Origin of the sequence: Cytobacillus spartinae, assembly GCF_042865285.1 — a bacterium.
Taxonomy (GTDB): domain Bacteria; phylum Bacillota; class Bacilli; order Bacillales; family Cytobacillaceae; genus Robertmurraya_A; species Robertmurraya_A spartinae.
The window spans coordinates 1-115,343 of the sequence record NZ_JBIACK010000013.1 but is presented as its reverse complement, the minus strand read 5'-3'; the positions used below and the strand labels follow the sequence as shown (position 1 = coordinate 115,343).

At 36.6% G+C, this 115,343-nt stretch carries 100 protein-coding genes, 17 tRNA genes, 2 rRNA genes and 1 pseudogene (1 of these 120 running past the window's edge); 26 read left to right on the top strand and 94 right to left on the bottom strand.

Annotation, left to right across the window (positions count from 1 at the left end; all coding sequences use genetic code 11):
• Nucleotides 1–844, top strand: the end of a protein-coding gene (locus tag ACFYKX_RS21385; protein WP_389363411.1) for a dihydroorotate dehydrogenase. Its footprint begins 1,013 nt before the window's first position; 844 of the gene's 1,857 nt are visible here — the last part of the coding sequence; its start codon lies beyond the left edge, outside the window; the stop codon is at nucleotides 842–844.
• A 19-nt stretch (nucleotides 845–863) separates the two neighbouring features.
• On the opposite strand, the gene ACFYKX_RS21380 is transcribed toward ACFYKX_RS21385, so the two are convergent.
• Nucleotides 864–2,525: a M20/M25/M40 family metallo-hydrolase gene (locus ACFYKX_RS21380; protein ID WP_389363410.1), complete on the bottom strand. Its 1,662-nt coding sequence runs from the start codon at nucleotides 2,523–2,525 to the stop codon at nucleotides 864–866.
• A 239-nt stretch (nucleotides 2,526–2,764) separates the two neighbouring features.
• Between ACFYKX_RS21380 and ACFYKX_RS21375 the strand changes: the two genes are divergently transcribed.
• Nucleotides 2,765–4,066: an NCS2 family permease gene (locus ACFYKX_RS21375; protein WP_389363408.1), complete on the top strand. Its 1,302-nt coding sequence runs from the start codon at nucleotides 2,765–2,767 to the stop codon at nucleotides 4,064–4,066.
• 366 nt (nucleotides 4,067–4,432) lie between these two features.
• Here ACFYKX_RS21375 and ACFYKX_RS21370 read toward each other — a convergent pair whose 3' ends face one another.
• A complete protein-coding gene (locus ACFYKX_RS21370; RefSeq protein ID WP_389363407.1) occupies nucleotides 4,433–5,332 on the bottom strand; it encodes a LysR family transcriptional regulator in 900 nt (299 codons plus the stop codon).
• 118 nt (nucleotides 5,333–5,450) lie between these two features.
• On the opposite strand from ACFYKX_RS21370, the gene ACFYKX_RS21365 reads away from it, so the two are divergent.
• The 3 genes from ACFYKX_RS21365 (at nucleotide 5,451) to ACFYKX_RS21355 (ending at nucleotide 8,349) form a co-directional block, all read left to right on the top strand.
• Nucleotides 5,451–6,665: an MFS transporter gene (locus ACFYKX_RS21365; protein ID WP_389363405.1), complete on the top strand. Its 1,215-nt coding sequence runs from the start codon at nucleotides 5,451–5,453 to the stop codon at nucleotides 6,663–6,665.
• A 60-nt stretch (nucleotides 6,666–6,725) separates the two neighbouring features.
• Entirely contained in the window at nucleotides 6,726–7,301 is a 576-nt protein-coding gene (locus ACFYKX_RS21360) for a YitT family protein (protein WP_389363404.1), read from the top strand.
• 454 nt (nucleotides 7,302–7,755) lie between these two features.
• On the top strand, nucleotides 7,756–8,349 hold the full coding sequence (locus ACFYKX_RS21355) for a hypothetical protein (protein ID WP_389363402.1): 594 nt from the start codon (nucleotides 7,756–7,758) through the stop codon (nucleotides 8,347–8,349).
• A gap of 195 nt (nucleotides 8,350–8,544) precedes the next feature.
• Here ACFYKX_RS21355 and ACFYKX_RS21350 read toward each other — a convergent pair whose 3' ends face one another.
• From ACFYKX_RS21350 to proC, 17 genes are all read right to left on the bottom strand, one after another.
• On the bottom strand, nucleotides 8,545–9,420 hold the full coding sequence (locus ACFYKX_RS21350; protein ID WP_389363400.1) for a hypothetical protein: 876 nt from the start codon (nucleotides 9,418–9,420) through the stop codon (nucleotides 8,545–8,547).
• Nucleotides 9,421–9,542: 122 nt separating this feature from the next.
• The gene (locus ACFYKX_RS21345; protein WP_389363398.1) at nucleotides 9,543–11,078 is read right to left on the bottom strand and encodes a sensor histidine kinase; all 1,536 of its coding nucleotides are present in this window, start codon (nucleotides 11,076–11,078) and stop codon (nucleotides 9,543–9,545) included.
• Nucleotides 11,079–11,096: 18 nt separating this feature from the next.
• Entirely contained in the window at nucleotides 11,097–11,750 is a 654-nt protein-coding gene (locus ACFYKX_RS21340) for a response regulator transcription factor (protein ID WP_389363473.1), read from the bottom strand.
• A gap of 247 nt (nucleotides 11,751–11,997) precedes the next feature.
• On the bottom strand, nucleotides 11,998–12,900 hold the full coding sequence (locus ACFYKX_RS21335) for an aldo/keto reductase (protein ID WP_389363396.1): 903 nt from the start codon (nucleotides 12,898–12,900) through the stop codon (nucleotides 11,998–12,000).
• 143 nt (nucleotides 12,901–13,043) lie between these two features.
• Nucleotides 13,044–13,211, bottom strand: coding sequence for a hypothetical protein (locus ACFYKX_RS21330; protein ID WP_389363394.1), 168 nt, complete (start codon nucleotides 13,209–13,211; stop codon nucleotides 13,044–13,046).
• Entirely contained in the window at nucleotides 13,208–14,350 is a 1,143-nt protein-coding gene (locus ACFYKX_RS21325; protein ID WP_389363392.1) for a protoglobin domain-containing protein, read from the bottom strand. The genes ACFYKX_RS21330 and ACFYKX_RS21325 overlap by 4 nt, the downstream gene beginning before the upstream one ends.
• 195 nt (nucleotides 14,351–14,545) lie before the next feature.
• Complete coding sequence (locus ACFYKX_RS21320; protein ID WP_389363391.1) at nucleotides 14,546–15,088, bottom strand: protoglobin domain-containing protein; 543 nt, start codon at nucleotides 15,086–15,088, stop codon at nucleotides 14,546–14,548.
• Between the two features lie 196 nt (nucleotides 15,089–15,284).
• Nucleotides 15,285–15,602 carry a nuclear transport factor 2 family protein gene (locus ACFYKX_RS21315; protein WP_389363390.1) on the bottom strand — a complete coding sequence of 106 codons (318 nt, stop codon included), beginning with the start codon at nucleotides 15,600–15,602 and terminating at the stop codon, nucleotides 15,285–15,287.
• 25 nt (nucleotides 15,603–15,627) lie between these two features.
• On the bottom strand, nucleotides 15,628–18,501 hold the full coding sequence (locus ACFYKX_RS21310; RefSeq protein WP_389363388.1) for an ATP-binding protein: 2,874 nt from the start codon (nucleotides 18,499–18,501) through the stop codon (nucleotides 15,628–15,630).
• The gene (locus ACFYKX_RS21305) at nucleotides 18,491–18,853 is read right to left on the bottom strand and encodes a response regulator transcription factor (protein ID WP_389363386.1); all 363 of its coding nucleotides are present in this window, start codon (nucleotides 18,851–18,853) and stop codon (nucleotides 18,491–18,493) included. The genes ACFYKX_RS21310 and ACFYKX_RS21305 overlap by 11 nt, the downstream gene beginning before the upstream one ends.
• Nucleotides 18,853–22,116 carry a hypothetical protein gene (locus ACFYKX_RS21300; protein ID WP_389363384.1) on the bottom strand — a complete coding sequence of 1,088 codons (3,264 nt, stop codon included), beginning with the start codon at nucleotides 22,114–22,116 and terminating at the stop codon, nucleotides 18,853–18,855. The genes ACFYKX_RS21305 and ACFYKX_RS21300 overlap by 1 nt, the downstream gene beginning before the upstream one ends.
• Complete coding sequence (locus ACFYKX_RS21295) at nucleotides 22,113–23,525, bottom strand: glycosyltransferase family 2 protein (RefSeq protein WP_389363382.1); 1,413 nt, start codon at nucleotides 23,523–23,525, stop codon at nucleotides 22,113–22,115. The genes ACFYKX_RS21300 and ACFYKX_RS21295 overlap by 4 nt, the downstream gene beginning before the upstream one ends.
• Entirely contained in the window at nucleotides 23,525–24,562 is a 1,038-nt protein-coding gene (locus ACFYKX_RS21290; protein ID WP_389363381.1) for a HEAT repeat domain-containing protein, read from the bottom strand. The genes ACFYKX_RS21295 and ACFYKX_RS21290 overlap by 1 nt, the downstream gene beginning before the upstream one ends.
• 5 nt (nucleotides 24,563–24,567) lie before the next feature.
• Nucleotides 24,568–26,181 (bottom strand): diguanylate cyclase, encoded by a 1,614-nt coding sequence (locus ACFYKX_RS21285; RefSeq protein ID WP_389363471.1) that lies wholly within the window; start codon nucleotides 26,179–26,181, stop codon nucleotides 24,568–24,570.
• A gap of 396 nt (nucleotides 26,182–26,577) precedes the next feature.
• On the bottom strand, nucleotides 26,578–27,519 hold the full coding sequence (locus tag ACFYKX_RS21280; protein WP_389363379.1) for an alpha/beta hydrolase family protein: 942 nt from the start codon (nucleotides 27,517–27,519) through the stop codon (nucleotides 26,578–26,580).
• A gap of 2 nt (nucleotides 27,520–27,521) precedes the next feature.
• Nucleotides 27,522–28,067: a helix-turn-helix domain-containing protein gene (locus ACFYKX_RS21275; protein ID WP_389363377.1), complete on the bottom strand. Its 546-nt coding sequence runs from the start codon at nucleotides 28,065–28,067 to the stop codon at nucleotides 27,522–27,524.
• A gap of 166 nt (nucleotides 28,068–28,233) precedes the next feature.
• Nucleotides 28,234–29,043, bottom strand: a complete 810-nt coding sequence (gene proC, locus ACFYKX_RS21270; protein WP_389363375.1) for a pyrroline-5-carboxylate reductase — start codon at nucleotides 29,041–29,043, stop codon at nucleotides 28,234–28,236.
• A 191-nt stretch (nucleotides 29,044–29,234) separates the two neighbouring features.
• Between proC and ACFYKX_RS21265 the strand changes: the two genes are divergently transcribed.
• The 5 genes from ACFYKX_RS21265 (at nucleotide 29,235) to bioB (ending at nucleotide 33,520) form a co-directional block, all read left to right on the top strand.
• A complete protein-coding gene (locus tag ACFYKX_RS21265; RefSeq protein WP_389363469.1) occupies nucleotides 29,235–29,837 on the top strand; it encodes a DNA-3-methyladenine glycosylase in 603 nt (200 codons plus the stop codon).
• A gap of 153 nt (nucleotides 29,838–29,990) precedes the next feature.
• Entirely contained in the window at nucleotides 29,991–30,626 is a 636-nt protein-coding gene (locus tag ACFYKX_RS21260; protein WP_389363373.1) for a spore coat protein, read from the top strand.
• Between the two features lie 390 nt (nucleotides 30,627–31,016).
• The gene (locus ACFYKX_RS21255; RefSeq protein WP_389363371.1) at nucleotides 31,017–31,742 is read left to right on the top strand and encodes a DUF421 domain-containing protein; all 726 of its coding nucleotides are present in this window, start codon (nucleotides 31,017–31,019) and stop codon (nucleotides 31,740–31,742) included.
• Nucleotides 31,743–31,909: 167 nt separating this feature from the next.
• Nucleotides 31,910–32,506 (top strand): biotin transporter BioY, encoded by a 597-nt coding sequence (locus ACFYKX_RS21250; protein ID WP_389363369.1) that lies wholly within the window; start codon nucleotides 31,910–31,912, stop codon nucleotides 32,504–32,506.
• Between the two features lie 21 nt (nucleotides 32,507–32,527).
• Entirely contained in the window at nucleotides 32,528–33,520 is a 993-nt protein-coding gene (bioB, locus tag ACFYKX_RS21245) for a biotin synthase BioB (RefSeq protein ID WP_389363367.1), read from the top strand.
• Between the two features lie 40 nt (nucleotides 33,521–33,560).
• Here bioB and ACFYKX_RS21240 read toward each other — a convergent pair whose 3' ends face one another.
• Entirely contained in the window at nucleotides 33,561–34,550 is a 990-nt protein-coding gene (locus tag ACFYKX_RS21240; protein ID WP_389363365.1) for a Gfo/Idh/MocA family protein, read from the bottom strand.
• A 356-nt stretch (nucleotides 34,551–34,906) separates the two neighbouring features.
• On the opposite strand from ACFYKX_RS21240, the gene ACFYKX_RS21235 reads away from it, so the two are divergent.
• On the top strand, nucleotides 34,907–35,734 hold the full coding sequence (locus ACFYKX_RS21235; protein ID WP_389363363.1) for an aldo/keto reductase: 828 nt from the start codon (nucleotides 34,907–34,909) through the stop codon (nucleotides 35,732–35,734).
• A 49-nt stretch (nucleotides 35,735–35,783) separates the two neighbouring features.
• Here the strand turns inward: ACFYKX_RS21235 and ACFYKX_RS21230 are convergent, their stop codons facing one another.
• The 5 genes from ACFYKX_RS21230 to ACFYKX_RS21210 form a co-directional block, all read right to left on the bottom strand.
• Entirely contained in the window at nucleotides 35,784–36,704 is a 921-nt protein-coding gene (locus ACFYKX_RS21230) for a Gfo/Idh/MocA family protein (RefSeq protein WP_389363361.1), read from the bottom strand.
• 10 nt (nucleotides 36,705–36,714) lie between these two features.
• Entirely contained in the window at nucleotides 36,715–37,338 is a 624-nt protein-coding gene (locus ACFYKX_RS21225; protein WP_389363360.1) for an NUDIX hydrolase, read from the bottom strand.
• Nucleotides 37,339–37,466: 128 nt separating this feature from the next.
• Nucleotides 37,467–38,678, bottom strand: a complete 1,212-nt coding sequence (locus ACFYKX_RS21220) for an iron-containing alcohol dehydrogenase (protein ID WP_389363358.1) — start codon at nucleotides 38,676–38,678, stop codon at nucleotides 37,467–37,469.
• A gap of 1,140 nt (nucleotides 38,679–39,818) precedes the next feature.
• Nucleotides 39,819–41,345: an aldehyde dehydrogenase family protein gene (locus ACFYKX_RS21215; RefSeq protein WP_389363356.1), complete on the bottom strand. Its 1,527-nt coding sequence runs from the start codon at nucleotides 41,343–41,345 to the stop codon at nucleotides 39,819–39,821.
• A gap of 30 nt (nucleotides 41,346–41,375) precedes the next feature.
• Nucleotides 41,376–42,266, bottom strand: coding sequence for a R2-like ligand-binding oxidase (locus ACFYKX_RS21210; RefSeq protein ID WP_389363354.1), 891 nt, complete (start codon nucleotides 42,264–42,266; stop codon nucleotides 41,376–41,378).
• A 168-nt stretch (nucleotides 42,267–42,434) separates the two neighbouring features.
• Here ACFYKX_RS21210 and ACFYKX_RS21205 point away from each other — a divergent pair, with 168 nt between their 5' ends.
• Both ACFYKX_RS21205 and ACFYKX_RS21200 read left to right on the top strand, forming a co-directional pair.
• A complete protein-coding gene (locus ACFYKX_RS21205; RefSeq protein ID WP_389363352.1) occupies nucleotides 42,435–43,121 on the top strand; it encodes a response regulator transcription factor in 687 nt (228 codons plus the stop codon).
• A 289-nt stretch (nucleotides 43,122–43,410) separates the two neighbouring features.
• Complete coding sequence (locus ACFYKX_RS21200; RefSeq protein ID WP_389363350.1) at nucleotides 43,411–45,267, top strand: LTA synthase family protein; 1,857 nt, start codon at nucleotides 43,411–43,413, stop codon at nucleotides 45,265–45,267.
• Nucleotides 45,268–45,337: 70 nt separating this feature from the next.
• Here the strand turns inward: ACFYKX_RS21200 and speD are convergent, their stop codons facing one another.
• The gene (speD, locus tag ACFYKX_RS21195; RefSeq protein WP_389363348.1) at nucleotides 45,338–46,147 is read right to left on the bottom strand and encodes an adenosylmethionine decarboxylase; all 810 of its coding nucleotides are present in this window, start codon (nucleotides 46,145–46,147) and stop codon (nucleotides 45,338–45,340) included.
• 368 nt (nucleotides 46,148–46,515) lie between these two features.
• Nucleotides 46,516–47,022, bottom strand: a complete 507-nt coding sequence (locus ACFYKX_RS21190; RefSeq protein ID WP_389363346.1) for a GrpB family protein — start codon at nucleotides 47,020–47,022, stop codon at nucleotides 46,516–46,518.
• Nucleotides 47,023–47,290: 268 nt separating this feature from the next.
• On the opposite strand from ACFYKX_RS21190, the gene ACFYKX_RS21185 reads away from it, so the two are divergent.
• Together ACFYKX_RS21185 and ACFYKX_RS21180 are read left to right on the top strand one after the other, a co-directional pair.
• A complete protein-coding gene (locus tag ACFYKX_RS21185; protein WP_389363344.1) occupies nucleotides 47,291–47,857 on the top strand; it encodes a sigma-70 family RNA polymerase sigma factor in 567 nt (188 codons plus the stop codon).
• Nucleotides 47,850–49,001 carry a hypothetical protein gene (locus tag ACFYKX_RS21180; RefSeq protein WP_389363342.1) on the top strand — a complete coding sequence of 384 codons (1,152 nt, stop codon included), beginning with the start codon at nucleotides 47,850–47,852 and terminating at the stop codon, nucleotides 48,999–49,001. Before ACFYKX_RS21185 ends, ACFYKX_RS21180 begins: the two co-directional genes overlap by 8 nt.
• A gap of 40 nt (nucleotides 49,002–49,041) precedes the next feature.
• Here the strand turns inward: ACFYKX_RS21180 and ACFYKX_RS21175 are convergent, their stop codons facing one another.
• The 10 genes from ACFYKX_RS21175 to ACFYKX_RS21130 all read right to left on the bottom strand — a co-directional run bounded on the left by ACFYKX_RS21175 (nucleotide 49,042) and on the right by ACFYKX_RS21130 (nucleotide 58,225).
• Nucleotides 49,042–49,389, bottom strand: a complete 348-nt coding sequence (locus ACFYKX_RS21175; RefSeq protein WP_389363341.1) for a DUF4260 domain-containing protein — start codon at nucleotides 49,387–49,389, stop codon at nucleotides 49,042–49,044.
• Between the two features lie 12 nt (nucleotides 49,390–49,401).
• Nucleotides 49,402–50,355, bottom strand: coding sequence for a phosphotransferase enzyme family protein (locus tag ACFYKX_RS21170; protein WP_389363467.1), 954 nt, complete (start codon nucleotides 50,353–50,355; stop codon nucleotides 49,402–49,404).
• A 27-nt stretch (nucleotides 50,356–50,382) separates the two neighbouring features.
• A complete protein-coding gene (locus tag ACFYKX_RS21165; RefSeq protein WP_389363339.1) occupies nucleotides 50,383–50,865 on the bottom strand; it encodes a GNAT family N-acetyltransferase in 483 nt (160 codons plus the stop codon).
• Nucleotides 50,866–51,133: 268 nt separating this feature from the next.
• Nucleotides 51,134–52,009: a hypothetical protein gene (locus tag ACFYKX_RS21160; protein WP_389363337.1), complete on the bottom strand. Its 876-nt coding sequence runs from the start codon at nucleotides 52,007–52,009 to the stop codon at nucleotides 51,134–51,136.
• Between the two features lie 68 nt (nucleotides 52,010–52,077).
• Nucleotides 52,078–54,495: a heavy metal translocating P-type ATPase gene (locus ACFYKX_RS21155; protein ID WP_449257606.1), complete on the bottom strand. Its 2,418-nt coding sequence runs from the start codon at nucleotides 54,493–54,495 to the stop codon at nucleotides 52,078–52,080.
• 89 nt (nucleotides 54,496–54,584) lie between these two features.
• Nucleotides 54,585–54,791, bottom strand: a complete 207-nt coding sequence (copZ, locus tag ACFYKX_RS21150; RefSeq protein ID WP_389363335.1) for a copper chaperone CopZ — start codon at nucleotides 54,789–54,791, stop codon at nucleotides 54,585–54,587.
• A gap of 65 nt (nucleotides 54,792–54,856) precedes the next feature.
• Nucleotides 54,857–55,201 (bottom strand): metal-sensing transcriptional repressor, encoded by a 345-nt coding sequence (locus ACFYKX_RS21145; protein WP_389363333.1) that lies wholly within the window; start codon nucleotides 55,199–55,201, stop codon nucleotides 54,857–54,859.
• Nucleotides 55,202–55,417: 216 nt separating this feature from the next.
• Entirely contained in the window at nucleotides 55,418–56,089 is a 672-nt protein-coding gene (locus tag ACFYKX_RS21140) for an oxidoreductase (protein ID WP_389363331.1), read from the bottom strand.
• Nucleotides 56,090–56,179: 90 nt separating this feature from the next.
• Nucleotides 56,180–56,785 (bottom strand): NAD(P)H:quinone oxidoreductase, encoded by a 606-nt coding sequence (wrbA, locus tag ACFYKX_RS21135; RefSeq protein WP_389363330.1) that lies wholly within the window; start codon nucleotides 56,783–56,785, stop codon nucleotides 56,180–56,182.
• Between the two features lie 120 nt (nucleotides 56,786–56,905).
• Complete coding sequence (locus ACFYKX_RS21130) at nucleotides 56,906–58,225, bottom strand: MFS transporter (RefSeq protein ID WP_389363328.1); 1,320 nt, start codon at nucleotides 58,223–58,225, stop codon at nucleotides 56,906–56,908.
• Between the two features lie 246 nt (nucleotides 58,226–58,471).
• Here ACFYKX_RS21130 and ACFYKX_RS21125 point away from each other — a divergent pair, with 246 nt between their 5' ends.
• On the top strand, nucleotides 58,472–59,098 hold the full coding sequence (locus tag ACFYKX_RS21125; protein WP_389363326.1) for a nitroreductase family protein: 627 nt from the start codon (nucleotides 58,472–58,474) through the stop codon (nucleotides 59,096–59,098).
• A gap of 120 nt (nucleotides 59,099–59,218) precedes the next feature.
• Here ACFYKX_RS21125 and ACFYKX_RS21120 read toward each other — a convergent pair whose 3' ends face one another.
• From ACFYKX_RS21120 to ACFYKX_RS21110, 3 genes are all read right to left on the bottom strand, one after another.
• Nucleotides 59,219–59,635 carry a hypothetical protein gene (locus tag ACFYKX_RS21120; RefSeq protein WP_389363324.1) on the bottom strand — a complete coding sequence of 139 codons (417 nt, stop codon included), beginning with the start codon at nucleotides 59,633–59,635 and terminating at the stop codon, nucleotides 59,219–59,221.
• Nucleotides 59,636–59,690: 55 nt separating this feature from the next.
• On the bottom strand, nucleotides 59,691–60,398 hold the full coding sequence (locus tag ACFYKX_RS21115; RefSeq protein ID WP_389363323.1) for a DNA alkylation repair protein: 708 nt from the start codon (nucleotides 60,396–60,398) through the stop codon (nucleotides 59,691–59,693).
• Between the two features lie 191 nt (nucleotides 60,399–60,589).
• Entirely contained in the window at nucleotides 60,590–61,273 is a 684-nt protein-coding gene (locus ACFYKX_RS21110) for a DUF421 domain-containing protein (RefSeq protein WP_389363321.1), read from the bottom strand.
• A 207-nt stretch (nucleotides 61,274–61,480) separates the two neighbouring features.
• Here ACFYKX_RS21110 and ACFYKX_RS21105 point away from each other — a divergent pair, with 207 nt between their 5' ends.
• On the top strand, nucleotides 61,481–63,649 hold the full coding sequence (locus ACFYKX_RS21105) for an MMPL family transporter (RefSeq protein WP_389363319.1): 2,169 nt from the start codon (nucleotides 61,481–61,483) through the stop codon (nucleotides 63,647–63,649).
• 753 nt (nucleotides 63,650–64,402) lie between these two features.
• Here ACFYKX_RS21105 and ACFYKX_RS21100 read toward each other — a convergent pair.
• From ACFYKX_RS21100 to ACFYKX_RS21070, 7 genes are all read right to left on the bottom strand, one after another.
• Nucleotides 64,403–64,588, bottom strand: a complete 186-nt coding sequence (locus ACFYKX_RS21100; protein WP_389363317.1) for a hypothetical protein — start codon at nucleotides 64,586–64,588, stop codon at nucleotides 64,403–64,405.
• Nucleotides 64,589–64,897: 309 nt separating this feature from the next.
• Nucleotides 64,898–65,617 carry a YebC/PmpR family DNA-binding transcriptional regulator gene (locus ACFYKX_RS21095; protein ID WP_389363316.1) on the bottom strand — a complete coding sequence of 240 codons (720 nt, stop codon included), beginning with the start codon at nucleotides 65,615–65,617 and terminating at the stop codon, nucleotides 64,898–64,900.
• Between the two features lie 378 nt (nucleotides 65,618–65,995).
• Nucleotides 65,996–67,654 (bottom strand): glycoside hydrolase family 13 protein, encoded by a 1,659-nt coding sequence (locus ACFYKX_RS21090; RefSeq protein WP_389363314.1) that lies wholly within the window; start codon nucleotides 67,652–67,654, stop codon nucleotides 65,996–65,998.
• Nucleotides 67,655–67,926: 272 nt separating this feature from the next.
• Nucleotides 67,927–68,745: a carbohydrate ABC transporter permease gene (locus ACFYKX_RS21085; RefSeq protein ID WP_389363312.1), complete on the bottom strand. Its 819-nt coding sequence runs from the start codon at nucleotides 68,743–68,745 to the stop codon at nucleotides 67,927–67,929.
• Complete coding sequence (locus tag ACFYKX_RS21080) at nucleotides 68,745–69,605, bottom strand: carbohydrate ABC transporter permease (protein WP_389363310.1); 861 nt, start codon at nucleotides 69,603–69,605, stop codon at nucleotides 68,745–68,747. Before ACFYKX_RS21080 ends, ACFYKX_RS21085 begins: the two co-directional genes overlap by 1 nt.
• 168 nt (nucleotides 69,606–69,773) lie before the next feature.
• Nucleotides 69,774–71,096, bottom strand: coding sequence for an ABC transporter substrate-binding protein (locus ACFYKX_RS21075; RefSeq protein ID WP_389363308.1), 1,323 nt, complete (start codon nucleotides 71,094–71,096; stop codon nucleotides 69,774–69,776).
• A gap of 395 nt (nucleotides 71,097–71,491) precedes the next feature.
• Nucleotides 71,492–74,578 carry an efflux RND transporter permease subunit gene (locus ACFYKX_RS21070; RefSeq protein WP_389363306.1) on the bottom strand — a complete coding sequence of 1,029 codons (3,087 nt, stop codon included), beginning with the start codon at nucleotides 74,576–74,578 and terminating at the stop codon, nucleotides 71,492–71,494.
• A 107-nt stretch (nucleotides 74,579–74,685) separates the two neighbouring features.
• Here ACFYKX_RS21070 and ACFYKX_RS21065 point away from each other — a divergent pair, with 107 nt between their 5' ends.
• Nucleotides 74,686–75,516, top strand: a complete 831-nt coding sequence (locus ACFYKX_RS21065) for a TetR/AcrR family transcriptional regulator (RefSeq protein ID WP_389363305.1) — start codon at nucleotides 74,686–74,688, stop codon at nucleotides 75,514–75,516.
• A gap of 145 nt (nucleotides 75,517–75,661) precedes the next feature.
• Complete coding sequence (gene brnQ / locus ACFYKX_RS21060; RefSeq protein WP_389363303.1) at nucleotides 75,662–76,984, top strand: branched-chain amino acid transport system II carrier protein; 1,323 nt, start codon at nucleotides 75,662–75,664, stop codon at nucleotides 76,982–76,984.
• 96 nt (nucleotides 76,985–77,080) lie between these two features.
• Here brnQ and ACFYKX_RS21055 read toward each other — a convergent pair.
• Nucleotides 77,081–78,524, bottom strand: a pseudogene (locus ACFYKX_RS21055) (DHA2 family efflux MFS transporter permease subunit).
• Nucleotides 78,525–78,726: 202 nt separating this feature from the next.
• On the opposite strand from ACFYKX_RS21055, the gene ACFYKX_RS21050 reads away from it, so the two are divergent.
• Entirely contained in the window at nucleotides 78,727–79,203 is a 477-nt protein-coding gene (locus ACFYKX_RS21050) for a glutathione peroxidase (protein WP_389363301.1), read from the top strand.
• A 14-nt stretch (nucleotides 79,204–79,217) separates the two neighbouring features.
• The gene (locus ACFYKX_RS21045) at nucleotides 79,218–79,664 is read left to right on the top strand and encodes a MarR family winged helix-turn-helix transcriptional regulator (protein WP_389363300.1); all 447 of its coding nucleotides are present in this window, start codon (nucleotides 79,218–79,220) and stop codon (nucleotides 79,662–79,664) included.
• 51 nt (nucleotides 79,665–79,715) lie between these two features.
• On the opposite strand, the gene ACFYKX_RS21040 is transcribed toward ACFYKX_RS21045, so the two are convergent.
• The 6 genes from ACFYKX_RS21040 to proV form a co-directional block, all read right to left on the bottom strand.
• The gene (locus ACFYKX_RS21040) at nucleotides 79,716–81,944 is read right to left on the bottom strand and encodes an ABC transporter permease subunit (protein WP_389363298.1); all 2,229 of its coding nucleotides are present in this window, start codon (nucleotides 81,942–81,944) and stop codon (nucleotides 79,716–79,718) included.
• A 233-nt stretch (nucleotides 81,945–82,177) separates the two neighbouring features.
• The gene (locus ACFYKX_RS21035) at nucleotides 82,178–84,145 is read right to left on the bottom strand and encodes an ABC transporter permease subunit (protein WP_389363296.1); all 1,968 of its coding nucleotides are present in this window, start codon (nucleotides 84,143–84,145) and stop codon (nucleotides 82,178–82,180) included.
• A gap of 208 nt (nucleotides 84,146–84,353) precedes the next feature.
• Complete coding sequence (locus ACFYKX_RS21030; protein ID WP_389363295.1) at nucleotides 84,354–84,563, bottom strand: hypothetical protein; 210 nt, start codon at nucleotides 84,561–84,563, stop codon at nucleotides 84,354–84,356.
• A gap of 232 nt (nucleotides 84,564–84,795) precedes the next feature.
• Nucleotides 84,796–85,683: a glycine betaine ABC transporter substrate-binding protein gene (locus ACFYKX_RS21025; protein WP_389363293.1), complete on the bottom strand. Its 888-nt coding sequence runs from the start codon at nucleotides 85,681–85,683 to the stop codon at nucleotides 84,796–84,798.
• A complete protein-coding gene (locus ACFYKX_RS21020) occupies nucleotides 85,683–86,531 on the bottom strand; it encodes an ABC transporter permease (RefSeq protein WP_389363291.1) in 849 nt (282 codons plus the stop codon). Before ACFYKX_RS21020 ends, ACFYKX_RS21025 begins: the two co-directional genes overlap by 1 nt.
• Before the next feature lies 1 nt (nucleotide 86,532).
• The gene (gene proV, locus ACFYKX_RS21015) at nucleotides 86,533–87,777 is read right to left on the bottom strand and encodes a glycine betaine/L-proline ABC transporter ATP-binding protein ProV (RefSeq protein ID WP_389363288.1); all 1,245 of its coding nucleotides are present in this window, start codon (nucleotides 87,775–87,777) and stop codon (nucleotides 86,533–86,535) included.
• Nucleotides 87,778–88,034: 257 nt separating this feature from the next.
• Between proV and ACFYKX_RS21010 the strand changes: the two genes are divergently transcribed.
• The gene (locus ACFYKX_RS21010) at nucleotides 88,035–88,577 is read left to right on the top strand and encodes a GbsR/MarR family transcriptional regulator (RefSeq protein ID WP_389363286.1); all 543 of its coding nucleotides are present in this window, start codon (nucleotides 88,035–88,037) and stop codon (nucleotides 88,575–88,577) included.
• Nucleotides 88,578–88,815: 238 nt separating this feature from the next.
• Here ACFYKX_RS21010 and ACFYKX_RS21005 read toward each other — a convergent pair whose 3' ends face one another.
• From ACFYKX_RS21005 to ACFYKX_RS20975, 7 genes are all read right to left on the bottom strand, one after another.
• The gene (locus ACFYKX_RS21005; RefSeq protein ID WP_389363284.1) at nucleotides 88,816–89,364 is read right to left on the bottom strand and encodes a GNAT family N-acetyltransferase; all 549 of its coding nucleotides are present in this window, start codon (nucleotides 89,362–89,364) and stop codon (nucleotides 88,816–88,818) included.
• Between the two features lie 275 nt (nucleotides 89,365–89,639).
• Nucleotides 89,640–90,272, bottom strand: coding sequence for a DUF1349 domain-containing protein (locus ACFYKX_RS21000; protein WP_389363282.1), 633 nt, complete (start codon nucleotides 90,270–90,272; stop codon nucleotides 89,640–89,642).
• Between the two features lie 174 nt (nucleotides 90,273–90,446).
• Nucleotides 90,447–91,010, bottom strand: a complete 564-nt coding sequence (locus ACFYKX_RS20995; RefSeq protein ID WP_389363280.1) for a sugar O-acetyltransferase — start codon at nucleotides 91,008–91,010, stop codon at nucleotides 90,447–90,449.
• Between the two features lie 66 nt (nucleotides 91,011–91,076).
• Entirely contained in the window at nucleotides 91,077–91,901 is an 825-nt protein-coding gene (locus ACFYKX_RS20990) for an SAM-dependent methyltransferase (RefSeq protein ID WP_389363278.1), read from the bottom strand.
• A 265-nt stretch (nucleotides 91,902–92,166) separates the two neighbouring features.
• On the bottom strand, nucleotides 92,167–92,796 hold the full coding sequence (locus ACFYKX_RS20985; RefSeq protein WP_389363276.1) for a nitrite reductase: 630 nt from the start codon (nucleotides 92,794–92,796) through the stop codon (nucleotides 92,167–92,169).
• A 158-nt stretch (nucleotides 92,797–92,954) separates the two neighbouring features.
• Entirely contained in the window at nucleotides 92,955–93,245 is a 291-nt protein-coding gene (locus ACFYKX_RS20980) for a glutaredoxin family protein (RefSeq protein ID WP_389363274.1), read from the bottom strand.
• Nucleotides 93,246–93,255: 10 nt separating this feature from the next.
• A complete protein-coding gene (locus ACFYKX_RS20975) occupies nucleotides 93,256–94,578 on the bottom strand; it encodes an MFS transporter (protein WP_389363272.1) in 1,323 nt (440 codons plus the stop codon).
• A 284-nt stretch (nucleotides 94,579–94,862) separates the two neighbouring features.
• Here ACFYKX_RS20975 and ACFYKX_RS20970 point away from each other — a divergent pair, with 284 nt between their 5' ends.
• Nucleotides 94,863–96,164 carry an APC family permease gene (locus ACFYKX_RS20970; RefSeq protein ID WP_389363270.1) on the top strand — a complete coding sequence of 434 codons (1,302 nt, stop codon included), beginning with the start codon at nucleotides 94,863–94,865 and terminating at the stop codon, nucleotides 96,162–96,164.
• A gap of 114 nt (nucleotides 96,165–96,278) precedes the next feature.
• On the opposite strand, the gene ACFYKX_RS20965 is transcribed toward ACFYKX_RS20970, so the two are convergent.
• The 5 genes from ACFYKX_RS20965 to ACFYKX_RS20945 all read right to left on the bottom strand — a co-directional run bounded on the left by ACFYKX_RS20965 (nucleotide 96,279) and on the right by ACFYKX_RS20945 (nucleotide 101,213).
• A complete protein-coding gene (locus ACFYKX_RS20965; RefSeq protein WP_389363464.1) occupies nucleotides 96,279–96,494 on the bottom strand; it encodes an SHOCT domain-containing protein in 216 nt (71 codons plus the stop codon).
• Nucleotides 96,495–96,563: 69 nt separating this feature from the next.
• Entirely contained in the window at nucleotides 96,564–97,229 is a 666-nt protein-coding gene (locus tag ACFYKX_RS20960) for a response regulator transcription factor (protein ID WP_389363268.1), read from the bottom strand.
• A gap of 11 nt (nucleotides 97,230–97,240) precedes the next feature.
• Nucleotides 97,241–98,470 (bottom strand): sensor histidine kinase, encoded by a 1,230-nt coding sequence (locus tag ACFYKX_RS20955; protein WP_389363266.1) that lies wholly within the window; start codon nucleotides 98,468–98,470, stop codon nucleotides 97,241–97,243.
• A 419-nt stretch (nucleotides 98,471–98,889) separates the two neighbouring features.
• Nucleotides 98,890–99,912: a F510_1955 family glycosylhydrolase gene (locus ACFYKX_RS20950; protein ID WP_389363265.1), complete on the bottom strand. Its 1,023-nt coding sequence runs from the start codon at nucleotides 99,910–99,912 to the stop codon at nucleotides 98,890–98,892.
• Between the two features lie 77 nt (nucleotides 99,913–99,989).
• Nucleotides 99,990–101,213 (bottom strand): cell wall-binding repeat-containing protein, encoded by a 1,224-nt coding sequence (locus ACFYKX_RS20945; RefSeq protein WP_389363263.1) that lies wholly within the window; start codon nucleotides 101,211–101,213, stop codon nucleotides 99,990–99,992.
• A gap of 313 nt (nucleotides 101,214–101,526) precedes the next feature.
• Between ACFYKX_RS20945 and ACFYKX_RS20940 the strand changes: the two genes are divergently transcribed.
• Nucleotides 101,527–102,138, top strand: coding sequence for a peroxiredoxin (locus ACFYKX_RS20940; RefSeq protein ID WP_389363261.1), 612 nt, complete (start codon nucleotides 101,527–101,529; stop codon nucleotides 102,136–102,138).
• Nucleotides 102,139–102,435: 297 nt separating this feature from the next.
• Here ACFYKX_RS20940 and yhbH read toward each other — a convergent pair whose 3' ends face one another.
• The 3 genes from yhbH to ACFYKX_RS20925 all read right to left on the bottom strand — a co-directional run bounded on the left by yhbH (nucleotide 102,436) and on the right by ACFYKX_RS20925 (nucleotide 105,195).
• Nucleotides 102,436–103,605, bottom strand: a complete 1,170-nt coding sequence (yhbH, locus tag ACFYKX_RS20935; RefSeq protein WP_389363259.1) for a sporulation protein YhbH — start codon at nucleotides 103,603–103,605, stop codon at nucleotides 102,436–102,438.
• A gap of 178 nt (nucleotides 103,606–103,783) precedes the next feature.
• Complete coding sequence (locus tag ACFYKX_RS20930; protein ID WP_389363257.1) at nucleotides 103,784–104,905, bottom strand: polysaccharide deacetylase; 1,122 nt, start codon at nucleotides 104,903–104,905, stop codon at nucleotides 103,784–103,786.
• A 125-nt stretch (nucleotides 104,906–105,030) separates the two neighbouring features.
• Nucleotides 105,031–105,195, bottom strand: a complete 165-nt coding sequence (locus ACFYKX_RS20925) for a hypothetical protein (protein WP_389363255.1) — start codon at nucleotides 105,193–105,195, stop codon at nucleotides 105,031–105,033.
• Between the two features lie 94 nt (nucleotides 105,196–105,289).
• On the opposite strand from ACFYKX_RS20925, the gene ACFYKX_RS20920 reads away from it, so the two are divergent.
• Nucleotides 105,290–105,736 (top strand): GNAT family N-acetyltransferase, encoded by a 447-nt coding sequence (locus tag ACFYKX_RS20920; protein WP_389363253.1) that lies wholly within the window; start codon nucleotides 105,290–105,292, stop codon nucleotides 105,734–105,736.
• Between the two features lie 510 nt (nucleotides 105,737–106,246).
• Here ACFYKX_RS20920 and ACFYKX_RS20915 read toward each other — a convergent pair.
• From ACFYKX_RS20915 to queG, 6 genes are all read right to left on the bottom strand, one after another.
• Nucleotides 106,247–106,372: a hypothetical protein gene (locus tag ACFYKX_RS20915; RefSeq protein ID WP_389363251.1), complete on the bottom strand. Its 126-nt coding sequence runs from the start codon at nucleotides 106,370–106,372 to the stop codon at nucleotides 106,247–106,249.
• A 45-nt stretch (nucleotides 106,373–106,417) separates the two neighbouring features.
• A complete protein-coding gene (locus ACFYKX_RS20910) occupies nucleotides 106,418–108,313 on the bottom strand; it encodes a PrkA family serine protein kinase (RefSeq protein ID WP_389363249.1) in 1,896 nt (631 codons plus the stop codon).
• A 392-nt stretch (nucleotides 108,314–108,705) separates the two neighbouring features.
• Nucleotides 108,706–109,455 carry an oxygen-insensitive NADPH nitroreductase gene (nfsA, locus tag ACFYKX_RS20905; RefSeq protein ID WP_389363248.1) on the bottom strand — a complete coding sequence of 250 codons (750 nt, stop codon included), beginning with the start codon at nucleotides 109,453–109,455 and terminating at the stop codon, nucleotides 108,706–108,708.
• Between the two features lie 113 nt (nucleotides 109,456–109,568).
• The gene (gene trmL, locus ACFYKX_RS20900) at nucleotides 109,569–110,042 is read right to left on the bottom strand and encodes a tRNA (uridine(34)/cytosine(34)/5-carboxymethylaminomethyluridine(34)-2'-O)-methyltransferase TrmL (RefSeq protein WP_389363246.1); all 474 of its coding nucleotides are present in this window, start codon (nucleotides 110,040–110,042) and stop codon (nucleotides 109,569–109,571) included.
• A 66-nt stretch (nucleotides 110,043–110,108) separates the two neighbouring features.
• A complete protein-coding gene (locus ACFYKX_RS20895; RefSeq protein ID WP_389363244.1) occupies nucleotides 110,109–110,990 on the bottom strand; it encodes an amidase domain-containing protein in 882 nt (293 codons plus the stop codon).
• Between the two features lie 70 nt (nucleotides 110,991–111,060).
• Nucleotides 111,061–112,206: a tRNA epoxyqueuosine(34) reductase QueG gene (gene queG / locus ACFYKX_RS20890; RefSeq protein ID WP_389363242.1), complete on the bottom strand. Its 1,146-nt coding sequence runs from the start codon at nucleotides 112,204–112,206 to the stop codon at nucleotides 111,061–111,063.
• 107 nt (nucleotides 112,207–112,313) lie between these two features.
• Between queG and ACFYKX_RS20885 the strand changes: the two genes are divergently transcribed.
• Nucleotides 112,314–112,985, top strand: a complete 672-nt coding sequence (locus ACFYKX_RS20885) for a B3/B4 domain-containing protein (RefSeq protein WP_389363240.1) — start codon at nucleotides 112,314–112,316, stop codon at nucleotides 112,983–112,985.
• A 157-nt stretch (nucleotides 112,986–113,142) separates the two neighbouring features.
• On the opposite strand, the gene ACFYKX_RS20880 is transcribed toward ACFYKX_RS20885, so the two are convergent.
• From ACFYKX_RS20880 to ACFYKX_RS20790, 19 genes are all read right to left on the bottom strand, one after another.
• A tRNA-Gly gene (locus ACFYKX_RS20880) sits at nucleotides 113,143–113,216 on the bottom strand.
• A gap of 10 nt (nucleotides 113,217–113,226) precedes the next feature.
• Nucleotides 113,227–113,310, bottom strand: a tRNA-Leu gene (locus ACFYKX_RS20875).
• A gap of 16 nt (nucleotides 113,311–113,326) precedes the next feature.
• Nucleotides 113,327–113,415, bottom strand: a tRNA-Leu gene (locus ACFYKX_RS20870).
• A gap of 30 nt (nucleotides 113,416–113,445) precedes the next feature.
• Nucleotides 113,446–113,519, bottom strand: a tRNA-Cys gene (locus ACFYKX_RS20865).
• Between the two features lie 11 nt (nucleotides 113,520–113,530).
• A tRNA-Gly gene (locus tag ACFYKX_RS20860) sits at nucleotides 113,531–113,605 on the bottom strand.
• 7 nt (nucleotides 113,606–113,612) lie between these two features.
• Nucleotides 113,613–113,687, bottom strand: a tRNA-Gln gene (locus ACFYKX_RS20855).
• 35 nt (nucleotides 113,688–113,722) lie between these two features.
• A tRNA-His gene (locus ACFYKX_RS20850) sits at nucleotides 113,723–113,798 on the bottom strand.
• A 9-nt stretch (nucleotides 113,799–113,807) separates the two neighbouring features.
• Nucleotides 113,808–113,881: transfer RNA gene (locus tag ACFYKX_RS20845), tRNA-Trp, on the bottom strand.
• Between the two features lie 47 nt (nucleotides 113,882–113,928).
• Nucleotides 113,929–114,012: transfer RNA gene (locus tag ACFYKX_RS20840), tRNA-Tyr, on the bottom strand.
• A 52-nt stretch (nucleotides 114,013–114,064) separates the two neighbouring features.
• Nucleotides 114,065–114,137, bottom strand: a tRNA-Thr gene (locus ACFYKX_RS20835).
• Between the two features lie 44 nt (nucleotides 114,138–114,181).
• Nucleotides 114,182–114,257 (bottom strand) — tRNA-Phe (locus ACFYKX_RS20830).
• A gap of 8 nt (nucleotides 114,258–114,265) precedes the next feature.
• Nucleotides 114,266–114,341, bottom strand: a tRNA-Asp gene (locus tag ACFYKX_RS20825).
• 15 nt (nucleotides 114,342–114,356) lie between these two features.
• A tRNA-Met gene (locus tag ACFYKX_RS20820) sits at nucleotides 114,357–114,430 on the bottom strand.
• Between the two features lie 12 nt (nucleotides 114,431–114,442).
• A tRNA-Val gene (locus ACFYKX_RS20815) sits at nucleotides 114,443–114,518 on the bottom strand.
• Between the two features lie 42 nt (nucleotides 114,519–114,560).
• Nucleotides 114,561–114,635 (bottom strand) — tRNA-Glu (locus tag ACFYKX_RS20810).
• Nucleotides 114,636–114,658: 23 nt separating this feature from the next.
• Nucleotides 114,659–114,750, bottom strand: a tRNA-Ser gene (locus ACFYKX_RS20805).
• A 3-nt stretch (nucleotides 114,751–114,753) separates the two neighbouring features.
• Nucleotides 114,754–114,828, bottom strand: a tRNA-Asn gene (locus ACFYKX_RS20800).
• A gap of 12 nt (nucleotides 114,829–114,840) precedes the next feature.
• Nucleotides 114,841–114,957, bottom strand: a 5S ribosomal RNA gene (rrf, locus tag ACFYKX_RS20795).
• A 259-nt stretch (nucleotides 114,958–115,216) separates the two neighbouring features.
• A 23S ribosomal RNA gene (locus ACFYKX_RS20790) occupies nucleotides 115,217–115,343 on the bottom strand; the annotation flags it as partial.

Sequence of the window (115,343 nt, the reverse complement as noted above, 5' to 3'; positions counted from 1 at the left end):
AGCACTCCTCTTTAGCATGACAAGGGTTATATTGCCCTATGATGAAGCCTTTTTAAACCTGAGTCGGGATCAATTAATGATGATTAATAATCGAATCATCCTTTTTATGGCCCATGATCGTATGACCTTAGCAGGAACGATGATATCCGGTGGAATAATCTATATGCAGCTTGCCAAACACGGAGTAAGAAACGGGGTACATTGGGCAAGAAAAGCGATTAATATAGCTGGAATTACTGGCTTTATCGGCATTCTACTCTTTATCGGATATGGATATTTTGATTGGCTCCACGGCTTATTTTGGGTGATCCTCCTCCCTTTCTTTGTCATTGGTTATAAAAAAACAACTGGGGCATCACATACTCCTTTATCTATGAATCTTAAAAATTCCCATTCTTGGAAAAGAAGTTTATGGGGACAGCTTTGCTTTGTTACACTTGGCTTTTCATTTGTCATTGGTGGGGTTGTCATTTCAGCTATTGGAATATCCTCTGTTTTTGTAAACACTGATTTGACCTATATTTGTATGACACCAGAGCTCATGGATTCCATCAACAGCAGACTGATTCCTCTAATCGCACATGATCGGGCTGGATTCGGCAGTGCATTAATTAGTGTAGGGCTATTAGTATTAATGATGGCTCTATGGGGATTTCATGAAGGGGCAAGATGGATATGGAAAACATTTTTAATAGGTGGAATACCTGCTTTTAGTGCTGGGATCCTTACTCATTTTATTATAGGGTACACAACTTTTATTCATCTTTTACCTGCCTATTTTGCGTTAGCACTGTATCTATTAGGATTGTATTTATCGAAAGATTTCTTAACCCAAAAAAGCTAAGGGGCTTCCTTAGCTTTTCTTAATCCTCTAGCAAACTTTTCGTTACTCGTCTTATTAACAATGGTAGGACTTTAAAGCTGTAGGGCTTATAGACTCTCTCTGTCCATTTATGTCCGCCTTTTCCGTACACTCCAAAATTCAAAGCGGGTATATTCAATCTCTTCATTTCTTCTAATGGTACTGGAAATAACGTGTCCATTGCAGGAAAATTGTCTTTAAGAGACCGTATTTCTCCCTCTGAACCGTTAAATGATAGAAAACTCCCGTCCGATAAGTACGGAAAATACTTTCTTAGTTTAAAAACTTCCTTCGTTTCAGCCTCAGTAAAGGCTAATTCTCTTCGAATCTTGTTATAGATAACTGCTCCACTTTCATGATTCTCAGATAGAAAATTTGCAGGTAAAAAAGGTGGTGCATAAAACATAATGACTCTAGGCTTTTTTTCTGGATCCGCAAAATGAAGTGCCTCAACGAGTTGGAAGGCAATCAAACGATCATCGCTTTCATCACGATCTACCTTTTTTAATGCATCATTAATTACTTCACTAGCTTCTATTCCTAATTCTCTTAAGTACTTTATATGCTCTTCTAGAGTGGTTACTTCAATTGTCCAATCTAAATCTCTTTCTGGGAGACGATTGGCTTTACGGAACCTCTTGTATTGTTCCTGTTGTCTATGCCCAAATTCTTTACACACGTCTTCCGCAATTTCCTTTAGATGAAGTAATACTTCCTTTGGTGATTTTTCATAAACGAAATAATTAAAGTATAATTTAGCACTGACCGCCGTTTGCACGTCATAGCTCTTTTTATCATCTCGTAAAAATAAACAACTTGGTGGAAGGACTAATTCATCTGATATAGGCTCTACTAAATCAAAATTTTGTCCAATTCTTAAATTTAATTCAGATGAAATTAACGTGGGATCTATAGCTGACAAACTATCCCCCACATGAGCTTCTCTACCGAAGATATAGAAACATGGAAGGAGCTTACCCGCAGTCCCCGTATAAATATACTTTTGGTCATCTCCGTCAAATAAGGGAGAGATAAAATCATTGTTGATGGCTGCAACGTACTGTAGACTATGTTCGTCACGTAACCTAACTAACTCTCTTAAAGATCCCCTTATACCAGTGTGTTGACTTTCTTCATCTGGATTCAACATCACTAAAAGATTACCCGGTAATTCTTGAGGATTTTCCATAAAATAAAGAAGATTAACCAAATGAACCGCGATCCCACTTTGCATATCCAAAGCTCCTCGGCCAAAAAACCACTCTCCTGATAAAGCATCGTTTTGCACTTCTTGATCTGCTTCATAGTTCGAGAAGTATTTTTGTAGCTTATCATGATCATGGGCAATATCCTGTAGGGGACCAAAATCTTCTGTTCCAACTGTATCGTAGTGGGCATTATATACAATCGTTTTTCTTGTAGAATGGTCCTTTTTGATCAATGCAAATACATTTTTTCTCCCCAAGGGATCGTCATGAATCGTTTGTGACCAAACCAAATCTGGATGATTTTTAAAGTAAGGAAATGTCTTTAACAGTTCTATTAACCAATCGGCTTTTTTGTTTTCGCCCTCTGTACCGTTGTAGCTTTGTAAAGCAACCAACTTGTTTGTTAAAAATTCTACTTGTTCTTCAACACTCTTTCCACGAAGGTCTGGATACATACAGCCACTCCTAACTTCTTTTTATAGCCAATCATTCTACTATAGAATAAGTGCTCACCTTCAAATCTGTGATTAGAACTACTACTAAAATCTGTTAAATAAATGCAGAACATTTATCTCATACTAACAATACTTCCTAGCCTCCCAATACTAATGGAAAAAAACACTTGAAATCAACTATGAAAACGAATAATATAGAGTTTGTGTTTTAAATTGTTCGTGTTTTGAGGAGGAGAATTGTGTTTAATTTAAAAGAGAATCAGACAAGTGTTAAAACAGAATTGCTCGCTGGAATTACCACCTTTCTAACAATGGTATATATCGTTGTTGTTAACCCCATCATCCTTTCAGATGCGGGAGTTCCTTTTGACCAAGTATTTACTGCCACGATTATTGCTGCAGTAGCAGGAACCCTTTGGATGGCACTATTTGCAAATTATCCAATCGCCATTGCACCAGGAATGGGCTTGAACGCTTATTTTGCCTATTCTGTTGTTGGTACACACGGGGATATTAATTATCAAACTGCTTTCGCAGCTATTTTTATTGCCGGTATTATTTTTACAATTTTATCTTTAACACCATTCCGTAGTATGCTTATTGAAGCCATTCCTGAAAATCTTAAACATGGAATTACGGCCGGTATTGGCCTTTTTATTGCTTTTATTGGTTTACGCCTAACAGGTATTATTACGGACCATCCGACTAACTTAGTGGGATTAGGAAATCTTCATGATCCATCCGTTATTTTAGCTTTAGTAGGACTTGCCATTACCTTAATACTTATGAGTTTAAGAGTCAATGGAGCTCTATTTTTCGGGATGATCGCCACTGGATTGATCGCTTTCTTTACTGGTCACCTTTCGTTTGATCAAGGATTTGTTAGTCTCCCTACTCTTCCAGAAGGATTGATTGTCCTAAATCCGCTAGAAGCATTGGGAGAGGTATTTGAGCACGCGTTATATGCAGTCGTATTCTCCTTCCTTCTAGTAACCATTTTTGATACAACTGGAACGATGATTGGAGTTGCCCATCAAGCAGGTTTAATGAAGGGTAATAAAATGCCACGTGCGCGACAAGCTTTGCTTTCAGATTCAATTGCTACAACAATTGGTGCTATGTTCGGAACGAGTCCAACATCAGCTTATATTGAATCATCAGCAGGTGTGGCAGCTGGTGGAAGAACAGGATTAACATCTCTAACAGTTGCTGGACTATTTATTGTTGCTGCATTTTTCGGGCCACTTGTTGGCGCTGTTTCTGGATTAGCAGCGATTACTGCTCCTGCACTAATTATTGTAGGAAGCTTAATGATGGGGAGTATTTCTCATATTAAATGGGATGAGATAGACGAAGCTTTCCCTGCATTTCTAATTATCTTAAGCATGCCGCTTACATCTAGCATTGCAACGGGAATTGCTTTAGGTTTTATCTCTTATCCTCTAATGAAAGTAGTAAAAGGAAAATGGCGTGAAGTTCACCCATTAGTTTATATATTTGCAGTATTATTCTTCTACCAACTAGCGTTTTTACCGCATTAATGTACGTTGGAAGTCACTACAAGTAAATGTTCTTCGGTGCTTTTTGACTTATGTTGCTTGACTTCGATGGGCTGGGCGATGGAGCCGGACGGGAAATGCGGCACGGAAGAGTGTTAATACACACTTTTTCGAAAAACCCCTTCTTTTCAGTATTAATCGGGCAGGTTAGGACAAGTTTTTTAAAAAAACTTACATTTTGGGTACTAAAGGAGTATCTTAGTACCCACTTTACTAGAATTGTGATGAATTCGGTAACTAAGAACAAAGGTTAGTACCATTTTTTCAAGAAATGCTTTGATACTCGTAACAAGATCTCGACCAAGAAAAGCTATCCTCTAACCAAACAAGAGGATAGCTTTTTTGTTTCTACTTCACACCAATCTCAATTGACGAAAATACAATGTCAGCAAAGTGTTTACTGTTCGATTGTAACGGCTCGTTTGCCCTTTTGCATAGATAGATGGTTCGATCCATTTCGGACAAATCTTCCACAAAAATTCTTCCATAATCCTGTTCTTGGAGAATGGCTTCTACTGCCAATTCGGGAGCAAGCATTACTCCTATTCCTTGTTTAACAGCTACTACCCCCTCTAGCATCCCTTCTATTTCCATCGCCATCGGAGGAGCAGACATTCCCCTTTCTTCACAAAGACTTATTAATCGAACTCTTGTTGAACTTCCTTTTTCCCGATAGACAAAAGACTCTCTCATAAGCTCGTTTAACTTAACGATATTACCTGCAAGTGGATGATTACAAGGACATATAAAGATTAATCTGTCTTGAATGAGCTCCATTTTTTCGATGCCTTCTTCTCCCCATTCACCAGCGATAATTCCAACATCAACCGTTCCATTTAGAATTTCCTTTAGTGCACTCTTAGAATTTCGTCGAATCATTTCTGTTTTTACATTCGGGTATAGCTTTTTAAATTTCCCAAGCCAATTTAAGGCAACCGTTACACTAGGATAATGGGTTGCCACAATTCTGAGAGTCCCTACATTTCCCATTTTTAAATCGTTAAGATGTTCTTCCATCTCTTGTTCAGTCTTAAATAATCGTTTGCTATAAGAGAATAGTTCCTTTCCCTCCAATGTAAGTTCAAGCGTTCTACCTTTTTGAAAAAACAATTTAACATCTATTTCATTTTCTAAATTACGAATTTGAGCGGTAATCGCCGGCTGCGTTAATGATAGCTTCTCTGCTGCCTTTGTCACTCCGCCTGCCTCAACCACTGTATAAAACACCCTTAAAGCATTAAGGTTCATACTGGTCTCCTCTATATATAAATATTTCTTATAAATATAACAAAAACATTAATTATTTTTATCAACTAATCTCCCTTATGATAAATCATATTGGAATCTATTTCTAGGAGATGGAAGGATGAAAGAAAAAAAGTTAGTCATCTTGATGGGAGTTGTTACTGCCTTATGTTTAATCGGAGATTCTCTTCTCTATATTTATTTACCAGTCTATTGGGAGAATGTTGGACTAAATAGCCTTACGGAAGTAGGAATCTTATTATCTATTAATCGTTTTATTAGAATTCCACTTAATCCATTAGTAAGCTTTTTCATTCATCGGCATAGTTTGAAAAAATGCTTGGTGATTGCTATCCTACTGGCCGGACTCGTTACTCTCGGTTATGGGCTAGCGAGTAGTTTTATTATTTGGCTTTTCTTAAGAATGGTTTGGGGAATTAGCTGGACCCTTTTAAGAATGGGTGGAATGAAGTATATTATTCAGATTTCACCTGATCATCAAACGGGACAATTAATCGGGTTGTACAACGGGATTTTTAGGCTTGGTAGCTTAGGAGGCATGTTAATTGGCGGATTTGTTGCTCCGTATTTGGGTCTATTCCCAGTATCTATTGCATTATTTTTGATAATCCTGTTTGCCTTACCCATGATTTTTAATATGTTCAGTCAAGTAAATAACTCTTCCTATACAAAAGTGCACAATCATTCTCCCCAACTTCTCCATACAACTCTAGTTCCTGTATGGTGGATACTAGCAGGTGGTTTACTAGTTTCCCTTTTGTTCCAAGGAATCATTACTTCTTCACTTACTTTTATCATTGATGTTTTCTGGTCGGAACCATCCATTTTACTTTTCACCTTTGCTGCTGCTCAATGGGGAAGTATTTTACAAGGGGTACGATGGAGTTTGGAACCTTTTGTTGCTAAAGCTGCCGGCAAATGGGGAGATCGTTACAATAAAATCTCCATTATTATTTATTTATTTCTGATAACTGGAGTATTATTACTCATTTATGTTTGGAATATCCCGTTTCCAATATGGTGTTTTTTCTTTCTATCCTTGGTGTTAACGGGAGCCGCTTTAAATACATTGTTAGATGCCCTTCTAGCAGCAGAAGTACGTAGGAGAAATCATCAATCTTATATTAGTTTTTATACGCTTACACAGGACTTAGGGGCTGCCATAGGGCCATTGTTATTTTATCTGCTAATGAAAAACCATTTCCCGTTCCATTTCTTTATTTTGGGCTGTAGTGTTTTATGTTTGATCTTCACATTAGCAAAGCTCACTTTTTATAAAGGGGCGTATATAAAAGCTAATAATCATTTTCAATAAAAAATCACTTCTAATCTATCTCCTTTTTCATAACGTATAGAAAGGACAAGTGTTAGGGTGATGGTTATTTTCCAAAAAATCTTTGCAATTATTGTTGGTAGTTTTATTTTAGGGATTGGCATAAACGGATTTATTGTACCCCACCATTTACTTGATGGAGGCATTATCGGGATTGGGTTAATTATTCATTACTACTATAGTTTTCCAACAGGGCTTAGCATGATTGTGTTAAGTATCCCACTGTATATCATTGCATGGTACTTTAATAGAAAGTATTTTTTCTATAGTATTCACGGCTTAATTGTATCTTCCTTACTAATCGATATCTTATCTTTTATGAGAAGCCAATTTGAATTAGGTATCCTCCCAAGTGCCATCATCGGGGGCATGTTGGTTGGAACAGGGATTGGACTTATGCTTCGGTATGAAACAAGTACTGGTGGAACTGATTTAGTAGCACAAATGCTCTCAAAGGTATTCTCGCTAAATGTAGGTATCCTTATCTTTCTCATCGATGGACTCGTAATTCTTAGTGGTTTAAAAATCGTCGGGCTGGAAAAGTTCATGTACTCCTTTATTACAATCATCTTTGTTGGACTAATGACATCTCTTACTGTAAGAAAAGCAGATGCCTAATAAACAAACAAAAGCAGATATCCAAATTAGTAAGTAGTTCAGATTATGTGGAGAAGCATTAGAAATAACATAGGTAAACGAGTATGAAATCGCAAAGGTTTTATACTCGTTTTTTTGTTGATATATAAGGGCTTAGGTTTCACTTGTTAGTGAATTGACATTCAAATTAGCATAGAGTTTAACAGGATGACAATAGTTATTGTCACTCGATTATTTCATATGCATTTTCCGTTGATATTTCTAGTGTTAACATAATAGCCTTCAGAAAGGAGAAAGGTAATTTATGTTAAAATATATAAAGGATTGATGAATAGTCTTTATTCAATTAAAGGAAGTTTTATAGACGAAAGTGGAATCTTTTAAAGTATGCAAGAGGGGGCATATATGAATGCTGAGCATTATTAAAAAGTTCATTCTCGATAAAACCCAACTTTTAAAAATAGAAGAGTTGAAATTGCCTGAGGAAGCGATTAATGAGTTTGATGAAATGTATCAAAAATACATAAAAGCAGGGGATGGCAATTATATTCCTTTTTATAGTAAATACCCCTTATTTTTATTTTTGAACTATGTTATTGAGAATAAAAATGTATTAGTGCACGGCTCTAATAATTCCTTAATAAATGATTTTGAACCAAGAAATAGTTCGCTCTTCAATGGTAAACCTATCAAAGCTGTTTTTGCCTCAACTGACGGAGTATGGTCGTTATTTTTTTCCGTAAAAAATAGGAAAGGATATGTAGGTTCCATAAGAAACCTTTGTTTAACTGTACCAACTAACAAAGGAATTAAACGTTATTATTATTTTTCTATAAATAATGATGATGTAGGAAGTCCTTGGACAGACGGTACCATTTATTTCTTTTCAAAGCATCTTTTTAGACAAGGTGGTATTAGGGATGAGTGGGTATCTGAAGATAAAGTAAGACCACTGGCAAAGTTATCAGTTACTCCAAATGATTTTCCTTTTTTGGATAAGGTAATCGTCCATAGAGAAACCGAATCGATGGGAAAAACAATTTTAAAAGCACTATTTATTAAGAAGTAACCATTCTATTAAAGGGGGCTATGATGGAATATGCCTCAAAAAAAGATAAGCTCGGAGCCACAAACTCTGAGCTTTTACCTGCTGAAAACTGTGTGAGTTAATATGCGAATTACATTGTAATTTAGTATGTTTGTTATTTAAAACTTTCACCACAATAACTGAACTACTTACCAAATTAGATATCTGCTTTTGTTTTTATACAAAGCTCTTTTTATTAAACCTTAATTCTATTTCATATACCTCTGTAGATTCTGTGATCTTATAGGAGGCGTCGATTTTATCCAATCGTCTTTTCCATTTTTCCGTGTCTTTGAATGTAAAAGGATACTGTAACTTGCCTTCTCCCTTAAAATTCACCTGAATAAGAACATCTGTATCTTGAAACGATATTGTAATATGGCTGGTCTCAGAATGTTGGTAAATATGATGAAATAGATCTTGTCCTATCCGAAATAACTGGATTTCTGCTTCTGTGGAATAACGGTGCAACTTTCCTGTAACTTCGTAAGGGATGGTCATTAATTCTTTCTTACTTAAATAAGCCAAATAGGATTTAACGGTTGTCACAATTCCTAAATCCTCAAGGATTAGAGGGTAAATTTCAAATGCTGAGTCCTTCACTTTTTTGATTGTATCATCTACAATATGCTCTAAACTAGTTAGCTGGTAACTTACTTCTTCATGAAACTCCAACTTATTAAGCTTATATAAACTTAAGTATAAACTAAACAGCGCTTGTCCAATTGAATGGAATATATCTTCAGAAATTTGTTTCTTAAACCGCTCTTTTGATTGCCATTGGTTCGAACTCTCTCTTACACCATTTGTTATAAATACGTTCGCTAGGGTGGTTTGCTGTTCCTTTGTCCTTTTATTAATGTCCCGTAGCACATCACTAACTAAATTGAGTTGCTTACAACCCCTACGTATTTTCTCCTCTTCAAATCCATCCTCTTTCTGAATGGCTTCCAAAATATATTCTATTTGTAGAATAATTTTTTCATTTAGTGTAACGGCATCATGTAAATACGTTTTAATTACATCCATTTCCACCGTCTCAACCGAGCACATATGACTTTATCTCCCTTCAGATGTCCTTATTTATATTTTTACACTGAAGGTCAAATAATCATATCGGGAGATTCCCTATCATTTGAAAAAATTATCCCTTACCAGTCAATAAATAGAACACCCTAATGAGCAGGGTGCTCTAAATAATGAATAGGAATTTCTATTTTAACCTTTGTTCCTACATTAAGCTCAGAACATATATAAAAAGATCCTCCAACTAACTGTGTTCTTTCTTTCATACTATATAGACCAATTCCTTTTTCCTCTTTATTAAGAACTTCCTCCATATTAAATCCTCTACCATCGTCCTCCACTAACAATGTGAGAATTTGGTCATTGATTTTTAAATTAATGTTGATTAAGCTAGCCTTTGAATACTTAGCAGCGTTCGTCATCGACTCCTGGTAGATGCGATAAATTGCTGTTTCGATCTCAGGCAATAGCCTTTTGGGAAGACGATCGAGTTGTAAATGAACCTTAATCGCATGGGTTTGTTGAAACTGCTCGCTAAATGACCTTATCGCAGACATTAATCCGAGATCATCTAGTGCACTTGGCCTTAACTGGCTCGCAATTCGTTTTACTTCTTTCATGGAATTTCCGATCATCTCTTCCACTTGCTTAAATGATCCTGTTAACTCCTGGAAAGTTTTCTGAACCTGAATGGACTTTAAAGAGATTAATATGCTATATAATTCCTGACCAAGTCCATCATGTAACTCTCTTGAAACACGTTTTCTTTCCTCTTCCTGAGCTTCAATAATTAAAGAAATTAACTTTTGTTCATTTTTTTGAAGTTTCTTTTCTGCTTCTTCCCACATAGACTGAGCCTTTTCTTTTTCCTCAAAGACAAGATTGAACTGTGGAAAAAACAATCCCCTCATTAAGAAATAGTAACCTAGCATTTTATACACATGGCCTAATAGATTCACATTTGCGTGCACACTTTTGTATAACGTAAATACGAGCTCACCTAGAAGGAGGAAAATTAGGCCTCCTACTAATACAAGCATATCCTCTTTTTTGGTCTGCATATATTTTCGTATGATAAGAATCATGGCAATTAGATGAATAACGCTTATGATATATTCTAAAAAAATCTTTAAAGGAGTAACCCCAGTCCCTTCAATGACTAGTGGAGGAATCACGTTTGGTATCGTAACAATCGTGAATGTTATCATAGCCACTGCAGCAATGGCTCCGAAAAATAATCCATTCTTCTCTTTTACGGTGCTATTACGGTCCCTTTTTTGTATGAATACAAAAGCAAGTCCTAAGCTTTCGGTCATACGAGCTATTATCCAAAACCATGTAGCTTTCGTAATGGTAAATTCATCTTGAAAGAATGGCATCCCATTATAAAGAAGGGTGTGAATTAAATCAAAGGTACCAACTTGTAGAAATAATATACTCAGTATCATTCGATGCTTGGAAGGTACATACTTGTAGGTTAGCCACCCTTGAAAAAAGATAGAAAAAGAGACAAAAATACTAAATAATTCTAGTATCGTATGAAAGAGTAAGAAGTGCGGATGAGTATGTTGTAAATAGGTCTTACTTAATATATGTATAAGGATAAAAACAAATATCGCTATGAAAGCTAACAGAACCGTTTTTCGCTCCATTTTAGACAAACTTATAGACTTACTTAGCAGCATGCGAATCCCCCAGATTCATTACTCAAAGTCTAGTAAACCATGTTTAAGTGCATATTTTACTAGTTCAGGCCTTGTTTTTAAGTTTAATTTCTCCATGATCTTCGATTTATGAGATTCAATGGTTTTAACGGACAAGAAGAGGACTTCGGCAATCTCCTTGTTTGAATAACCTTTTGCTAACATGGAAAGAACCTCTTCCTCCCTTGCTGTTAAAAGAGCGGTTCCATCCTCAATTAACCCAGCAGCAATTTGTTCTAAATAATTCTCTATGAGAGCTTTCGTTGCTTTTGGATAAAGATAAGCTTCTCCATTTGAAACGGTTCGAATGGCAGTGAGCAGGTCCATATCCTCTGCACTTTTTAAAATGTATCCAGATGCTCCAGCCTGGAGTACTTTAAATATGTATTCTTTATCATCATGCATCGTTAAAACAATAATATGAATTTGTGGAACAAGCTCTTTTAACTGTTTCGTGGCAAAAAGTCCATTTTTACCTGGAGGCATATTCAAATCCATTACAACAACATCAGGCTTTAGCTCAACGGTCTTCCTAATAGCTTGTTCCCCTTCTTCAGCTGTTTCGATTACTTCCATATCTTCTTGACTATTTATTAACATTTGGATCCCAGAACGAACAATTGCATGATCGTCGGCAATAATTACTTTAATCAGGAAGCACCACTCCAATGTTAGGTAAATATTTCTAGATTTGGTTAATAGTATAACAAAATTATAATCGTGTTTTTGAACGATTCATTTGAAATTTTTAAACTATTTGTGACTTTTGTAAGAATAGCGCGAGCGCCTTGCTAGGCGCTTGTGCTTGACACCAATCTAACTTGAAAGCCTTATACTTTCTAACCTATAAAAAAAGTAGATAGATTCCTCTACCTACTTCGAAATAGTTATATTTAGTTTCTTAAGCTACCCCATGCCCGGTTGAAGCAATCCATACTTTAAACCATTGCTCTCGGGTTAGACGAATATCTAAAGCTTGAACAGCGGATTTAATTCTATCTATTTTTCCGGTACCTAAAATCGGCATGATTCGAGCAGGGTGATTCATTAACCAAGCTAACATGAGTTGATCTAAGGCTTCAGTTCCAGCTTCCTCTCCTATTGTTTCTAAAGCTTGCTTAATTCTATTTGTCTTCTCATCAGTAGCAGTGAATAAATTCCCTCCTGCAAAAGGAGACCAAGCCATTGGAGGTATTCTTCTTTGTAAGCATTGATCAATAGTCCCATCCTGGAAAGGAGTTAAGAAACTTACCGATATTTCAACTTGGTTTGTAATTAAAGGAAAGGGGAGGTAACTACTCAACATATCAAACTGTGATGGCGTAAAGTTAGATACACCAAAGTGTCGAACTTTCCCTTGCTCCTTTAATTGAACAAATGCCTCAGACACTTCCTCTGGATTCATATAAGGATCTGGACGATGAATGAGTAGGACATCAATATAATCAGTCTTTAGATTTCCCAAAGAAGTTTCGGCACTTTTGATAATATGTTCTTTACTTGTATCGTAATGGTGAAGTTTATGCTCAGGTCGATTATCCGAAAGTAATTTAATCCCACACTTTGTAACAATCTCCATTTGTTGTCTTAAAGAGGGCTTTAAGGACAGGCCATTCCCAAACATTTCTTCATTCGTATACCCTCCATAAATATCCGCATGGTCAAAAGTGGTTATTCCTAGCTCTAGACACTCTTCCATTAATTGTAATGTATCTTCGTTACTAAACCCCCACTCGTTAATTCTCCAAAGACCATGAATGATTCTAGAAAATGATAAATCTTCAGTAAGGTTGATTCTTTCCATATTACTCACTCCAAACAGGTAGTAGTTAGTCATTTTTTCAAATACCAAAAAACTTATGTATCTCTTAAGGTATTCTATACAATTTTTCATTAAAAATAAATAAATTAGAAATAGGGCAACCAACTACTAGGCTACCCCATCTATTATTCATTATTAACTAGTTTTCTACTAATCGCTGAAAGAGTTTCCGCTGAGGCTGAGATTTCCTGAGATGCCGATGAAATACTTGAGAAGGCAAGTGTTATATCGTTAATTTCATCTTCCATTTTCTCACTCATCTGCTGACTACTATCCATATCATGTTGAATCATATTAAAAATTCATTCGTTCCTGACATTCCTTCAATCCCTGCTTCAACAAACACATTGATTTCCCCTAATTTGCCTGTAACATTGGAAATCTGACTACTGTGATTTAAGATAAGCCCGGATACTTTAGATGCAGATAATTTTGTTTCCTCCGCTAATTTCCTAACTTCATTTGCTACAACAGAAAACCCTTTTCCTGATTCTCCTGCTCTAGCCGCTTCAATTGCTGCATTTAAAGCTAGTAGATTCGTTTGTTCCGCAATATTCGTAACCATTCCTACAATAAGTGAGATATCCTTAGAAATATGTTCAAGGATCTCTAATTCATTAGAAATCTCTACTACTTTTTTATTAATCGTCTGCATGTTATCGTTTTGTTTCTCTAGCTGTTTCTTTCCTTCAAATGATTTTAAACTAGTGTTCTTCGATAACTCAGTATTTTCTTTACTAATACTTAACATTTGCTCAGCTTGGGCTGTTAACTCTTGGAGAGACCCGTTTACTTGATTCATTGAAATGGATAAATTCATGACCGTTTCGTTTACACTCTCTTTGATCTGAGTCTGTTTCTCCTCAAACTCTTTCCGAATACGTTCATTTTCTTTTTCATACTCTTCTAAAACAAGCTGCTGTTCAAAACTGATTAACTTTGTAATTGATTTTATGTAATCAATTGCCTTTGCTTTATCCCCAACTTCTTCCTGTACCATGTTGATTAAAGAAATTAATAGGTCTTGAAACGCGCACATATAAAACTTTGTTTCAAGTCCAATTTTCACATGCATATGAGCAATTCTACTTCTTTTCATGATAAAATCCTTATCAATATTTCCATCAAATAACTCTATGATGTGCTGTCTTAACGTATTTTTCAAGCGGTCAACAGAACTGTTTGACTGAATAATGGCCATTAATGTGCTTTCATTTTCGAGATTTTGATAAAAGGCACCGACGATTGATTCAATATTTTGGATAATTGCAGGCTGTAACTGTCTTGCTAATGTTAAATCACTTACATTTAGGTCAGTCATTTTTAACTGAGTCTTGATGGTAGTAGGAAGGTCTGAAGCAATTTCCCCTATAATTACTTGGCCTTCACTTGATTCTACATTTTCTTTTTTTCTAAATAGCTTTAAACCCACGTCTCTTCCCCCTAGTTTGTAGATCCTCCCAGTTTATCTCCCTTTCCCTTTTTACTAGTTCACATATTCTCTATTTTTAAATTATTTATCTTATATAGTTAAAATCTACTATAGTTATAGCTTAAAAACAACAAATTATGAATTAATTGGTAATTAAAAGAAAAAAATTGATCGTCTCCTTTGTAATTTGTACGGTTAGGAGATGTTTTGATAAGACTTTAATACTACTTGTAGTTCAAAACAAAATATTTTTGCAATAACTTTAGCTAATACTCTTGATTGTTCTTTGCTTTGCACCTCTTCTCTTAATATGCAGACAAGGATTAATTGAATTACGTTCTGAGTAGCAGCTATATATCCATCCAAACTTAACCCTGTTCTATATAGTAGATATGCCAAGTCCTGACTGCTTTTTATGAATGCTAAATCCACTCTTCCTCTAAACAACTGTGTTAGGTGGTTCTGTAATACATTATGAATTTTATTGCTTGTCTCTTTCGGATATAAGGGATCTCTTATAAGCTGTTCTAGGTAGTCATTAATCATTCTCTCTAGGTACTCTTTTATCACAGGTTGTAAACTTCTTAAAACACCAAGATCTCCCTCTCTAATTTGAAGCATATCTAACTGAAGGATTATTTCTGCCGGTAATTTAGGATCAATAAAAACATCTAGATCATTTATAGTTTCAGAGTAAACAGAACTTTTCTCCCCCAATTCCTCCATTTGTCCCCTCATACTCTACAATCCTCCTAATCCATCTACCAATATCCAAGAGTTTTTTTCACATTACTGTCACATTTATTATTACTATTTTACTAGTTTATGAACATAGGGAGATTCCCTTATTCTGATCGATAATTTCCCCTATAGTGCTTTAGAATCACTTAATCCACAAAAAAATACAGGTGGCAATCACCTGTATTTCTTCATCTTATAAGAACCAAACCTTAGTAATGATATCATCCTTGATTTCATATAGTGCTGTTGCATGGAAAGGCTCTTTTTCCTTTCCTGTTATATATTCGTGATCTATACAATAAGGTGCTTGCTCCACGCGTTTTACAACATCGGCATTTAAGTTAGGAAATGCTTGAAACATTTTATCGTAGTGTTCTCTCATTTCTTCTTTCTTTGAAAACCTTAACGTATTCGGAAATTTATAGACTTGGATGTCCTCTGAATAGCATTCCATGAAGGCATCGATATTCTTTTCATTATATGCTTTAAGTTGTCTTTCTACTACATTCATAGCTTTTACTCCTATATATTTCGATTTATTTTTCACCTTGGGGAACCAGAACCTGACCTACTTTCCCCATATTGAGAAGAGTTTGCATAATCGCTTTTGAAAGATGCATTGGCTTATATGGTTTTACTAAATAATCTGTTGCGCCTAAAGAGAATCCTTTTGCTTTTTCATCCAGAGCTGATGAAATGATAACAGGAATATTCTTTAACTCTTCATTCCCTTTAATCCATTCCATCATACGCCATCCGTCTATTCCGTCTTCCCCTAACAAAATGTCAAGGACAATGGCGTCTGGGACGGTCATACTTAAGGCTTCAAGGGCATCTTTTCCGTTCGAATAGTGGTTGACTTGAAAACCACTATCCAGCAATTCCTGTGAAATTAATTGCACTAAGCTGGTATCATCCTCTACCACCATTATGGTATAGCGACCATTTAAAGAATCTTTCTCCGTCACGATTGCTTCTAGTTTTCCTTCTATTAGCGGAAAGCTGACCGTAAACGTACTTCCTTTCCCAAACTCAGATGAAACTGAAATTTCTCCATCATGCATCTTCATGATTTCCTGTACAATAGACAAGCCTAATCCTGTACCACCAATTTTCCTTCTATCAGAGTTATCAACTCGGTAAAATCTAGTAAACAGTTTAGGTAATGCTTCTTCAGGAATCCCTAATCCCTCATCCACTACGTCTACCTTTAAATCGCCATCTTTTTCAGACATTATTATCTTAATTTCTCCCCCAAGTGGAGAGTATTTAATAGCATTATGAACTAAATTTGTGAACACTTGTTCAACTTTCGCCTTATCACCGAGGATATAATCACTCTCAACATATGATTCAATCTTTAAGGCGTGTTGATCCGTGTTTATCTGCTGACTGTCAATGACCTTTTGGATAATAGGTAAAAGCTCGATGTATTTCTTTTCATAAGTCTGTTTGCCTGCTTCCATACGTTGAACATCCAAAAAGTCATTAATCAAGGCTGTTAATCGCTTTGCTTCATTATAAATAGTTGTTAGGTATTTTGTTTGTCTTTCTGGCTTTAACTGGCGCTTTAGAAGCAATTCAGTAAACCCAAGAATACTAGCTAAAGGTGTTCTCAGCTCGTGACTTACTGTACTAACAAATTCTGATTTCATCTGATCCACTTCATATTCCTTTGTAATGTCCCGATGAACAAGAATGGTTCCGACTCTTTCATCGCCATGATATAAAGCTTCACAATATACCTTAATAACATGGTTCTCATTTTTCTTTTTATAAATAAATGAGTTGTTTTCTGGCTTGATTTCAGCTGAAATAGATTTAGTTACAAATTCTCTAAATTCTTCTTTCTCCTCGATAAAGTACAGCATAATCTCTACCCATTTATCTTGTGTAATTCCTACTAAGTCATTTACTTCTTTAGGTAAGTGGAACATGTCGGATAATTGATTATTTACTTGAAGAATGGTTCCAGTTAAATCGACTAACTGAATCCCTTCTTGAACCGTGTTCAAGATATCCTGGTTCAGCCTTCTATCCTCTTCAGACTCTTCATACATGCTAATTTTATCGAGTGATATTCCTATCTGTTTCGCAAGTGCCTCATATTCGTCCATATCTTTTTCCAAGAACGACTGGCCAAATCTAGAAAACGACATGACAGCTACTACATCATTGTTAGAAGATAAAACAGGCAGGTACAAATCATAGCAAAAACAGATTGAGGTATGGAACCCTTTATCTAAGTCATCAACTTCCCGTTTAATTGAATATGGCTTTTTAAAGGCTATTAGTCTTTCAATTAAACCGCTTTCCATATTATCTTTAAATTGTCTAACCCCTTTTTCAGAAACGCCGAATGCACTGTAGGTTTCTTCATTTAGCATAATCATTAGACCTTTGTCAGCTTCAATGATCCTGCTCATATTTGTAACAATACTATCTAACACCACCTGTTTATCTAATGAGTTAGAAACTTTGTTGATTAGTTCATTTCTTCTCTCAAGCTTCTGTTCATTCTCTCGGATGGTCTCAAGGACTTCTTCTAATTCTGATTGTTGCATTTGAAGTTCATCTTGCTGGGCAATGAGCTCCTCATTTTGTGCTAATAAATCCTGTTCCTTTTCTTGTAAACTCGTAATCATTTTTTTAAAAGCTACCGAAAGAGATCCTATTTCATCTTTTCTATTCTTATCTACTGAAATATCTACTTCTTTACCAATTGTAATATCATTTGCTGCAGCTGCAAGTTCAGCTAAAGGTTTCCCTACTTGAGAAAGCATCAGACGAATGATTTGGAAAAAAATCAAAATAATCGCTAATAAGAAAAAAAGGAAGCCAATTTGTAAAAATGATTGTTCACGGGACAATTTAGCTACTTTTCCTTCTAGTTGACTCTCTATACTTTGTCTATATTTATGCGTGTCTTCTTGAAAGGCATTAACACGTGCTGTAGCGCCTGAAGATGATATTTGTAGTACCTTGTCTTGCTGTCCAGCCTCAAAGTATCTAAATACTTCCGGAGCAGTTTCGATAAAATAGAAATCAACAAAATTTCGAAGTTCCTTTACATATTCTCGATCCTCATCATTTGTTGCTAAACGGTCGAGCTCCTTGTTTAACCTTCGAATTTCTGGATGAGCTGAAAGTGCGAGAGTCTTTAATTCTTTATTCCCGAACGCTAGATACCCGCGAACATTGAAAAGAACTAAATTAACAGCGTCATCTAACTCTTCTACTACCTTCTCTTTCTTCACTAACTCAGCACGCTCTTGAATGTATTCTTTATTAAGATGTTGTTGAGTAAAATATATGAAGGCCGTTCCGATGATAAAGGCTAGGATAAAAAGGCCCATTACACCAACGAATTGCCTTGACAAGCTTTTAGTAAAATAATCCTTAAGCTTCATCTAATATTTCCTCAACTTTTTCAAATAACTGAAGTGGACTAAATGGCTTTGCCATAAAAAAGTTGGCCCCAGCTTCCATCACGCGTTCCTGTTCAAATTGCTGGCTTTTAGCTGATAGCATTAAGATTTTTACATCACTGCCTAATTCACGAATTTTTTCAATAACTTCTAACCCTGTTACAGTAGGCATCATGTAGTCAAGTATGACTAAGTCATATTCATTATTTAAGAAATACTGAATAGCTTCCTGACCATCAGCAGCTTCATCTACTTCATATTCTTCACTATCTAACGTATCAACTATAAGCATTCTTAATATTTCTTCATCTTCTGCCAACAATATTCTCTTCATTATGAATCTCCCTTTATGCTTATGGTTTCGTATGCTTCCTGCATCATATCGTACGATTTTTTCAATCGCTCGTGGTACGTTGGTGTATCCCATTGATCCCAGCTATATTGTTTTGTCTGTTGTTCTGGAATCACGTTATGATTTAACTGCGGGAATGCTCCTTTCACTTCATGTTGTTCAGTTACAATTACAGATAAACGAATTCCCTCAATTGATTTACTACTACTTAAACCATTCTTCTCCCACATGTCTCCCATTACTTCTCTTAAACTAGGATCCTTGACATTTAATAACAGCCATGGAATTCTCAACTCTATTGTTTTGTGATCCTCACTGATACTAATATCGGTTAAAGAGTTAAAGTCTTTATGAGACGGGTTTCCGTTTCCGTATACTAACTTCCCTGTTTCATAGGATTGAAATGGGATAACCTCTCCAGTAGAGGGAATCGTTAAGGATTTATTTAAAGCGTACCTTATTGGATGAAATTGTCCATTATCCTTTTGACTTGCATACGATACTTTAGGAATCATATTCAATGCTTGACCGTATTGATAATAAAAGGAGTCATAATAACTATCGACCAGTAAGCGTGTCTGTTCTTTTTCCCCAATCTTGGCTAGAAAATCCACCCCAAAATCAGCATGAATTTCCTTCCCATTATCAAGTGGGATCGATGTTTGACCTTGATCGTCAATCGTATCGAATAAAAGATAGGTTGTTTCCTCACTTAAACTGATCGGCCGATTATAGTCAAAGCGAACGTACAAATATCCTTCATCTGACGTCACATAAGTCTTTTCTAATATAGTATCCCTATCAGTCTCGTAAAAAGGATTAATACCTTGTCGTTCCCAATCATGTCGATCACCATCTACGAGGATTTTTGGTGAAAATTCCCCTGGTTCAAAACTTAACAGCCCAAAATGCTGCTCATTTGTTTGCATATTGTTCCAGAATGGACGGCGATCTGGGTTATCTAGATCCATCGTATTCCAAGTCCGCTTAAACCACTCATCCTGCCACGTAAATACTAGTCCACCACCGTATCCTTCCGAGACAATCGACTGAAACAATCGCTTATTTATTTCACCTTGTTCTTGTTCAGAATGGAAACCTTGGTCCATCCCGTACACATTTTTATGGGTCATTCCCCTAGAAGAAGGCACCCCAAACTCTGCTACAATTACAGGCATGTCATGTGCTTTAAGCAAATCATTCAAATAACCTGCATAGTTATTCTTTTCACCCTGCTGATCCACATAATCAACATACTGTTCTTCGTAATTTAAGAAATCTGGATAATACGGATAGATATGATAAGAAGCGAACAAACCAGCATGAAATTCATCCGTTTGCTTAATATGATTCGGATTCACCGATACCATATCTTCCTCTTCTGCCGGCTCCGCTGGATGCTCTAATAAGTCAGTTGTAACCCAGTTTGTAAAGCTCATCGTATGCTGCCAGTTATATTGATTAACCTCATATTCAGCCGCGAAATCCATCATCTCAGTAAGCCAAATCTCAAATGGTGACCCTTTTACACTCTGAAAATATTTACCAGTATGCTGACTTTTGCCTTTATTTTTTTCATTGGTACTTAAGACCATTCCAGGGTCCCACTCAATTCCTATCATGTATCCTAAAACATAGGGAGATATATTGTAGTTGTACTCTCCTGAAGCATGTCCCGGCCTAGCTTGGATTTCTGCATTTCCATGGACAATATCAATCATCTGTTTCATTTCACTCTTAAACTCTTTTGTAACCTCTTCTGAAAAAGCATCCTGCGATTTTACTAACTTTTCTTCATTTACCCAAGCCCCATGGAACAGATATAGTGGTTCTTCTGCTATTTGGTTATATTGATAAAAGGCCTCGTAAAAAGCTGGTGGGTGCAAGGTATAGATTCGGACAGCATTTGCATTCATATTTCCAATCTGTTTAAACCATCGGAAATATTCTGCCTTTGTAATGGCCGTCTCACCTGGGAAATATCCTGGCTTTGCAATCCCCATATTTACTCCTTTTACAAGCAAATCTTCCCATTGTCCATTCTTTAAGACTTGGATGTAAGAAGTGCCAGTTTGGCTATTAAGTTTAATTCCATTTCTTTCAACAACTACAATTTCTTTTTGCTTTAATACATCATCCAATCCGTTTTCAAACAAAGCTTTCATCATCGGCACATATGCCTTCCAATAAAATGAACCTCTTGAAGCAAACTGTTCTTTCCAGAGGGCAATTCCTTCCGTTTGATAGATACCTGGGATTTCCGCTTCATCCGCAAAGTCCCCTGCAAAATAATAAGAAGAAAACGCTGCATTTTGGTGATGAATTACAGCAGGGAAGGTTGATGGAATTCCATGTATCGCCAATTTATTTTTTGCTTCATTTGTAATAGGCAAATGATAATTGGCTAAAACTTCATCTCCATCTCTTGCCTCTACTACATCGAACCAATATTGATATTGTGCTTTTATGTCTTTTTCAAAAAGAGCTTCCCCTTTAGGAGTAAATTCAAATTCCACACCATATCCATTTATATCTTTTTTTTCTAGAACAACGATATAATCATGTTTGCTAACAAAAACAAACCCTTCTCCACTAAAACTCCATTCCCCCGTTTGAGATTGGTAGTTTTCCTTCACCCAGATTGGGACTTCCTTAGCGTTCAAATCTGTAAAATACCTACCAATCCAACCACTCCAATCTAAGTTAAGTAGATTAGAGACCTTCTCTCTAACAAGGTCAGAGGTCGGAGAAGCAAACGTATTAAATTCAGCAATTAATGTTTTACCTTTATTCGATAAAAGGGCTTCCTCAAGTTTTAGTATTTCATCCTCTTGAAGTCCCCCGTATAAGCTACTAGATCTTTCTCCTAATTCATTAGAGCCATAGAATTCTTCCTCATATACCCCATATTGATCTGCAATATAATAAACATCGTATGGATTTAAATCTTCCGGTAATGATCTAGTATCATACTTATTGTTGTCTTTAGGCAGAAACCCTCGATAATCAGCTTGTATGGAATAAGCTTCCCCATTATCTTTTAACAACTTTTCATTATTTAATATCCAAACTAATCCCTTATGTTCTCTGTAGGTTTGGTCCGGGACGGTTTTATTAAAAATAAGAACATCAAGCTCGCCCTCTTTTTTCAACTGCCATAACCAGAACGGACTAGTTAGAAGGAATAATAAAATAAATAGATAGATAAAAACATATACTTGTGTTTTAGTCAGCTTCTTAATCATGAAGAAACACCTTTTCTTTTCATTTCTCCCCAGCCTTTTTCTCCCGTAACCATTTGCCATATTCCTAGACAGCGCCAGAAAACGGTTAACGGTCGATACCAAAGCGTTTCCGTCATGGAGTAGAAAAATAATTTAATGATATCCGACACTTTAGGATATTTTCTTAAACTCCATTCTTCAAGTAAAACGGATGCCATGGAAAAAAGTGATCCGTATAAGCAGGACAATAAAAAAATTAGTATTCCAAACTCAATATATATGCCACCAAGAAATAACGATAAGATGACAAATATATAGCCAAATAATTCAACAATTGGACCTAAAAACTCGACAATCCAAAAATATGGAAATGAAATCATCCCAATAGAACCGTACTTAGGGTTAAACGTAATGTTGCGATGTGCCCATAGGCTCTCAAATAATCCTCGGTGCCATCTTTTTCGCTGTCTCCCTAAATACGTTAAGCTCTCAGGCACTTCTGTCCAGCATACAGGATCTGGAACATACACAATTCGTTTGTTTTCTCCCTTTTCTTTAAGGATTCGGTGAAGCCTTACAACAAGCTCCATATCCTCTCCTACTGTGTCCGTTTTGTAGCCCCCTGCTTGAAGGACCCAGTGTTTGGAGAAGACACCGAACGCTCCTGATACGATTAAGAGAAGGTTATGTCTACTTAATCCAATTCTCCCCATTAAAAATGCTCTCAAATATTCAATCACTTGCATAATGACAATCGGATCCCTTGATAGTCCAATTTTTAAAATATGGCCATTGTCAATGTGACAGCCATTTGCAATCCGAATGCTTCCGCCAGAAGCAATGACCTCTTCATTGGAATCAATAATAGGTTTCATCACCTTTAAGAAGGCATCACGCTCAAGAACCGAATCACCATCAAGAGAACAGATATATGGATAGTGAGAAAAATTCAATCCTACATTAAGCGCATCAGCTTTTCCGCCATTCTCTTTATCAATTAAATAAAGCTTTGGAAGAATTCTAGACTGATAGACTTTTCTAATCGGTTTTGTGTCTAACTGTTTTCGGACAACTTTATGAATTTCTTTCATATCATAATGTTCAATCATCTTCTCAAGCGTGCCATCTTTTGAACCATCATTAACAACAATTACTTCGAATCTAGGATAGTTAATGCTAAGTAGTGACCTAACACTTTGAATAATACCTGCTTCCTCATTATAAGCTGGCACAATAATGGATACCGGTTTTGTAAATATATCATTCATATAATCTTCGTAGGCTTGGTCACGGTCAAGCTTGTACTCTTTCCGTAATTGCAACATGGATAGAAATAAAATAATCGTATAAAAGCCGATCACACATACCATGTATATTGCTATAAAGGAAGCAAATGTAACACCTATATTTGCCCATAGTTCTGATGTCATTAGATTTCTCCTTTATTTATCCATTCCCAAGCCATATCACGAGCAAAAGAATCTTCAGTTGTAGTCAAAACATGCTGTAAAATTTCTCGCCCATTTGGATAAAGCATTAGAGATTGCGCAGCCTGAGAGCGAACCCACCAAATGCGATCATGTAACAAATCAATTAAACAAGAAACAGTGTCTTGTTCTTTCAATGTGCCAAATAGCTTTGCCGCCAACATTCGCTCCTGCCATTTTTCAGCTTTACATAGTGGAATGTATTTTTGATATTCTTTTACATATCCGATCCCAGCTAATGTCTTTAGTGCTCTTAATCTTAATTCACCTGTAGAATTATGAAATACCGACTCAACAAAAGGAACATAGTTTAACTCATTCTTCATTCGAATAACCTCTAGAATAGCGACTTGAAGATCTTCAGAACTTTTATAAAAAGAAAGGACAAACTGATCGAACTCATCTACATTCAACTTCATCAAAAAGCTTCTATACTCAAACTCGGAAAGTTGACTAGCATTCTGATTAATTAGTTTATGTAACCCCTTATATTGAAAAATAGAAAGGATTCTAAGAATAATCACTAGTTCATCCTTCGTAATCCTTTTATTTTTTCCCATTTCGACGACTTCTTGCTCTAGATTTTCCATCCGAAAATCTTCAATATGGTATAGAGCATTCATCCGGATGCTCCATCTCCTACTTCTTAAACTTTTTTTATAGTAATCTCCTAAGTATAATTCTGCCAACTTCGTTAGGTTGCTTTTTTCTGACTCGCCTTCTAAAACATCTGAATAGCTCTTTATTAAATCCTCTACAGCTTTAATCTTTAATAGTGAATCAACAGTAATTTGTCGAGTTAATTGACCTTCATAAACACTGGAAAAAAGGAGGGAATTGTATTTCTGTTTGTATTGCCCAATCTTCTTTTCTTGCCTATTCTCAATTGTTTTTCGAATAACTAAGTAGGTCAGAATGATGAATAAAAGAATTATAATGAAACCAGTAGCAGCTAATAGAACTTGGATTTCATTTACCATTTCGATTATGCCATCCTTTGTATCAATCGCTGTATTCTAGCTTGGAGCTCGGTAATACTAAATGGCTTGGTTACGTAATCGTCCGCACCAAGCTTAAGAGCTCTTGCAATGTCGTATTCATTCTTTCTTCCTGTTAACATTAGAATATGAAATTGATGCGCATTCTTCGCTTGCTTAACCTTTTGCAATACTTCCGTCCCATCCATGATCGGCATTACCCCATCTAATATTAAGAAATGTTGGCCCTTTTCTTCATGGCGATTTGAGTGGAAAAATTTTAATCCATCCTCATATACCTGAATGTCTAAATCAATATGCTCGAACTCCATTGATTGTAGGATTTTCATTAACATCGTTCGAATAATGGCATCATCGTCAATAACAGAGACATTTAATTTCTTTTTCGCAATTCCTAGTTCTAGTTTGTTAGCACTTTCTACACGTGCTCTCCCCTTCTCTTTTGCTTCATACAATGCCTGATCAGCCGTTTTAATAATTGAATTTGCTGGAATTTCAGAGTCATCTACCATATAAACACCCGCAGAAAATGTTACAGAAAAGCTCTCATCGTTTTCCTTAAACTTCTCTAAAGAAAACTCTTTTAAAATTCTACTTAAGATGTCTTTTGCTTCACTATCCCTAGTTCTCGGGAAAAGAATCATAAACTCTTCTCCACCATAACGAAATACGGTATCAGAGCTCCGTATACTATTTTTCAAGAATTGAGCAAACCTTGCTAGCACTCTATCCCCTGCTATATGCCCATATGTATCATTGATTCTCTTAAAATGGTCTAGATCCAATATAGCTAGAGTGAAATAAATGCCAGACCTTTTCGCTTCATTTAATAATCGTTCAAGTGAATCTTTTAAAAATCTTCTATTGTATACTTGTGTGAGCTCATCTATTAGGTTTGAATGGTCAAACAGCTTCTTGCGCTGAATATGCCTGTCGACTCTAACAATGAACTCTTCAAGATCAATCGGCTTAGGAATAAAATCATCTGCTCCATTTTTATAGGATTTGATCCTTAACTCCCGATCGTTTTGGCTACTAATCATAATAGTAGGAATAAACTTCTTTCTTGTATGATTTTGCAAATCTCTCAAAAGTTGTACACCACTTTTTGAAGGGAGATGCACATCTATTACTAAACAATCCGGTCGCAAATCAAAGTACTGCTCAGCGGCTTTCTCTGCCTCCGTATTGGCAATAACCATAAAACCTGCTTCTTCGAGCGCATCCTTGAGAAGAATTAACATCGAAACATCGTCATCAATGATTTGGATAAGAGCTTCATCCTCTTTTCTAACAATCTCAGTCTTTTCCTCTGCAACATGGAAATGCTCATATTCATAACTTAAGCCAATTAGGTCATATAAAAAATCTCTTAACTCTTCTCGATCCCATCGTTTATGTTCAATACTCTCTATTGTTTCCATTAGTTTAGTAGCCAATTGATAGAGTCCAACTAGTTCAATCGTTCCTGCTGTACCTTTAATGGAATGTAGAAACAAGTAGACATCTTTATTTTCAATTTTTTCTGATGTTTCTACTTCGAACCAATCAATCAGCTGCTTCTTAACTTTTTGGAAAAGGAGCGTTCTATATTTCTCCATATTCACGAACAACACCTCATTTTACTATTTCTCCTGTTTTAATCGTGTATAAACGAATAATCTAGCTCTTTTTATAAATAAACCGGCCAACTCGTATTACTTGGCCGGTAGTCTATTGCCCTTATTCTTTTAGTGATTCTTGTGATGTTACTGAAATGTTAAATAAATTTACAACTTAATTTTAAACCCTAACATCACTTTAGACAAGATTTGACAAAGTTTGATGAATGGTAAATATATTCAATTATTTGGTTTTTATCTATGGTTTCTAAAAAGTGCTTCAGTAGTAACAACTTTGTTTAATGAAGATATAGTCGTGAAAAAGGCTACATGAAAAAGGGATAAGAACTCTCTTAATTGGCTTGAGAGGATCTTATCCCTGCTGTTATGAAATATTTATTTTTGAATGTGCTTAGTAACCCAGTTTTTTAGGATACGGATTAAGTCAGGGTCTGTAGGTTGACCAACAAGAGTCTTATACTCCTTCATTAATCCTAATATAGTATGATTCTGTTCATACTTTCTTAGTAAATGGTTCATATTAGGGACAATGTGCCATTCTGCATCCCCCTTTACTACCCCTTCAATATTTTTTACATCAGTTGGTGGGACTTGAACATCTTTATCCCCTGTAACTGCAAGGACCGGAATGTTAACGCCATTTAATTGTTCTAATCCATTAAATTCTTGGCTTTCTCTCATCCACTTTGCGTTTAATTTTGTTCCCTTATACTTAATAACTGGTTCATCGGAACTCATAACCTTGCTTAGCATTTCTTCCTGGTTCTTCTTCAATTTGTCCGAAACTTTTAATATTCTAAACAAAAACCCTTTAAAGCCTTTTGCCTCTTCGACTTCTTTTTGCGCCATGGTATTTTGAACAGAAAGCATCTCTTTTGAAGGTCCAAAAAATCCTGCTAATAAAATTAGAGCATTAACCTCTTCTTTCTTATGGACGGCAGGTGCGATAATAGCCCCTTCACTATGCCCCAGAATCACAATATTGTTCGGATCAACTTGAGGCTGTTCCTTTAGAAATCTTACAGCCGCTGTTGCATCATCAATTAGATCCCATACACCTGTTTCATGGTAATCTCCTTCACTTTCATGAGTACCCCTTTTATCATATCTTAAAGTAACAAATCCTAAGCTAGTAAAGAATTCTGCTAATTCTTTATATACATTAATTTCGATTCCCTTTACATTGCCATCACGATCACCTTGCCCACTTCCACTGATAATAAGTAATCCAGGGAACTTCTCTTTAGACTCCTCAGGAACCGTTAACGTTCCTTTCAATAAATACTCACTGTTAAACGATACAAACTTTTCTACCATTTTTACCTCTCCTCTTTTCTATCAGGAATAATGATGGTTGATACCACTCTTTTTTTTCTATCTGGCGTTGGTTCATTTTGAACTGCCCTCTTAAATGCTTTCCCCATATCTTCTGCAAATTGTTTAAACTCCTCGTCAGTTAAATACAAGCCCACCTGCCGATAACCTAAACCATCTTTCTCGAAATCCGTATTTTTTTGGTCTATATATTCCTCAAAGCTTTTTAGGATTTGTGAAATAAATAACATAAAATAATTTAAATGTTCTTCCTTCGATGTCTCTTGTAAATCATCTTTAGCTAAATTTGCCTGACCAAAATTTAAACTAAAGACTTTCTCAATCGTTCCCCTAACTTGATTTTCTTCAACAACTGTTAGGATCCCCGATTGAACTAATTTATCTATTTGACGGTATAGAGTTGCTTGTGGGACAGAAGGAAGTCTTTTTAAAAGATCCTTTGATGTCAAGCTCTTACTTCCAAGAAATTCTTGAACGATTTTAAGACGAACAGGGTGAAGTAGCACATCCGCTTTACTTTCTTTTTTCATATAAGTTTACTCCTTAAATTCGTTATCTAATTTGATTATATTATCATATTTGATAATAATAAAGGGGTTTTGTTCGACATTTTTCTACATAATGGTAACTAAGTGTGTTCCCTCCAAAAAAATAGAAGATGTTTATCCACATCTTCTTTAATTCATTATGTAGTTTTTAATCTTTCGATAGACTTTTCGTTTTGACTGTACAGCTCTCCATAGCAGCTAAAACCGCCGCTCTTAATCCTTTTTCTTCAAGTGTTGAAACAGCTTCAATTGTGGCTCCACCCGGTGTACAAACCTCATCTTTAAGTTCACCAGGGTGTTTCCCGGTTTCTAACACCATTTTGGCAGCCCCTAATACAGCCTGGGCCGCAAGTTTGTAGGCTTTTTCTCTGGATATCCCTTGTTTCACACCACCATCCGCTAATGCTTCTATAAACATATAGACATAAGCAGGCGATGAACCACTGATTGCTGGAATACTATCCATCAGACTTTCTTGAACGAGTTCCACTTTTCCAAAGGTTTTAAAAATGTCAATAATTTCTGCCTGTTCTTCGACATTCACAAAATCGTTTACACAGATGGCTGTCATTCCTTCACCTACTAGGGAAGGAGTATTCGGCATCGATCTTGCGGCTTTTATTTTCTTGCCAAATAGATCCTCTAAGGTATGTAACGTAATCCCCGCAGCAATCGTAATAATAACTGTATTTTCACGAATATAATCTCTTATCTCTGTGATTACCTCATTATGTATATCAGGCTTAACAGCTAAAAATAATACATCTGCCCATTCAGCAACTTCTTGATTTGTGTTCCCAAAAGGAATGTTAAAACGTTCTCTTACCTTTTTTTCTGTTTCAATCGTTTTAGATGTAGCTTTAATTTGTTCACTTGTTAAATAGCCCGATTTTAATATGCCTTCAATGATGGCTTGTGCCATTTTTCCGCAACCAATAAATCCTATTTTTAAACTCAATGGATCACATCCTTCAATTTGTCCTAAAAACATTATACTTAAAAAGTGATTAACTTTCTAAAATCCTGTCCTTTTGTATTATGGTTCTTCTACATTATTCTTTATTTAAATTGGAACTATAAGAGGAGAATGTTCAATCAAGGAGAGAACCAATGGAGCAATTTTTCAGCATGGTAAATGATGATGGAAGCATGTACGAGGCTAGAATTAAGGATGAGTATTTTTATAAGCAGCCCACTTTACAACTGGCAAGGTCCCTTCTTGGCTGTCTTTTAATTAAACAAACGGATGAAGGAATAAGTTCTGGTTATATAGTTGAAACCGAGGCTTATAAAGGCCCAAACGACCGTGCAGCTCATAGCTTTAACAATAGAAGAACAAAAAGAACTGAAGTTATGTTTCACTCGCCAGGCATCGCTTATACGTATTTGATGCATACACACTGTTTGGTAAATGTAGTTAGCGCTGGCATAAATGAACCTGAGGCCGTGTTAATTAGAGCATTAGAGCCTTACAGTGGACTAGAATTAATGAAAAATAGAAGGAAAACAGATCACATCATAAATTTAACCTCTGGGCCTGGCAAGCTCACAAAAGCACTGGGGATTACTATGGAGGATTATGGCCGTTCATTTATAGAACCACCTTTGTTAATATCAGAAGGATTTACTCCAGAAAAAGTTTCTGTTGGTAAAAGGGTTGGCATTGAAAATAGTGGTGAGGCAAAAGATTACCCATGGCGTTTTTGGGTAAGTGACAACCGTTTCGTATCAAGACATAAGATTGAGCTATAGGGACTTTTATACGACCTTTTTTTGCTACTTTTTTCTTGAATGATAACAAACTTGAACAACCATAATACAATTGTATGGCGCTCGCCATTACATTTTTTTCAGGCAGCTAGGTTCTTACTTTATAAAAATAATCCCTATGTGGAGGTAGATGAAATGCAACAGCAAATGAACCAAGGTATGCAGAAAACTTCAGAAACCATTCCAACACAAATGAACCACGGTGGGCATGAGGTATTCGATATTCATGAATTATTATCAGGTACAATTGGAACTTTAGATCACTTTTTAATGTATGAGCAACATATTAAGGACCCTGAATTAAAGGGGATTCTTAATAGACAACGTCAATTTATAACAGATACGTATAACATTACAGTAGAGTGCTTTAGATCAGGTCAAGATCCGTCTCACCCTACAACTAGTTATAAAATGGATCAATCCAACGACGTAAAATATGGTTTAACACCGTCTAAACCTAAGTCTCCAAACAATAATGTATCTGCACTTAATGACCAATGTATATCAGGCCTAATGCTTAGCTGTGCAAAGTCTCTAGCTACTACAACTACGATGGTAGCTGGTGAGTGTACGAATCCAGTGGTAAGACGTGTTCTTCAAGATAGTATTCCAAACTACCTTGAAATGGCTTATGAAACTTTCTTATACCAAAACAAGCATGGTTACTACCAAGTTCCACAATTACAGCAACAAGATATGCAGCAAATGATTAATGCTTATGCTCCAGCAAATGGGATGCCGATGAATCAACAAGGAAACATGATTCAATAACTATAAAGTAATCTAGCTGAAAGCTGGTGGGACCCCTTTTATGGAGTCCCCCTTTTCTTTTTCTTCATTTTGAAAGCTAAAATGGTGATGATAAAAATCAACCCGAACCATAGGACTTTAAGTACTTTCATAAATAATTCACCTCAGTAAGCCACTATTATAATAAATTAATCATAGCCCGAGGTTAGAAGATTCCGGTACGTCCTCGGGCTTTATTTTACTGTAAGACCTAGGTCCTATACCTGCAACGATTTCTTTATTCTGCATGAATTTTAAGAAGTTAGCGATTTTAAACCGGTCATCCCACCTATAAAAACCACTAATAAATGGGTAAAATGCTTAAAAAGGTGACAAACTTTATGTATATGGTTAATAGGAGGCAAAAGATTAGTGGAACACCTAGTTGATTTTCTGAAGGTAATCGGAAGAATTGTAACCATTTTACCACTTCTTCTTTTCGTTACACTCGCAATGGGAAAAAGATCAATAGGAGAACTTCCGGTATTCGACTTTTTAGTCATTTTAGTTCTAGGTTCTGTCGTTGGTGCTGATATCGCGGAGCCAAAAGTGAACCACTTTTTCACTATGATTGCTGTCATAGCTATCGGCGGTCTGCAATTATTTGTATCTTATCTAAAGATTAAACATCGTTCCATTGGTAAAATTCTTACCTTTGAGCCTACGATCGTTATATATAAAGGGCAATTTCAAGTTGAAAATATGGAAAGAATGAAATATACCATTGATAATGTTCTTCAAATGCTTAGAGAAAACAATGTTTTTAACGTAAAAGATGTTGAGCTTGGAATCGTGGAAGCCAATGGAGAGCTCTCTGTAAAACTACTGCCGGAAAAAGAGGTTGCTCGTGTTGAAAATTTGCATTCGGTGTCTCCGGATAAAGGTATAGAACTGCCGGTTATCATCGATGGAATTATTTATACAAAAGTATTAACCTCTCTTGAACTGAATGAAGTTTGGCTAAAAAAAGAATTATTAAAGAAGGATATAACAGATGCTAAGACGGTCTTTTACGCTTCTGTTAATCAAGCAAAAGAACTTCATATTTCTCTGAAAGTAGATAAAAACAAACCAAACTACCCGTTAATATTACATTAATTCCACACTATCTAATTGGTAAACGCAGTTTACAGTTAGATAGTTTTTTTATTTTGCGATCTTAATCACTAACTCACCTTTAGTTAACCAAAAATAATAAATGGTTGACATTAAATGAGTGCCCCTATTATTCTTAAATTGTAAAATAATTTTTTGGGGGAGAATACATGAACGGGAAGCTTAGAACCATTGACATTACATTAGCTGGGATGTTCGTTGCTCTTATGGCAGTAGGGGCAAATATTACATCTATAGCGCCATTCATGGTTGTTGGAGGAGTTCCAATAACGTTACAAACTTTTTTTGCCATTCTAGCAGGGGCTATTCTAGGAAGTCGATTAGGTGCCATTGCGATGTTGGTTTATGCTTTAGTAGGATTAGTCGGTGTACCTGTATTTGCGCAATTTACAGGTGGAGTTTCTATTCTTATTAAACCAACTTTCGGCTTTATTCTTTCGTTTATTTTAACTTCTTATGCAACTGGAAAAATTATTGAACAAAAGAAAACGCTTGGAACCTTTATCTTTGCTGCCATTATTGGGATGGTCATAAACTACGTAATCGGCACAAATTGGATGTACGGCGCGTATAAACTGTGGGCGGCAGCTCCAGATGATTTTACTTATAAAGTCGCTTGGCTATGGATGGTAGTACCATTACCAAAAGATCTTATTCTAGCTGTTTTAGCCGGTATGATGGCATTCCGATTAGAAAGAACGGTTTTATCAAAAGGACAATTTAAGAATTTGAGAAAAGTAGCTTAATAGAATAAATGGAGGTATGTTATGGGGAACTGGAAGCAGTTAGCTATTGAAGTTTTAAATGGGAAAACGTTATCGAATGAGGAAGCTCTAAGTATATTACATTCTACCGACGAAGAACTACTAGAGCTATTAAACGGCGCCTATACCATTCGTCACCATCACTACGGGAATAAAGTTAAGCTAAATATGATTATTAACACAAAATCAGGTCTTTGTCCGGAGAACTGTGGCTATTGCTCTCAGTCGAGCATTTCAACAGCTCCGATCGAAAAATACCGAATGGTTGATAAAGACTCCATTTTAAAAGGTGCGGAACAAGCCCACCAATTAGATGTTGGTACATATTGTATTGTTGCAAGTGGTAGAGGTCCAAGTAACAAAGAAATCGATCAAGTTGTATCAGCTGTAAAAGAAATAAAAGATAAGTACAATATGAAAATTTGTGCTTGCCTTGGGCTACTAAAGCCTGAACAAGCTGCACTACTAAAAGAAGCTGGGGTCGACCGTTATAACCACAACATTAACACGTCTGAAAATCACCATGAATCAATTACTACGTCCCATACATATCAAGATCGTTTAAACACAGTTGAGTTAATTAAGGAACAGGGAATCTCGCCATGTTCAGGTGTTATTATTGGAATGAAGGAAACGATGCAGGATGTTATTGATATGGCATTTAGCTTAAGAGCTTTAGATGCCGATTCCATCCCTGTCAATTTCCTTCATGCCATTGATGGTACTCCTTTAGAAGGAACGAATGAGTTAAATCCTAGGTATTGTCTAAAAGTATTGGCCTTAATGAGATATGTAAATCCTACAAAGGAAATTCGTATCTCTGGTGGACGCGAGGTAAATCTTCGTAGTCTTCAGCCACTAGGGCTCTACCCAGCTAACTCTATCTTTGTAGGAGATTATTTAACTACTGCTGGCCAAGAAAGTACATCTGATCATCAAATGCTAGTAGATTTAGGATTTGAAATAGATGTGGTAAAAGAACCAATCAATAGCTAAACAATTTAAAAACCCTAACAACAAATGTTAGGGTTTTTAATTAATTATTTTTGTCACTCGGAAAAACAACGCCGATTTGTTTTCGAACTTCATCCATAATTTCCATTGTCCACAATGAGTGTTCATATGAATTAATACTGGATTCCAATTGCCCTTTTTTAATCAAATTGACAAACTCTTCAGCTTCATAGTACATGGAGTTAGATTTCTGAGGCTTTGAAAAATCCTCTATGCATCCATTTCTTAAGTACAGTTCAACCTTCTCTGGTGTGTGTATTTTATCTATGACAATGCTTCCCTCTTCACCTTGTATTTCAGAAGGAATATATGAATTTGAGATTTTAGAGTACATAATGACTGCTTCCATGTCAGCGTACTTCAACAGTATACTTCCTTCCCCATCCACACCAGAATCTAGCAGTAGTCCACTTGCTTTAATTTCTGTTGGCTTCCCGAACAAAACAACTAAAGGATAAATACAGTAGACACCGATATCTACCAAAGCCCCATTTGATAACTCCGGTTTAAAGGCATTTAAGACCGTACCTTCCTTATAAGCATCATAACGAGAGGAATATTGACAATAGCTGGCAAAATACCTTCGAACTGTTCCAACTCTATGTAAATTCTTTTGAACTTCCTTAAAATTCGGAAGGAAAGTAGACTTCAAAGCTTCCATTAATAGTACTTGGTTGTCTTTCGCTGTCTTTATCATTTCTTTTAGCTGCGAGGCATTGGATGCGATGGCCTTTTCACAAATGACATGCTTCTTATTGTCCATAAACAATATAGCCTGTTCTGCATGAAGTGCATTTGGACTTGCAATGTAGACGGCATCTATCTTATCGCTGTTTGCCATATCTTCTAAGTCAGTAAACGTTGTTTCCACACCAAACTTTGCAGCAAATTCAGCTGCCTTTTCCTCTGACCTTGAATATACAGCAACCAATTTAAAATCCTGTAAATCGCTCGCTGAATGAATAAAGCTTTCCGTAATCCAATTGGTTCCAACGACTCCAAAACGTATCAAATTTAAGTCCTCCTTGATGTTTAACAAGGCTGTTTTCACATAAATTGTTTCTATTCCTATATGGTCTTTAAAACGTATTCTATGCTGCTTCATGGAGTCTTTTCTTCTCCAATATAAAGAAAACAGCATCATACTCTGTCTAAAGACAATATAAAGTATTTAAATAGCAACAAAGTTTACGAAGAGAGCCTTTAACAATAACTTGTAACTACTATATTCTTTAAAAAAAGAAAATACAAATCATAACTAACTTTGCCTTTAAATAATTTATGTTAAGCATTATCTTTTATATTTATAGGTTTTTTATGAGACAATACTATTGTTGTAAAATGAATTTCCACATAGGAGGTTACCTTATGCCAAAGAATTTACAAGATACAGTAAAGCTACATAATGGAGTAGAAATGCCTTGGTTTGGTTTAGGCGTTTTTAAAGTAAAAGAAGGGTCCGAGGTTGTAGAATCTGTAAAAGCGGCAATTAAGAACGGCTATAAGAGTATTGATACTGCTGCCGTATATAAGAATGAAGAAGGCGTTGGCCAAGCAATAAAGGAAGCCGGCGTCCCTCGTGAAGAATTATTTATCACGACTAAAGTGTGGAATAGTGACCAGGGGTATGAATCTACGCTTGAAGCGTTTGAAACAAGCCTAAACAAGCTCGGCTTAGACTATTTAGATTTATATTTAATTCATTGGCCTAAAGAAAAATCGAAAGACACTTGGAAGGCACTTGAGAAGTTATATAAAGACGGACGTGTCCGTGCCATCGGAGTAAGTAATTTTCACGTACATCATCTAGAAGATTTATTAAGTGTTGCTGAAATTAAACCAATGGTAAACCAGGTAGAATACCATCCTCACCTAGCTCAACTAGAACTTCATGATTTCTGTAAAAAGGAAGGAATTCAACTAGAAGCCTGGTCTCCTCTAAAACAAGGTGTGCTTTTAGACGAGCCAACGATTGTGGAAATTGCTGAAAAGCATAAGAAATCACCAGCACAAATTATTTTACGCTGGGATTTACAAAATGAAGTAGTGACCATTCCAAAATCTATTAAAGAACATCGCATCATTGAAAATGCAGATATCTTTAATTTTGAGCTATCTCAAGATGATATGGACCGATTAAACGCTCTAAATAAAAATGAGCGAATTGGTCCTGATCCAGATAATTTTGATTTCTAAATTTGAATGTACGGGTTGTCCGGGTATACCCAGGGCAACCCTCTTTTCATTAATGTTTAAGATTAAACATTTCCTCCATTAACTTCTGCGTTTTTAGCCCTTCTTGACCATTCACCATAGGTTCAGTATCACCTAGCACGGATTCAATAAAATGATGCACTGCACCAACGAACCCTTTTCCTTGTAGAATGGTATCCCAAGAACCTAATGTTTTGGTTATTAGCTCCCCGTTCTCTTCCACTTCCAACATTTGTAGGTCCTTTACTCTAACAATCCGGTTCTCTCCTACTAGTTCAAATACCTCAAGCCCTGTACCTGCATTTCGATGCATTCCTGTAAATATCTGTTTACCCTCTTCCATATTGAAAGCATGTTGAGTATAGATTAATTGATCTTCAGGGTTAGCGTTGATGATTCCTGTTTGTAGCTTGGTACCATCTCCCCCTATCCAACGTGCTAGGTCGACAACATGGATATAGTCGTCAAGCATGGTTACACGATAATCACAATTAGAGATGTCGTTTATCCGATGCTTTTCGATTCTTGTCCAAGCGATATTGTCCATTAGTTTTCTGGCCTCTATGTATAGTGGAGCAAACCGACGATTAAAGCCAACCATTAGTTTTCTTTTATAAGTTAGACTCAAATCCACTAGCTTTTCCGCTTCTTCTATAGATTCAGCTAGTGGTTTATCCACATATACATCCTTCCCATTCTTCAAAAGCTCGCTAACAATTTCATAATGAGTAGACGTAGAACTATGAACAAAAACAGAATCGCATTCATCCATTAGATTTTTTATATTACTAAAAGGACGAATTCGATATTGATTACAAATGGAATGACGTTTTTCCTCATTCGGTGTGTAAGCCCCAACAAAATTCCAATTTTCATTACTTGAGAGGATGGGTAAATATGCCTTTTGAGCAATACTCCCCAAACCAATCATTCCAACTTTAAGCTTTGTCATACATTTCCCCCTACTCTGTTTGTTTTATTACCTCTATAAAGTGACCAAGAATTCTAGCCGTTAATCCCCAAATAACCTTGTCATCATAATAGTAAAAATGCTCCATCATTTTTCGAGTTTGCCAGTTATAGTCTTCTCCCCCAGCTATTTGGTCAAAAGGGAAGTTGGATTCCGGCTCGAGCTTAAAGTTAATTTCATACGTATCAGGGCTATTCTCCAAAAAGTAGGAAAGTGGCACAGTAAACACTTCACCCACCTCTGCTGGATTCGGAACAATGTTCTCCGGTTCGGTAATCACCCCGACAAAAGGATAAATCATCGTTCCAAAAGGTGTAACCATAAAATCTAAAGGATACACATTTTTAATGAGCTCCCTGTCTAATTGTAGCTCCTCGGATGTTTCACGTACAGCTGTCTCCATTTCATCTTCATCCGTTTTATCAACTCTTCCCCCTGGAAAACAAATTTCACCCGGCTGTCTTCTCAACTGTAGAGACCTAACCTCAAATAAAATATGGATTTCTTCGTTTTTATATAGAAGAGGTAAAAGAACGGCATATTTAGAAAAACTCTCACTCCCTAAAATAACAGGAGATCGGTTTTTAAACTTAGAAATGATGTTCTCAATCTGCAAAAAAATTCACCTTACCTTCTTAAAAACTTTTACGGTTCAAACTAGTAGTTTTATTATATCAGCTTAGACAGTAAAAAAGACGCCAAACCCTTTATATAAAAAGATTTGGCGTTCTTTATTGTTATGAATTATTTTACTACTACCGGTACCACTCTCTCACCAATAGCTCGAATCAGCTCTTTCGGCATCGGGAACGATACAGCCGCTGGATCACCGGCTACTGCTTGAATCGTTACATCCAAGTGTTCCTCACCTATATTGTAGGCTGCAAAATCACTTGGAAGCCCAAGTTTGTATTGAAGGAGACGAATCTTTTCAATTGCGCCAGCTAACAGCACTTTCGGATCATCGCTCTTTACATCTACATTTAATGCCTCGGCTAGTTCCTTCGCTTTAGGCAGATATAAATCTGGGATGCACTCCATCACTACAGGTAGGAACACTGCATTCGCCAAGCCATGAGGAATACGGAACAAAGCGCCGTATGCATGTGCAAAGTTATGAACCGGAATCGCATTTAGGGCAAAGCTAAACCCGGTAATCCCCATTAAACTTGCTTGAAGCATTTCCATTCTAGCTTCTACATCAGATCCATTCTCTACGGCTGCTGGTAAATACTTCTCTATTAATCTAATAGACTGTAAAGCGAATGAATCTGTTAATGACGTCGCCTTTGGAGATGCAAGTGCCTCGATTGCATGCGTTAGTGCATCAAATCCTGTAAATGCAGTAATGAATGGAGGTAATCCTACTGTTAAGTCCGGATCTAACACAGCCATGTCTGCACTAATGAATGGATTAATAATGTTTGTCTTCATATGAATTTCCTCATTATAGATTACCGCAATTGGTGAGACCTCTGATCCAGTCCCAGCCGTCGTTGGAACAGAAATATGTGGGATTGGCATATACGTTGCTTCAGGGAATTGCTCGTATAGAAATCCACCAGGAATGGCTTCCTTAATGTCCGTGAGCCCTTTAAATAATGAGTATTTTACACCCTTTACAGCATCAAGGACACTACCGCCTCCCACTGCTAAAAGCGCATCTGCTCCTACTTCTCTAGCATATTTTGTTGCCTTGTTAACGCACTCACTTTCAGCATCTTGATTAATATCTAAGTATACACCCACAAGTTCCGGTCCGACGCCATGTGGAGTCAAATCAAAGATTTGAGCAACCTTCTCAACTACACCTGCTTTTTCAAGTCCTCTATCACTAAATAAAACTACTCTTTTTGCGCCAAGTCCTCTAAAAAGATCAGGAATCATCGCGCGGGAGTTCGAGCCACTATATATTCCAGTACGGAGCATAAATTGGGAAAGACTTGTTTTCATCATAATTTCCACCTCTTTAACGTTTTTTATAAAAGAAGGAAGGCATCTATCATCTGCAAAGAAGTTAATTGACGTAACTGTGTGTACCACTTTCCTCGTCATGATTTGCTCTTTTCGAACGTTACGCGGCACGAATGGCGCTTTTGCTTACCGCGATTTTACTTTTTTAGAACCCTTCGCGGCTCGATTGGTAACCTTTCTTACCGCGGTTTTACTATTATCGAATACTTCGCGGCTCGAATGGCGCTTTTGCTTACCGCGATTTTACTCTTTTAGAACACTTCGCGGCTCGATTGGTGACCTTTCCTACCGCGGTTTTACTCTTTTAGAACACTTCGCGGCTCGATTGGTGACCTTTCTTACCGCGGTTTTACTATTATCGAATACTTCGCGGCACGAATGGCGCTTTTGCTTACCACGATTTTACTCTTTTAGAACACTTCGCGGCTCGATTGGTGACCTTTCTTACCGCGGTTTTACTATTATTGAATACTTCGCGGCACGAATGGCGCTTTTGCTTACCGCGATTTTACTCTTTTAGAACACTTCGCGGCTCGAATAGTGACCTTTCTTACCGCGGTTTTACTATTATAGAATACTTCGCGGCTCGAATGGCGCTTTTGCTTACCGCGATTTTACTCTTTTAGAACACTTCGCGGCTCGAATAGTGACCTTTCTTACCGCGGTTTTACTATTATCGAATACTTCGCGGCTCGAATGGCGCTTTTGCTTACCGCGATTTTACTCTTTTAGAACACTTCGCGGCTCGAATGGCGCTCTTGCTTACCGCGATTTTACTCTTTTAGAACACTTCGCGGCTCGAATAGTGACCTTGCTTACCGCGATTTTACTCTTTTAGAACACTTCGCGGCTCGAATAGTGACCTTTCTTACCTCGGTTTTACTATTATCGAATACTTCGCGGCACGAATGGCGCTTTTGCTTACCGCGATTTTACTGTTATTGAACACTTCGCGGCTCGATTGCCCCTTTTGCTTACCGCGACTAAACTCTTTTCGGGCACTTCACGGTAAGATCACTTCCCAATTTCATCCTTATCAAGTACTTGTAAGTACGAATGAAGACAGTTCTTCACACGACTTCTTCATTAAGGGGTTTTCGCGGAAAGAATGAGGCTACTTATTTATTCCACGTTCGAGAATAAAATCTGATACCATTTCCGTTGCTCAAGTTCTGGAGCCATAGATGTGTGTACATGCTTAAGTTGGGTATAGGCATCTAAAGAATGTTTGCCCATTTCACGTCCGATCCCACTTTGCTTGTATCCACCAAATGGAGCGTCGTTACGAAGCAAGTGCCAATCATTAATCCATACCACACCAGCACGAAGTTGTCTTGCAACGTCATAAGCTTTGTTAACGTCTTTCGTCCATACTCCCGCAGCTAATCCATAAATCGTATCATTTGCGAGTCTAATAGCTTCTTCTACATCCGAATAGCGAATAACCGATAGAACAGGTCCGAAAATTTCTTCCTGAGCAATCTTCATATCGTTCTTAACATTGGTAAAAATGGTCGGTTCGATAAAATGACCGCCTTCACATCCTGGTACGGTTACTTCTTTTCCACCACAAACTAGAGTAGCACCTTCATTCTTACCAGCTTCAATATATGAAAGGATTGTGTCACGCTGTTGTTTAGAGATAACTGGTCCAACATCCGTGGCGATATCTAACGGATTTCCTAATTTTAATTTAGCTGTTAACGCTACAAGCCCTTCTACTACTTGATCATGAAGTTTGTCAGGAACAAATAGACGTGTACCTGATTCACATAGTTGACCTGAGTGTAGGAATACCCCAAATAAGCTACCAGGAAGAGCAATATTTAAATCGGCATCTTCTAGTAAAATATTTGGTGACTTCCCTCCTAATTCAAGAGTCGTATTTTTAACGGTACCTGCAGCTAACCCCATAATCTTACGGCCAACCTCCGTTGAACCAGTGAATGCAATTTTATCTACTTTCGGATGTTGAGCTAGAGGTTCACCCACTTCCGTACCAGAACCTGTAACGACATTGATGACTCCAGGAGGTACGACAGCAGAAATTAGTTCCGCTAGTTTTAAAGTAGACAATGGTGTGTAGCTTGCTGGTTTAATAACAATCGTATTGCCCATCGCTAGTGCAGGAGCAATCTTCCATGTTGCAATGACCATCGGTAAGTTCCAAGGAGTAATGGCTGCACACACACCAATCGGTTCACGCCATATAAAATTATGTGCTGGTCCTGGGAATGGCGGAGACGGTAACGTTTCTGAGAATGGGTAATCGACTACAAACTTAGCTAGTTGTTGAAACAAATCAGCCATTTGTAAAATATCACTGGACGTAACGCGTCTTAACGTTCCACCTGAACTAATAACCTCTAAATAAGCTAACTCCTCTGCATTCGCGACAATTTGATAGGCAATTCCGTTTAATACTTTTGCACGATCCTTCGGTTTCATATCGCGCCAACCGCTGTTTTCAAAAGCATCACTTGCAGCTTGGACAGCTCTATCTACATCTTCTTTATTTCCTTTAGCTACCTTAGCCACTAATTCACCGGTAGCAGGGTTTTTCACATCAAAGGTTTCTCCACTACTGGACGGCTCCCATTTTCCGTTAATAAACAAAGGAAATGTTTTTACTTCCACATTAACTGACATGATTTACTTCCTCCCTTTAAAACTCGAATTTTATAGTACGCCAACTTCTGTTTCTGATAGTCTATAAATCTCTTCCATCTTTTTACCCCTTGCTCTTGCTAAAATTTCCATTCTGACTGTTAACTGCCTAGTAGTAAACTCCATGACTTCTTCAATTGGAGCCCCAAGTCTATTCTTATCGTTAACGACACCTTCTTGGTTTAGTTGGAAAGCGTATGGAGTTAACGTCTCCATCTTTTGAGCTACTAAATCAAATAAGTGCGGATGCTCACATATTAAACGTTGAAGGAGGAATGTTCCGTACCCAATATGTCTTGATTCATCTCTCTTGAGAAGCCCAATTCCTTTTAACAATCCAGGCATAATCCCTTGTTTTTCTAGTGCTTCGTAGAAAGAAAAGTATCCAGTTTCAGCTAATACTCCTTCTACGAACATGTTATATACGGTAGATGCCTCTGCAATAGCCTCTGGAGATTGATCATCCATTAGGCGATCCATCGCCGCTGGCAAAATATCATAAAAGATAGTCTTATAGGTTTCGGTGTGATAAACGGATAAATCCCCCGTTTCCCCAAGTGCATTTAATAGAAGTCGGAAAAACTCCGTATGCTTTGCCTCTTCAAACAAGAAAGTAGTTAAATACATTTCTTCTTCCAATCTGCCTTCTTTAGCAATCGCCATGATTAAAGGTAATAAATCTAAAGTAACCGCCTCTTCACCTGCTTGAAACTGTGAGATTAACCTTAGAATATCCTCCCTTTGCTCTGGCTGTAGTTTTTTCCAATCTTCAACATCTTGTGAGAAATCAATGTCAGCTGGGTTCCAAACTCCGAATTTTTTCGCTTTTTGGTATAACTTAAAAGGCAATGATTCTACTAATAGACCTCTTGAACTTGTTGTTAAAATCGTTCTTCTGTCCATTTAACCCACCTCACTAATTGAATTTTAGATGCCCAAATTGTATAATGGTATTAGTGTTTTTTGAAAATTCAGTATTATGTAAACATAACAATGTAAGGGCTTACATTTACTCTAAAGGAATTAGTGCTAGATTAAAATATCTGAAAATATAGGGGTGAGAAATGTCGGATGTTGGATGTCAAAGTGTTTAATTACATAAATGATATGAAAAACGTAGATGACCCTTTATACAAGGCAGAGTTAATTATTCGAGGATTTACTAATTTTTTTCCTTTTGAAAGAGCATCATTTTTTACATATTCCCCTCTTACCTATATGGGAGAAGGACTCGTACAAATCGATCGTGGTCAACTGTACCCTATTCAATCGATCAAAGAAGATGTAAGAAAAATATTACCTGTATATCAAGCTGTAACTCAAAATATTCCAAACTATATTCATATCGAACCCACCAAAGAAAATTTCCCTCAAAAATACGTTGAACAGTTTCAATTAACATCTCTGTTAATCATTCCAATAAGTTTTCTCAAAGCAGTCATCGGATGTGTCCTGATTGACAAATACACAGGTCAAGGTCCTTTAAACAAAAAAATGATCCAAACCATCAATCGCTACTTTCAATTGTCCGTTGAAGGCAATACTCTCCTTCCCAATCATCAACATTCTCTAAGTAAAAGGGAAATCGAAGTACTTCAAAATTTATCAAATGGACATAGCATAAAGGAAATGGCAGGAACCATGGAAATTAGTGAATTTACAGCAAGGGATTATATTAGTGCAGCAGTCCGGAAGCTTGGTGCTAGGACAAGAACAGAAGCAGTCGCCATTGCTATAAGAAATGGCATTATATGCTGAAGATTTTATTATTAAAAGATGTGTAGACACCCTCTACATATCTTTTTTACTTTAATCTTACTAAACACTCTCTTTATCCTCTGGTGTGCGTTAATAAACTTTTTAACGAAGATTGTTAATAAAAAGTTATATAGAAAATAGCCTTGTAAACCTTTGCAAACGGATATTAATGGAAATTGACAGCTATCTATGGTAACATACACTTTACATTAAATTAGTTGCTACCTCAAATACTTCCTAATAGTCACAACACAGAGCAGTCTTATCAACATCTTTTAGGAGGAATTGGATGAGCAATAATCAAAAATTAGCGATTAACCTTCCCCTAGTAGCTATACTATTTTTGTGGTTAAAGTCTTATATTGCTTACAAATTCCACTTTAATCTTAGGATAGAGAACTTTCTCCAAGAATTAATCTTATTCATCAATCCACTTAGTTTTTTAGTACTCGTATTAGGTGTAGGTTTGGTATTAAATAAGAAATTACAAAAAATCTATACTTTATCCATAAGCTTAGTTATTTCTATAATCCTCTACTTAAACGCAGTATACTATCGAGAATTTCATGACCTCATTACAATCCCACTTTTAAAACAAACCAATAATCTTGGTAGCCTATCCTCAAGTATCTTCGAATTAATACATTGGACAGATGTTTTCTTTTTCCTTGATGTAATCCTGCTTTTTCTATTGGCCTTACTAAAACCTAAAAAACTAACACTTGTTTACCTTGTAAAAAAACTCAAATTTAAAACACTATGCTACTTTGCCATTGGTTTAGGATTTTTAAATCTCTCCCTTGCTGAGACCCAACGTCCCCAATTGCTAACTAGAACGTTTGATCGAGAAATGTTAATTAAAAACATCGGTGCTTATTATTTCCATATATATGATATCTTTTTGCACACAAAAACGGTTGCACAAAGGGCTTTAGCAAATGGGGATGATTTGTCAACAATCAAAAATTATACACATGCTCGTTATAAACAGCCCAACCCCGACTTTTTCGGTGTAGGCAAGGGAAAGAACCTTATCATCATTTCAATGGAGTCTACTCAAAGCTTTGTCATCGGAAAGACCATTAACGGAGAGGAAATTACACCATTTCTGAATCATTTTATTAAGGAAAGCTATTATTTTGATCAGTTTTATCATCAAACTGGTCAAGGGAAGACCTCAGATTCTGAGTTTCTATTAGATAATTCCATGTACCCCTTAGGGAGTGGGGCTGTATTCTTCACACATGTAAATAACAGTTACCAGACCATGACAAAGAAATTAGTAGAAAATGGCTATCATACAGCGAGTCTTCACGCCAATAATAAAAGCTTCTGGAATCGGGACCTCATGTACAAAAATTTTGGTTATCATGAGTTTTTCTCCATGTCAAACTATAACATCTCAGGACAAAACTCTGTCGGTTGGGGAATGAAAGATATTGATTTCTTCGATCAATCGATCGACTATTTAAAAGAGCTGTCCCCACCTTTTTATACAAAATTAATTACCTTAACCAACCATTTTCCATTCGAATTAAATGAAGAAGATCGCTTTATTGATGAATTTAACTCTGGAAGTGAGGTTTTAAACCGTTACTTTCCAACGGTAAGGTACACGGATGAGGCGATTAAACTATTTATTGAGGATTTAAAAAAGGAAGGATTATATGATGATTCCATTATTGTCATTTATGGAGACCATTATGGAATTTCAGCGAATCATAACAAAGCAATGGAACAATTCCTTGGAGAACCGATTACTCGTTTTGAAGAGGTTCAGCTCCAAAAAGTCCCTTTAATTATTCACATTCCTGGAATGAAAGGAGAAACCATATCCAACATCTCAGGGCAGATTGATTTAAGACCCACTTTATTGCATTTATTAGGCATTACGTCCAAAAGAGATATACAATTTGGAACTGACTTATTTGCAAAAGATTCTAAAGACTTTGTAGTCCTAAGAGACGGGAGCTTTGTAACGGAAGACTACCTATTTACAAAGGAAACTTGTTTTAAGAAAGACACAAAGGAAGTGGTGAACATGAGTCACTGTGAGCCTTACAAAGAACAAGCGGTAAATGATTTAAACTACTCGGATAAGATCATTTACGGGGACCTTTTAAGATTTAGCAATCAAGATAAGTAAGGAAAGCTGCACACTTGTGTAGCTTTTTCTTATAAACAAAAGCCCCAACTAGGTTGGGACTTAAGGAAATTCAATGGATCATATTTTTGCCGTAGAAAATTTCATCCATTTCCTCTTTTAACTTCTTCGTTATAATCACTTGTTCTTCCTCTGAAAGATCGCTTTTTGTATGCTTAAAAAGATAATTATTTAAGTCAAATTGTTTTAGCTTACATTTTGTGTGGAAGATATTTTCTTGGTAGACATTCACATCAATCATATCGTACAGCTCTTGAACATCATCTGGTATATAGTTTTGAATCGAGTTAATTTCATGATCAATAAAAAGCTTATGCCCCGTTACATCTCTTGTAAATCCGCGAACTTTATAGTCAATCGTCATTACATCTGTTTCAAAAGAATGAATTAAGTAGTTCAATGCTTTTAACGGCGAGATTTCACCACAAGTGGAAACGTCAATGTCAGCACGAAACGTACTAATTCCTTCATCTGGATGTGATTCAGGATACGTATGAACGGTAATATGACTCTTATCCAGTTGTGCAATGACTGACCCAGGGATAGGCCCCGGAGATTCTTCAAACGCCTCAACTGGTGATTCATCAACAGGACCTTCAGAAACCAAGATTGTTACGCTAGCCCCTTGAGGAACATAATCCTGTTTTGCTACGCTTAAAATATTTGCACCAATCATTTCAGTTACATTCGTCAAGATTTTTGTTAATCGATCTGCATTATACTGTTCATCTATGTAATTTAAATAAGCTTCGCGCTCTTCCTTTGATTTTGTATAACAAATATCATACATATTAAAACTTAATGATTTCGTAAGATTATTAAATCCGTGCAATTCAATAATTTGTTTCGGTGTTAGTTCCATTTTTTAAGATCCCCTTTTTACTAAAGTAAAATCTTCCAATACCATTAGTGTTATTGAATTACTGGAATATATGCGTTTAGATTACAATATGAAAAAATTTCCTTAGAAATAACAGACTGTTCTTAGAGTTGCACACTGATTTACTGGGCTAGATGTGAGGCGGATTGGTTTAGTTCAAAAAATAGCTGTACTAAGCAAAAAATGGTCTTAATATGGAGTATTGATACTAAATATCTTACTTTATTCAAAATTTAGGTATTAACACGCCATGTTACTACCTAAAATGTCTACGGAAACCAAATTCAGCAACTAAGTAGCTTTCTTAGTTACCAAAAATGCTTCCTAATCACAAAATTACGTACTAATACTTAGAGATTTATTTTATCTAGAATAGATCTTACAAAATCCGTTTTATTTTCTGTGTATTTGAACTTATCATTACTATTTAATTGTGATAGCTTTACTTTAAGTTCTTCGTATTCTATCCGAGCTTTTGCATTAGTTCTAAGATAATCTCGAAATGCTAAGTGTTCCTTTAAATAGTTGTTACCTTTTTGAAACATATGAATTTGGTGAGTCCGAGGTTCCCCTTTATTAAAATAATAGCGCTCAGGCAACACGTCCTCTATGAAAGTGTAGCCTAGTTGCTCTAAAGGAGAAATAAACTTAACGCCGTCTTCGTAGTGTTCTATTTCAATAGCAATATCGATAATGGGTTTAGCACTTAAGTTTTTAATGGACGTGCTTCCGATATGATGGATAAGAACCTTCTCATTTAACCTATCTAGAATTCGTTCCTTTTCCATCAAAAACTGTTTTTCCCACTCCTCAGTCCACGGCATCAAAAAAACCTGACCCTTTGGCAATCCAAGCATCGTCCTACCCCCTGTAAAAATATTAAAATGATTTATAAGGCATAAAGAATTTTAAGCTTTCTATTACATCAGTTCAATAATTCCGTTCAGTTTTTTAAATAAATTAAATTTTTTATAAAAAATGAAGCTATTACAATTATCGTTTCGTCTATATGTCAGAATTAAAAAGCAAAGTGCCTAGGAGCTTTGCTAAAAACCTTTAAATAACTCTATAAGTTTATTTATAAATTAATTGCTACTTAATGGAATATAAGGAGGCTTCGAAAAAGTGAGCCGTGAAAATCAAATAGAACAACAGATAGCATCCACTGTTGACCGGAGTATTGCTCTTGAGATCATTATGGATGAATACGGTACTACTCTCAAAAGACTTATCTACTCATATGTGAAGGACTGGGGTATTGCCAGCGACCTCACACAAGAGGTGTTTATCACCGTCTACGAAAAATTAGATACGTTCCAAAGACGTTCATCCTTTAAAACGTGGATATTTACCATTGCAGTTAATAGAAGTAAGGACTATTTAAAAAGCTGGCACCACCGAAATATGGTCATGAATGAGAAAGTGTTCTTTTTTAAAAAGGACACTGAAAAAAGTCCTGAAGCAAAGATGGTAGAGGACGCTGAAAACAGTGAATTACTCAGTATTATATGGTCATTACCAGTGAAATACAGGGAAGTGTTCCTCCTGCATTATTATCAAGATCTTTCCTTGCAGGAGATTGCCGAAACATTAAAAATTCCTGTGTCCACCGTTAAAACTCGACTGTATAGAGGACAGGAAAAAGTTAAGAAACTTTATTCGAATGTAGATAGAGGTGAGCAGCATGGATAGGCTAAATAGACAAGTTAAAGAAGCAATGAACAACACCATGCCAAAAGAAGCCGTTTTTTCAGAGTTTGAAAAACAACAAGTGTTAAACCGAATTAAAAATAAATCGGTAACTTCACATAAAAAGAAACGCAATATTATCCCTAAAACGTTAACTGCTGCCGTGTTAGCTGGATCAGTTTTATTAGTCGGAGGCATTGCAGGAACGCAACTTGGTCTAATCGGAGGAAATGCTGGTGAAGACACAACAAGATTAGAACGAGATTTACAGAGTTTTTATCCAAACCTTTCTGTTGGAGAAATGTTAAACGGATGGGAACTTGTAAGTAAAGAGCCTTATGAAGGAAAGGAACCTGAAAAATTAGGATTATTATCAGCAGAGTTTAAAGGTGGTGCCCAAATAACTGGCACACTTAAGTATCATGATGAGACTCATGAAAAGTATCCAGGAAAGCTGTTGTTTTTACCTGATCAATTATCTTTAAATTCACTTCCCGTTCTCGATGGGTATTATCCCGACTTAGCTCTTTCTTCTGAGGATCAAGAATATGTGCGAAAAATATTTGGAATTAATGGAGAAGTGAATATACCAAACATTACATTAAAAGTTGATTCATATAAGGCTACTTTTATAAAAGGACAAACGATACCTGATGAGGTTGGGGTAAAAGAAGTGATGTTACCAGAAGAAGACAATGATATTATTGCAACACCATTTGAGATTCTGAAAGATAACAATAATAAGCTTATCTTGCCTGAAGACTTACAAAATATATATTCACAGTTTGCAGAATCTAAGAATGATGGTGTTTTAGCCGGTCTATCTCCTGCTAAAGTATTCCAATTATACTTCTATGCTGAGGAGATTGAAGATTATGAAACACAGTATGCATTGTTTATAGATGATGAGCAATATATTAAAGTGTTTCCAACATATGAGGATTATTTGGACGCAGTCATGAATCCACCGGTTCCTGTACAGGGTGAGACGTTGCTTGATAAAGTAAAACGGAGTCAGTTAGAAGAAAGAATTATTAATGAAAAAGAAGCTGGAGTATCAATCTCTTCTGGGGAAGAGGGCCTTGGATTCGGATTATCAAAAAATTCTAGAGGTATCTGGCGAGTCAATTGGATGCCAATTCAATAATAGAAATAGGGGTGAACTAAAAAGTTCACCCTTCTTTATTTTACACCCTATTAAGATGTGTATCTTTAAAATCTGTGGGATATTTTAAACCGTAACCCAGCACTCGATCCATTCCTATGTGGGAAGTCCAAATGATTCCGATGGACAATAACGTTTGATTTTCCATGACAACCCCCAAAACCAGGATCAGAATAGGAAGACTATATGTATGAAAAGCATTATAAACAAGTGCTCCTATCTTCTTATTAAATGCGTATCCCATCATGGAGAGGTCTGGAACAAATAACAAAATGAAAAATAGTAGCCAGCTATAATCTTGATAAGCATAGACAGTAATACTAAGAATAAGTACGGTTAGACCTTCAATATGCAAAAAGAGCTTATTCAAACATACCCCACCTTATTGGTACTTTTTCAAAAAATCAAAATTTAAATCGAGTGAATAGTTGTGTTCCAAACGAAGTCTGTATAAGTTAAAGATTCTAACCTCTTCTTCTGTTAATCTTTCTTTATTCAAATACATATGCATTAAACTATATTCAAACATTTCTTTTAGTTTAAGGAAGAGTGGGAGTTTTTCTATCATTTCAAATGGTATCTCATTTTCCTCTAGGTATCCCTCAATAAGAGCTTCCATAATGGATTGAGCATAATCCTTTATATTGCCGCTCCCTGCAAACGTAAATTCAAGTGCAGAATATAATGGTACGGCTAAATCAAATAGGTAATAGTGTTTTTCACAGTCTTGAAAGTCAATAACCGTCAGTTTAGAATGATTGGCAACAAGCACGTTTTCTAGCCATACATCACCATGGAGTAATCCATAGGTGTCCCTAGTCTTTGGCAATGCTTTCACTTCCGATAAAATTCTATCCGCTATCCCTCTTATCATCTTCTCTTCTTTTGGGATGTACTTTAGAAATTGATACTCTTCGTTCTCATGCCAGTCATTTAAATGAAGGATGGGATGGGTTGCTTCGTACTCTTTTGTCACGCGATGCATGGCGCCTATTTGACGCCCTAACTTTTTTAAAATCGAGGCATTCCAATCCATTCTCTTAACATGTGTTCCTTGTGCAGATTCAAATAATACCAGATATTTTTCTTCTGGAATGAGGACCTTCTCAACAATATTTCCATCTAGTGAGGTAACAGAAGGAGCCACGCCAATTTGATGATCAGCTAAATAATTCGTCCAACTAACCTCTTCCAATTGCTCATCAAAAGTCTTGTATTTTGTAACACGAGCAAACCAACTGCCATCTGCACCAAGACAACGATACATTTCATTTGTTACTTTTTCTATGGTTTCAATTTGAACCGGATACTTTTCATTAATTATTTTTAATAGCATCTTTTCCAAGGTGCACTCCCCTAACTCTCAAAGACTAATAACCTTTCCCATGTCAAAAGAATAAATATACTCCTCTACAAAGTGTTTTACTACTTCACCTGTATCTTCGAACCCAACAGACTCGTATACCGTTTTCGCCCGCTCGTTTTCTGTATGGAAAGTAAGAAGGACACGCTCACAATCTTCATACTGTTCTTTCATTTTTTTCAAAATCAACTTTAGCGCTTGTTTCCCATATCCTTTTCCTTGATGATTATAATCAATCATAATTCTACATAGCTCATACCCTTTAAGTTCGTCGGAATACCCATACATGGTAAAGCCAACTAGCGTTTCATCATTGTATATGGCCTTCGTTGTCCAATTGTGATCGATGCTAGCTTGCGCTAAGGAAAAACAGTTGGAGGCAATGTCTCTCTCAAAAATCTTATTCTTCATATCTTCAGCACTTCTAAGCATAATCACATCAAACCAATTGTCTTTGTTTACATCTTTTAGAATAATCATCATCCTATTCCTCCGTAATCTTTGTATACTAATATCCTAAACTTTAACAATATAAAAAACAATTTCCAGTTTCGTTTGTTCTAGATCTTTCGTTTGACTTTGTCGAATAATCGATATGTGAAGAAAATCGTGCATATATTTCAATTTTTGTTGCATAAATTCTGGAATTTGTTACATAAATGATCTTTTCTGTTTGATATATTAGGCAAAACACTATTTTGCTATGTAAAAACAACTGAAAAAAAAGCCTGGAAACATAGTTCCCAAGCTCTTACTTAATTTCTACCACAAATGGATACACAGAAACCTTCCCGTTTTGTTTAAATTCTGCCCAAATCTTGTAGATTCCAGGCTCTGAAAACGTTGTTTCAAAGATTGGTTGTTCATGATCGGCAGGATGAACGTGCAAGTATTCATTTGCTGCTTGATCTAGAATCACCACATGACCCATTGCTCCTAAATATGGCTCTAATTGAGCATCTTTAATGTCAAAGTTAAGTGTAACAGCTTCACCACTAACTAACGAACTAGGGATTAATGTTACTTGGTGACCATCCACCACTTTAGTAAGAGATTCATCAGCTGTTAATTCACCATGTGCGTGCCCTTCGGATTCTTCACCAATTGTAAAAGCAATAGGTGATACTACATAATTTAGATGGCTAGGTTTAATATCTACAAAAGCCTTGTATGAACCTTCTGGCAGCTCTTGATTCACCTGGAACTTGCCCTCACCAACTTGCTCTGGATGTAAATGATAGTATTTATCCAGATGTTCATCCACCACAATTAAATGTACCAATTTTTCATGGTTAATTTCTAACTCAGATACGGGTTTTTGATCCATATCCTGAATATCAATAATCATAGTATCGTTATCTACATTTAAGGCTACGTTAACTTCACTAACACCGTTATCAGTGCCCTCTTCATGTTCATGTGATGCACCTTCCCCATGGTCCTCGGCATTTGAATCCTCTTCTTCATGACCATGCGACTCCTCAGCATTTTCATCATCCGTAACTTCCTCATGTTCCTCCCCGTGGTTATTTTCCACAGGTGGTTCTGCTGCAACGGAATCATACACCATATAACCTCCGATAACGACCAGTAAATATACAATGGCTGACAACATCCATTTTTTCATAAAAAGTACTCCTTCACTAAGGTAGTTGGGCAGGTACTACGTTTCCTTATAGTAGCCCGCCCTTCAAATTATAACTTTACTCTCTGCAAACGAAGTGCATTCAACACAACCGATACTGAACTGAACGCCATTGCTGCTCCTGCTAGCCAAGGTGCTAGGAAGCCAAGCGCTGCAATCGGAATCCCTAAAGTGTTATAAGCAAATGCCCAGAATAAGTTTTGTCTAATATTTTGTATTGTCTTTTTACTCATAAAAATCGCATCTGCAATACTATTCAAGTCGCCTCTGATTAGCGTAATATCTGCTGCTTCCATGGCTACATCTGTACCAGTACCAATTGCCATTCCAATATCAGCAATTGCCAATGCCGGAGCATCATTAATTCCGTCCCCAACCATCGCAACTTTTTTGCCCTGCTCCTGTAGCTTCTTAACTTCTTCCGCTTTTCCTTCTGGAAGGACTTCTGCAATAACATGATCAATTCCAGCCTGTTTTGCGATCGCTTCTGCTGTACGCTTGTTATCTCCAGTAATCATGACAACTTCGAGGCCCATCTCTTTTAGTCGGGCAACCGCTGCTCTAGAAGTTTCCTTAATTGTATCTGCAACGGCAACTAAACCAGCATACTTACCATCTATAGCAACGAGCATAGCTGTTTTTCCTGTACCCTCTAACTCTTCCATTATGGATAAAGCATGTTCTACACTTACATGATTTTGAGCCATTAATTTTCTAGTACCAATAAGTAGAACAGAATTGTTTACAGTAGCTTTAATTCCATAACCAGGAATTGCTTCAAATTCACTAACATCTGTTAGCTCAATTCCTTTTTCCTTGATGCCTGCAACAATAGCCTCCGCTAATGGATGCTCGGATTGTTTTTCAGCTGTTCCAACAAGCATTAAGAAATTCTCTTCATCTACACTATCTTCAACCATAACATCAGTTAAGACTGGAGCACCGTTTGTTACTGTACCAGTTTTATCTAAAAGAATCGTTGTAAGCTTGTGAGTCATTTCCAGGTGTTCTCCACCTTTAAAAAGAATTCCAAACTCTGCTGCACGCCCTGAACCTGCCATTATAGAAGTTGGTGTCGCTAATCCTAGTGCACATGGACATGCAATAACAAGTACAGCAATAAGTTTTTCTAAAGCTTCGGCAAAGTTACCTGGGTCTACCCAAATAAACCAGACTAAAAATGTAATAATCGCAATCCCAACGACAATCGGTACAAAGATTCCAGAAATTTGATCGGCTAGGCGTTGGATAGGTGCTTTGGAACCTTGAGCCTCTTCTACCACTTTGATAATTTGTGCTAGAGCCGTGTCACGTCCTACCTTTGTTGCTCTAACTTTTAAGAATCCATTTTTATTAATAGTTGCACCGATTACGGAGTCCCCAACAGTTTTATCTACAGGAACGCTTTCTCCTGTCAGCATGGATTCATCAAGTGCAGAGCGACCTTCAATAATTTCACCATCAACAGGAACCTTCTCACCAGGCTTAACATAGAGAATATCTCCAACCATTACGTCCTCTAAAGCAACTTCTTGCTCCACACCGTCCCGAACAACTGTTGCTGTTTTTGCTTGTAGACCCATCAGTTTTTTAATCGCCTCTGATGAGCGCCCTTTAGCTCTTACTTCAAAAAGTTTCCCAAGGATAATAAGTGTAATCAAAACAGCACTTGTTTCATAATAAAGCTCTACCATATGTGCGCCTGATCCAATAGACATAATAGACAAATATAAGCTATAGAAGTAAGCTGCAGAAGTACCTAGCGCAACTAAAACATCCATGTTGGCACTTTTATTCTTTAGAGCTTTATATGCTCCCACATAGAATTGTTTCCCTACTACAAACTGAACCGGTGTCGCTAATGCTAATTGGACCCATGGATTCATAAACATATCTGGTAAGTAAATGAATGATGTAAAGCTAAAGTGACTGACCATCGCCCATAATAACGGGAAAGATAAAATGAGTGAGAAAATGAATTTACCCTTTTGATTTTCAATCTCTTTTTCTCTAAGTTCAGCTACATCTTGTTTTTTATCACTCTTAATCGTCGCTTTATATCCTAAAGCTTCGACTTTTTTGATCATCGCATCGACGCTAGTTTCTGAAGGATTATATTCGACTGTTGCAGTTTCTAAAGCTAGGTTAACAGTAGCTTTAGAAACTCCATCAAGTTTGTTAAGCCCTTTCTCAACCCTTGTCGAACAAGCTGCACACGTCATCCCTGTTATATCGAACTCAGCTTTTTCAGTAATGACATCATAGCCCAAATCTTGGATTTTTTTCACAAAGGCATCTGGCTTTATAACGGTCGAGTCATATTTAATGTTTGCCTTTTCTAATGCAAGGTTTACACTAGCGGTTTCGACGCCTTCCATCTTATTTAAAGACTTTTCAATTCGGTTTGAACATGCTGCACACGTCATCCCTGTAATTGGAAAGTTTATCTCTTTTATTTGCTGACTCACATTCCTCTACCTCCTTATACCCCTTATAGGTATATAAAACTCCAAAGAGAAACGTGCTTAAATCGCACGTTCTCTCTTATTATAAAAAATTAAGCTACATCGTAACCTTGATCATCAATTGTTTCTTTAATCGCTTCTAATGAAGTTGTAGCTGAATCAAATTCTACGTCTACAGTACCTTCAGCAAGGTTTACTTTTACACTTGAAACACCATTTAATTTTCCAACGCTACCTTCTACTGCATTTACGCAGTGTCCACAAGACATTCCGCCAACATTTAGAGTTACTTTTTCCATGAATAATCTCTCCATTTCATATGTTTTCTATTATTTGTTATTAATTGTGATAATACTTAAAGACCTTACTTCTTCATTAATCGTTGTATAGTAACTAGAAGCTCATCTACCACTTCTTTGTCACCCTCTTGAATTCTTTCTGTAACGCAACTCTTCAAATGAGCCTCAAGTAGTACTTTCGAAAAACTATTTAGCGCTGATTGAATAGCCGATATTTGAACAATTACATCATCACAATAAGTATCTTTCTCAATAAGACCTTTTACTCCACGAATCTGTCCCTCAACTCTATTCAAGCGGTTAATTAAGCTTTTTTTCACTTTTTCAGAGTGGTGACTAGCACGATCATGGTGACCAGAACAACAAGGTTCTATTTCTAAGATTTCATCATTAGAATCATCAAAATTCATAAGATAACCTCCTTATGTTTATAATTTACCATACCCCCCTAACCTATGTAAAGACAAAAATATATTTTTTTCCATTTTTTTTAAAAACGATTAAAATCCACTGTTTCAAACACGTATTTATAAAGCAAATATTAGCCTTTAAGAATCCGTCCAATTTATTATACAATTCTAAAAGTTTTGCAACTGTATGAAAAATCAACAAAATAATGAATTCATTTATTGGTAATTCTCTGCAACCTTCTGAATTTTTTCCGATTCGTATATCTTAATTCCATTCTTGTTACTTTGAGCAATTTTATACATTGCTAACGCAACAGTGGATGCTTCAATGGCACGATATTTTTTTAGCGGTCCTAAAAATAGAAATGACAATGGCTTAGAAAGGACACTAGCAACCCTTTCCCCTAGACGAAACTCTTTGCGGTGACCCAGTAGGAGAGAAGGTCGCATGATAGAGATGGTTTCGAATGGGATCTTCTTAAGTTCTTGCTCTAGTGTTCCTTTCATCTTTGAATACCAAATCGATGAATTTGGATCTGCCCCCATCGAACTAACAAGAAAATACTGCTTTGCATTTCTTTCACTTGCTAACCTTGCAATCGACAAAGGATACTCCACATCAATTCTGAACATATTCTCTTGAGTTTTTGCTTTCTTAATCGTGGTCCCTAAACAACAGAAAACATCGTCTACCTCAAAGACTTCCTTATATGTCTCTAATTCATTAAAGTCTACAATTTTCTCAATCAACTTTGGATGACTAATATTAAGAGGGGAACGAACAATCGCAATTACTTTTTCATATTCAGTTCCATCTAGCAAATTTTGAAGCAGTGAGCTACCAATTAAACCGGTCGCACCGGCGATAAGAGCAGATTTTTCTTTCAAAATAATCCTCACCTTTTTACTCTTATTATGCGTATATTAAGTAGTAAAAGACAAGGAGTTACCCTTGCCTTTTCCGAATAGTTTTAAATTTTATTTCCCCTTGACCATTTCTGCAATACTTACCGTTCTTTTTGCTTGGTGTTTTACAGCCGCTTCTACATCTTCTTTCATTTTTCCATCTTGATCAACAGTTACACTAGTTCCATAAGGATTGCCTCCTGCTTTAAAAATAACAGGGTCTGTATATCCTGGGGCAGCTACAATTGCTCCCCAATGAAACATCGTTGTATATAAGGACAATATCGTTGCTTCTTGTCCTCCATGTGAATTTTGCGCAGAGGACATAGCACTCACCACTTTGTTAGCAAGCTTCCCACTAAACCACAAGCCCCCTGTAGTATCTAAGAAGGATTGCATCTGTGATGGCACATTCCCAAATCTCGTCGGAACACTAAATATGATAGCGTCTGCCCATTCTAAATCATCCAAGGAAACTTCTGGCACATCTTTAGTGGCTTCAACATGCTTTTTCCAAATAGGATTGGATTCTATCGCTGATTGAGGTGCTGTTTCAGGAACTTTTAATACTTTTACTTCTGCCCCTACTTCCTTCGCACCTTCCTCTGCCCACTTTGAAAGTTGATAGTTTGTTCCACTTGAACTATAGTATATAACTGCAAGTTTTACATTTGACATATGTCTACAACCCCTTTTCCTTTTCCGTCTTAAAGCTTTTAACTGACTTGTCTATTTCTTTAATTCCACCTTAAAAATTGCGTAAACCTCTTTTTATGCTTAATTTGGGACTGCCCCACTTTAATTTTCAGTATGGGGCTTTCTACGGAAAAAAATCTCTGGTACCCAATCGTTGTATGGATGCGACCGATTTTGAGATGGAATAATCGGAACCCTAGGTGCGCTTTCTGGTTTGTCTTCGCTTTTAGCAGCATCTATTAAGGAACGATTCAAAGGATTCCATCTTTTTAATAGAAGTACGATAAAAAATAAACTAACTCCTGTTAAAGCATAGGTAAGCCATGGGGTCACACTTCCCACTTCTAATAATCTACTTCCAACAGATTTTCCAGCGGCCTCCCCTAACCCTGATACTACGTTCGCTAAGGCAAAGAATACTCCAATTAATTGAGCTTTAGACAACTGCGAAACCGTACTATCTACAGTTGGCAAAATCATCATCTCTCCAAACACAAAGATTGCACCACTAAACACCAGATGAATGAAGCTACTTGAGAAATATAAAGAACCTACTCCAATCCCAACCACTAAAACGCCAATGGCAAGTGCGGTTAATGGATGGAGGCGATTTATAAAATACTTTGTCACAGCCCTCTGAAACAAAATCACTATTGCACTATTTATGGTCCAAACAAGAGCCACATTTTTAGGGTCAGGCAAAATTTCAGTTGCTACTAGAGGTAATGCTAAAGAGAGCTGAGCGTACAAAGCCCAAATGAGAATACTAACTCCCCCAAATACTAAAAAAGGTTTGTTTTTTAGAACTTCTCCGTAAGACTTTATTGGTACGGGAGGACATGGTGCTTCCCCACATCGATTAGGGATAAAAAACCAACTAACTAACGCCAAAATGATATAAATGATCCCCGCTATCCAGAAAATGATCTTTGTAGAACCAGTAATGAGGAAAAAAATAATTAATCCCGCTGAACCTACTCCTATATTGGCAGCAATTCCTCTCATTGAAAAGGCAGTGGTTCTGTTTTCAGTTGATGCTAAAGCAGCTATTGCAGCCTTTGTTGACGGAGCATTAATTCCGTTCCCTAGCCCCGTAATTACAGCCATTACTAGCAGCCATGTAAATCCCTCAAAAAAACCAAATCCGATAAATCCACCAGCTGCAATAATCGCCCCCAATCCAATAACGACTCCTCTCCCTAGACGATCTGCCAAGACACCACCAATAATACTTCCAAATTGAAAGGAAATCGCAATAGCAGCTAAAATGGCTCCGATTTGTACCAGAGTCAGACCTGCATCCATTTTTAACGTAATGGGTAACATGGGGGTGACCATATATGTTCCTAGGTGAGATAATAAAACACCTAATAATAAGAATCTCATCGGTCCATTCAATTTCGACTTGTTTGTTACTTCCATCTATATATCCCTCCCTTGTTTCACTTGAGAAAATGTTATTGGCTAGTGTACCTTAACTAATCTTCTTATTAAAAGAATGCTTTATTCTCATTATGTCCCCTGAAATTCTTATTATGTTCAAGGATTATGTTGTTGCTGGAGTTCTGGATAAAAGTGTTGCTTTAAAAGTAGGCTGAACAATCCCTAAACGACCATACTAAAGCATGTAGGGAATAACCTACTATTCGTTATAAAGGAGTTGGTGGAATGACCTCACAAATGACTCAGGAAAAAACAATGTCTATTAAAGAAGCTATTGAAACTAGACATAGTATTAGACAATACAGTCAAGATCCGATTCCAAAGGAGCATATTGAGGAGATTCTCGAACTCGTAAGATTATCGCCAAGTGCCTGGAACCTTCAACCATGGCGAATACATGTTATAACGGATTATAGTTTGAAGGAGAAATTGCAGGACGCCGCTTATGGACAAAAACAAGTGACTTCTGCTCCCGTTGTTTTTGTCGTTACGAGTGACATGGAGGATGTCATATCCAATTTAGCCGATACGGTACACCCTGGGTTACCTGACGAGAAAAAGGAGCAAGAGGTTGCCAATCTCGCACAATTTTTTAATGGATTAAGCATTGAGGAACGTGGACAGTGGGGACTTACGCAAACAAATATCGCACTTGGAATTATGTTAGTTTCGATACAAGGACTAGGCTACTCAAGTGTACCGATGCTTGGTTTTGACCAAAAGAAGGTTAAAGAACTACTAAACCTTCCAGACCACGTACATTTTGCTGCCATGGTCCCAGTAGGAAAGCCAGAAAGCGAAGGCTATCCTCATCATCGACACCCTTTAGAAAAGATTGTAAAGTACCATTAAACTTTTTGTGAGACCGTAAATTTACCATTAAAAGTTTTGTAACAAGATATAAAAAAATCGCTAGGGTATTTCCTAGCGATTTTGCTATATAATTTAGCACCAGTCAGTAAAAAGCTGTGTTTATTTTAATTCATTAATACTTGGTTCATCAAATGAAATGACATCAACTTTATGTTCAAAACAAGCCAAGGAATAGTGAGTAAGCTTTTTACGAGACAACTCCGGACCTAATCTATATTCTTTTTCAATAAAGTTAAGATAATTTGACTTTTTGTAAATCCTAAACCTATTCCCAATAAATTCGTCCCTTTCATTCCACGTTGTGTAATTGTCGTATACGACAGAATAGGTTACATAATTAGGAAAGGCTATTTCAAGTGTCTGAACGTTACAATCACCATCAGGGTAAATTAATAGGTCTGTTTCATTTTTACTTACATTGATTTTAATCCGTAATCTTATCCCATTTGTTCTTGGTTCGGAGATGTCTTCAAACGCAATATACTCGTCCATTTCCACTAAATCCTTAAATTCCAAGCTGTGCACCACCTCAATAAAATCACGGAAAGATTTTCTTCATTCTTTTTTGCTACTAACACCTCACATATTTACGCTTGAACCCCAGTCTCCCTTTATCCTTATCCTTTTGGATGCTTTCAAAAGCATTTAAGATACTACTTTTTTTCTCGTCCTTTTTCATTTCTACGATACCTATCTCCATTGCGGTTTCAACTGCCTTTTCATGTAGCGGTATAAATGAAACACCCACCGTGTATAGAAAATTATTCATAGCAGATTTTGTCCGCTCTGGCGAATCATGAATTGAACTTTTCACTATATCAAGCATGTTAGAAATTTTACTTTCGTTAAATTCATGGTCTTTACGATTCCCTAAAAGCCAGCAGTAACAACTCCAGCCTGCTGACATTCTCAACTCGTCACCACTTGCAATCCATTTATCAGCAACCTCTTGTGCAAGATCTGATTCTGATAACGTTACTGCTACCACATAATCGGACAACATGTAAAAATACGCTCCATCCATCCAACGATCAAAATCCGATTCTGTCATAGATTTAGGGTCTGCAATAATCCCTGCAAAGTACATAGCATCATAGTTACCTGTAGCATAAAGCTCTTCAGCTAGTGGTTGATTCATTTTGATTTTCTTAGCGATTGGTTTCATTGCACCAGTTGCTACGCCAAAAAGTGGCTCTTGTGCACCATTAGAAATGTACATTTTTTTAGTTCGTTCCTTGCCGAGGGCTTCAAGTTCCCTCATAACGATTTCGAAATCCATAATTTTAGACTTCCTTCCGTATCTATTCCGTAGACAACTAATTATTTTTCAATTCTATTAATTTTACCATTAAATTAATTCAAATATAAAAAAGCTTCCATTACTCACAGCAAAAAACACACCCATGCGGTGTGCTAAAAATAATGCTATTATTTATAACTCTCTTTAGTTAATCACCCTAACTCCTCTATTCACGCATTAAACCCCTGGATAAACATTCCTTCATCTTTTTCCCATTCAGCGTAAAAGATATCCTTTGTCTGTGTATAACCCTGACTTTTTAGTTGATTCATAAGCCACTTTTCATCAAACCCTAGTTCACGTAAATTGTCATATACGATTTCACCGTCGTTCACTAGTGTGACCGATAGATTAACACTTTTTGGGGTAAGCTGTAGGTCCTGACGTTCTGGTTGACCATAGTTGAATTTATTTAAAACACTTACAGATCCATCCATTTCTAAAAGAGCGAATTCCACCTCACGAATGGAGAAAACGCCTTTTCCTCTTAGCAGTTGTTGAAGTTGATTAATATCGAGTTTATGCTTCCTTAGATTCTCTCTAATAATCTTCCCTTCATGTATGACCATTACTGGTTTTCCCTCGAAAAAACCTCTAGTACTCTTAACTTTTTGAGTAGTATATTCAATCAGTAAAACGAGAATCCCCCACAAGGCTAAGGCAAATAAAACTTGAATGACTTTTACTTCTTTATCAAAAACAGCACTTCCGACTAACTCACCTAGCACCAGAGAAGAAATGAAATCAAATGGAGTAATTTGGGATATTTGTGTTCTTCCTAAGATTTTTGTTAATAAAAATAACGCAATAAAACCAACAATGACTTTAAGTGCGATTTCACCAAAGCTCACCATATCACTCCTTACTCGAAATTGTTCCTTTGCTATTATAAGTTCTGTTAAATGAATGTCCTCTATTCTTACTTTCGTTACGTTTTACCTTTGAGGTCTTCAAAACTATAACAACTGGCTAACCCATTAAAACCAGACAAGTTAAAAATGTGGTTATTCTTCGGATTAAATATGCGAATACTTGGTATTGTAAGCATCTAGGAGGTTATTATGAGCACATTAGGCAAATTTGTATTTCATTATCGAAAAAGTGTTTTACTGATCTGGGTGTTAGTCATTGTTGCTTTTAGTTTTTATGCAATAAAATTACCTTCTGTTTTAAGTGGAAATGGCTTTAACTATGATGGTGAATATCAGCAGACAAAGGCTATTTTAGAAAATGAATTTGGACAGTCAGCTTCTACCATCATACTTGTTTTCGAAAAAGAACCGTATGTCGATTCGTCAGAATGGAAGGATTTCATCAATCAAGCCTTCAATAATATAGAAGAGATAAGTGGTATTCAAAAGTCAGTGACACCTTATGATCAAGAAGGAATGATAAAAGATCAGATTGCGTATGGCATTCTTTCATTCAATCAGCCCGCTGATCAAATGGGAGATGTTGTTTCGCAAATCCGTGAAAAGCTCCATCATGCAGATGGGATGACGGTTCAAATTACGGGAGAACCGGTTATTGCAAAGGATTTGAACGAAGCTAGTCAGAAAGATTTAGCAAAGGCAGAAATGATTGGCTTACCAATTGCGCTATTGGTTTTGCTTTTTGCATTCGGGAGTATTGTAGCAGCTACCATTCCACTAGTGATAGGGGTCGTCACCATTTTAATTACGATGGGAATCGTATACTTTTTTCATTATCAATTCGATTTGTCTATTTTTATTTTAAATATCGTTCCTATGATTGGACTAGCACTCAGTATTGATTTTGCTTTATTGTTCATTAACCGATTCAAGGAAGAGATAAAGATGCACTCAGTTGAAGAAGCTGTAAAAATTACAGTCGCAACTGCGGGGCGGTCTGTAGTCTTCTCGGCATTATGTGTATTCATCGGGCTACTTGGATTGATGTTTATTCATATTGATATCTTTAGAAATGTAGCACTCGGAGGAATGACCGTAGTATTTGTCTCTACTTTATGTGCAATTACTTTTTTGCCTGCCATTTTAAGTTTACTTGGTCCAAGAATCAATTCACTCAGTGTTTTAAAAGAAACTGGAAACAAAGAAGGAATCTGGACTGGTTTTGCAAGATTTGTAATGAGAAGACCTATGATTATGCTTATTTTTTCCCTTAGCATATTGTTGATAGGTTTAATTCCTGTTAAGGATATGAAGCTTTCGGTACCTGGTATCGACTCTTTACCAACGAAGTATGAGTCAAGGCAAGCTTATGATAAGTATCAAGAGTATTTCGTAGATGAATCCAAAAGCGATGAAAACAAAGTTACCATCGTGATGGAAACTAATGATGGAGGGCAAATTACGGGAGTAGAGCAACTAAAAAATGCTCAGCTAGCTATATCAAAAATTCAAGAAGATCCGTTTGTATCAATGATAGAATCTCCTTTTTCCCTTACCGGGGTTGAAGAACCCGAAGTATTCCATTCAATGGTGAAAAACGGTATTCCACCTGAAATGAAACCAATTTTTGATCATTATGTTAGAAGTAGTATGATGGTAGTTAATGTCTATTTAGATCAAGATATAACAAGGAATGAAGCCCAGGAATGGGTAAGAACATGGTCAGAGGAAGAGTTTGAAGTAATTACTTACTTAGGTGGAACAGCCAAATTTGAACAGGAGATATTTGATGAGATCATTGACAAAGCTCCTTATGGGCTTGTAGTGGTTCTCTTATCAACTTTTTTTATTCTTATGTTTGCATTTCACTCACTACTAATCCCAATTAAGGCCATTATCATGAACGTCCTAAGCCTTAGTGCTACTTTTGGTATAATCGTTTGGATTTTTCAGAGTGGACATTTTGGAGTAGAACCTGTTGATATTGCACTTATTTTACCCGTTTTTGTGTTTAGTTTAGTTTTTGGACTAAGCATGGATTACGAAGTTTTCTTAATTTCACGGATTCATGAAGAATATTCCGAAACCAGAGATAATGACCGTGCAACACTGAACGGATTAGTCTCAACGAGTAAAATTATCACCTCTGCTGCAGCTATTATGATTGTCATTACAGGAGCCTTCGCCTTTACAGGAGTCATGCCGGTTAAGCAGTTGGGAGTGGGGATAGCGCTAGCCATCTTCATTGATGCAACCATTGTTCGAATGATTTTAGTCCCGTCATTGATGAAACTAATGGGAGACTGGAACTGGTGGTTTTTCGGCAAGGAGATACAAAAAGGAAAGAGCTGGCATTAGTGTATTCTGACAGTCTTAAGCTCTTTTCCTTTTCTTCTGTCAGAACTTGGTTTGTCTTCCGACGCTTCGCTGCTTTTTCTTTGTGTTTCTGTCAGAACTTGGGTTATCTTCTGACTGTTCGTTGCTTTTTCTTTGTGCTTCTGTCAGAACTTGGGTCATCTTCTGACTCTTTGCTGCTTTTTCTTTGGGCTTCTGTCAGAACTTCGCCCATCTTCTGACTCTCCGCCGTTTTTTCTTTGTGCTTCTGTCAGAACTTGGGTCATCTTCTGACTCTTCGTCGTTTCTTTCTTCTGCTCTTGTCAGAACTTAGTTTGTCTTCTGACTCTTCGCTGCTTTTTCTTTGTGCTTCTGTCAGAACTTGGATCATCTTCTGACTCTTCAGCGCCGTTTCTTTCTGTTTCTGTCAGAACTTGGGTCACCTTCTGACTGTTCGTTGCTTTTTCTTTGTGCTTCTGTCAGAACTTGGGTCATCTTCTGACTCTTCAGCGCTGTTTCTTTCTGTTTCTGTCAGAACTTGGGTCATCTTCTGACTCTTCAGCGCTGTTTCTTTCTGGTCCTGTCAGAACTTGGGTCATCTTCTGACTCTTCAGCGCTGTTTCTTTCTGGTCCTGTCAGAACTTGGGTCATCTTCTGACTGTTCACTGCTTTTTCATACCGCTTCTGTCAGAACTTGGGTCATCTTCTAACTCTTAACCGCTTTTTCTTTTTGTTTCTGTCAGAACTTGGGTCATCTTCTGACTCTTCACTGCCTTCTCATTCTGCTTTTGTCAGAACTTGGTTTACCTTCTGACTCTTCGCCGCTTTTTTCTTTCGATCCTGTTCGAACCTCGTTCTACTTCGAATTGCTGCCGACTTTTGCCTTCTACTCCTGTCCGAACCTGGCTCAACTTCGAACTGCTGCCAGCTTTTTGCCTCTGCTCCTGTCCGAACCTGGCTCAACTTCGAACTGCCGCCAGCTTTTTCCTTTCGCTCCTGTCCGAACTTGGTTCAACTTCGAACTGCCGCCAGCTTTTTCCTTTCGCTCCTGTCCGAACTTACTTCAACTTCGAACTGCTACCAGCTTTTTGCTTCCTCTCCTGTCCGAACCTGCTTCTACTTCGAACAATTGCCGACTTTTCTTCCGCTCCTGCCCGAACCTGCTTCAACCACTTCAGATTGTAGGCTATAAATGCTAATTTAAATTTGCACATAAACGATTGCAATAAAAATAAGCAGACCTCCACCAATAGTAGAGTCTGCTTATAAAAATTATTCACCTAAATCAACATTATGATAGACACGTTGAACATCTTCTAGATCTTCTAGTGCATCTATTAATTTTTCAAATTGTACTTGAGCATCTTCAGGAAGTGTAACATCGTTTTGAGCAATCATGGTTAGCTCGGCAACTGTAAATTCTGTGATCCCAACGTTTTTGAACGCTTCTTGAACCGCATGGAATTGGTCAGGTTCTGCATAAACAATGACAGAATCCTCTTCTTCTAAAATATCACGAACTTCAATATCGGCTTCCATTAACAATTCTAGTACTTCATCAGCTGACTTTCCTTCTATACCAAAAACCGCTGTTGCATCAAACATGTAGGAAACGGAACCACTTACTCCCATGTTTCCACCGTTTTTTCCAAAAGCAGCGCGTACATTTGAAGCAGTACGGTTAACGTTATTAGTTAGGGCATCAACAATTAGCATAGACCCATTTGGTCCAAATCCCTCATAACGTAACTCATCATAATTCTCTTCCGTACCACCTTTTGCTTTTTCGATCGCACGGTCAATAATTTGCCTTGGCACGTTATACGTTTTAGCACGTTCAAGGACAAATTTTAAAGCTTGATTTGATTCTGGATCTGGTTCACCTTGTTTGGCAGCTACGTATATTTCTAGTGCAAATTTTGAATATACACGGCTTGTATTAGCATCTTTTGAGGCTTTTTTCTCCTTAATGTTGTTCCATTTACGACCCATAAAAATACATCTCACTTTCAATTTTGAATCTATATAAATATAAGGATGTTATATTGCGACAACAATCCTAAGTGCAATATTACTAGATAATATTATACCTTAATCTTTTAAGTTGTTAAGAGTTTAAGCATTAAAACATTCAAATTAATAGTAACAAATATATCCACTTGGTAAGGAGATATACTCTACAAGGGGTTATAACTAAACACCTATATTTCCTCACACCGATTAGGGTTTTATCCTTAGAATTTATTGAAATGGAAATATGGTCAATCTTTTGACTGCCAATCTACTTGTGTATTATTAGTGATTCCACAAAGTAGTAATAACCTGTTAATATCCAACAAGAAAAAGGCCCTGAAAACAGAGCCTCTATTCTTACTTCCGATATACCCTTGCTTCATAAGGGTTTAATGTAATAGTTTTTGTTGCAGAATGTTCGTCAACGTTATAATTGCTTAACATTAGCTTATTGAAGTCAAGTTCAAATCCATCTGTTTCAAATTCCGCAGGTTCTTCAGATATATTTGATATAACTACAACTTGGTCTTCAGTAAGCGTCCTTGTGTAAGCATATATTTGCGGATGATCTTCTAAAATTAGATCGTAATTTCCGTACGTAAATATGTTATTCTCTTTTTTCACTCTAATCATCTTTTTATAAAACTGTAGAATGGAATCTTCATCAGTGAGCTGCTTCTCAACGTTGATATCTACATAATTCGGATTCACATCAAGCCACGGTTTTCCAATGGAAAAGCCAGCATTTGCTGAATTCGACCATTGCATTGGGGTTCTTGAGTTATCACGGCTCGTTGTCCAGATGATATCCATGATTTCTTCCTCAGAAACTCCATCTTCTTTTTTAATACGGTATAAGTTCTTTGTCGCTACATCATTGTATTTCTCAATTGAATTATAATGTACATTTGTCATACCGATTTCCTGGCCTTGATAAATAAAAGGTGTTCCCTGCATTAAGAAATACATGGCCCCTAATGCAGTTGAACTTTCACGCCAAAACTCTTTATCATTTCCCCATGTAGATACAACCCTTGCTTTATCATGGTTCTCAATAAATAATGCATTCCACCCTTTATTTTCTAACCCTTTTTGCCAGTTCGTAAAGACTGCCTTAAGATCAGCAAGATCCATCGCTTTTTTCTCCGGATCCCACAGGCTTAAGTGCTCAAATTGAAATACCATATTGAACTTCCCAGATTTTTCGCCGACCCAAAGCTCAGCATCTGAAGCCTTTACTCCATTTGCTTCGCCGACAGTCATAATATCGTATTTAGCAAACGTTTCGTCCCTTAACTCTTCTAAGAAGGTATGAATCCCGTCTACATTCATGTGCTTATCAAAGGAAGAAACATATTTTAACCCTTTAGGATTTGGTAGGTCTGTAAGTCCTTCTTCTTTTTTAATATGGCTAATGGCGTCTACCCGGAATCCATCAATTCCTTTATCTAACCACCAGTTAATCATATCGTACAGTGCGTAGCGAACATCTTTGTTTTCCCAGTTTAAATCTGGCTGTCTTCTTGAAAAAATATGCAAGAAATATTGATCTGTTTTTTCATCATACTCCCATGCAGATCCACCGAAAATACTTTCCCAGTTATTTGGCTCTTTCCCATCTTTTTCATCTCGCCAAATATACCAATCTCGCTTTTCACTTTCCTTTGATTCACGTGATTCTATAAACCATGGATGTTCATCACTCGTATGGTTTATAACAAGGTCAATGATTAATTTCATCCCTCGTTTATGTGTTTCTGCTAAAAGTTGATCAAAGTCTTCCATCGTTCCAAAGTCTTGTGCAATATCTTGGTAGTCACTAATATCGTAACCATTATCATCATTAGGTGATTTGTACATAGGACAAATCCAAATAACGTCTATTCCAAGATCTTTTAAATAATCCAGCTTTGAAATAATACCTTGTAAATCTCCAATTCCATCTCCGTTGGAGTCCATAAAACTTCTTGGATAGACCTGATAGGCTACTGCCTCTTTCCACCAAACTTGTTTCATATCGAATCCTCTTTTCTATTCCGTCAGTGAAACACGTTATGAGCTTATTTTTTGAAAAACTCTTGTGCGGATTTCTTCTAGTTGTTATTTATCCACTAAACAGTTGGCAACTTACAACCTAACTGAAGATATCAATTCTAATAATATGTGATACAAATACGTGATGTATTAACACTTTTTATGTCTTATATAAAAAAAGTAAATATTGTTATATTTAAGAATATAGTTCCAATAAAGCTATGGTTAGTGCTTTTTATGAATAGCTATAACTTCTACTTAACAGACCCTTCTGAAATTCCTTTAATAATTTGCTTCTGCAAGAAGAAGTACACAATAATGACTGGAATAATCGCAATAGTTAGACCCGCTAACGCAAGGTGCCATTGCTTTGTATATTCTCCAAAGAAGAAGAACATTTTTAATGGAATTGTCTCCATACCAGGCTTGTTAATAACAAGGGAAGGTAATAGATAATCATTCCAAATCCAGATAACATTTAGAATCGCAACAGTTACGGTTACTGGTTTTAACATTGGGAAGATAATGTACCAAAAAACTTGCAATCTACTTGCTCCATCAATAGTTGCAGCTTCGTCTAGAGATTTTGAAATTCCACTTAATGTACCATGGTATAAGAATATGGATAAGCTCGCACCAAACCCTAAGTACATAAAGATTAGTCCAGCACGATTAAGAAATTCTAATTTCCCAAAAATCGTAACTAATGGTATCATGACCGATTGGAAAGGAATTAACATCGCTCCTACGAATAGGAAAAAGATAATCATACTTACTTTTCCGCCTCTTCGTGACAAAGCATAGGCTGCCATAGATGAAAAAATGACAATGACGACAACTGCCACTGCTGTAATAAGCACGGAATTAAAGAATGTCCTTATGAAGTCTAGCCCTTCAAACGCTTCTACATAATTAGCAAAAGTAAATACATCGGGTAAAGCAACAGTATCTGTAAAAATCTCTTTTTTCGTTTTAAATGAGTTTACAATCATTAAATAAAAAGGGGATAGCCAAAGAATTGCCAGTAACGTTCCTAGTAATATTGCTATATATTTTGGCTTGTTTCTTTTCATTACATTTCAACCTCCCGCTTTTTGTTAATGTAAACCTGTGTAAGTGAAATAGCTGCGACGATCAAGAAAAAGATAACTGCTTTAGCTTGTGCAGATGCCATTAAATTCTCAACAAACGCCGTTTTATAAATTTCCATGGCAACCATTTGAGTGGAGTTGTAAGGTCCACCACCCGTTAGAGATAAGTTCTGGTCATAAAGCTTAAATGAATTCGATAGCGTTAAGAATAAACTAACGGTAAACGCCGGCATAATTAATGGAAACGTAATGTGATAGAATCTTTGGAAAGTGTTAGCCCCATCAATTTCAGCAGCTTCTAGGAGCTCCATAGGTACGCCTTCTAAGAAAGAAATATAAATGACCATAATGTATCCTGCTAATTGCCAACTCATTAAAATAGCTAATGCCCAGAATCCAGTTTCAGGTGTTGCTAGCCATCCTTTAAGAGCTTCGACCCCCATTAAGTCCCCAATTCCTGCAAAAACTTTAATAAAAATAAACTGCCAAATAAAACCTAAAATCAAACCACCAATCAAGTTTGGCATAAAGAAAATCGTTCTTAAAATTTTGTTTCCTCTAAACTTTTGCGTTACTAATAAAGCTAGTGATAGTCCGAAAAAGTTAATAAGGAAAACGGACACAATCGTAAATTTAGTGGTGAACCATAGAGAATCTTTAAATTCTTCATCGCTAAATAATGCCTTATAGTGTTCAAAACCGACAAACCCTGTTGCCTTTATTCCATTCCAATCTGTAAAAGAATAATACACACCGTATAATAGTGGTAAAATGACGACAACACCTAAAGCAATTAATACTGGAGCCAAAAACAGCCAGTACCAAAGATTGCCCTTTTTCATGTGAATTCCTCCTTGGATGGTGTGTTAGCACCTAAGAAAAGCATAAACGAACTGATTAACCTTTAAACCAAATTATTTTAACTAGTTAACAAGTATCTTCGAAATAACTTGTAAAAAAAGAGAGGAAAACAAAGTGTTTCTTTGTTCCCCTCATGGTTAGTACCTTAATTATTTTCTAGATTCTTCCCATGCAGCTTGAGATTCTTTAACTAAATCTTCCCATTTCATTTCGCCGCTTACATACTTCTGAATATTAATACCAAGCTTCTCTTGTCCCCATCCAGTTGGGTAACCCATGAACGTCCAAGCAAGAGTTTTACCATCTTGAGCGTACTTATAGATGTCTTTCGCTAAAGGATCTGTAAGTTTGCTAGAATCAAAGCCATCGTATGCCGGAATAAATTTGAAATCTTCTAATACTGCAGTTTTACCAGTTTCAGAAGTGTATAACCAATCTAAGAATGATTTAGCTGCATCAATTTCTGCTTGATCTTTATTGCTGTTTACAGCCCAGTACATTGGTACACCAACTGGTACTGAATCTTCTTTGTATCCTTCAACTGGAATTGGAAGCATACCGATTCCGTTGTTTGCTAACTCTTCGTCAATACCTGCAATTGAACCATAAGCCCAGTTACCTTGTTGAATCATAGCTACTCTACCAGTTGAGAATAACTCCTCAACTTGTTGTGAGTAGTCAAGACTTACAGTTGGTTGAGCTGAATAGTCGTTTTGTAAATCAAGAACTTTTTTGAATGCGTCACCGTGAGTAAACTCTACAGAAGGCTTATCAAATGCTGTTAATACGTTTTGATCAAATTCAGGAGCTAAGAAAACGTTAGATAAGTGTAATCCAGTTACCCAAGTTTCTTTAGCTGGTAAAGCAAATACTGCATCAAGGCCTAAGTCACCTTTTTTGCTATCTAGTGTTTTTACTGCTTCTTCTAAAGCAGCGTAGCTAGTGATGCTAGCTGGGTCAATACCAGCTTCTTCAAATACGTTTTTGTTATAAATGAATCCATAACCCTCTTGGTTATATGGAAGACCTAATACTTTACCGTCTTTTGTTACACCTTCAAGTGTTCCGCTAAGTGCAGCACCTGCAGCTTTTGTATCAGAAAGGTCAGCTAGTTTGTCTAACCAGTCTTGAACGTCTTGTGGTCCACCTACGTTGTAGATCGTTGGTTCGTTACCAGAAGCGAATTTTGATTTAAGAGCAGCACCGTAATCTTCTCCGCCCCCAACTGTTGTGATGTTGATTTTAACACCTTCGTTTTCAGCTTCATAAGCTTTTGCAACTTCTTCAAATTGATCCTTGAATTCTACTTTAAATTGGAAGATATCAATGGTTACTTCTTCAGTTTTGCTTGCATCGTCTTTATTAGTGTCGTCTTTTTCTGTACCTGTCTCTGTGTCTGAAGAACAACCCACTAAAGCAATGCTTAGTAAAAGAACAAGCGAAAGAATTGCAGGAAAAAATTTTGCTTTCATGAATGTCTACCCCCATAATATTTTTTGTAGTACTACACTCTTACATCACCGAAAACGTTTGCACAAATGGTAAAAAAAATACCTTTATGTAGAATGGTTTGTCACTATTTATGAAACGCTTTCAAAATGCTGTAAAAAAATAAAAACCTACTAATACAGAACTTTATGCAAACGATTGCAAGTTCCGTGATTTAAATATAGCACACTCCATTTTACCTGACAACTAGAAAATATAAAAAAGTTACAATGTAAATTTACGATCTTAGTTGCTAATTTCTCTACAAAAACACTCTATGTTAACCTACTTTAAATTATTCTTCTCCTTTCCTACTATTCTATTTTGTATAAAACAAAAAAATATGCCCTACAAGAGATATTTCTTGTAGGGCTTATCATTAATTTTCTTGTAACTCTTTTCTATTTTTCCTAAATATCTTAGATAATACCTCATAAACAATTGGTACAACAATCAATGTTAATAATGTCGAACTTGCTAATCCACCAATTACGGTAATCCCAAGACCCTTAGAGATTAAACCGCCTCCACCACCTGATCCAACAGCTAGTGGGATTAGTGCACCAATCGTAGCGATTGCTGTCATTAGGATTGGACGTAGACGGGTTGCACCTGCTTCTAGAACTGCTTCACGCATGGTCATTCCATCACGTTCCATATGAATGATACGGTCTACCAGTACAATGGCGTTTGTTACAACGATACCTATTAACATTAATAGACCCATCATAACAGAAACAGAAATCGTTTCTCCGGCAATCAATAATCCAACAAAGGAACCAATTACAGCAAACGGTAATGAGAATAGGATTGCAAAAGGTGCTACCCCTTCACCAAAAGTGACAACTAGGATGAAGTATACGATAGCAATCGCTGCTAGCATCGCTAATCCAAGTTGAGTAAAGGTTTCTGTCATATCAGCAGCAACCCCTGCCACTCCTAGAGTTACACCTTTTGGTAGTTCTAACTCATCAATGGCTTCGTCTATTTCAGAAGTTGCTTTTGAAATATCAGCATCAATGATGGTGCCTGATACCGTTGCATGATACTCACCCTTACTTCGAGAAAGAGTATTTAATGTAGTTCCTTCCTCAACAGTAACCAAGTCCGATAGTGGCATAGTAGTTCCCAGTGCTGTAGGCACTTGAGTATCTAAAATATCATCAATTGATTTTGGTTGTTCTTTTTGTTCTTGCTGAACAATTACCTCTAAGTCGTTCCCGTCTTTTTGAACGGTTGTTAATATTTCTTCCGTACGATTAGGACTTAGCATCATAACAATTTGACCTGTTGTCAAACCATATTGGAGCAACTCATCTTGCTCTACTTTGAAAGTATACTCAACGTAGGCATCCTCAGCACTTGAAGAAACATCTTCTAATCCGTCATTTTCCTTCATAACTTCTTCTACCATATCCACAGCTTTATTTAGATTGTCTAAATCTTCACTGTAGAAGTTGTAGCTAACTTCATTTGTAGATGCAGACATGGAAGTGAAATTTTGACTCTTCCATTCTCCCGTTTGACCAATATTAAACATGTATTCTTCAATTTCTTCGCGAACCTCTGGGAAATTCTCCATTTCAGGATCAAAGATCAGGTACATTAACGCACCGTCTCCTCCTCCACCCATCATCGCAGCCATCGGGTCTCCGCTTTCAGTTACAGATAATTGAACAATGTCTATATCGTCACGTTTAAGCATTTCATCTTCTACTTCTTCAATGTTTGCTAATGTATCTTCCATTAGCTCACCTGTTGCTGGTGTGTATGTTAAGTACATCACCTTCTCTTCTTCGCTACCCATAAAACTAAAACCGATTAATGGCGTTAATGCTAGGCTACCTGCTAGTAAAACGACAGAAATAATAGAAGTAATAATTTTATGATTAAGTGTCCAAGCCAGGATTCCTTTATACCAATTAGCTAATTTCCCAACCTCTTTATGGCTGCTTTCTGTTTTTTCGCTATATAGCTTCTTCTTAAATAAGAAGTGAGATAGTGCAGGTACAATTGTAATCGCAACAATTAAAGATGCACCAAGCGAAAATGCCATTGTTAAGGCAAACGGTGTGAATAGCTCACCAACCATTCCACCAACAAAGATTAGCGGAGCGAAAACTGCAACCGTTACTAAGGTTGACGAAAGGATTGGTTTGAACATTTCTATCGTTGCTTCACGAATTAATGCTCGACCTGTTAATTTTTCTTCTTTTAAATGTAGACGTCTATAAATATTTTCAACAACTACGATGGAGTCATCAATTACACGACCAATAGCAACCGTAACAGCTCCAAGCGTCATAATATTTAAAGTGATTTCCATCCAGTTTAATATCATTAAAGCCATAAATATAGATACTGGAATAGATACAATTGATATAATCGTAGATTTGAAATCACGTAAGAATAATAGGATAATCAATATAGCAATTAATCCACCAAACAATGCTTTTTCAATCATGGTGTGTACAGACTTTTCAATTGGCTCACCTTGATCAAGGGAAACGTCGATGATAATACCTTCAAGATTCTTCTTTTCATCTTCTATTAATTCTTTTACCTCTTTTACAACGCTAACCGTGTTAGCTTGTTGCCCTTTAATAATTTGAATGGCAATCGCATCTTTACCATTTGTACGTGAAACTGACTGCACTTTCCCAACGAGTTCAATCGTAGCAATATCGCCTAGTTTCACGAATGGAACAGGGTTTGTTTCTGACGGTGTGACAGGAATTAACATTTCCTTAAGTTCATCAGCCGTCATGAACTTACCATCAACCGCTACCGCCTGTTCTCCTTCTTCAAACTCATAAAGACCTAATGAAACAGCAAGGTCACTTGCTTGAATCATTTGCTTAACTGACTCTTCAGTGAGGCCAAGCTCTTCCATTTTTGCTTTGTTATAAGTAAGTTCTACTTCCTCAATATGCTGACCGGTAATGGTTGCAGAAGCTACCCCTTCAATCTTCTCAATTTTCGGAAGAAGGATTTCTTCTACCGTAGAAGTTAATTCAACAATATTTTCATTCTCACTACTTACACTTAATGCAGCTACAGGCATCATGTTCATACTAATTGCTGTAATTATAGGCTCCTGTGCTCCTTCTGGTAAGCTCACGGATTCTAAAGCAGATTGTAATTCACGCTTTGCCTCATCCATATCTTCTCCGTATTCGTATTCAACTTGTAAATTTGCCATGTTAGAATAAGAATTAGAGTAAACAGATTTTACTCCCTCTAAATTTTCTACAGCTTTCTCTAATGGGATAGACACATCTTCCATGACTTGCTCAGGAGTTGCACCAGGATATACATCCATGACCATAAGGTAAGGAATTGATATATTTGGGATTGTCTCCATGTTCATTCGTGTCCCTGAATAAATACCAGATGCAGTGATGATAATGGTAAGCAACCATACTGCTAACTTATTTCTTAGAACAAAATTGACTAGTCCTTTCACTGTTACACCTACCCTTAATTGACTAATTAGACTCAATTATTTATACTAATGACTAAGCAGTCATTTGTCAATTAATAATCGTTGACCTAGGAGTGATAAATAAATCTATGGTTAAAAAACAATTGATAATGGAAAGAGCGTTAGAACTTTTTGCTCAACAGGGAATTGATGCTACTTCTGTACAGCAAATTACAGATCATTGTGGGATATCTAAAGGAGCGTTTTACTTAGCTTATAAGTCAAAGGACGAATTGATTTTAGCCATGATTGACCACTTCATGATGCAATTCACATCTGACCTTGACTATGTAGTCAAAAACACAAACAACGACCAGCTGTTATATGAGTTTTATTACACGATCTATAGTACTTTTCAGAAGCATTCTGATTTCGCTAAAATTCTAATTAAAGAACAATCACAATCATTAAATAACGATCTTTTTCTTAAAATTCAATACTACGACAGTCTGATGGGGAAAAGTATCTTACTAATGCTTGAACGCTTGTATGGGGAAGAGATTACGCCTATAAAGTTTGATTTGTTTTTTTGCATTAGAGGGTTTATGAATACGTACTCGCACTTATTTTTATTTTTCAACCTCCCATTAGATTTAGAAATACTTTCTAAGTCACTCGTGGAGAAAACAAATCTATTAGCGAGACACTCTACTATCCCTTTTATATCAGAAGAAGTTATCCAACTCGTTAAACATCCGAAAAGTGAAGAAGTTTCAAAAGAACAGCTCGTGGAGATGGTTGTACAGAAAATAGACGAGATAGAGGAACCTATCGAAAAAGAATCTTTGATCTTGCTTAAAGAACAGCTTGTGAATCAGACATACAGCCCAGCTATAATAAAGGGGCTATTAGAGAATATCAAGGATCATCCTCAGTGTAAGTGGATTTCTTATTTGTTACGGAATTATTTTGATTTTTGAAGAATCGGTGAGGGAGTATTCCTCACCTTTTTATTTTGCTCATTTATTTTGTATTTTGCTAAACTATAAACACTTTTAACTTTTTCGAAAATTCTCTCTGAATTATGCTACCATTGTAAGAGATATTTTTTCAGGAGGAACTACTGTGAATCACAATTTATCATCAAAAGAAATACTCATCATCGGCTTTATGCTATTTGCTATCTTTTTTGGTGCAGGTAATATGATTTTCCCGCCCCTTTTAGGTCAACTAGCTGGAGAAAATGTTTGGATTGCTTTATTAGGTTTCCTATTGACTGGTGTTGGACTACCTCTTCTAGGCATCATTGCAATCGCTAAATCTGGTGGTGACTTACAGCATCTTGCTAGTAAAGTACACCCTACTTTTGGCATTATTTTTTCTATTATAATGTATCTAGCCATCGGTCCCATGTTTGGGATACCTAGAACTGGAACGGTTTCTTTTGAAGTCGGAATCAAGCCATTTTTAGGAGAACTTTCATCCAATGGATGGTCTCTTTTCATCTATTCACTTATTTATTTTTCAATAACAGCATGGCTATCGCTCAATCCAAGTAAAATTGTTGATCGAATTGGTAAAGTGTTAACACCACTATTATTTCTAGTCATTTCTATACTTATTATAAAAGCGCTTACTACACCTATGGGAAAATTTACTGAACCAAACAATGATTATGAGACAAGCCCATTCTTCCGAGGTTTTCTAGAGGGTTATTTTACAATGGATACCATTGCATCCCTTGTTTTTGGAATTGTACTCATTTCTGCTATACAAAATAAGCATAGCTTACCTAAAAAAGCCATTATGAAAATTTGTATTCAAGCTGGGGTCATTGCGGCAATAGGACTTGCATTTGTTTACACATCGCTCGCATACATGGGTGCAGTTAGTGTAGATTCAATTGGCTATTTTGATAACGGTGGACAAATTTTATCAGGTATTTCAAATACACTATTTGGCCCATTAGGAATGATCATACTAGGAACAGCCATTACGTTTGCATGTTTAACGACATCTATTGGACTCATTTCAGCATGTTCTCAATACTTTTCAAAGCTATTTAAGATATCTTATTCAAAGCTAGTTTTGGGTCTTTCAATCTTTAGTTTCATTGTTTCAAATGTTGGATTAACACAATTAATTTCTTTCTCGGTTCCTGTTTTACTTATGATTTATCCACCTGCCATTGTTTTAATTGTTTTATCCTTTTTTCATTCACTTTATAAAAATACAACCTATGTCTATCGTTTGACACTGATATTAACGTCTATCGTTAGTATTCTGGACGGTCTGGCACAATCAAAAATTCCATTTGCTGAGTCTATTAAAGAGTTTCTTCTCTATCTTCCACTTCAGTCAATCGGCATCGGCTGGGTGATTCCAGCTTTACTCGGGGTACTGATCGGTTGTGTTTTACAAATGAATTCAAGAAAAACTACTAACTAAAAGTAAAAAATGACCCATAAATGATTGGGTCATTTTTTTGCTCAAAACATGAACTAATAATACATAGCTCCTTTATGAGCAGAAGGACTTTTTTTATTAGGATAATTGTTGCTCCACTTTGACTCTTTTGAGAAACAAACTAATGATAAACCCAATCACTGAAACCACAATAGCAAAAAGAAATGCATCTTGTACTCCGGATGTGAAAGCTAGTATTGGATTGAGAGGATTCGTTGCATCAGGCACATTTTTCATAAAATCCTCAACCCCCGACGATAAAATTGAAATGGCTACGGCTGTACCAATAGCCCCAGCTACTTGCTGCAAAGTATTCATAATGGCAGTACCATCAGGATACAATTCACGAGGTAGCTGATTTAGCCCATTCGTCTGAGCAGGCATCATAATCATCGACACCCCCACCATTAAGACAATATGCATAGAAACAATGAACACTGACGATGTTTCCAAGTCAATCGTTGAAAAACCTAACAAAGACACGGTTACAAGGACAAGACCTGGAATCACTAACCATTTAGGACCAAAACGGTCAAATAAACTTCCCATAATAGGAGAAAGCAAACCATTTATCACTCCACCTGGAAGGAGTAGAAGCCCAGCTGCAAATGTACTTAAAGCAAGAGAAGTCTGTAAGTATAAAGGCAGCAAAATCATAGAAGATAATATAACCATCATACAAGTTAGAACGAGCAGTAACCCTACGACAAACATTGGGTATTTAAAAGCATTTAGATTTAACATAGGTTGGCTCATTTTAGTTTGACGTACACAGAAAATAACTAATGATAGAGTTCCAACCGCAATAGAAATTATGACAATCGGATCTCCCCAGCCTCCACCTTCACCAGCACTACTAAATCCGTAAACAATCCCACCAAATCCAATCGTCGATAATACGATGGAGGTTATATCAATCTTAGGTTTCGTAGGGATCGTAACATTTTGCATAAATATAGTACCAAATATAAGTGCAGCAACTAAAAACGGTAGCGATATCCAAAAAATCCAGTGCCATGAAAGGGTCTCAAGGACAAGACCTGAGATAGTCGGTCCTACAGCAGGAGCAAACATAATAACAAGACCTAACAGCCCCATAATTTTTCCACGCTTATACGGAGGAATAATCATTAAAATCGTGTTGAACATCAATGGCAACATGAGAGCTGTCCCCATTGCCTGCACAACTCGAGCAACCATTAAGATAGAAAAAGTTGGAGCAACCGCTGCAATAAAGGTACCTACAATCGAAAAGGCAAGTGAAACGATAAATAGTTGTCGAGTAGTAAACCATTGTAGGATTAATCCGGAAACTGGAACCAAGATACCCAAAGTTAATAAATACCCTGTTGTCAACCATTGAACGGTTGTCTCATGAATACCGAAATCCTCTATTAGGCTACCTAATGCCATATTTAAGGCTGTTTCACTAAACAAACCAATAAAGCCCCGCAATCAGGAAAGAGACAAGTATCGGAACAACCTTATATTCTTCTGTTTCCCCAGCCCTCGTATTACTCATCTGAGAGTCCATATTCATTCTGTTATCCTCCTGTGTTTTTAAAAAGTATGGTTTATTGATTTAGCCATTATACAAAATGTGCCCCCTCTTTTCACTTAAAATGACCTGCGAGAAAAAAGATTTGAAATAAACATTTTAATCGCGTAAGATTAAATCGTACACGATTTAAATAGTTAACCATATTTAATTAGGAGGAATGATGATGAAAACTGTATATGAATTCACTGTTAGAAAAACAAATGGCGATGAAAAATCTTTACGAGACTTTGAAGGGAAACCTATACTGATTGTTAATACTGCTAGTAAATGCGGACTAACTAATCAATTCAAGGGTCTACAAGAGCTTTATGATAAATTTAATGATAATGGTTTAGAAATTTTAGGGTTCCCATGTAGCCAGTTTAACAACCAAGAGTATGATAATATTGAAGAAACTACCCAATTTTGTCAGCTGAATTACGGTGTCTCCTTTCCTATGTTTGCAAAAGTTGACGTGAACGGAAATAATGAAGATCCTCTTTTTACTTTCCTAAAAGAACAGAAAAAAGGTGTGCTATCGAAAGAAATTAAGTGGAATTTCACTAAGTTTCTCATTGATAAAAATGGGCAAGTTATAAAACGCTATGCACCAACCACTGAACCACTTAAAATAGAAAAAGATATCACCAAACTACTATAAATATTTCGTGAAGGATGAGCCATTTGAATGATTTTTTGACCTTAGAAAACCAACTTTGTTTTGCCATATATGAAACGAGTAGCCAATTCAATAAATTATACTCTAATGTACTTCATTCATTTGGGATCACGTATCCTCAGTATTTAGTATTGTTGGCATTGTGGGAGCAAGATGGACTTACTGTTAAAGAGCTGGGTGAAAAATTAAGCTTAGGAACTGGCACTTTAACACCAATGATTAAAAGGATGGAAATGAACGGTTGGCTAAAAAAAGAACGTTCTACAACAGATGAAAGAAAAGTTTGTGTCTCTCTTCAACCAAAAGCCTTAGAAGAAAAAGAAAATATTTCACAAAAAGTCGCGAAGGAATTGTTATCTTGTAACATTGAATATCAAGAATATGAACAATTAATGAATCAAATAAGGCTTCTTCAGAGAAAATTAAAGGGCAGACAAAAGTAAATAACAAAAGGAACCCATTGTGAGTTCCTTTTGTTATGTGCAAAAGCCTCTTTATACGCTAATTTTCTTTTCAGAATCATTTATTAGCCATTGGTCTTTAGTGTTTTGAAATTTCGTAGAACCAAACCCCTTGGACGAGTCAGTTTCATTTCTTTGCTTAGTAATTTTTAGATCCTTCAAGCCTTCACCAAATAGATTTAGACCGATAATCATTATAGCAATTGATAGTGATGGGAAGAACAAGATCCATGGTGCTGTCCGTAAATCTACCATAGCGTTACCAAGTAAGGAAGGCCAAGTAAATGTCTGGCTCACAGCGACAAACCCCCACTCGTTTACGTCCCATACCATATCTTGGGCTAGATATACCTCTACTATTCCCAATCCACCGAGAAGAACCATAATTCGTGACATATCACTGATGAAAATATAAATGAGTTTTTGATAGATATTTGGAATGTAATATCTAACAATCTTCTTATACCAACTGGTTCCAATGGCCATGGATGCTACCAAATAATCAGTCTTATTGATTTTCGTAAATTCCTGTCTCATGATCTCACTAATTCTACCTATATCTAATAGGGCAATAACAATCAACATGGTTACGTAACGACTATCAGACTCTCTTAGAGATGGTAGGTTTCCAATAATCATGACTAAAATAATGGTTGGTAAGAAGGAAAGCAAACTGTTTAAGAAAACAAGAAGCTTCCTTGTACTTTTTTGAACGGTAGCAAAATACCCAAGCGGGATACTAATGGCAAATCTCAGAAGCACAATTATGACTAATTCCGTTAACGTTTCTCTTGCCCCAAGGATAATGATGCTCAATAGATCACGGCCTTCTCGATCGGTACCAAACCAATAACCATCCCCAGGTGAAAGAGGAGCCTTAAGCAATTTACCATCTTCATCGTAACGTAGCCTAAAACCCTCTAATTCAGTATCAACAAAAGGAAGATGTGGCCCAATGATTGCCATGAAACCGAGACCGGTTAGGATAAAACCACCAATAACAAAAAAGGGGTTTTGCCTCATGAAGATAAGGATGTTCTTAGGTGTAACCCTCTTAAAACGGAACATTTTAAAATATTTTTTACAAAACCTAAAGAATCCTATTAAAAATAAAAATAATAAAATAGCTAAACCAATATATATAACTCTATTATTCCCTTCTGTTTCTAAATGAGGCTGAATTCGATTGTTAATGGTCATGATAACCATTCCTGCCAAAACGAATAAACCCAAAGTAAGAATCGGTTTTTCCTTAGAAAAATCAAGGACAGTTCTAGCCATTTTTCTAAGTGAAAAAATCTTGATCCAATTATATACGCTCTTGATAGCCTTAAATCTATTGACTTTAGATATAGTGTCTTCCGCTAGTTCTTGGTCAAGGCTAGAAGGGATAAAAAATAGTTTAATAATATCAGTCACCCATAAACTTAGTAAAACTAATAGTAGAAAAGGAACTAGTAGTCCCAAGGTTAAATATGGATCATCGTTCTTTATTGCCAGAATTAAATGGTGCCCGGCTCCACCTTGATAAAAAGTTAATCGTTCAATAATTGGTAAGCTACTAATAATGATTAACATGATCGTTTGCGTGTAACTAAGAATAGTAGGCCACGCATTCCAAAGCATATGCTTTAATGTAATGACAAGTGATTTTGTTCCTTTAGAGAAAGCCGTCGTTACATAGTCTTTGTTACTTTCATTTAACAACGAATGGTAAGTAATATTTGCAATGTAAAAGAACGGAATGATACTAATAATTGTTACAGGAAAAATGATATTGAACAAAGACTGGTCACCAAATAAATCTAGCTTATTAATGAAACCTGCATGCAATAGTAACACAAGTCCATATTGAGCCATAATTAACAGGAAAAAATCTGGTACAGTACCAAAAAGGAGATAGTTTAGTTGATGTAGTTTCCCCTGAACCTTTCTCTCTCTAACAATAAAATGAATAATGCCATAGATAATACCAAAAACGATACTGATGAAATAAGCCGGAACAATAATTTTTAAGCTTTTCCAAAACATCTCTGGAACAACTTCCTCTACAGGGACTGAACGTTCCTTCACTAATCCCAGTGACTGATTACTAATCATTTCTCGATAATAATCAATGATTGCTTGAGACATAACACTCCAATCCGTTCTATTTAGAAAGAGTTCTATATCAGTAGATATAAACACTAAATACACAATAGGAATAGTAGCTAGAAGAAGAAGAAAGAAACTTCTTAGCATCTTTGACATTAGTAAGAGCAATAAATTTACCACCTCTCTAAAGAATTCAAAAATTCAAATTTTTAACATAAATTTAATATATATGTTAAATTTGTAAAAATCAACCAATTACTTTTGACAAAATATCGCATAGAGGAAAGGAATAAGGTCCTTTTGAGCTAACATTTTTATCTAAATGGAAGATAAAAAGGAACTCACCTATTGAAATATCTGTAGATGAGTTCCTTTGTTTTTAGTAATGACAACCGATAACCTTATACACCTACGTTCCCTTTTTGAGCAGGGGTAGCCCATCCTTTTCCTGAAGAACCATACTCAGTTTCATCAGCCTCTTGTTTTTGCTTATCGATCTTCCGTTTTTCCATGAAATCCTTCAAACCTGCACCGAATAAATTTAGACCAATAATGGTAAGAGCAATGAATAAGGATGGGTAGAAGAGTAGCCATGGTGCTATTTGTATGTCATATAAAGAGTTTGAGAGCAATGATGGCCAAGTATGTGTCAGACTCATTGCAAAGTATCCTCTTTCTGGAGTATATACCATGTTTTGCGCTAAGAAGACTCCTAAAATACCAAGACCGCCAAGCAGAACCATAATTCGCGACATGTCACTGATAAAAATATAAATAATCTTCTGATAGATATTTGGAATGTAATATCTGGTAATTATGTCATACCAGCCCGTACCCATGGAAACTGCCGCTACAAAATAGTCCGTCTTATTAATCTTCGTGAATTCTTGCCTCATAATTTCAGCAATTCTTCCTACATCTAAAAGGGCAATGGTAGTTACCAATAGAGGGTAACGACTATAAGACTCTATTATAGATGGCATACTACTGACTAACATAACCAATAGAATCGTTGGCAAAAACGATAGCATGCTGTTGGTGAAACCAAGCAAATCTCTTGCCCCTTTATGTACGGAAGCCAAATACCCGAAAGGAATACTAATGACAAATCGAATAATAACAATGATGGTTAACTCTGTAAGGGTTTCTCTAGCTCCTAATACAATTTTACTGAATAAATCACGTCCTTCTCGATCCGTCCCAAACCAGTATCCATCACCCGGTGGAAGAGGAGCCCTTATTAACTTTCCATCCTCACCATATTTAACTCCAAACCCTTCTAATTTACTGTCAACGAAAGGCAAAATCGGCCCAAGTACAGCCAATATAATCATCACTGCCAATATGAATGACCCGATAGCAAACGAAGGATTTTCCTTACTAATTTTATATACGAACTTAGCTGTTTTCTTATAAGGGAATGTTTTAAGAAAATGATATACTGCCTTGACCGTCCTAAATTTATTGGATTTAGATATCGTATCCTCAGATAATTCACGCTCTAGACTGGTGGGAACAATAAAGAACTTTATAATATCTGTAATCCATAAGCTAATTAATACGAGAACAAGAAAAGGCAAAAGCATTCCTAATATTAAATATGTATCTTTTTCCTTAATGGCCAGGATGAGATGATGTCCTGCCCCCCTATAAAAGCATAGTCTTTCGATGATCGGCAAACTGCTAATAATAATTAACATGAGTGTCTGTGTATAACTAAGAATGGTTGGCCAAGCATTCCAGAGCAAATGTTTCAAGGTAATAGCAAATTGGCCAGTTCCTTTGGACAGAGCAGTCCTTACATAGTCCTTATCTTTTTCGATTAGTAAAGAATGGTAGGTGATGTTCGAGATGTAAAAGGTAGGAGTTATACTGAGAACAATCATAGGAAATAAAATATGGAACCAGGTTTCATCACCAAATATATCAAGTTCAAGCAGCTGTGCCCTCATTAATAGCAACAGGATATATTGCACCGTAATTAAAATAAAAAAGTCTGGAACTGTTCCAAAGAGGGTGCTGTTAATTTTATGCAAACTACTTTGGATTTTTCTTTCTCTAACAATAAAGTGAATAATTCCTAAAAGTATCCCCAACACAATACTGATGACGAATGAAGGAATAATAAGCTTTAAACTTTTTATAAGAGCTTCGGGGACCACTTCAATTACAGGAGCTTTACGTATATTAAACCCTAGTGAATGGTTTACGATTAAATCACGATAATAGTCAAAAGCAACCTTAAACACTCCATCAGGGCCGCCCATAAAAATCATACCAGTAGACAAAAAAACAAAATAGACAATTATGGCTGAAGCGAGAATTACAAGAATGAGACTCCTCAGCATTTTGTTCAATAATAAAAGCATAGAACCACCCCTCTGTAAAAACACTATAATATTAATTTAATATAATTGTAATTTTTGTAAAAATCAAACATTTTTTCCATTTGTTTTCAAAATATGAATGTGGGTCTATAAAATAAGAGCGTTAATCCAAGTTGGATTAACGCTCTTTATTTTTGAGCAAATGCCGTCTACTTTATATAAAATCAGCATTTATTAAATCTCTATACGGTTAGCGAGATTCTTTGGATGGTTGGCATACATCACATTTGCGCTGGTGATTATTTTTAAACTTGGTAAAGGTCTTTTCAAAGTTATTACCACATGCACATCTAAAAAGTAATTTCTGAGAAAAGCCGTGATATTCCGTTGTAAGTAGCTTACTTTCGGAATTCTTCTCAACAAATTCTTTAATTTTCCCGATCGTCCATCGCTTGTTCACTCTTACACCTCCAAATCCCTTAACTTACGGAGGCTTTTCTCAGCATCCGTACAATGATAAGTAGAATTTGTAATTTTCATAAGTGCCTTATTATACCATGCTTGTACGTAATTCAACAAAGGAAGGTGTATTAATCATACTTCTTTTTACTGTAAAAATCATACAGATTAAATTTAGAAAAAAGAAAAGATAGCTGATTTAATTCCAGCTATCTTTTCAGTAGTTATTTTATTTACTCTTTTAGATCTTCAATTGAGTCAATATCCATATATGCTGGTACGACTAATCCTAGTTTCGTTCCAGTAAGGTTTGCACCTAGGTCTTCAAACTTACCTTCATATTCAGCATAGTAATCAGCGTGTGTTGTTGGTAACCATGCACCTACCATTGCATCACCGCTGCCATCAGCGATACCAGCCCACATTGGACCTGCATCAACTTGAACTAATTCTACATCATATCCAACACTTTCAAGCACGTTTTCTACAACATGAGTACTAGCGATTACATCATCCCAAGCTACATAGAGCATCTTTAACTCTTTACCGTCAACCTCGTTAACACCTTCAGTCCAAGTGCTAACTAAATCTGAATTTTCACTAACCCACCCAGCTGCTGCTTCAGCAGGTTCACTACCTTCTTGAATTGAATTCATAACGGTTTCAATATGTTTTGGCTCCCAGTTAAATTGATCTAGAAGCTTATAAGCATCCGGATGATCTTCCTTTAATCCTTGGCGGACAATTGTGTTAACATCTTCTGCTCCACCATAAATGCCTTTTGGATCTTCCAAGTATTTTAAGTCGTAGCTAGCAAATTTCCAGTGTGGGCTCCAACCAGTTATGATGATTGGCTCCTCTTTATCATATGCCTTCTTCAATGCAGCTGTCATAGCAGCTCCAGATCCTTCTACTACTTCCCAATCATCAAGTCCATACTCAGGTAAGACTTGATCAATCGTAATTTTCATTAATCCTGCACCTGGGTCAATTCCCACAATCTCATAATCAAGCTGTTCTCCTACAGAACTAGATGAACTTCCTGCTTCCTCTCCTCCGCAAGCAGTTAAACCAATCGTTAGTGCTAGTGCTGATGTTGCTCCTACTAATCTTTTTAACATTAAGCTGTTCCCCCTTGTTTTTTCTTACCTATATTTTGAGTAATGCGGTCTAGTATAATAGCTATTACAACTATGGCTAGACCAGCCTCAAACCCTACACCTGTCTTAATTTGCGTAACAGCACGATAAACCTCCGTACCGAGTCCAGGAGCTCCAACCATGGAAGCGATAACTACCATTGATAAAGCTAACATGATACTTTGATTAATTCCTGCCATAATGGTTGGCATGGCAAGTGGTAGTTGTACTTTTAAAAGCTTTTGCTTGGTTGTAGAGCCAAATGCTTCTGTTGCCTCAATTAAATCTGCTGGTACCTGCTGAATTCCAAGGATGGTTAGACGAATGGTTGGCGGCATTGCAAAAATGACAGATGCTACAACCCCAGGTACTACCCCTATACTGAAGAAAAAGATAGCTGGTAGTAAGTAAACGAAAGCTGGCATAGTCTGCATAAAATCAAGAATAGGTGTGACTACCTGTCTTGCTCTTTCACTTTGTGATGCCCAAATCCCTACTGGAATCCCAATCACGATGGAAATTAGAACAGCTGTTAATACAAGAGCCACCGTTTCTAACATGTCTTCCCAATATCCTAAGTTATCAATAAGAAATAAACCTAGTAATGCAAATAAAGCAATTCTCCAATTACAAACCTTCCAAGCTAGTAAACTTACAAGAATAATTAGTAAAATCGAAGGGATAAAGCCTAACCCTGCGACAATTCCTTCAACAAAGAAATCAACCCCAGCGGATATGCCATCAAACAATCCACCAAATGTTGCAGTCATCCAATCAACCAAGACATCTATCCAACTTGCTAAAGGAAGCTTCGGTAAAATTCCTTCCATTTTACAACACCTCCTTAGCCGCTGCTGCTACCTCAGGTTCAGCAACCTCATTTATATATTGCTCATTACCCGTAAGGGCACCAATCACTGCACCTTTGATGAGAATACCTTTTAATCTATTTTTCTCATCTGTAACAGCAACAGGAATGTTTGCAGATGATACGATTTCAAATAAATCGATTAATAACGTTTCTGTTCCAACCACATTAATGTTCTTATCTAAATAAACATCTAATGGATGATTTGATTCTGCTGCTCTTGAAGCATCTTTAGCAGTAATTGCTCCGAGAAGATTTTGCTGCTTATCGACAACATAGATAGAAGAGATTCCTAGATCTTTCATTAGTTTAAGGGCCACACGAGGGCCTTTATCCACTTGAACGGTCTCAGCACGCTTCATAACATGCCCGGCAGTTAGTACTTTTGAAAGATCAACGTCCTCTACGAATCTCTCAACATATTCATTTGAAGGATTCATTAATATTTCTTCTGGTGTTCCTATTTGTACGATATTCCCATCCTTCATAAGGGCAATTCTGTCACCAATACGAAGGGCTTCATCTAAATCGTGGGTAATAAATACAATCGTTTTTTCCATGGTAGATTGTAATTCTAGCAACTCATCCTGCATGTCTTTTCGAATCAATGGATCTAATGCGCTAAATGCTTCATCCATTAAAAGTACATCAGGATCATTTGCCAGTGCTCTCGCTAGTCCCACACGTTGTTGCATACCACCACTTAATTGACTTGGGTACTGATTCTCATACCCCTTCAGACCTACCAATTCTAATGCTTCTAAAGCTTTTGTACTTCTTTCACTTTTTTCCACACCTTGAATTTCTAAACCGTACTCTGTGTTCTCATGCACTGTTTTATGTGGAAACAAGGCAAATTTTTGAAAGACCATGCTTATTTTCTTTCTTCTTACTTCCCTTAATTCTTCCTTATTCATCTTCACTACATCTTTGCCATCAATTTGTACTTGGCCAGATGTAGGTTCAATAAGACGATTCAACAATCTTACTAAGGTAGATTTCCCACTACCAGATAAACCCATGATAACGAATATCTCGCCAGCCTTTACATCAAAGGATGCTTGATTCACCCCAACTGTTGAACCTGTTTCCTTTAATATTTGCTCTTTGGATTTACCGTCCTTTATTAGCTGCAAAGCCTTTTTAGGTGATTTACCAAAGATCTTGGTTACACCGCTGACTTTGATTTTTATATTATTATCTTCCATTCTTTCACCTCATTCAATTTGCCACTTTGGACTTTTTAATTATAGCCTTTTTGCTTATTTCAGTTCAAACCGCATATTCAGTGATAATCGTTTATATAATACGTACAGAAAAAACTGTACGAATAATACAGTAAATTTACTTAAAAATACTCCTATATGCTCCATATTCCTTCATGGGCGAGGACTTTACTTTTCCCTCACGAATATGTAGTCTAGAATCTGAACAGTCCTAACAACTAATATTGGATGTGAGATAGATGAAAGACAATGAAATATTAGATAAAACCAGAACGATGGTTATAGATGCGATAGCTCAAAATATGAATCTGTACGGCATTACCCCCTCAGCTGGCCGATTATATGGTCTCCTTTTTTATTCCGATAAACCGCTTACACTTGATGAAATGAAGGAAGAACTCGGGATGAGTAAAACAAGTATGAGTACTTCGGTTAGAAGCTTACTGGATTTAAATATGGTGGAAAAGGTTTGGGTAAAAGGGGAAAGGAAGGATTTATATACAATCAAAGAAGATTGGTATCAATGCTTCTTTGATTACTTCACAATCAAATGGAGAACAGCAATCACGATGAATGGTACTGCAATGGAAAAATCTATTTCTAAATTGAAGGAACTTATTGCTAATCCTGAGACATCTGATGAAGTTCGTGAACAAGCCTTATTAGATCTTAAGAAGCTAGAAGATAGAATCGACTATTACGATTGGCAAAACAGGCTTATCGACAGTTTCGAAACAAAGGAGATATTAGACTTCATTCCGATTGAAAAGAAGAAGGAGTAAGTAGGGAGAAGGAGCACCTCTTTCAACGCAATATTAATACTATAAAAACGTTATAGTGCTATGATTGTACTTCCATTAACAAATATTTTTTCTAATTTTACGTCCACTTCAAATATAAAATATCGCTCATGATGAGCTAACATTAAAGGACTGCCAATGATCATTAGCAGTCCTAGTTTAATGGAGATTCATCATAATTTTACTTCATGGCCCCCCCAAAGATCATTTCAATTTCTCACTACTTTCGAAATGATTCCTTGTGAAATGCTGTAATATAACCGAAGGCCTCCCTCCCACCGTTCATCGGTACTGTATCTGCTTTTAGGGGATGCCACATCGCCTTGTACGGTTCCGGAACCCAAATATAGTGATGCGTGTAATCGTCTAGAATTTCGAATCCACCTTTCTTCCAAAAACGGATTCTTGCCAGATTATCAGGCGTTTCTTCACTTTCTGCCTCAAGAAGGATACCTTCAAATTTCATAGAAAGCGCCCACTCCTTTAATTTTCCGACACAGAGAAGTCCAATTCCCTTTCCCTGTAGTTCCCGCCTAACCGCTAAATAATCAATTAACAAAATAGGAGTTCTCTGTACCCTACCAGTTAGAGCCATTGCAACGGCACTATCCGCTTCCACCCAAACATGAAGATTACAAATACCTTTGGAAAACATGTTTTTAATTATTTTCTCAGGCTTCCCACCCTTGTCGCCGAATGCATCTAGATAGATCCCCTTAGCCTTTTTCCATAATGTTTCGTTCCATTTATCAGTAGTAAAAAAATCCAAGTAAACTCCTCCTTGATTACAGGGGACTTAGTCATTAAACTAGATTCCTCTATAATCATTCCCGAAAAACAATCTAAAGAATTTGTTCTTTGATATCATTGATATTCATTTTGTAGGTCTTCCCCAATATGATTCTTCAATTAATTTGAGTATAGTTTAGAATCCAGCCTTATTTAAGAGCTCTTCTAAAATTTTTCTTCCTCCGGACATTTTCTTTTTTTAACAAGTTGAAAAAGGGATATGTGCGCTATTTAAATTTCCCAAACCTATTGACCTTAAATATACGCTTCATTTGGGTCATTACCAAGTTCTTCTATTGTAAGAAAACTAAAACGTACTTTTTGTTTTTCTCCTTGAGGGCTACATGCATACACTCCTGCTTTAATAGTAGAATCTGATTGGATATCTAAGTGAGCAATTCTTATTTGATTCCATACTTCTCCATTCCATGAGAAATCAACATAACAATTTTGTTCAATTTTAGAAATTCGATAGTATAATTTTATATCCTTACAATCTACATATTGAGTTGACCAATCAGAATATCCTCGGTTTGTCACTACTGCTCCAAGCTTACTTAAACCATTTGGTATGTATTCTAAAGATGTTTTCACCCATACATCCTTTGAGAATCGAATCATTAAGCCTGCTTGATCATACTTTGATTTTGGAAAGGCTTCTACCATTGTTGTCATTCTAAAATTTTTCATAGTCTCTGTGTACAGAAAATGTCCATTATCCACCTGAAAGCCGTAATGAGTTTTTTGCCAATAATCTGTTCCTTCGTCCGTTTCTAGTATCAGTTTTGAAGAATTAACATGCCAGTTGCTTGGTTCGCAACGCCACTTTAGAATGTCACTCAAACTTTCCCCTTTAAAATCCTCATATAGAATCCAGTTTTTGTTCATGTCATTTCTCCATTCAAAAGTCTTTTTATTGATTATATATTTTAAACTTTTAGTAATCATAAAGAGCAGTTCTAGTTAACTAGTAGATTTTTTGAACAATTTTAATATTCATTTATATATAAATTCAATTAGAAAGAGCATTTCCCTTCTAGAAGAAATGCTCCCTTAAAAATTTCACCTTAATTCAATTTGTTTAATGATTCTTGCTGGATTCCCACCTACCACTACATTTTCTGGAACATCTTTCGTAACGACAGCACCTGATGCAATTACAACATTGTCTCCTACCTTAACTCCTGGGTTAATAACTGCATTTCCACCAATCCATACATTGTTTCCAAAAGTAATTGGTTTTGCATACTCTTTACCTGAATTCCGCTCAGTTGGATGGAGTGGGTGTGTTGCTGTGTAGATTTGTACGCCTGGTGCAAGCATGCAATTATCGCCAAATCGAACTTCACATACATCTAAAATGGTACAGTCAAAGTTTGCAAAGAAGTTTTCTCCTACGTGAGTGTTATACCCATAATCAAAACGTATATTAGGCTCCATATATACATTTTCCCCCGTTGAACCAAGTATTTCTTTTAATAAACTTTTTCGATTTTCTCCCTCAGTTTCTAAAGCTTCATTATATTTCCTAACTTTGCGTCGGACTTCCATACGTTCCTTCAATAAAACTGGGTCAGCAGGATCGTACATTTCTCCAGCCAGCATCTTTTCTTTTTCAGTTTTCATATGACTTCCCTGCTCTCTAGTGTATTTGACTTCATAAAGTTAACTGCTTCTGATATTTAACGATCTTCACTTTGCTAAAAGTACGAAACTGTTTAGAGAGTTTTCTTCTCCATTTGATGCATTCATAAGTTCGTAGTAACTATTAATCAATGTCTGAATCATTAGGGGAGCTTTTACGAATTCTTGACGAAGGCTATTGGCAAAACTCTTTTCCCACTGTCCATCCTGTAAATATGTCGCATCGACTGTACTTAATTTCTCAATGCTAAAACCCGCAACTTTGAGCAATTCTTGAATGTGAGTTTTATGAAACACATTCTGGATGTTTCCATCATTATTTACGTAGTTGGAGTACATAGCAAGAATGGAAGCTGCACAAAAATGTGCACGCTGCCTCATGCAGGTGAAGTCTAGATCCCAATCTGCGAAGCATATAGATTTTGCCATTGAGCGCAGTTTCTTAAAATATAGCAGTAAATCCTCAGGGCACTTGAAATACCATGAGCAATGAGACAACACCGCTATGTCAAATGGTTCATCCGATTTGAACGTTATAAAATCTGTTTCAAAATTGAAAGTAATACGTTCTCCTAATGTAGACTTCTTTATACGCTCTGTTGCTTGACCTAACGTTAACGGTGCACCATATTCAGGATTAGCAATATCTATTGCGGTAACATGTCCGTTTTCTCCTACTGAGTCTGCAATTGCTACAGTCGTATCTCCTTGACCACAGCCAATTTCTAATACTTTCATTCCTTTTTTAATCCTAAATGCCTTCACTAAATCCAAACGATGCTGTAATTGAACTTGCTGAATGATATCATCACCAAATAAGTTATATGTCAATAAGAAAGCTTCCGTATTTTTGTTTAGTTGAAATGATGTCATGTTGGCTCCTCCAGTTCTCTAATAAATCTACAACGAAAGTACTTCATCGTTGCTTGTTTTCATAGCTAGTATATAGACACCATCCATTCATCCACTCCCTATTTAGATAAGACTCGCTTAATCACGAATATATAGTAATGTAAATGTTAGTTGTAATCAACATAAAGCAAGCCAACTACTTTTAGTTTTCGCTTCCTTCACACTTTTTATCTCGAGACAAAAAACTAAGGACCCAAAATCTATGTTTTGAGTCCTTAAAATCATTTTATTGAATTTCAACTTGTCTATAAATGTCGTCGATACCAAAGCGTTCCACAAATTTGGCAAAAGGTTCTCTCTTTTTTCCATTAAGTTGATATAGTTCAATAATCTTATCTATTGTTTTATAAAGCATTTCTGGTGTAAGTTGCTCTAAAAATAAACTACCTACTTTAGCATTTTTTCCTTTCGCTGTTCCCCCGATATACAGGTCGTAATGATCTTTCACTTTCATCACACCAATATCATTAACTAGTGGCTCGCCACATCCCACTGGACATCCTGTATATGCTGGACGGAGTGTGAAAGGTACTGGTCTACCAGCAATTAGTTTATTTAGTTCAATAGCTACTGGCATCCCTTCCTCTTCAGCACCTTTACAAAAATTACAGGTTCTTAGACTTTTAATGTAGTTTCCAACAGGATAACTTGATAGTCCAACCTCTTTTAATTTAGCCATTACTATTTCTAGCATATCCTCTTCAACTTCAATATAGAGTTGTTGAAATGTTGTTAATTCAATATCTTCGCCTTCATTCAAGAACTCTGCTATTGTTTGAAGTTGTCTTAAATTAAGTTTCGCACCAAAGGAAATTCCACCGTTTATTGCTAATTTTACTTTTGTTTTTGAAGTCATAAGCACCCTCCAGTTAATTTCCTCTTTATTTAGTTCGTGTTAAAAATCAATCGGTCACTTTCATTTATATGGGCCTTTTCTGCAATTTATCAGCCACTTTCATTTATATCGGTCTGTTCGCAGATTTACAGCTACTTTTCATTTATATCGATCAGTTCCTAGAATAATGATTTCTTAAATAACCATTCATGTATTTCTTCTCTGTTATTTTCATAACCAGTAAAATGTTTCAATAGCTTCTTTCTACCAAACAAACCTGTTTGATAAAACACAAATAATGGGACAATTCTATTTCCAGCTATCTTTCTCATATCTTGCTCTAACTCTTCATTCCTACTAACATCTTTATCTACATAATTAATATGGTTAGATGCAAGGAATTTTTTTGCTTCCTGGCAATCTGAACAAGTAGGTCTTGTATAAAGTTCCATTAATATTTCCTTCTTCATTTGAAAAACCTCACTTTTTCAATAGTGTAAATAATCCTAAAGAAATGATTGAGAGTCCACCTAGTAAAATACTTAAATAAAAGAATCCATCTGTTACTGTAGCCAAGATGATACCAGCAATCGTTGGTCCAATAGTTGACCCAAGTGATCTAAACAAACTAAGTAATCCTACAGATGCCCCTGCTTCTGCCATTGATGTTGCTTGTATAATCAAGATGTTTAGTGGAGCTCCAATAATGATCCCAATACCAAAACCAATAATTCCTGCTACCATTAAGAAAGTATTATATGTTGTTGGTACTGTCAGCGATAAAGTTCCTAATGCTGTAATAACAAAACCAATGAACAGAACTTTTTTAGCACCATGCTTCGTTACCATATTTCCACCTATTAATGATGCAATCATGGATGTAATAGCTAATGGTGTAACTCCTAAAGCAGCTGTTGATTTATTCACTTCAAATGTTGTTTCTATAAATAAAGGTAATAGATTAATGGTTGAAGCCATAATAAATCCAGACATTAAGGAAAAGAACAATATCAACAATGTAATTTTCGAATTGAAATAATTAAGCTTAATAACCGGATCTTTTGCTCTTCTTTCAATTACTACTAACATTGGGATTACAACTAAACCAATAACCAATAAAATGATATTTTTCATCGTGATGCCTAACATAATCAAGAATATCACTGTAGTTAGAAGTACAATCCCTGCAAAGTCTACAGGTTTCTTCATAACAACTTGTGGGAGCTTTAATGCACTCATACTTACCAATACTAAGATTGATATAGGAATATTTATTAGAAATATCCACGTCCAGTCTAGATTTTGGATAATATACCCACCAATGATTGGACCAAGAATGCTACCTAGACTAAAAATGACACCTATCAAGCCCATTACTTTTGCTCGTGCCTCTTGTGGATAGCTGACTGCTATGAATGCAGCTGTTATTGGAAATATACCACCTGTTCCAATCGCTTGAACACTTCTCCCAACCAAGAACATTAAATAGTTAGGAGCAAATGCTGCTAACAAAGATCCGATTCCAAAAAGGGCTATGCCTAACATAAATATTTGTTTTCTTCCAAAGCGGTCAGAGAATTTCCCCATAAGTGGGATACTTACCGCAAAAAGTAAAGTATATATGGTAAAACTCCAAACTCCCCATGATGTACTGATGTTAAATGTACTTACTATTGAGGTCAGAGCTGGACCAACAATTCCATGATCAAGTGCCCCCATAAAAATTCCCATTAGATAAATACTTAATGCAATATTTCTAACCTTAGTTTCCATTGGGTTCCTAGTTAAAGCTACAGTTTCCATTTCTACAACTCCTTTTTTACAGTCCAATTATTTCTATATCTATTTTATACCATACCCCCCTATACTATGTAAATAATTAATTGTAAAAAATTAGTGAGAAATTAACAAAGGGGAATTGTAAATTTGTAGATACACTCTTAACAAAGGGTTTTCACTAAGCATGAATCTAGTTTGAACACCTTTAAACAGAAGTACACAAATTACTGTACCGGATAAAATTCGATTGTTTTTTAGTGGGAATACAGGGTAAATGTACTTGTAATAGTTCTGAGGGGAGTGATAGTGTGTCAGACTATAAGAAAAACAGTATTTCACTTATAGGAGCTGTGGGGCTTGGAACGGGAGTCATGATCAGTGCTGGTATTTTTGCACTTTTAGGACAAGTTGCAGAACTTTCTGGGGCTTGGTTCCCACTAGTCTTTATTGCGGGAAGTATTGTGACAGGTTTTAGTTCCTATACGTATGTAAAAATGAGTCAGGAATATCCCTCAGCAGGCGGAATTGGGATGTTTTTGGTCAAAGCATATGGAAAGGGATCCATAACAGCAACGACTGCATTAATGATGGCAGTTTCAATGATTATTAATCAAAGTCTTGTGGCTAGAACTTTCGGTACATACACTCTGCAATTATTTGAAGGTTCAATAAAAAGCTGGTTAGTTCCAACACTTGGTGTTGGATTAATTATCTTTTCTTTTTTAATTAACGTTTCAGGTAACACTTTCATCCAAACTTTCACATCTATTGCTTCACTAGTAAAAATCATGGGGTTATCTGTCATGGCAATTGCAGGAATATGGATTGCAGATTTTACCTTCACAGCACCTAAGCGAGGAAATAACCTACAAGAAGTGGAATTATCTAGTACGATAGCAGCGATTGCCCTAACTATTCTAGCCTTTAAAGGATTTACTACCATTACCAATAGTGGGGCAGAGATCACCAAACCGAAGAAAAATGTTGGTCGAGCCATTGCTATATCAATTGGAATTAGTCTTATCGTCTATTTATTAATTGCATGGGCCGTGTCGAGCAATCTATCAATCAATGAAATTATTCGTGCAAAAGACTATGCACTTGCGGAGGCAGCACGTCCGGCTTTCGGGGATTACGGCCTTTGGTTTACTGTTATACTTGCCATTATTGCAACCATTACCGGGATTATAGCTAGTGTCTTTGCTGTATCACGTATGCTAGCAATGCTAACGGATATGAATTTAATCCCACATAAACATTTTGGAATGCCAGGTTCAATTCAAAAACACACGCTTGTCTATACAGTCACGCTTTCTATCATTTTAACAGTAGCCTTCGACTTAACTCGAATAGCCTCAATTGGTGCCATACTTTATCTGATTATGGATATCATCATCCATTGGGGAGTATTTAAACACTTACGGGATAAAATTGGGGCAAACCCTATGATTGTTCTGTCTGCGATTGTACTTGATTCCATCGTTTTGTTTTTCTTCCTTTGGATAAAAATAAGAGCAGATTTATTAGTTGTAGTCGTTGCTTTATTAATGATTGTTTTGCTTTTTCTTGGGGAACATTTTTTCATTAAAAAAGAGCGAAGTAGTAACTAATCTTCGAGAAATACACCTTGCAAAATTCAGGAAGATATCTAACTGGTTTAAACTATATAGAAGAAGGAGAGGCTTTTACCCCTCTCCTTCTTATTACATGCATTTTACTTACTATCATAATTTCATTTTTAAACGCTCGTATTCATCCTCAGAAATTTCTCCTTTTGCCAAGCGCACTTTTACTATTTCAATAGGGGTAATACGGTTAGGTTGACTTTTTCCACTCATATAACTCTTCATTAAATAAAAACCCAAGAAGACTAACAAGCCCCAGAAAAGAAACATTCCACCCGTCATTAATCCTCCTTGAAATGTACATCCATCTATCATGTTCACTTTCTTGTCATCTCCTTTCTTACATTAAATATAAGAAAGAAGTGTGCAGAATTTATTGAGAAATCATTCCCATTTGTAGCCGACACCCCAAACAGTCTTTAAGTGTTCATCAATAGGAAAACCGACTTTACGGCATTTTTCTCGAATGTTTCGAACATGTGAGTCGACCGTTCGATCTTCTGTATCTGAATCAAAGCCCCATATGATTTCAATTAATCTTTCACGACTGTAGACCATTTTTTTATGTTTTAAGAAAATGCCTAACATATTAAACTCTTTTGGGGTTAATAAGATATCTTGACCGTTATACTTTAATTCATGATGCTCTTCATCCCATAGTAGCCCCTTAAATTCTACCTTTTTTGGATTATTACTTCTTCTTAAAACCGCTTCAATACGGGCGAGTAAGACCTCTTCCTCAAACGGTTTTGTGATATAATCATCTGCACCGATATTAAGCCCTTTAATGATTTCGTTACTACTGTCTCTTGCTGTAATCATAATGATAGGTGTATCGGAAAAAGTGCGAATTTTTTTAGCAGTCTCCCAACCATCCATTTCAGGCATCATGATGTCTAATAATATTAGATCCACTTCGTCTTTTTCTAACAACTGAATAGCTTCTCCTCCTGTACTTACCATGTAACAATTGTAGCTTCTAGGTTCTAAGTATAGTTTCAGAAGCTGCTGCATTCTTCTTTCGTCATCAACAATTAATACCTTCTTCACATGAATCACTCTCACTTCGGTAAATAAATATTAAACTCAGTCCCTTTCGCTACTCGGCTTTTCACTTCAATCTTCCCTTTATGGGCTTCAATGATTTCTTTTGCGATTGTTAATCCTAAGCCACTTCCACCTGTAGCACGAGACCGGGATTTATCAATTCGATATAAACGATCCCAAATGTAAGGGAGTTCATTTGGAGGAATGCCCTCTCCTTGATCTGATATTTTTAAAATTACTTGGTCACTTTTCGTTTCTAAGGTTAGTAATACCTTAGTATTTGGTTTAGAGTACTTTAACGCGTTGTCTAGTAAGTTATTGATAACTTGTCCAAATCTAACTGGGTCAATGGCGATATAAATATCTTTTTCACAAGAGTATTGGAGCTGTATATTTTTTTCCTCATACGCCGTCTTAAATTTCCTTGAGATTTCTAAAAGGTATCCTGCAAGTTCAACTGTCTCTTTGTTAATATTGAATTGGTTCTGATCCATTTTAGCTAGGTCAAATAGATCTTTGACCAACTTGGCTAAATTGGAGGCTTCTTCTTCAATAATCGTCACATATTCCAGACGTTCTTGTTCAGTTAAAGTCGGCCGCTTTAAAATATCTGCATAGCCCTTTAAATAAGTAAGAGGTGTTCTTAATTCATGTGAAATACTAGACAGGAATTCGGATCGCTCTTTTTTTAATCGTTCCAAATCATCTGCTAGTTTCTGGATTGATCTTGCTAGATCACCTAGTTCATCATCACGATTAACATCTAATGTTAGCTCACTCTTCCCATTACTTAATCTCTCAGTTACGCTTTTCATTTGGATTAGTGGAATCGTAATGAACCGTGATAAAAAAATAATAGATATAATGGATAAAACAACTGTGATTCCACCAACTGTAATAAATTGAACGGTTAAATTTTGAATCATACTTCGGATGGTTTCTGTATTTAGGAACATATATACATAGCCATTAATTTGTCCATCTATTTTTATGGGGCTTGCAGTTGCTAAATAGGGGGCTGTTTTCCATCGAGATTCTATAACCACGCCGTGATGGGAAAAATCGATTGCTTTTCCTTTTTGAATAAGTATTTGCTTACCTTCGCTCACTCGGTCAGATGATTTCATAATTTTAAATTGATTATCAGTAATAACAACCATAGTTTTCGCTTCAGATTCCATTAATGCAACATGCTTAATCGTCATAGAGTCAAAATTTTTCTCTAAGACATTTCGATGACTCATTCCTCGAGATAATAGGTTATTTATTTCGCTTTCAACCCTCTCATTCACAATCGTAAAATAAAGAAGAAAAAAGAGAATGGACTCAATCAGTAAAATAAAAATGAAAAATAGCATACCTATTTTAAAAGAAAGCTTTTTTATTTGAAATCAACTCCTTCCAGACTCTTGAGCACTTTACCTTATAAATTTATAATTTCCATCTTATCATGCTACATTAAAAATTTGCATTTTCTATGGAAATACTTCATTTTAGGTAAGTTACAAACAAAAAAGTTTTGTGTAATCACAAAACTTTAAAAAACTAATACCTTTATTTATTCCTTATAGGTGATTCTAGTAATCCTTAAAAATAATGATAGATATGGGGCATTTTTGAGATTTTTTTTAAAAGGGAGTATCCAACAGACACGTTCCCTTTACTATTTTAGATTTCCATCATCAGCAATCAGTTGCCAACTTGTAGCTCCATCAACAGTTAAATATATATCACCATTAAATGAAATAAAAATCATTTCTTTTTCATTTTGTGGGTTTACTGCGAAGTAGAGAACAGCGTCTTGATTAAGCTCTGGCAATTTGATTTCTTTCTCAGATTGATCCGTTAATGAACGTTTAATTAACATAGGTTCTTCATTGTAGGCACCATAAATGAGTGACCCTTTTGTGAAAAATATGGATGTACCATGAGCTCCATTTGTTAACAGTCTAAATTCTTCCCCTTTGTTAGAAGAAAGAAAGATTCCTTCCTTCCCTGCAGCGGCCATTAAGTTTTCATCATTAGGGTGTACAGCCAAGGAAATAATTTCACCATTTAGCCCTTTAGCCGGAACTTCCCGCCATGAACTCCCTTCATCTTCACTAATATAAAATTTGTTCTCCTCCATTATAGAACTTTTATGTGGGCTCTTTACAAAGATGACATTGTTATCATAGCCAACACCCATTAAATGAAAGTCAACTTCTCCTTCGAGAGCTATGCTTTCTAGACTTTTTCCGAAATCGTAACTTTTTTGGATACCAATCGGATTTGGTAAACTTGAGTCTGCTCCTGGATGTCCACTTGAATAAAATCCATTTGCGGTTGCATTAAATCCCATATAGTCATTATTTTCTTTCTTTGTTTTGTACCATTCGTTACCATCAAAAAGCTTTAACCCATCATGACTCGCAAAAAAAGCAACTCCTTGATTTCCTACATAACCTAAACCATGAACATGTTCAATAGTTCCTTTAAAAGGCTCAAAAAATTCATTCTTTACAATAGAGGTCGTTTCTTTTTCAGACTGAGCATTCTTCTCTGCATTGTTTTCCTCTGTCTCTTGCTGATTCTCCTCTGTTTTAGGTTTCTCAGCTGTCTCTTGTTCTAGAGTATCTTCTTCTTGGCCACATGCTGTTAGCGCAAGAATTAACCCTAGTAATGCAATTGTCAATGACTTCTTCATATGTGTTCCCTCCCTATAATTAACTTGTCCAAAAAAGAAAACAGGCAAAAGCTCGCCTGTTATTTTTTATGTTGAAATTAATGGGCGTGTCCTCCGCTTGCATCTTTAGGTGATATTTCAAGCATCTGGTCAATCATCCCTTGAGTTTTCATCGTAACTTCCTCAATTGACCCTAGAATGTAGGCATGATTATATGGCCCCACAGTTGGATCATCTTCAAACTTAGGCTGAAGTGCACCAAGAAATTCATGAGTTTCTGAGGATAACTCTCCATTTTCTAGCCAAATTAATGGTGCGTGTTTTCCTAAATGAGCAAAAGGAGCACCAGCGATTGCAAATTCACTGTTATTTGTAGAGATTAGACTAAATCCATGTCCGGGTTCCGTGAATCCCCAACCAAACCCGGTATTTAAATCCTTAAATTTAGCAAATTCAATTGATAATTGTGATGGTGTATCCCCTAATAAACGAATAACTTCCCCGTACTGTTTCAGTCCATCTATAACTTCGGTTGATATAACTTTCTCTGGACCAAACACATAGATATTCGCTTTGCTCTCTCTTAACGCTAGGGCTTCTATAGTGGCCTGCGGAATTTCATTTTTTGTTACATAAAGGACTGGCTCAGGTGCATGTGCAATCCAGTTTGATGCTACTAAAGAAAAAAGCTTTGCTTCTTCTTCTGATGAAACGATAATCACACCTTGTGGAAGTTCTCCTGCTGCCTCTGCATATTTGCTATCAACAGTTGCAGCAAATTCTGCAGCATCACTTTCACCAATCTGTTCAACGGAGAATTCTTTAAGATTTGTCGTTAAATCTTCTCCATCTCCCATTAACATAACTTGAGTTCCTTGCTTATTTCCTTTTGGACTAAGACGTTTAATTTCATTCAAAGTTTCTTCAGATAATCCATCACTTGTGTAAAACAAGACAGGACCATTGTTTGGATGATGAATCAAATCTGTGCTAGCAAGAGCTATTTGCCAGTTATCAGCAGGTGCTAAAATAACTGTTCCTGGACGATTTTCTTCTTGGGTAGCGGGCCAGATCATTTGTGATACCTTAACAGCAGCATTTTCAAGCTCGTCTGCTTCTATTCTTGTTACATTCTTCGTGCTTGTTATTTGTAGTGAATGATTATTTGAGTTCTGGTTTTCTTCGGTAGATTCATTATCCATATCTTCCATATTGTGTGATTCATCGCTATCTTTTGACTCTCCATTGTTATCATTTGATGTACAAGCAGCCAGTGCAAGTACTAATAAAACTGAAAAGATTAAAGCAAGAAATTTCTTCATGTTTTATGCTCCTTTTATTGTTGATAAAGAAATCCTACAATGAAATATTGCAAAATTTGTGCAGAAGAAAGGGAAACACCCTGTGAATTGTGGCGGATTGGTGAAACTTATAAAATTTTTAACTACTAGAGTAGAAATAAAACCCTATTCTTGTATAGACAGAATTTTTAGACTTGCACTCCATAATTTAATTCTCCATAAAATAATCATTATTCAATCATTTTTGATGTATGAACAATCACAACGATCTATATAGGCCAAGGAATTAAACAACTTGAAGAATATATAATTCAGGTGAGGTGGAAATATGGAAATGAATAAACCTGAGGGTGTTCTAGAAAACTGTGTCCTTCCATTTTGTGCACAAACCACAGATCTAGCACCTTTATTTGAAGCTGAAGCTTACGATAATGTAGAGAAAAGTATTAAGAAAATTAGCTTGGAAAGTTATCGTGGCAAATGGGTTATCTTATTTTTCTATGCAAGTGACTTCACTTTTGTTTGACCGACGGAATTAGCAGCGGTCGCTGCCATATATAATCAACTGAAATTACTTAATACAGAAGTCCTTGCTATTAGTACAGACAGCGTATATTCTCACAAAATTTTCACTGAGATTTCTCCATCTGCGTCAAAAGTGAGGTTTCCACTTATAAGTGACAGGACACATACAATTAGTAATGCATACAGAGTTTTAAACGAGAAAACGGGAGCTACATTCAGAGCAACGATTATCATAGATCCTGAAGGAATTATCGTTACAAAATTCGTAAACCCTTTAGAAGTTGGCCGCAATGTCTATGAAATTTTAAGGGTAATCCAAGGTATACAATATAGCAGAAGAACCGGAGAAGGTATACCGGCTAATTGGATTCCAGGACAACCTGGAATTATTAGAGACCTAAAATACATTGGAAAAATTTAATTTAAACTTATTTTATTGGAATCTATGGCGCCAACGGGTATTAATGGCTCTGCGAACATGAAAAAGAGAGGTTTGCTCCTCTCTTTTTCTGACAATATTTCATTTTCTACTTTTATATAACTTTTCTAAAGAAATTACATAGGTACTTCGTTAATATACATTTTCTGCACATAAATAACCTACAATCTTCCTCCTAAACGAGTATGTTGTTCAATTTAATTCTTATTTATGTTCTATTCCCCCTTAATCAATCATATCTTTATCTGGGCGCATAGAAAAAGAGGGGACTCTCCCCTCTTATGCATACATCTTATTTTCTTCTTGTTTGAAAAAGCTTCTCATGGCATGGAATACATCGGCTTTTTGCTTGAGGATATAGTATCTGAAGTGTTCATTTTTGATGTTTTTATACGCGGACATAAGTGTTGAGTGGCGGTTGTATTGATTAACTTCCCCATACCCGAACATATTGGAGACTTTCATTAGCTCTTCAACCAACTTTACACACCTTGCATTATCTGAAGTTAAATTGTCACCGTCTGAAAAATGGAAAGGATATATATTATATCGGGTTGGGTTGTATTTATCATCAATAAGCTCTAGTGCTTTTCGATAAGCTGAAGAACAGATTGTACCTCCACTTTCACCTTTAGAGAAAAAGTCCTCTTCAGATACGACTTTTGCTTCTGTATGATGAGCTATAAACTCAATATCCACGGTTTCGTATTTTGTTCGTAAAAACCTAGTCATCCAGAAGAAGAAACTGCGCGCCATATACTTCTCCCAAATTCCCATACTTCCACTCGTGTCCATCATCGCTAATACCACAGCTTTTGAATCAGGTTTTACGACTTCATTCCAAGTTTTAAATTTCAAATCTTCTTGATAAATTGGATGGAAGCTTGCTTTCCCTCTCATCGCATTACGTTTAAAGGCAGTCATCATCGTTCTCTTCTTATCAATGTTTCCCATTAAGCCTGTTTTACGAATATCATTAAACTCAATGTCTTCTATAACAATTTCATCTTTTTCCTTGCTTTTCAAATTAGGTAGCTCAAGCTCTTTGAATAAGGCCTCTTCAATCTCCATTAATGAAACCTCAGCTTCAAAGTAATCTTCTCCGGCTTGATCTCCCGCTCCTTGACCTTTCCCAGGTCCTTTTTGACCACTGGAACCATCATGAGCAACTACATCGCCAACCTGACTGTCTCCATCCCCTTGGCCAACATGTTTGTTTTTATCATAGTTATAACGAATTTTGTATTCATCTAGTGAACGTATTGGTATTTTAACCACATCACGACCGTTTGACATGACGATACTTTCTTCCGTTATTAAGTCAGGTAGATTGTTTCGTATCGCATCTTGAACCTTTTCTTGGTGGCGTTGTTGGTCATCGTGGCCTTTCCGGTGGAGGGACCAATCTTCTCTTGAAATCACAAACTGATGGTTATTGACATCTGTCATCTTAACCCCTCCTTCATTTAATTTTTTTTCACACTTTTTACCTTACTTACATACAATATCGCGAGTGTCAAAAACGTTCGGGAAACGTTGATTACTCTATACTATGCAGAAAAACAAAATAATTTACAAATAATTTTGACAATGAGACATTAGCCTATGATAGTAGACAAGCTTATTTTTACAAACGATCATCCTGCCAAAAATTCACAGAAGTGTGGTGGTTCGGATCATAAGGTGCACATTCTAAGCCTAGTCCATGAATATAATCAATAATTTCAGGTAAAACAGAAGCTGTCCCTTTATTCACATGCATGAGGATGACAATCGGTTCATTGCCGTTTTTAAGATTTTCAATACCCGCCTTTACATTTTCAACAATCATACGAGGATTCGACTTTTGATATTTCCAATCTACAGTATCAACGGTCCAATCCCACATTTTAAAACCATTCTCTACTAGACCATTTCTAAGAGGATCTTTCATAAATGGTTTACTTCCATATGGAACTCTTGTTAATTTTGAATCAACCCCTGTTAACTCCAGCAATGTTTGCCTTGTTTTTTCCATTTCTTTTGCCACATTTAATGGATCCCCATAATAGAGCTTATTTCTATCATGAGTAACACTGTGTAAAGCAGGATAATGGCCTTCTGCAACTAATCTTTTGACGCTATCACTATACTTTGCCATTAATGGCTCTAACATAAAAAATGTTGCCTTAGCTTGTTTCTCTGCAAGCGTATTTAGAATTAAATCTATATGCTCGTTCGGCCCATCATCAAAAGTTAAATAAACCTTTCTTGGCTGAGGTTTTTCCTCTACCTTAACAACTACTTCCTGCTCCATCTTTGGAATCATATCATTTTCAAGATCACCTTTTAGTGGATTAGTACTTGGTTGAGTCTCTTCTTGAATAAATTGAACATCATATCCAAAGTATTTCGCTACATATTTTATAGGAATATATATATTCTCATCTTTAAAAAACACCTTCTCTTGATGCACATCACCTGATGATGTTTCCACTGTTTGGTCATCATGAGCAAACTTTAACCATCTATCTTCCTTAATAATTGTTAAACTCTTCGAATTACTAGCTAATTCTCCTTCAACCGCTTCTAAAAAGCGCCAAATAGGTATGTATGATTTCTCTTCCTCTATTAATTCTATACTTTTAAAGAACGAAAGCGTTTCTCCTCCGTTACTTGTTTCAACTTTATCCAATGCAATAGCCTGTCCATTCGTGAGTGTGAAAATAACTAAAATCATTAGTAAAAACATAGATAATACCTTTTTCAAAACAACTCTCTCCTCTCTCACACTAGTATTACTATAAGACTATTAAGAGAGAGTCAGAAATATGATATATTACTAGTCTTTATTAATAAAAAAGTAAGGCCTTCGCTCCTCTGCGAAGGCCTTACTTAATTTTCGTGTTGGATGGGATCAGGGTACTTATTATCTTCCTTCAACTCTTTGTTCGTTCGTAATTTTTCTATTTGTTTACCTAACTTTTTCATGTCTTCTTCATTCTCTACCATTGAACTATTTTTCGGCTTATAGTCCTTCTTTAGTTCATTCTTTGTCATTCTACCACCTCGTATAGTTTATATACCCTGCTATCTATGAATTAAACTTTTAATCTTGTATATTTAAATAGAAGACCAATAGGAGGATAAGCATTTGTCTATATTAACTGAACGTTTACAGATTATTCCTTGCACATTTGAAAATGTTGCTGAGTTTGGGCATAACTACGAAATTGGCCCTCATATTCACATGTATTTAGAAGAATTAGAAAGAGACTCCTCATACAACGGGTGGGGCGTTTGGTTTGTCATTTTAAAAGATACAAACGAGGTTATTGGAGATATTGGTTTTAAAGGGAAACCTCTAGATGGCCAAGTAGAAATTGGGTATGGGATTATCCCTACGGCTCAAAATAAAGGATATGCAACAGAAGCTGTCCAAGGCCTAATAGATTGGGCCTTTTCATCTGGAAAAGTAGAGAAGATAATTGCTGAGTGCTTAATAGATAATGCTGCTTCTATTAAGGTTTTAGAAAAAGTAGGAATGACTAGATCCACTTCTAATAATGAAATGTTGTTTTGGGAAATCGTGAAAAATTAAGTTTATCTTTTTTTCTCCGCTATGAAAGACATTTCTCTATCTATTTTTAATCGCTTTGTCCTTCATCTCCGCTATGAAGGACATTTCTCTAGCTATTTTTAATCACTTTGTCTTTCATCTCCGGTATGAAAGACATTTCTCCATCTATTTTTAATCACTTTGTCCTTCATCCACGCTATGAAGGACATTTCTCCATCTATTTTTAATCACTTTGTCCTTCATCTCCGCTATGAAAGACACTTCTTCATCTATTTTTAATCGCTTTGTCCTTCATCCACGCTATGAAAGACATCTCTCCATCTATTTTTAATCACTTTGTCCTTCATCCACGCTATGAAGGAAATTTCTCTATATTTTAATTACTTTGTCCTTCATCCACGCTATGAAAGACATTTCTCAATCTATTTTTAATTACTTTGTCCTTCATCTCCGGTATGAAAGACATTTCTTCATCTATTTTAATCACTTTGTCCTTCATCTCCGCTATGAAAGACACTTCTTCATCTACTTTTAATCGTTTTGTCCTTCATCCACACTATGACGGACATTTCTCCATCCTTTTTTATCCGCTTTGTCCTTCATTTCCACTAACAATAGAAATATCATTTTTTCCTGGACCCTCACTTTGAACAACATAAAAATCCCCCAGATATTAGAATCTGGGGAATACTCATTCACTCACTATCTATTCAACAAGCTTCCTACATAACGTAGTAATTCGTTTGCAGATGTAGAATTGTACCCATGTTCATCAATTAATCTTGCCACTACCTCATTCACTTTCTTCAACTGCTGTTCATCCGGAGTTTTTGTTGAAGTTGTAATTTTTACAACATCTTTTAAATCAGCAAATAACTTCTTCTGAATTGCTTCACGTAGGCGATCATGTGAATTGTAGTCGAATCGTTTCCCTTTCCTTGCATAAGCAGAAATCCGGATTAAAATCTCTTCACGGAATGCTTTCTTTGCATTTTCTGAAATTCCGATTTGTTCCTCGATAGAACGCATTAGCTTTTCATCTGGATTAATTTCTTCACCAGTTAACGGGTCACGAAGCTTTGATTTATTACAATATGCTTCCACATTATCCAAGTAATTATCCATTAATGTCTTAGCTGACTCTTCGTAAGAATATACGAATGCCTTTTGAACTTCTTTCTTGGCAATATCGTCATATTCTTTACGAGCAAGTGAAATATAGTTTAGGTACTTCTCACGCAACTCAGCAGTAATCGATGGATGCTGATCTAATCCCTCTTTTAACGAACGTAACACATCTAATGCATTGATAGAGGACATATCCTTACGAATGATTGTTGAGGAAATTCTGTTGATGACATAACGCGGGTCAATACCGCTCATTCCTTCATCCTGATACTCTTTCTTCAGCTCTTCTAAGTCAGCTGTATTAAATCCTTCAACGTTCTCCCCATCATAGAGACGCATCTTCTTTACTAAATCAATATCACCTTTTTTAGGTTCCTTTAGACGAGTTAGGATTGTGAACATCGCAGCCACTCTCAAAGTATGTGGGGCAATATGCACATCTGACACGTCGCTTTCGCTAATCATCTTCTCATAAATCTTCTCTTCCTGACTTACTTTTAAGTTATAAGGTACTGGCATTACGATAATACGTGAATGCAATGCCTCATTTTTCTTATTGGAAATAAAGGATCTGTACTCCGTTTCATTCGTATGAGCAACAATTAACTCATCCGCAGAAATTAACGCAAATCGTCCAGCTTTAAAGTTCCCTTCCTGCGTTAAAGATAATAAGTGCCACAAGAACTTTTCATCACACTTTAACATCTCTTGGAATTCCATCATCCCACGATTTGCTTTATTCAGCTCACCATCGAAACGGTAAGCACGAGGATCTGACTCTGACCCGTATTCCGCAATCGTTGAAAAATCAATACTTCCTGTTAAATCTGCAATATCCTGTGACTTCGGATCTGATGGACTAAATGTCCCTATTCCAACCCTGCGGTCTTCAGAGAAGAATACTCTTTCCACAATGACGTCTTCAATTCTTCCGCCATACTCCTTCTCAACACGCATCATATTCAGTGGTGATAAATTACCTTCTATTCGAATCCCATATTGATCATAAAAATCTTTTCGTAAATGATGAGGTATTAAATGCAAAGGATCTTCGTGCATCGGGCATCCTTTAATGGCGTAGATGGCTCCTCTATCTGTATGAGAGTATTGCTCTAACCCACGTTTTAAAAGTGCTACTAATGTAGACTTACCTCCACTAACGGGTCCCATTAATAAAAGAATTCTTTTTCTTACATCTAACCTTTTGGCTGCTGGATGGAAATACTCTTCAACAAGCTTTTCAAGCGCCTCTTCTAGACCAAACAGTTGATTGCTAAAGAAGCTGTACCGCTTAACCCCTTTAACCGTTTCAATCCCTGCATCCTTAATCATATTGTAAACGCGAGAATGTGCTGACTGTGCTACCCAAGGCTTTTCTTTAATAATCTCCAAATACTGTGCAAAAGTACCTTCCCACTTCAAAATTTCCTCTTCATGTCGATGCATCTCAATCTTTTTTAAAATATCCATATAGACCTCCCCTGTAGCTTGATCAGAGACGATTAATATAATCTATGCGCTTGGATATACGAACATGCGTAAACGAGAAGGTCTTTGGTTGTCCTTTTTTAGCAAACGAATTTTTTTGTTCAAAAATTCGTCCCTTTACAAAAGTATTTTTATATTGTAAAAATATAGCCATACTTTCCATTCACAGTTACGATTTATTAGGATATAATAAAGCTATATGTTTTTAAATTGGACTTTAAATTTTGAGGAGGATTACATAGAATGGGTACAATTTTAATTCTTGGCGTAATGGTTGCATTCTTATCTGCAATTTTCACTGCAGGCTACAATGACAAACCAGGTATCAATAAATAATATCAAAAAGCTGCTGAAAACCTCAGCAGCTTTTTATATTACCGTTTATTAAAATTAACCCCTTCAACAAATTCCTTCATATACATTCTTGTTTTTCGTTCTAGCATGTTCCCCATTTGATTCGTCCAAGTGTCGGATCTTTGTCCTGCCGTTCTTGCTTCATAATACTCTGAAATGGTTTTATTATACTCGTTTAACTGGTTGATATATTCTTCTTCATTTTGTTGATATTCATTTTCGTGATACACGTGCTGTAATGGTAATCTCGGCTTCTGATCAACTATTTTAGACGGATACCCCACTGCTATCCCAAATAACGGGATGACTCTTTTAGGGGTTTTTAATAAATTACAGACTTCTTCTAAGTGGTTGCGAATTCCACCTATATAACAGATCCCTAACCCCATAGACTCAGCAGCAATGGCAGCATTCTGTGCGGCTAAGGAGGCATCAATAAGCGCAACCATGAATTTCTCTGTGCTTTCTAATGTTTCCTCTACATCTTTATTTTCCATCCGACCAATTAGCTCATGGCGATAAAGATCCGCACAAAATACAAAAAAGTGTCCGTTTTCTTCAACATAAGATTGATTACCGGCAAGCTCTGAAAGCTTTTTCTTTTTATCTGGGTCGTCTACCCCAATAATGGAATAGGCCTGGATAAAACTAGATGTTGAAGCAGCCTGAGCACTAGAAACAATCTGCTCAATTTGTTCCTTCGTCAAACGTCTATCTTCAAAGCTTCTAACTGAACGATGATTTAGAATTGTTTCAATAACTGTATTCATTCCCGTCCCTCTTTCCTGATTGATTATCCTCATTCAATCAAATTTTCGGCGAGAATTCAAATATCGTGATTCACGTAAAAAAAGACCTGATATAATCAGGTCCAGAAATACTTCTATTTGAGATGACGAAAATCTTGCTGCCTAAGTGCTTCGTAAATTAAAATCGCAGCAGTATTAGAAAGATTCAATGATCGAATATTCTCATTCATTGGAATCCTTAATGCTCTATCTTTATTGTTTTCTCTAACCTCTTTTGGTAAGCCTGTCGTTTCTTTACCAAAAATGAAAAAGTAATCTTTTTCTTTATCACTATAATCAAACTCAGTAAACGGAATCTCACCAAATTTAGTTAAGTAAAAGAACTCTCCAGCCTCATTACTCGCATAAAAGTCATCAAGAGAGTCATGATACACGATTTTCACATGCTCCCAATAATCTAAACCAGCTCGTTTTAACATTTTATCATCTGTTGAAAACCCAAGTGGTCTAATCAAATGTAAAGTAGTATCAGTTCCAGCACAAGTTCTGGCAATATTGCCTGTGTTTGCAGGAATTTCAGGTTGATATAGTACTACGTGTATTGCCACTTATTTCACCTCATCATAAAAACTCTATTTTTTATTATACCACTCTGAAAAAGGCGTTCAATACTGTTAATCATTGTTGATAATATGAAAGAATTTATACTTAATATTAGATGTGTAAGCAGTAGAGTCCTCATATGCCCAATATCTCATTCGGCTATTTGTCGTGTGAGCATTGACCAATGGCATTCCATCCGAATCCTTAGCTGTCACTATCGTTGTATGATCAAATCGTCCATCACCTTGAAAATCATAACAAATAACATCTCCAAGATCTAATAGATCAGGGGAGCTTACTTCTTTTGCCTTTAGTCCCTTATCAGAACCAGGAAGATACCATCTCATCGAATTCGCAACTGACCAACTAAAGCTCCAATTATTGCTTCTCATCCACCAGCCATTCGTACGATTAGGATATCCCCGCATCGGTGCCCCACCTGCGTGCAAACACTGCGAAATATAATTCGTACAATCTACATCAAACTTCTTAAATTTTGGGTTATAATCATTCCACCATCTTTCAGCATATTTGACTGCTTGAAGACGATCATAATGAAACTTAACCCTTTCATCTGTTAAGGTTTCCCCTAATTCTGGTTCTTTAGGCTCTTCACGGCTTATATCGTATACATTAAGCTCTTCATCATCTACTAAAACACCTTTATAAAATTCAGCAACTCTCTCTTCGACTTCTTCCTCAATATATAGATTCCCTTTATGATTAATCAAATATTGAAAGTGCACACTATAGTAGGCTCTTTCAATATCATCTTCTTCTTTATTTTTACTTTTTAGTATCCCCTGCCCTTTTGCTTTTACAATCTCTGCCTTCCGATTAGATAAACACTCCCTTTTCTTTTCAATCTTTGGGCAAGTTGAGTTGGCCTTTCTGGACAAATGAACGCACTGCTGTACTCTCTCCTCAAGTCTTTTTTGAAGCTGTTCCCTCATGGATGCACTCTCCTTTCTCTATATACATATGAAGGAGGGCTTTTTTATACATCAAAAAAAGTGAAGGCTATTAACTGCCCTCACTCTCTAAAAAGAATTTCATTCCTTTGTCAATCTCTGCTAGAACTTCTTCATCCCTTTCTTTCTCCTTTGCTGCTTCCAAAGCTTGTCTACCTTTTTCCACACCAATTTTCCCTAAAGCCCAAGCAGCTGTTCCTCTTAAGACAGGTCTAGGGTCTTCGGTTAATACGGCAATCATTTCATTCACCGCTGATTCATCCTTATAATGAGCCAAAGCGATAAGTGCATTTCGTTGAATTGGCTTTTTGCCTCTCCATGAGCCTGAAACATGTCCAAACTTCTCTTTAAACTCCTTATTACTAATGCGAAGCAAAGGCTTTAATAAAGGTTTTGCGATTTCTGGGTCTGGCTCCATTTCAGCATGGATATGAAAGTCCTTCCCCTTATTTTCAGGGCAAACCGTTTGACAGGTATCACATCCATATAAGCGATTTCCAAGTTTATCTCGAAACTCATCTGGAAGAAAGCCTTTTGTTTGTGTTAAAAAAGCGATACAACGTTGTGCATTTATTTGTCCCCCTTGAATCAATGCTCCAGTTGGGCAAACATCAACACATTTATTACACTCACCACAGCGGTCTTCCATAGGCTCATCTGGCTCAAACGGGAGATTTGTAATCATCTCAGCTAAATATACATAAGAACCGAATTCCGGAGTAATAATCGCACAGTTTTTACCACTCCAACCTATTCCAGCTCTTTGAGCAACTGCACGATCCGATAGCTCTCCAGTATCAACCATCGATTTAAGTGCAGCATCAGGAACCTTTGATAAAATATAGTCCTCCAGCTTTTTTAAACGGTCTCTTAAAACCACATGGTAATCCGTTCCCCAAGAGGCTCTACAAAAAATGCCTCTACGCTCACCCTTTTTACTCACTACTCTCACCTTCATCTTTGAAGGATACGCTAGAGCGATAGAAATAATTGAACGAGGTTGATCTATTAGTAAAGCTGGGTTTACTCTTTTATTAATATCAGGCTCTTCAAAACCAGATTGGTAATTTAACGCCTGCTGTTGTAGTAATCTATTCTTTAAAGTGTCAAACGTTCTAGCTGTCGTAAAGCCAATCTTATCAATTCCAATTGTCTTACTATATTCGATAATATCCAACTTCAATTGGTTATAATTCACTTGTATTCCCCCCTTTTTACATCATCATGTAAAAAACAGTAGTTATAATTAAGAAATCAATGATTAATATGATAAACTATTTTCATTAGATTTTGGAGGTGGAAAGTTTGGAAATCATCATTTCATCTGAACTAAAAGCACTTGTACCTGATTTTAAGGTAGGAGTGATAAAATATCAAAATATTGAAGTAGGTCCTTCCCCTCAAATGCTAAAAGGACGCTTACAGTTGTTTCAAGAGTCTTTGTTCTTTGAGCTTGAGGAAAAGAATGTTGCGGAACTAGAAGGGATAAAAGAATGGAGAGGTATTTTCAAAAAGACTGGAAAAGATCCAAATCGATATCGGCACTCTGCAGAGGCAATGTATAGAAGGGTTAAAAAACAAAGCTTTCTTCAAACGGTTAATAGCGCAACTGATATGAATAATTTCTTATCACTCCAGTACCAAATACCTCTAGGGATTTATGATACTGACAAATTAACTGATTCTGTAACGATTAGAACAGGAGAGGATGGAGAAGAATATCTAGGCTTGAACGGAAGAGTAAACTCCCTACATAACTTAATCCTTTCCGCTGATAAGGAAGGTCCGTTTGGCAGTCCTTTTGTTGACTCCGAAAGAACAGCTGTTACAGAAGAAACCAAAAACGCTCTACATATCATCTATCTTCGTCCATCAATAAGTCGAAACGATGCTTCCGAACTAGTAGAATCAATTATGAAAATGTTTGTACAAATCCATGGAGGAGACAGCAGTTTCGAAATTAAGGGATGCTTGTAGCATCTCTTTTTTAATCTATAAAAGTGAGTATTATATTCCATATATAAAGTGCTACTTAAATCAATCATATATTAGATATAACTCTAAATGATACACATATTAAAAAACGCAATGACCCGTTTTTATTTGAAAACGAACCACTGCGTTAATATATGTATGGAGCGGGTGATGGGAATCGAACCCACGACATCAGCTTGGAAGGCTGAGGTTTTACCATTAAACTACACCCGCAAGTAAAGATTGGTACCGGTGGTCGGGGTCGAACCGACACTCCAGAGGAACACGATTTTGAGTCGTGCGCGTCTGCCAATTCCGCCACACCGGCGTTATAAAATTATTAGTGGTGCCGAGGACCGGAATCGAACCGGTACGGTAGTCACCTACCGCAGGATTTTAAGTCCTGTGCGTCTGCCAGTTCCGCCACCCCGGCTTATGAAAAATTCAATTAAACAACATAGAATGGAGGCGGCAACCGGATTCGAACCGGTGGTAAAGGTTTTGCAGACCTCTGCCTTACCACTTGGCTATGCCGCCATATTGTATTCTGGAGCGGAAGACGGGATTCGAACCCGCGACCCCAACCTTGGCAAGGTTGTATTCTACCACTGAACTACTTCCGCAAATAAATGGCTGGGCTAGCTGGATTCGAACCAACGCATGTCGCAGTCAAAGTGCGATGCCTTACCGCTTGGCTATAGCCCATTAATATACTATGCAATCAATTTTAGAAATGTGAATGGGGCGACTGATGGGAATCGAACCCACGAATGTCGGAACCACAATCCGATGCGTTAACCACTTCGCCACAATCGCCATAAAGATTGGCAGGGGTAGTAGGAATCGAACCCACACCAAAGGTTTTGGAGACCTTCGTTCTACCTTTAAACTATACCCCTATATTATAAGCTGCCTCACTACTTAATTGAAAGCTTTTTAAAAGCTATGGTGGAGGGGGACGGATTCGAACCGCCGAACCCTAAGGAGCGGATTTACAGTCCGCCGCGTTTAGCCACTTCGCTACCCCTCCAGATAATTAGCATTATATGCAGTCTTAAATACTAAAATGACAACAAATAAAATGCCGGCGATAGGAGTCGAACCCACGACCTACTGATTACAAGTCAGTTGCTCTACCAACTGAGCTACACCGGCATAATAAAACCCAGTATACAAACTACACTGAGCACTCATAAGAATGGTGGCTCAGGACGGAATCGAACCGCCGACACAAGGATTTTCAGTCCTTTGCTCTACCAACTGAGCTACTGAGCCAAATAAAATGGCGGTCCCGACGGGAATCGAACCCGCGATCTCCTGCGTGACAGGCAGGCATGTTAACCGCTACACCACGGGACCAATTTAGATAAATAATTGCGGGGACAGGATTTGAACCTGCGACCTTCGGGTTATGAGCCCGACGAGCTACCAGACTGCTCCACCCCGCGATAATCATATTATGGTGGAGGATGACGGGATCGAACCGCCGACCCCCTGCTTGTAAGGCAGGTGCTCTCCCAGCTGAGCTAATCCTCCGTATAGGATGTTTAATTAATCCAGTACTTTTTGTGAAAAACTTGGTGACCCCTACGGGATTCGAACCCGTGTTACCGCCGTGAAAGGGCGGTGTCTTAACCGCTTGACCAAGGGGCCCAAAAACTTTGTAGATATAAAAATGGCGGAGAGCAAGGGATTTGAACCCTTGAGACAGGGTTACCCGCCTACACGATTTCCAATCGTGCTCCTTCGGCCACTCGGACAGCTCTCCTAATGGCTCCGCAGGTAGGATTCGAACCTACGACCGCTCGGTTAACAGCCGAGTGCTCTACCACTGAGCTACTGCGGAATAATTACTACCGCCTGGCGACGTCCTACTCTCACAAGGGGACAGCCCCTAACTACCATTGGCGCTGAGAAGCTTAACTTCCGTGTTCGGTATGGGAACGGGTGTGACCTTCTCGCCATCATCACCAGACTATTTATTAGAGACAATATTTATTATACTGCCTTTTATAACTTTTTCAAGAGGAAAATTCAAGGAAAATTATTTTCTATTATTCCCTCAAAACTAGATAATGTTATGAAGAAGAAGTAAGAATTCAAGTAATCTTTGTCCAGCTACGGCTCCTAACTTCTCGGCTGTTTCAATCCGCCCCCACAAATCCAAAACCGGGATTTGCGCGGTCGGCTTTCCAACATCTGTCGAAGTTGTACAGTCGCCTTCGCTTTTCTATTTGGTTAAGTCCTCGATCGATTAGTATCAGTCAGCTCCACACGTCACCGCGCTTCCACCTCTGACCTATCAACCTGATCATCTTTCAGGGATCTTACTAGCTTGCGCTATGGGAAATCTCATCTTGA

What these genes read in the sequence shown, in the direction of transcription:
- ACFYKX_RS20945 (WP_389363263.1), bottom strand. Translation starts at nt 101,213, where the DNA reads ATGAAGAAATTTCTTGCTTTAATCTTTTCAGTTTTATTAGTACTTGCA.
- ACFYKX_RS21035 (WP_389363296.1), bottom strand. Translation starts at nt 84,145, where the DNA reads ATGCTTTTATTATTGAACAAAATGCTGAGGAGTCTCATTCTTGTAATT.
- ACFYKX_RS20975 (WP_389363272.1), bottom strand. Translation starts at nt 94,578, where the DNA reads ATGGAAACTGTAGCTTTAACTAGGAACCCAATGGAAACTAAGGTTAGA.
- ACFYKX_RS20990 (WP_389363278.1), bottom strand. Translation starts at nt 91,901, where the DNA reads ATGACATCATTTCAACTAAACAAAAATACGGAAGCTTTCTTATTGACA.
- ACFYKX_RS21370 (WP_389363407.1), bottom strand. Translation starts at nt 5,332, where the DNA reads ATGAACCTTAATGCTTTAAGGGTGTTTTATACAGTGGTTGAGGCAGGC.
- ACFYKX_RS21160 (WP_389363337.1), bottom strand. Translation starts at nt 52,009, where the DNA reads ATGAAAAAATGGATGTTGTCAGCCATTGTATATTTACTGGTCGTTATC.
- ACFYKX_RS21050 (WP_389363301.1), top strand. Translation starts at nt 78,727, where the DNA reads ATGAAAACTGTATATGAATTCACTGTTAGAAAAACAAATGGCGATGAA.
- ACFYKX_RS21190 (WP_389363346.1), bottom strand. Translation starts at nt 47,022, where the DNA reads ATGCTTGGATTGCCAAAGGGTCAGGTTTTTTTGATGCCGTGGACTGAG.
- ACFYKX_RS21095 (WP_389363316.1), bottom strand. Translation starts at nt 65,617, where the DNA reads ATGGGTCGTAAATGGAACAACATTAAGGAGAAAAAAGCCTCAAAAGAT.
- ACFYKX_RS21305 (WP_389363386.1), bottom strand. Translation starts at nt 18,853, where the DNA reads ATGAAGAGAATATTGTTGGCAGAAGATGAAGAAATATTAAGAATGCTT.
- ACFYKX_RS21130 (WP_389363328.1), bottom strand. Translation starts at nt 58,225, where the DNA reads ATGGAAGTAACAAACAAGTCGAAATTGAATGGACCGATGAGATTCTTA.
- ACFYKX_RS21345 (WP_389363398.1), bottom strand. Translation starts at nt 11,078, where the DNA reads ATGCTGCTAAGTAAGTCTATAAGTTTGTCTAAAATGGAGCGAAAAACG.
- ACFYKX_RS21170 (WP_389363467.1), bottom strand. Translation starts at nt 50,355, where the DNA reads ATGCTATTAAAAATAATTAATGAAAAGTATCCGGTTCAAATTGAAACC.
- ACFYKX_RS20995 (WP_389363280.1), bottom strand. Translation starts at nt 91,010, where the DNA reads ATGAAAACTGAAAAAGAAAAGATGCTGGCTGGAGAAATGTACGATCCT.
- ACFYKX_RS21320 (WP_389363391.1), bottom strand. Translation starts at nt 15,088, where the DNA reads ATGAGGGGACAAATGGAGGAATTGGGGGAGAAAAGTTCTGTTTACTCT.
- ACFYKX_RS20925 (WP_389363255.1), bottom strand. Translation starts at nt 105,195, where the DNA reads ATGACAAAGAATGAACTAAAGAAGGACTATAAGCCGAAAAATAGTTCA.
- nfsA (WP_389363248.1), bottom strand. Translation starts at nt 109,455, where the DNA reads ATGAATACAGTTATTGAAACAATTCTAAATCATCGTTCAGTTAGAAGC.
- ACFYKX_RS21105 (WP_389363319.1), top strand. Translation starts at nt 61,481, where the DNA reads ATGAGCACATTAGGCAAATTTGTATTTCATTATCGAAAAAGTGTTTTA.
- ACFYKX_RS21350 (WP_389363400.1), bottom strand. Translation starts at nt 9,420, where the DNA reads ATGTGCTCGGTTGAGACGGTGGAAATGGATGTAATTAAAACGTATTTA.
- ACFYKX_RS21280 (WP_389363379.1), bottom strand. Translation starts at nt 27,519, where the DNA reads ATGGTAGAAAAGTTTGTATCGTTTAACAGTGAGTATTTATTGAAAGGA.
- ACFYKX_RS21330 (WP_389363394.1), bottom strand. Translation starts at nt 13,211, where the DNA reads ATGATTCAACATGATATGGATAGTAGTCAGCAGATGAGTGAGAAAATG.
- ACFYKX_RS21365 (WP_389363405.1), top strand. Translation starts at nt 5,451, where the DNA reads ATGAAAGAAAAAAAGTTAGTCATCTTGATGGGAGTTGTTACTGCCTTA.
- copZ (WP_389363335.1), bottom strand. Translation starts at nt 54,791, where the DNA reads ATGGAAAAAGTAACTCTAAATGTTGGCGGAATGTCTTGTGGACACTGC.
- bioB (WP_389363367.1), top strand. Translation starts at nt 32,528, where the DNA reads ATGGGGAACTGGAAGCAGTTAGCTATTGAAGTTTTAAATGGGAAAACG.
- ACFYKX_RS21085 (WP_389363312.1), bottom strand. Translation starts at nt 68,745, where the DNA reads ATGAAAAGAAACAAGCCAAAATATATAGCAATATTACTAGGAACGTTA.
- ACFYKX_RS21295 (WP_389363382.1), bottom strand. Translation starts at nt 23,525, where the DNA reads ATGACATCAGAACTATGGGCAAATATAGGTGTTACATTTGCTTCCTTT.
- ACFYKX_RS21125 (WP_389363326.1), top strand. Translation starts at nt 58,472, where the DNA reads ATGACCTCACAAATGACTCAGGAAAAAACAATGTCTATTAAAGAAGCT.
- ACFYKX_RS20985 (WP_389363276.1), bottom strand. Translation starts at nt 92,796, where the DNA reads ATGACTTCAAAAACAAAAGTAAAATTAGCAATAAACGGTGGAATTTCC.
- ACFYKX_RS21380 (WP_389363410.1), bottom strand. Translation starts at nt 2,525, where the DNA reads ATGTATCCAGACCTTCGTGGAAAGAGTGTTGAAGAACAAGTAGAATTT.
- proV (WP_389363288.1), bottom strand. Translation starts at nt 87,777, where the DNA reads ATGGAAGATAATAATATAAAAATCAAAGTCAGCGGTGTAACCAAGATC.
- ACFYKX_RS21080 (WP_389363310.1), bottom strand. Translation starts at nt 69,605, where the DNA reads ATGAAAAAGGGCAATCTTTGGTACTGGCTGTTTTTGGCTCCAGTATTA.
- ACFYKX_RS21115 (WP_389363323.1), bottom strand. Translation starts at nt 60,398, where the DNA reads ATGGATTTCGAAATCGTTATGAGGGAACTTGAAGCCCTCGGCAAGGAA.
- ACFYKX_RS21010 (WP_389363286.1), top strand. Translation starts at nt 88,035, where the DNA reads ATGAAAGACAATGAAATATTAGATAAAACCAGAACGATGGTTATAGAT.
- ACFYKX_RS21315 (WP_389363390.1), bottom strand. Translation starts at nt 15,602, where the DNA reads ATGAATGTAGTAGAAAGACAACTTAAAGCATATAATGAAAAGAATATC.
- ACFYKX_RS21220 (WP_389363358.1), bottom strand. Translation starts at nt 38,678, where the DNA reads ATGATGAAAACAAGTCTTTCCCAATTTATGCTCCGTACTGGAATATAT.
- speD (WP_389363348.1), bottom strand. Translation starts at nt 46,147, where the DNA reads ATGGAACTAACACCGAAACAAATTATTGAATTGCACGGATTTAATAAT.
- ACFYKX_RS21210 (WP_389363354.1), bottom strand. Translation starts at nt 42,266, where the DNA reads ATGGACAGAAGAACGATTTTAACAACAAGTTCAAGAGGTCTATTAGTA.
- ACFYKX_RS20895 (WP_389363244.1), bottom strand. Translation starts at nt 110,990, where the DNA reads ATGAGGGAACAGCTTCAAAAAAGACTTGAGGAGAGAGTACAGCAGTGC.
- ACFYKX_RS21290 (WP_389363381.1), bottom strand. Translation starts at nt 24,562, where the DNA reads ATGGTAAATGAAATCCAAGTTCTATTAGCTGCTACTGGTTTCATTATA.
- ACFYKX_RS21020 (WP_389363291.1), bottom strand. Translation starts at nt 86,531, where the DNA reads ATGGAAGGAATTTTACCGAAGCTTCCTTTAGCAAGTTGGATAGATGTC.
- ACFYKX_RS21145 (WP_389363333.1), bottom strand. Translation starts at nt 55,201, where the DNA reads ATGAATTTTGATGATTCTAATGATGAAATCTTAGAAATAGAACCTTGT.
- ACFYKX_RS21215 (WP_389363356.1), bottom strand. Translation starts at nt 41,345, where the DNA reads ATGTCAGTTAATGTGGAAGTAAAAACATTTCCTTTGTTTATTAACGGA.
- ACFYKX_RS21180 (WP_389363342.1), top strand. Translation starts at nt 47,850, where the DNA reads ATGGATAGGCTAAATAGACAAGTTAAAGAAGCAATGAACAACACCATG.
- ACFYKX_RS20950 (WP_389363265.1), bottom strand. Translation starts at nt 99,912, where the DNA reads ATGAAGAAGTCATTGACAATTGCATTACTAGGGTTAATTCTTGCGCTA.
- ACFYKX_RS20980 (WP_389363274.1), bottom strand. Translation starts at nt 93,245, where the DNA reads ATGAAGAAGGAAATATTAATGGAACTTTATACAAGACCTACTTGTTCA.
- ACFYKX_RS21275 (WP_389363377.1), bottom strand. Translation starts at nt 28,067, where the DNA reads ATGAAAAAAGAAAGTAAAGCGGATGTGCTACTTCACCCTGTTCGTCTT.
- ACFYKX_RS21335 (WP_389363396.1), bottom strand. Translation starts at nt 12,900, where the DNA reads ATGGAAAGAATCAACCTTACTGAAGATTTATCATTTTCTAGAATCATT.
- ACFYKX_RS20915 (WP_389363251.1), bottom strand. Translation starts at nt 106,372, where the DNA reads ATGTTGTTCAAAGTGAGGGTCCAGGAAAAAATGATATTTCTATTGTTA.
- ACFYKX_RS21205 (WP_389363352.1), top strand. Translation starts at nt 42,435, where the DNA reads ATGTTGGATGTCAAAGTGTTTAATTACATAAATGATATGAAAAACGTA.
- ACFYKX_RS21285 (WP_389363471.1), bottom strand. Translation starts at nt 26,181, where the DNA reads ATGGAGAAATATAGAACGCTCCTTTTCCAAAAAGTTAAGAAGCAGCTG.
- ACFYKX_RS21235 (WP_389363363.1), top strand. Translation starts at nt 34,907, where the DNA reads ATGCCAAAGAATTTACAAGATACAGTAAAGCTACATAATGGAGTAGAA.
- yhbH (WP_389363259.1), bottom strand. Translation starts at nt 103,605, where the DNA reads ATGACAGATGTCAATAACCATCAGTTTGTGATTTCAAGAGAAGATTGG.
- ACFYKX_RS21310 (WP_389363388.1), bottom strand. Translation starts at nt 18,501, where the DNA reads ATGAAGCTTAAGGATTATTTTACTAAAAGCTTGTCAAGGCAATTCGTT.
- ACFYKX_RS21250 (WP_389363369.1), top strand. Translation starts at nt 31,910, where the DNA reads ATGAACGGGAAGCTTAGAACCATTGACATTACATTAGCTGGGATGTTC.
- ACFYKX_RS21360 (WP_389363404.1), top strand. Translation starts at nt 6,726, where the DNA reads ATGGTTATTTTCCAAAAAATCTTTGCAATTATTGTTGGTAGTTTTATT.
- ACFYKX_RS21300 (WP_389363384.1), bottom strand. Translation starts at nt 22,116, where the DNA reads ATGATTAAGAAGCTGACTAAAACACAAGTATATGTTTTTATCTATCTA.
- ACFYKX_RS20910 (WP_389363249.1), bottom strand. Translation starts at nt 108,313, where the DNA reads ATGGATATTTTAAAAAAGATTGAGATGCATCGACATGAAGAGGAAATT.
- ACFYKX_RS20965 (WP_389363464.1), bottom strand. Translation starts at nt 96,494, where the DNA reads ATGATAGATGGATGTACATTTCAAGGAGGATTAATGACGGGTGGAATG.
- ACFYKX_RS21090 (WP_389363314.1), bottom strand. Translation starts at nt 67,654, where the DNA reads ATGAAACAAGTTTGGTGGAAAGAGGCAGTAGCCTATCAGGTCTATCCA.
- ACFYKX_RS20955 (WP_389363266.1), bottom strand. Translation starts at nt 98,470, where the DNA reads ATGAGTCATCGAAATGTCTTAGAGAAAAATTTTGACTCTATGACGATT.
- ACFYKX_RS21075 (WP_389363308.1), bottom strand. Translation starts at nt 71,096, where the DNA reads ATGAAAGCAAAATTTTTTCCTGCAATTCTTTCGCTTGTTCTTTTACTA.
- ACFYKX_RS21110 (WP_389363321.1), bottom strand. Translation starts at nt 61,273, where the DNA reads ATGGTGAGCTTTGGTGAAATCGCACTTAAAGTCATTGTTGGTTTTATT.
- wrbA (WP_389363330.1), bottom strand. Translation starts at nt 56,785, where the DNA reads ATGTCAAATGTAAAACTTGCAGTTATATACTATAGTTCAAGTGGAACA.
- ACFYKX_RS21000 (WP_389363282.1), bottom strand. Translation starts at nt 90,272, where the DNA reads ATGAACAAAAACTGGATTCTATATGAGGATTTTAAAGGGGAAAGTTTG.
- ACFYKX_RS21260 (WP_389363373.1), top strand. Translation starts at nt 29,991, where the DNA reads ATGCAACAGCAAATGAACCAAGGTATGCAGAAAACTTCAGAAACCATT.
- ACFYKX_RS21230 (WP_389363361.1), bottom strand. Translation starts at nt 36,704, where the DNA reads ATGACAAAGCTTAAAGTTGGAATGATTGGTTTGGGGAGTATTGCTCAA.
- ACFYKX_RS21025 (WP_389363293.1), bottom strand. Translation starts at nt 85,683, where the DNA reads ATGTTAAAAAGATTAGTAGGAGCAACATCAGCACTAGCACTAACGATT.
- ACFYKX_RS21265 (WP_389363469.1), top strand. Translation starts at nt 29,235, where the DNA reads ATGTACGAGGCTAGAATTAAGGATGAGTATTTTTATAAGCAGCCCACT.
- ACFYKX_RS21165 (WP_389363339.1), bottom strand. Translation starts at nt 50,865, where the DNA reads ATGATGATTATTCTAAAAGATGTAAACAAAGACAATTGGTTTGATGTG.
- ACFYKX_RS21200 (WP_389363350.1), top strand. Translation starts at nt 43,411, where the DNA reads ATGAGCAATAATCAAAAATTAGCGATTAACCTTCCCCTAGTAGCTATA.
- ACFYKX_RS21065 (WP_389363305.1), top strand. Translation starts at nt 74,686, where the DNA reads ATGGTTAAAAAACAATTGATAATGGAAAGAGCGTTAGAACTTTTTGCT.
- ACFYKX_RS21045 (WP_389363300.1), top strand. Translation starts at nt 79,218, where the DNA reads ATGAGCCATTTGAATGATTTTTTGACCTTAGAAAACCAACTTTGTTTT.